This is a genomic window from Paenarthrobacter sp. NPDC092416 (assembly GCF_044755025.1).
Lineage (GTDB): Bacteria > Actinomycetota > Actinomycetes > Actinomycetales > Micrococcaceae > Arthrobacter.
On the sequence record NZ_JBIVQG010000002.1, the window covers coordinates 346030 to 461372 of the forward strand.

General features: G+C 63.4%; 106 protein-coding genes and 1 tRNA gene (2 of these 107 only partly in view). 69 read left to right on the plus strand and 38 right to left on the minus strand.

Going from position 1 to position 115343, the window contains the following annotated elements; all coding sequences use genetic code 11:
* The 13 genes from ACIQC5_RS05770 to ACIQC5_RS05830 all read left to right on the plus strand — a co-directional run.
* On the plus strand, positions 1 to 701 hold the 3' portion of the coding sequence (locus ACIQC5_RS05770) for a bifunctional methylenetetrahydrofolate dehydrogenase/methenyltetrahydrofolate cyclohydrolase (RefSeq protein WP_400279309.1). The gene continues 193 nt to the left of window position 1, outside the view; the window shows 701 of its 894 coding nt (coding positions 194–894); the start codon falls outside the window, past its left edge; it ends in the stop codon at positions 699 to 701.
* 98 nt (positions 702 to 799) lie between these two features.
* Positions 800 to 1966: a sensor histidine kinase gene (locus tag ACIQC5_RS05775; protein ID WP_400279311.1), complete on the plus strand. Its 1167-nt coding sequence runs from the start codon at positions 800 to 802 to the stop codon at positions 1964 to 1966.
* Positions 1963 to 2628, plus strand: coding sequence for a response regulator (locus ACIQC5_RS05780; RefSeq protein WP_400279313.1), 666 nt, complete (start codon positions 1963 to 1965; stop codon positions 2626 to 2628). The genes ACIQC5_RS05775 and ACIQC5_RS05780 overlap by 4 nt, the downstream gene beginning before the upstream one ends.
* Before the next feature lie 150 nt (positions 2629 to 2778).
* A complete protein-coding gene (locus ACIQC5_RS05785) occupies positions 2779 to 3099 on the plus strand; it encodes an SHOCT domain-containing protein (RefSeq protein ID WP_400279316.1) in 321 nt (106 codons plus the stop codon).
* A gap of 154 nt (positions 3100 to 3253) precedes the next feature.
* Positions 3254 to 4183: an ABC transporter ATP-binding protein gene (locus ACIQC5_RS05790; protein ID WP_400280140.1), complete on the plus strand. Its 930-nt coding sequence runs from the start codon at positions 3254 to 3256 to the stop codon at positions 4181 to 4183.
* A complete protein-coding gene (locus ACIQC5_RS05795) occupies positions 4176 to 5030 on the plus strand; it encodes an ABC transporter permease (RefSeq protein WP_400279319.1) in 855 nt (284 codons plus the stop codon). The genes ACIQC5_RS05790 and ACIQC5_RS05795 overlap by 8 nt, the downstream gene beginning before the upstream one ends.
* Complete coding sequence (locus ACIQC5_RS05800) at positions 5027 to 5860, plus strand: ABC transporter permease (RefSeq protein WP_400279321.1); 834 nt, start codon at positions 5027 to 5029, stop codon at positions 5858 to 5860. Before ACIQC5_RS05795 ends, ACIQC5_RS05800 begins: the two co-directional genes overlap by 4 nt.
* Before the next feature lie 153 nt (positions 5861 to 6013).
* On the plus strand, positions 6014 to 6580 hold the full coding sequence (locus ACIQC5_RS05805) for a hypothetical protein (protein WP_400279324.1): 567 nt from the start codon (positions 6014 to 6016) through the stop codon (positions 6578 to 6580).
* 10 nt (positions 6581 to 6590) lie between these two features.
* Entirely contained in the window at positions 6591 to 7424 is an 834-nt protein-coding gene (locus ACIQC5_RS05810) for an exodeoxyribonuclease III (RefSeq protein ID WP_400279326.1), read from the plus strand.
* Between the two features lie 19 nt (positions 7425 to 7443).
* On the plus strand, positions 7444 to 8541 hold the full coding sequence (gene trpS / locus ACIQC5_RS05815) for a tryptophan--tRNA ligase (protein ID WP_400279329.1): 1098 nt from the start codon (positions 7444 to 7446) through the stop codon (positions 8539 to 8541).
* A gap of 4 nt (positions 8542 to 8545) precedes the next feature.
* On the plus strand, positions 8546 to 9238 hold the full coding sequence (locus tag ACIQC5_RS05820; protein ID WP_400280142.1) for a 2'-5' RNA ligase family protein: 693 nt from the start codon (positions 8546 to 8548) through the stop codon (positions 9236 to 9238).
* Positions 9150 to 10235 carry a YihY/virulence factor BrkB family protein gene (locus ACIQC5_RS05825; protein ID WP_400279331.1) on the plus strand — a complete coding sequence of 362 codons (1086 nt, stop codon included), beginning with the start codon at positions 9150 to 9152 and terminating at the stop codon, positions 10233 to 10235. Before ACIQC5_RS05820 ends, ACIQC5_RS05825 begins: the two co-directional genes overlap by 89 nt.
* Before the next feature lie 33 nt (positions 10236 to 10268).
* Positions 10269 to 10421, plus strand: coding sequence for a hypothetical protein (locus ACIQC5_RS05830; protein WP_400279334.1), 153 nt, complete (start codon positions 10269 to 10271; stop codon positions 10419 to 10421).
* Between the two features lie 4 nt (positions 10422 to 10425).
* Here the strand turns inward: ACIQC5_RS05830 and ACIQC5_RS05835 are convergent, their stop codons facing one another.
* Positions 10426 to 12711, minus strand: a complete 2286-nt coding sequence (locus ACIQC5_RS05835; protein WP_400280144.1) for a hypothetical protein — start codon at positions 12709 to 12711, stop codon at positions 10426 to 10428.
* Positions 12712 to 12719: 8 nt separating this feature from the next.
* Positions 12720 to 13631 (minus strand): glycoside hydrolase family 43 protein, encoded by a 912-nt coding sequence (locus tag ACIQC5_RS05840; RefSeq protein ID WP_400279336.1) that lies wholly within the window; start codon positions 13629 to 13631, stop codon positions 12720 to 12722.
* 110 nt (positions 13632 to 13741) lie between these two features.
* Here ACIQC5_RS05840 and ACIQC5_RS05845 point away from each other — a divergent pair, with 110 nt between their 5' ends.
* Positions 13742 to 15043, plus strand: coding sequence for an ABC transporter substrate-binding protein (locus tag ACIQC5_RS05845; protein ID WP_400279338.1), 1302 nt, complete (start codon positions 13742 to 13744; stop codon positions 15041 to 15043).
* Positions 15044 to 15115: 72 nt separating this feature from the next.
* On the opposite strand, the gene ACIQC5_RS05850 is transcribed toward ACIQC5_RS05845, so the two are convergent.
* The 5 genes from ACIQC5_RS05850 to sdhC form a co-directional block, all read right to left on the minus strand.
* Positions 15116 to 15895 (minus strand): alpha/beta hydrolase, encoded by a 780-nt coding sequence (locus tag ACIQC5_RS05850; RefSeq protein ID WP_400279341.1) that lies wholly within the window; start codon positions 15893 to 15895, stop codon positions 15116 to 15118.
* Positions 15896 to 16007: 112 nt separating this feature from the next.
* On the minus strand, positions 16008 to 16790 hold the full coding sequence (locus tag ACIQC5_RS05855; protein WP_224091531.1) for a succinate dehydrogenase iron-sulfur subunit: 783 nt from the start codon (positions 16788 to 16790) through the stop codon (positions 16008 to 16010).
* Entirely contained in the window at positions 16790 to 18589 is a 1800-nt protein-coding gene (sdhA, locus tag ACIQC5_RS05860; RefSeq protein ID WP_400279345.1) for a succinate dehydrogenase flavoprotein subunit, read from the minus strand. The genes ACIQC5_RS05855 and sdhA overlap by 1 nt, the downstream gene beginning before the upstream one ends.
* Before the next feature lie 96 nt (positions 18590 to 18685).
* Entirely contained in the window at positions 18686 to 19147 is a 462-nt protein-coding gene (locus ACIQC5_RS05865; protein ID WP_400279347.1) for a succinate dehydrogenase hydrophobic membrane anchor subunit, read from the minus strand.
* Positions 19148 to 19150: 3 nt separating this feature from the next.
* Positions 19151 to 19531, minus strand: coding sequence for a succinate dehydrogenase, cytochrome b556 subunit (sdhC, locus tag ACIQC5_RS05870; RefSeq protein ID WP_400279350.1), 381 nt, complete (start codon positions 19529 to 19531; stop codon positions 19151 to 19153).
* Positions 19532 to 19784: 253 nt separating this feature from the next.
* Here sdhC and ACIQC5_RS05875 point away from each other — a divergent pair, with 253 nt between their 5' ends.
* From ACIQC5_RS05875 to ACIQC5_RS05990, 24 genes are all read left to right on the plus strand, one after another.
* Positions 19785 to 20918, plus strand: a complete 1134-nt coding sequence (locus ACIQC5_RS05875; RefSeq protein WP_400279353.1) for a mannose-1-phosphate guanylyltransferase — start codon at positions 19785 to 19787, stop codon at positions 20916 to 20918.
* A 123-nt stretch (positions 20919 to 21041) separates the two neighbouring features.
* Entirely contained in the window at positions 21042 to 22247 is a 1206-nt protein-coding gene (locus ACIQC5_RS05880) for an amidohydrolase (protein ID WP_400279355.1), read from the plus strand.
* A gap of 122 nt (positions 22248 to 22369) precedes the next feature.
* Complete coding sequence (locus ACIQC5_RS05885; RefSeq protein ID WP_400279358.1) at positions 22370 to 22804, plus strand: MarR family winged helix-turn-helix transcriptional regulator; 435 nt, start codon at positions 22370 to 22372, stop codon at positions 22802 to 22804.
* Between the two features lie 66 nt (positions 22805 to 22870).
* Positions 22871 to 23302 (plus strand): organic hydroperoxide resistance protein, encoded by a 432-nt coding sequence (locus tag ACIQC5_RS05890; RefSeq protein ID WP_400279360.1) that lies wholly within the window; start codon positions 22871 to 22873, stop codon positions 23300 to 23302.
* Positions 23299 to 24324 (plus strand): NADP-dependent oxidoreductase, encoded by a 1026-nt coding sequence (locus ACIQC5_RS05895; protein WP_400279363.1) that lies wholly within the window; start codon positions 23299 to 23301, stop codon positions 24322 to 24324. Before ACIQC5_RS05890 ends, ACIQC5_RS05895 begins: the two co-directional genes overlap by 4 nt.
* A 91-nt stretch (positions 24325 to 24415) precedes the next feature.
* On the plus strand, positions 24416 to 25657 hold the full coding sequence (locus ACIQC5_RS05900) for a BMP family protein (RefSeq protein WP_400279365.1): 1242 nt from the start codon (positions 24416 to 24418) through the stop codon (positions 25655 to 25657).
* Between the two features lie 132 nt (positions 25658 to 25789).
* Entirely contained in the window at positions 25790 to 27310 is a 1521-nt protein-coding gene (locus tag ACIQC5_RS05905; RefSeq protein WP_400279368.1) for an ABC transporter ATP-binding protein, read from the plus strand.
* Positions 27300 to 28652 (plus strand): ABC transporter permease, encoded by a 1353-nt coding sequence (locus tag ACIQC5_RS05910; RefSeq protein WP_400279370.1) that lies wholly within the window; start codon positions 27300 to 27302, stop codon positions 28650 to 28652. The genes ACIQC5_RS05905 and ACIQC5_RS05910 overlap by 11 nt, the downstream gene beginning before the upstream one ends.
* A complete protein-coding gene (locus ACIQC5_RS05915; protein ID WP_400279372.1) occupies positions 28649 to 29935 on the plus strand; it encodes an ABC transporter permease in 1287 nt (428 codons plus the stop codon). The genes ACIQC5_RS05910 and ACIQC5_RS05915 overlap by 4 nt, the downstream gene beginning before the upstream one ends.
* A gap of 3 nt (positions 29936 to 29938) precedes the next feature.
* Positions 29939 to 30343 carry a cytidine deaminase gene (locus tag ACIQC5_RS05920; protein ID WP_400279375.1) on the plus strand — a complete coding sequence of 135 codons (405 nt, stop codon included), beginning with the start codon at positions 29939 to 29941 and terminating at the stop codon, positions 30341 to 30343.
* Complete coding sequence (locus ACIQC5_RS05925; RefSeq protein ID WP_400279377.1) at positions 30340 to 31650, plus strand: thymidine phosphorylase; 1311 nt, start codon at positions 30340 to 30342, stop codon at positions 31648 to 31650. The genes ACIQC5_RS05920 and ACIQC5_RS05925 overlap by 4 nt, the downstream gene beginning before the upstream one ends.
* Positions 31651 to 31661: 11 nt before the next feature.
* Complete coding sequence (locus tag ACIQC5_RS05930; RefSeq protein WP_400279380.1) at positions 31662 to 32312, plus strand: DedA family protein; 651 nt, start codon at positions 31662 to 31664, stop codon at positions 32310 to 32312.
* Positions 32313 to 32505: 193 nt separating this feature from the next.
* Positions 32506 to 33189: a DedA family protein gene (locus tag ACIQC5_RS05935; RefSeq protein ID WP_400280146.1), complete on the plus strand. Its 684-nt coding sequence runs from the start codon at positions 32506 to 32508 to the stop codon at positions 33187 to 33189.
* Positions 33190 to 33217: 28 nt separating this feature from the next.
* Positions 33218 to 34360, plus strand: a complete 1143-nt coding sequence (locus ACIQC5_RS05940) for an adenosine deaminase (RefSeq protein WP_400279383.1) — start codon at positions 33218 to 33220, stop codon at positions 34358 to 34360.
* Positions 34338 to 35063 (plus strand): MazG nucleotide pyrophosphohydrolase domain-containing protein, encoded by a 726-nt coding sequence (locus ACIQC5_RS05945; RefSeq protein ID WP_400280148.1) that lies wholly within the window; start codon positions 34338 to 34340, stop codon positions 35061 to 35063. Before ACIQC5_RS05940 ends, ACIQC5_RS05945 begins: the two co-directional genes overlap by 23 nt.
* A 120-nt stretch (positions 35064 to 35183) precedes the next feature.
* The gene (gene eno, locus ACIQC5_RS05950; RefSeq protein WP_400279386.1) at positions 35184 to 36464 is read left to right on the plus strand and encodes a phosphopyruvate hydratase; all 1281 of its coding nucleotides are present in this window, start codon (positions 35184 to 35186) and stop codon (positions 36462 to 36464) included.
* 130 nt (positions 36465 to 36594) lie between these two features.
* On the plus strand, positions 36595 to 37368 hold the full coding sequence (locus ACIQC5_RS05955; RefSeq protein WP_400279388.1) for a septum formation initiator family protein: 774 nt from the start codon (positions 36595 to 36597) through the stop codon (positions 37366 to 37368).
* A gap of 70 nt (positions 37369 to 37438) precedes the next feature.
* Positions 37439 to 38125 (plus strand): DUF501 domain-containing protein, encoded by a 687-nt coding sequence (locus tag ACIQC5_RS05960; RefSeq protein ID WP_400279390.1) that lies wholly within the window; start codon positions 37439 to 37441, stop codon positions 38123 to 38125.
* A complete protein-coding gene (locus tag ACIQC5_RS05965; RefSeq protein WP_400279392.1) occupies positions 38122 to 39069 on the plus strand; it encodes an exopolyphosphatase in 948 nt (315 codons plus the stop codon). Before ACIQC5_RS05960 ends, ACIQC5_RS05965 begins: the two co-directional genes overlap by 4 nt.
* A 67-nt stretch (positions 39070 to 39136) precedes the next feature.
* Positions 39137 to 40510 (plus strand): S8 family serine peptidase, encoded by a 1374-nt coding sequence (locus tag ACIQC5_RS05970; protein WP_400279395.1) that lies wholly within the window; start codon positions 39137 to 39139, stop codon positions 40508 to 40510.
* A gap of 38 nt (positions 40511 to 40548) precedes the next feature.
* Positions 40549 to 42006, plus strand: a complete 1458-nt coding sequence (locus ACIQC5_RS05975; RefSeq protein ID WP_400279398.1) for an NAD(P)/FAD-dependent oxidoreductase — start codon at positions 40549 to 40551, stop codon at positions 42004 to 42006.
* A 63-nt stretch (positions 42007 to 42069) separates the two neighbouring features.
* Complete coding sequence (locus tag ACIQC5_RS05980) at positions 42070 to 42990, plus strand: N-acetyltransferase (RefSeq protein WP_400279400.1); 921 nt, start codon at positions 42070 to 42072, stop codon at positions 42988 to 42990.
* Between the two features lie 21 nt (positions 42991 to 43011).
* Positions 43012 to 43085: transfer RNA gene (locus tag ACIQC5_RS05985), tRNA-Leu, on the plus strand.
* Between the two features lie 216 nt (positions 43086 to 43301).
* Positions 43302 to 44657, plus strand: a complete 1356-nt coding sequence (locus ACIQC5_RS05990; protein WP_400279403.1) for an ABC transporter substrate-binding protein — start codon at positions 43302 to 43304, stop codon at positions 44655 to 44657.
* Between the two features lie 89 nt (positions 44658 to 44746).
* Here ACIQC5_RS05990 and ACIQC5_RS05995 read toward each other — a convergent pair whose 3' ends face one another.
* The 5 genes from ACIQC5_RS05995 to ACIQC5_RS06015 all read right to left on the minus strand — a co-directional run bounded on the left by ACIQC5_RS05995 (position 44747) and on the right by ACIQC5_RS06015 (position 49950).
* Positions 44747 to 45610, minus strand: coding sequence for an aminoglycoside phosphotransferase family protein (locus tag ACIQC5_RS05995; protein ID WP_400279406.1), 864 nt, complete (start codon positions 45608 to 45610; stop codon positions 44747 to 44749).
* A 304-nt stretch (positions 45611 to 45914) separates the two neighbouring features.
* Positions 45915 to 46688 carry an ABC transporter ATP-binding protein gene (locus ACIQC5_RS06000; RefSeq protein WP_400279408.1) on the minus strand — a complete coding sequence of 258 codons (774 nt, stop codon included), beginning with the start codon at positions 46686 to 46688 and terminating at the stop codon, positions 45915 to 45917.
* The gene (locus ACIQC5_RS06005) at positions 46685 to 47668 is read right to left on the minus strand and encodes an ABC transporter ATP-binding protein (protein ID WP_400279410.1); all 984 of its coding nucleotides are present in this window, start codon (positions 47666 to 47668) and stop codon (positions 46685 to 46687) included. Before ACIQC5_RS06005 ends, ACIQC5_RS06000 begins: the two co-directional genes overlap by 4 nt.
* On the minus strand, positions 47665 to 48633 hold the full coding sequence (locus ACIQC5_RS06010; RefSeq protein ID WP_400279413.1) for a branched-chain amino acid ABC transporter permease: 969 nt from the start codon (positions 48631 to 48633) through the stop codon (positions 47665 to 47667). Before ACIQC5_RS06010 ends, ACIQC5_RS06005 begins: the two co-directional genes overlap by 4 nt.
* Before the next feature lie 9 nt (positions 48634 to 48642).
* Positions 48643 to 49950 carry a branched-chain amino acid ABC transporter permease gene (locus tag ACIQC5_RS06015; protein WP_400279415.1) on the minus strand — a complete coding sequence of 436 codons (1308 nt, stop codon included), beginning with the start codon at positions 49948 to 49950 and terminating at the stop codon, positions 48643 to 48645.
* Between the two features lie 455 nt (positions 49951 to 50405).
* On the opposite strand from ACIQC5_RS06015, the gene ACIQC5_RS06020 reads away from it, so the two are divergent.
* Positions 50406 to 51317 (plus strand): Bax inhibitor-1/YccA family protein, encoded by a 912-nt coding sequence (locus tag ACIQC5_RS06020; protein WP_400279418.1) that lies wholly within the window; start codon positions 50406 to 50408, stop codon positions 51315 to 51317.
* 73 nt (positions 51318 to 51390) lie between these two features.
* Here the strand turns inward: ACIQC5_RS06020 and ACIQC5_RS06025 are convergent, their stop codons facing one another.
* The 3 genes from ACIQC5_RS06025 to galT are packed head-to-tail and all read right to left on the minus strand — an operon-like array spanning position 51391 to position 54983.
* Positions 51391 to 52626, minus strand: a complete 1236-nt coding sequence (locus tag ACIQC5_RS06025; RefSeq protein ID WP_400279421.1) for an acetyl-CoA C-acetyltransferase — start codon at positions 52624 to 52626, stop codon at positions 51391 to 51393.
* 48 nt (positions 52627 to 52674) lie between these two features.
* Complete coding sequence (gene galK, locus ACIQC5_RS06030; protein ID WP_400279423.1) at positions 52675 to 53835, minus strand: galactokinase; 1161 nt, start codon at positions 53833 to 53835, stop codon at positions 52675 to 52677.
* Positions 53832 to 54983, minus strand: coding sequence for a galactose-1-phosphate uridylyltransferase (gene galT / locus ACIQC5_RS06035; RefSeq protein ID WP_400279426.1), 1152 nt, complete (start codon positions 54981 to 54983; stop codon positions 53832 to 53834). Before galT ends, galK begins: the two co-directional genes overlap by 4 nt.
* Positions 54984 to 55083: 100 nt before the next feature.
* Between galT and ACIQC5_RS06040 the strand changes: the two genes are divergently transcribed.
* From ACIQC5_RS06040 to ACIQC5_RS06055, 4 genes are read left to right on the plus strand one after another with little or no spacing between them, the layout of a single operon-like run.
* Entirely contained in the window at positions 55084 to 56046 is a 963-nt protein-coding gene (locus ACIQC5_RS06040; RefSeq protein WP_400279428.1) for an aldose 1-epimerase family protein, read from the plus strand.
* Positions 56047 to 56096: 50 nt separating this feature from the next.
* Positions 56097 to 57377 carry an AI-2E family transporter gene (locus tag ACIQC5_RS06045; RefSeq protein WP_400279431.1) on the plus strand — a complete coding sequence of 427 codons (1281 nt, stop codon included), beginning with the start codon at positions 56097 to 56099 and terminating at the stop codon, positions 57375 to 57377.
* Between the two features lie 3 nt (positions 57378 to 57380).
* Positions 57381 to 58619: a threonine ammonia-lyase gene (gene ilvA / locus ACIQC5_RS06050; protein ID WP_400279433.1), complete on the plus strand. Its 1239-nt coding sequence runs from the start codon at positions 57381 to 57383 to the stop codon at positions 58617 to 58619.
* A 14-nt stretch (positions 58620 to 58633) separates the two neighbouring features.
* Positions 58634 to 59248, plus strand: coding sequence for a rhomboid family intramembrane serine protease (locus ACIQC5_RS06055; protein WP_400279435.1), 615 nt, complete (start codon positions 58634 to 58636; stop codon positions 59246 to 59248).
* A gap of 133 nt (positions 59249 to 59381) precedes the next feature.
* Here the strand turns inward: ACIQC5_RS06055 and greA are convergent, their stop codons facing one another.
* Positions 59382 to 59876 carry a transcription elongation factor GreA gene (gene greA / locus ACIQC5_RS06060; RefSeq protein ID WP_400279437.1) on the minus strand — a complete coding sequence of 165 codons (495 nt, stop codon included), beginning with the start codon at positions 59874 to 59876 and terminating at the stop codon, positions 59382 to 59384.
* A gap of 152 nt (positions 59877 to 60028) precedes the next feature.
* Positions 60029 to 60487, minus strand: a complete 459-nt coding sequence (locus ACIQC5_RS06065; protein WP_400279439.1) for a DUF4307 domain-containing protein — start codon at positions 60485 to 60487, stop codon at positions 60029 to 60031.
* Positions 60488 to 60566: 79 nt separating this feature from the next.
* Between ACIQC5_RS06065 and mca the strand changes: the two genes are divergently transcribed.
* The 3 genes from mca (at position 60567) to ACIQC5_RS06080 (ending at position 64013) form a co-directional block, all read left to right on the plus strand.
* On the plus strand, positions 60567 to 61472 hold the full coding sequence (mca, locus tag ACIQC5_RS06070) for a mycothiol conjugate amidase Mca (RefSeq protein WP_400279442.1): 906 nt from the start codon (positions 60567 to 60569) through the stop codon (positions 61470 to 61472).
* A 110-nt stretch (positions 61473 to 61582) separates the two neighbouring features.
* Positions 61583 to 61861: a hypothetical protein gene (locus ACIQC5_RS06075; protein ID WP_400279445.1), complete on the plus strand. Its 279-nt coding sequence runs from the start codon at positions 61583 to 61585 to the stop codon at positions 61859 to 61861.
* Entirely contained in the window at positions 61839 to 64013 is a 2175-nt protein-coding gene (locus ACIQC5_RS06080; protein ID WP_400279449.1) for a thioredoxin domain-containing protein, read from the plus strand. The genes ACIQC5_RS06075 and ACIQC5_RS06080 overlap by 23 nt, the downstream gene beginning before the upstream one ends.
* Before the next feature lie 13 nt (positions 64014 to 64026).
* Here ACIQC5_RS06080 and ACIQC5_RS06085 read toward each other — a convergent pair whose 3' ends face one another.
* Positions 64027 to 64668 (minus strand): hemolysin III family protein, encoded by a 642-nt coding sequence (locus tag ACIQC5_RS06085; RefSeq protein WP_400279452.1) that lies wholly within the window; start codon positions 64666 to 64668, stop codon positions 64027 to 64029.
* Between the two features lie 152 nt (positions 64669 to 64820).
* Here ACIQC5_RS06085 and ACIQC5_RS06090 point away from each other — a divergent pair, with 152 nt between their 5' ends.
* Together ACIQC5_RS06090 and ACIQC5_RS06095 are read left to right on the plus strand one after the other, a co-directional pair.
* The gene (locus ACIQC5_RS06090; protein WP_400279454.1) at positions 64821 to 65582 is read left to right on the plus strand and encodes an isoprenyl transferase; all 762 of its coding nucleotides are present in this window, start codon (positions 64821 to 64823) and stop codon (positions 65580 to 65582) included.
* Between the two features lie 273 nt (positions 65583 to 65855).
* Complete coding sequence (locus ACIQC5_RS06095; RefSeq protein WP_400279457.1) at positions 65856 to 67250, plus strand: PhoH family protein; 1395 nt, start codon at positions 65856 to 65858, stop codon at positions 67248 to 67250.
* A 147-nt stretch (positions 67251 to 67397) separates the two neighbouring features.
* Here the strand turns inward: ACIQC5_RS06095 and ACIQC5_RS06100 are convergent, their stop codons facing one another.
* Together ACIQC5_RS06100 and ACIQC5_RS06105 are read right to left on the minus strand one after the other, a co-directional pair.
* Complete coding sequence (locus ACIQC5_RS06100) at positions 67398 to 68042, minus strand: GNAT family N-acetyltransferase (protein ID WP_400279459.1); 645 nt, start codon at positions 68040 to 68042, stop codon at positions 67398 to 67400.
* Positions 68043 to 68162: 120 nt separating this feature from the next.
* The gene (locus ACIQC5_RS06105) at positions 68163 to 68957 is read right to left on the minus strand and encodes a hypothetical protein (RefSeq protein WP_400279462.1); all 795 of its coding nucleotides are present in this window, start codon (positions 68955 to 68957) and stop codon (positions 68163 to 68165) included.
* Positions 68958 to 69018: 61 nt separating this feature from the next.
* Here ACIQC5_RS06105 and ACIQC5_RS06110 point away from each other — a divergent pair, with 61 nt between their 5' ends.
* From ACIQC5_RS06110 to ACIQC5_RS06120, 3 genes are all read left to right on the plus strand, one after another.
* On the plus strand, positions 69019 to 69573 hold the full coding sequence (locus ACIQC5_RS06110; protein ID WP_400279464.1) for a prepilin peptidase: 555 nt from the start codon (positions 69019 to 69021) through the stop codon (positions 69571 to 69573).
* 172 nt (positions 69574 to 69745) lie between these two features.
* On the plus strand, positions 69746 to 70231 hold the full coding sequence (locus tag ACIQC5_RS06115) for an META domain-containing protein (RefSeq protein WP_400279466.1): 486 nt from the start codon (positions 69746 to 69748) through the stop codon (positions 70229 to 70231).
* A gap of 4 nt (positions 70232 to 70235) precedes the next feature.
* The gene (locus ACIQC5_RS06120; RefSeq protein ID WP_400279469.1) at positions 70236 to 70712 is read left to right on the plus strand and encodes an NUDIX hydrolase; all 477 of its coding nucleotides are present in this window, start codon (positions 70236 to 70238) and stop codon (positions 70710 to 70712) included.
* A gap of 2 nt (positions 70713 to 70714) precedes the next feature.
* Here ACIQC5_RS06120 and ACIQC5_RS06125 read toward each other — a convergent pair whose 3' ends face one another.
* The 5 genes from ACIQC5_RS06125 to ACIQC5_RS06145 form a co-directional block, all read right to left on the minus strand.
* Positions 70715 to 72376, minus strand: a complete 1662-nt coding sequence (locus ACIQC5_RS06125; RefSeq protein ID WP_400279472.1) for an MDR family MFS transporter — start codon at positions 72374 to 72376, stop codon at positions 70715 to 70717.
* Entirely contained in the window at positions 72373 to 73059 is a 687-nt protein-coding gene (locus ACIQC5_RS06130) for a TetR/AcrR family transcriptional regulator (protein WP_400279474.1), read from the minus strand. The genes ACIQC5_RS06125 and ACIQC5_RS06130 overlap by 4 nt, the downstream gene beginning before the upstream one ends.
* Before the next feature lie 201 nt (positions 73060 to 73260).
* On the minus strand, positions 73261 to 74688 hold the full coding sequence (locus ACIQC5_RS06135; protein WP_400279477.1) for a class II fumarate hydratase: 1428 nt from the start codon (positions 74686 to 74688) through the stop codon (positions 73261 to 73263).
* Between the two features lie 87 nt (positions 74689 to 74775).
* On the minus strand, positions 74776 to 75390 hold the full coding sequence (locus tag ACIQC5_RS06140) for a carbonic anhydrase (protein WP_400279479.1): 615 nt from the start codon (positions 75388 to 75390) through the stop codon (positions 74776 to 74778).
* A gap of 9 nt (positions 75391 to 75399) precedes the next feature.
* Positions 75400 to 76173 (minus strand): DUF4245 domain-containing protein, encoded by a 774-nt coding sequence (locus ACIQC5_RS06145; protein WP_400279482.1) that lies wholly within the window; start codon positions 76171 to 76173, stop codon positions 75400 to 75402.
* Between the two features lie 125 nt (positions 76174 to 76298).
* Here ACIQC5_RS06145 and glpX point away from each other — a divergent pair, with 125 nt between their 5' ends.
* A complete protein-coding gene (gene glpX / locus ACIQC5_RS06150) occupies positions 76299 to 77321 on the plus strand; it encodes a class II fructose-bisphosphatase (RefSeq protein WP_400279485.1) in 1023 nt (340 codons plus the stop codon).
* Positions 77322 to 77611: 290 nt separating this feature from the next.
* On the opposite strand, the gene ACIQC5_RS06155 is transcribed toward glpX, so the two are convergent.
* From ACIQC5_RS06155 to ACIQC5_RS06175, 5 genes are read right to left on the minus strand one after another with little or no spacing between them, the layout of a single operon-like run.
* The gene (locus tag ACIQC5_RS06155; protein ID WP_400279488.1) at positions 77612 to 78547 is read right to left on the minus strand and encodes a lipid II:glycine glycyltransferase FemX; all 936 of its coding nucleotides are present in this window, start codon (positions 78545 to 78547) and stop codon (positions 77612 to 77614) included.
* Positions 78548 to 78550: 3 nt separating this feature from the next.
* Positions 78551 to 79801 (minus strand): mannose-6-phosphate isomerase, class I, encoded by a 1251-nt coding sequence (gene manA, locus ACIQC5_RS06160; RefSeq protein ID WP_400279491.1) that lies wholly within the window; start codon positions 79799 to 79801, stop codon positions 78551 to 78553.
* 55 nt (positions 79802 to 79856) lie between these two features.
* Complete coding sequence (locus ACIQC5_RS06165) at positions 79857 to 81488, minus strand: LCP family protein (RefSeq protein WP_400279494.1); 1632 nt, start codon at positions 81486 to 81488, stop codon at positions 79857 to 79859.
* Positions 81489 to 81498: 10 nt separating this feature from the next.
* Entirely contained in the window at positions 81499 to 82062 is a 564-nt protein-coding gene (gene purE, locus ACIQC5_RS06170; RefSeq protein WP_400279496.1) for a 5-(carboxyamino)imidazole ribonucleotide mutase, read from the minus strand.
* Positions 82059 to 83246, minus strand: coding sequence for a 5-(carboxyamino)imidazole ribonucleotide synthase (locus tag ACIQC5_RS06175; protein ID WP_400279498.1), 1188 nt, complete (start codon positions 83244 to 83246; stop codon positions 82059 to 82061). The genes purE and ACIQC5_RS06175 overlap by 4 nt, the downstream gene beginning before the upstream one ends.
* 169 nt (positions 83247 to 83415) lie before the next feature.
* Here ACIQC5_RS06175 and ACIQC5_RS06180 point away from each other — a divergent pair, with 169 nt between their 5' ends.
* Complete coding sequence (locus ACIQC5_RS06180) at positions 83416 to 83988, plus strand: GtrA family protein (protein ID WP_400279501.1); 573 nt, start codon at positions 83416 to 83418, stop codon at positions 83986 to 83988.
* Here ACIQC5_RS06180 and ACIQC5_RS06185 read toward each other — a convergent pair.
* Positions 83975 to 84670, minus strand: coding sequence for a TIGR03089 family protein (locus tag ACIQC5_RS06185; RefSeq protein WP_400279504.1), 696 nt, complete (start codon positions 84668 to 84670; stop codon positions 83975 to 83977). The two genes, ACIQC5_RS06180 and ACIQC5_RS06185, sit on opposite strands and share 14 nt — an antisense overlap.
* A 365-nt stretch (positions 84671 to 85035) precedes the next feature.
* Here ACIQC5_RS06185 and ACIQC5_RS06190 point away from each other — a divergent pair, with 365 nt between their 5' ends.
* Genes ACIQC5_RS06190 through ACIQC5_RS06200 form a run of 3 tightly spaced genes read left to right on the plus strand, consistent with a single transcriptional unit; the run spans position 85036 to position 90633 of the window.
* The gene (locus ACIQC5_RS06190) at positions 85036 to 85581 is read left to right on the plus strand and encodes a WhiB family transcriptional regulator (RefSeq protein ID WP_400279507.1); all 546 of its coding nucleotides are present in this window, start codon (positions 85036 to 85038) and stop codon (positions 85579 to 85581) included.
* Positions 85582 to 85610: 29 nt separating this feature from the next.
* The gene (locus ACIQC5_RS06195; protein WP_400279509.1) at positions 85611 to 88952 is read left to right on the plus strand and encodes a glycosyltransferase; all 3342 of its coding nucleotides are present in this window, start codon (positions 85611 to 85613) and stop codon (positions 88950 to 88952) included.
* Positions 88945 to 90633: a DUF5719 family protein gene (locus ACIQC5_RS06200; RefSeq protein ID WP_400279512.1), complete on the plus strand. Its 1689-nt coding sequence runs from the start codon at positions 88945 to 88947 to the stop codon at positions 90631 to 90633. Before ACIQC5_RS06195 ends, ACIQC5_RS06200 begins: the two co-directional genes overlap by 8 nt.
* Positions 90634 to 90645: 12 nt before the next feature.
* On the opposite strand, the gene ACIQC5_RS06205 is transcribed toward ACIQC5_RS06200, so the two are convergent.
* Positions 90646 to 91158 (minus strand): metallopeptidase family protein, encoded by a 513-nt coding sequence (locus ACIQC5_RS06205; RefSeq protein ID WP_400279515.1) that lies wholly within the window; start codon positions 91156 to 91158, stop codon positions 90646 to 90648.
* Between the two features lie 142 nt (positions 91159 to 91300).
* On the opposite strand from ACIQC5_RS06205, the gene ACIQC5_RS06210 reads away from it, so the two are divergent.
* The 5 genes from ACIQC5_RS06210 to ACIQC5_RS06230 all read left to right on the plus strand — a co-directional run bounded on the left by ACIQC5_RS06210 (position 91301) and on the right by ACIQC5_RS06230 (position 95907).
* Positions 91301 to 91675 carry a DUF3499 domain-containing protein gene (locus tag ACIQC5_RS06210; RefSeq protein ID WP_400279517.1) on the plus strand — a complete coding sequence of 125 codons (375 nt, stop codon included), beginning with the start codon at positions 91301 to 91303 and terminating at the stop codon, positions 91673 to 91675.
* A 137-nt stretch (positions 91676 to 91812) separates the two neighbouring features.
* Positions 91813 to 92031: a Trm112 family protein gene (locus tag ACIQC5_RS06215; protein ID WP_400279520.1), complete on the plus strand. Its 219-nt coding sequence runs from the start codon at positions 91813 to 91815 to the stop codon at positions 92029 to 92031.
* 45 nt (positions 92032 to 92076) lie between these two features.
* Positions 92077 to 93555, plus strand: a complete 1479-nt coding sequence (ahcY, locus tag ACIQC5_RS06220) for an adenosylhomocysteinase (RefSeq protein ID WP_400279522.1) — start codon at positions 92077 to 92079, stop codon at positions 93553 to 93555.
* Positions 93556 to 93673: 118 nt separating this feature from the next.
* The gene (locus ACIQC5_RS06225) at positions 93674 to 94897 is read left to right on the plus strand and encodes an Ig-like domain-containing protein (RefSeq protein ID WP_400279525.1); all 1224 of its coding nucleotides are present in this window, start codon (positions 93674 to 93676) and stop codon (positions 94895 to 94897) included.
* Positions 94898 to 95085: 188 nt separating this feature from the next.
* The gene (locus ACIQC5_RS06230) at positions 95086 to 95907 is read left to right on the plus strand and encodes a pentapeptide repeat-containing protein (protein ID WP_400279528.1); all 822 of its coding nucleotides are present in this window, start codon (positions 95086 to 95088) and stop codon (positions 95905 to 95907) included.
* A gap of 43 nt (positions 95908 to 95950) precedes the next feature.
* Here ACIQC5_RS06230 and ACIQC5_RS06235 read toward each other — a convergent pair whose 3' ends face one another.
* The gene (locus tag ACIQC5_RS06235; protein ID WP_400279530.1) at positions 95951 to 96757 is read right to left on the minus strand and encodes an RDD family protein; all 807 of its coding nucleotides are present in this window, start codon (positions 96755 to 96757) and stop codon (positions 95951 to 95953) included.
* 90 nt (positions 96758 to 96847) lie between these two features.
* On the opposite strand from ACIQC5_RS06235, the gene ACIQC5_RS06240 reads away from it, so the two are divergent.
* On the plus strand, positions 96848 to 97843 hold the full coding sequence (locus ACIQC5_RS06240; protein ID WP_400279533.1) for a stage II sporulation protein M: 996 nt from the start codon (positions 96848 to 96850) through the stop codon (positions 97841 to 97843).
* Between the two features lie 139 nt (positions 97844 to 97982).
* A complete protein-coding gene (locus tag ACIQC5_RS06245; protein WP_400279536.1) occupies positions 97983 to 99128 on the plus strand; it encodes a TIGR01906 family membrane protein in 1146 nt (381 codons plus the stop codon).
* 595 nt (positions 99129 to 99723) lie between these two features.
* Here ACIQC5_RS06245 and ACIQC5_RS06250 read toward each other — a convergent pair.
* Both ACIQC5_RS06250 and ACIQC5_RS06255 read right to left on the minus strand, forming a co-directional pair.
* Complete coding sequence (locus tag ACIQC5_RS06250; protein ID WP_400279538.1) at positions 99724 to 101556, minus strand: AMP-dependent synthetase/ligase; 1833 nt, start codon at positions 101554 to 101556, stop codon at positions 99724 to 99726.
* 53 nt (positions 101557 to 101609) lie between these two features.
* Complete coding sequence (locus ACIQC5_RS06255) at positions 101610 to 103292, minus strand: dolichyl-phosphate-mannose--protein mannosyltransferase (protein ID WP_400280150.1); 1683 nt, start codon at positions 103290 to 103292, stop codon at positions 101610 to 101612.
* A gap of 193 nt (positions 103293 to 103485) precedes the next feature.
* Between ACIQC5_RS06255 and rsmI the strand changes: the two genes are divergently transcribed.
* Positions 103486 to 104445, plus strand: coding sequence for a 16S rRNA (cytidine(1402)-2'-O)-methyltransferase (rsmI, locus tag ACIQC5_RS06260; RefSeq protein WP_400279541.1), 960 nt, complete (start codon positions 103486 to 103488; stop codon positions 104443 to 104445).
* A 159-nt stretch (positions 104446 to 104604) separates the two neighbouring features.
* Entirely contained in the window at positions 104605 to 106086 is a 1482-nt protein-coding gene (locus ACIQC5_RS06265; RefSeq protein ID WP_400279544.1) for an NAD-dependent succinate-semialdehyde dehydrogenase, read from the plus strand.
* A 118-nt stretch (positions 106087 to 106204) separates the two neighbouring features.
* Here the strand turns inward: ACIQC5_RS06265 and ACIQC5_RS06270 are convergent, their stop codons facing one another.
* The 3 genes from ACIQC5_RS06270 to ACIQC5_RS06280 are packed head-to-tail and all read right to left on the minus strand — an operon-like array spanning position 106205 to position 111285.
* Positions 106205 to 108736, minus strand: coding sequence for a DUF3488 and DUF4129 domain-containing transglutaminase family protein (locus tag ACIQC5_RS06270; protein ID WP_400279547.1), 2532 nt, complete (start codon positions 108734 to 108736; stop codon positions 106205 to 106207).
* The gene (locus ACIQC5_RS06275) at positions 108733 to 110184 is read right to left on the minus strand and encodes a DUF58 domain-containing protein (RefSeq protein ID WP_400279549.1); all 1452 of its coding nucleotides are present in this window, start codon (positions 110182 to 110184) and stop codon (positions 108733 to 108735) included. Before ACIQC5_RS06275 ends, ACIQC5_RS06270 begins: the two co-directional genes overlap by 4 nt.
* Before the next feature lie 12 nt (positions 110185 to 110196).
* Entirely contained in the window at positions 110197 to 111285 is a 1089-nt protein-coding gene (locus ACIQC5_RS06280; RefSeq protein ID WP_400279552.1) for an AAA family ATPase, read from the minus strand.
* A gap of 171 nt (positions 111286 to 111456) precedes the next feature.
* Between ACIQC5_RS06280 and ACIQC5_RS06285 the strand changes: the two genes are divergently transcribed.
* The 4 genes from ACIQC5_RS06285 to ACIQC5_RS06300 all read left to right on the plus strand — a co-directional run.
* Positions 111457 to 112353: a TatD family hydrolase gene (locus tag ACIQC5_RS06285; RefSeq protein WP_400279555.1), complete on the plus strand. Its 897-nt coding sequence runs from the start codon at positions 111457 to 111459 to the stop codon at positions 112351 to 112353.
* Between the two features lie 291 nt (positions 112354 to 112644).
* The gene (locus ACIQC5_RS06290) at positions 112645 to 113784 is read left to right on the plus strand and encodes a transglycosylase family protein (protein WP_400280152.1); all 1140 of its coding nucleotides are present in this window, start codon (positions 112645 to 112647) and stop codon (positions 113782 to 113784) included.
* Between the two features lie 26 nt (positions 113785 to 113810).
* Positions 113811 to 114692 (plus strand): 16S rRNA (adenine(1518)-N(6)/adenine(1519)-N(6))-dimethyltransferase RsmA, encoded by an 882-nt coding sequence (gene rsmA, locus ACIQC5_RS06295; protein WP_400279558.1) that lies wholly within the window; start codon positions 113811 to 113813, stop codon positions 114690 to 114692.
* A protein-coding gene (locus tag ACIQC5_RS06300) for a 4-(cytidine 5'-diphospho)-2-C-methyl-D-erythritol kinase (protein ID WP_400279560.1) crosses the window boundary here: on the plus strand, positions 114689 to 115343 show its 5' portion. 338 nt of this gene lie beyond the right edge of the window; 655 of the gene's 993 nt are visible here — the first part of the coding sequence; its start codon is at positions 114689 to 114691; the stop codon falls past the right edge of the window. The genes rsmA and ACIQC5_RS06300 overlap by 4 nt, the downstream gene beginning before the upstream one ends.

The window sequence follows — 115343 nt, forward strand, 5'->3', positions numbered from 1 at the left end:
TCCAGTCCATTCGCCGCGACCTCCCGGAGGACATTTCCCAGGAAGACCTCCTGAAGGTTGTCCGCGAACTCAACGAGAACCCCGAGTGCACCGGCTACATCGTCCAGCTGCCTCTCCCCAAGCACATTGACCAGGACGTCATCCTGGAGGCCATGGATCCGGACAAGGACGCCGATGGCCTGCACCCGATGAACCTCGGCCGCCTGGTTGCCAACGTCAACGGTGAAATGAAGTCCCCGCTTCCCTGCACGCCCAAGGGCTGTGTGGAGTTGCTCCGCCGCCACGGCATCGAGCTCAAGGGCAAGCGCGTCCTGGTGGTTGGCCGCGGCGTCACCATCGGCCGTCCCATCGGCCTCCTGCTCACGCGCAAGGAGGTCAACGCCACAGTGATCCTGGCACACACGGGAACGGTGGACCTGCCCGCAGAACTCAGGCAGGCCGACGTCGTGATCGCTGCAGCAGGCGTGCCGCACATGATCAAGGCCGAAGACCTCAAACCGGGCGCGATCGTGCTCGACGTCGGCGTCAGCCGCGTGGACGACGGCAACGGCAAGGCTGTGGTCACCGGAGACGTGGACCCGGCAGCTGCCGACGTCGCGGCTTGGATCTCCCCGAACCCCGGTGGCGTTGGCCCGATGACCCGCGCCATGCTGCTCGCCAACGTGGTGGAATCCGCGGAGCGCCAGGCTGGCATCGCCTAGCTCATACACCAACAGCAGGGCACCTACTCCCCACGGAGTAGGTGCCCTGCTCCGTTAACCGGACGACGCAGGCCGCGGACCAAAGCTAGGCTCGGGGTATGCAGCCCCATTCCCTTGGGCCCCAGCGATATCCAGGTCCCCGCCGCTTTGCTGGCCCGCCCACGAGTTTCATCGTCATCACGGTGGCCTTGATCCAAGTGGTAGGGACCCTGTCTGCCGCGAGCCATCAGGACGCTCCACGGCCCTTGGACGCACTGGCGTTCCTCCTGCTGCTGGCGGGTCCAGCCGCTTTGGCGTTCCGGAAACGGAAGCCCGCACTCATGCTTCCCGTGGCGCTGGTGGCCACCGGCACCTACCTGTGGCTGGGCTACGCCTGGGGGCCCATCGCGTTGTCCCTGGCACTGTCCATCATCCTGACGGCATCCGCCGGGCTGCGGTGGCAGGCGTGGTGGGGTGCCGGAATTGCCGCGGGCTCGGTGGTGCTGGCATCAGCCCTGGCCGGGGACGACAACTGGCCGCTTCGCGCTTCCGCGGGCGTAGCCTGGGCGGCCATCCTCGTGGTGCTGGGCGAGGGATTCCGACGGCGGCGCGACCGGTTCGCGGAATACCGGCGGCGTCGTGAGGAAGCCCGGAAGGCCGAACGCGATGAGTACCGACTCACCCTTGCCCGCGATATCCATGACGTTGTAGCCCATTCGTTGTCGATGATCAACGTGCAGGCCTCCGTGGCTTTGCATGTTGGCGCCGACGATCCCGAGAAGCTCAGGCCAGCCCTGGAGGCCATCAAAGCAGCCAGCAAGGAATCCCTCACCGAGGTCCGGCAGCTCCTGGGTGTGCTGCGGGAGGACGTCCCGCTGGCGCCGGCCGAACGGCCATCTCTGACCCGCGTTCCGGAGCTCGTGAAGAACGCCGAACTGGGAGGACTCACGGTGACCCTGTTGGACAACGCAAACCATCAGGATGCGGGGCCGGCCCAGCAGGAAGCTGCGTATCGGATCATCCAGGAGGCATTGACCAACGTTGGCAGGCACTCAGGCGCCCGATCCGCCGTCGTGCGGTTGGACAGCGGCGACACCGCACTAACGGTGCGGATCGACGACGACGGCACCGGCATGGGCGGGGCGCTCCCCGGCAACGGCCTCACGGGGATGCGGGAGCGGGCCACCGCCTTGGGCGGGACACTCACCCTCCACGGACTTCAGCCGGGCCTTCGCGTCGAAGCGATCCTGCCCGCAACTCCACACACAGAAGGAACCCTCCCGTGATCCGCATCCTCCTCGCCGACGACCAAACCCTCATACGGGCAGGTTTCCGCGCCCTCCTGGACGCGGAACCGGACATGGAAGTGGTGGGCGAGGCGGGTACCGGCCGCGACGCCGTCCGGCTGGCCGCGCATGAGAAGCCGGACGTCATCCTCATGGATATCCGGATGCCGGACGACGACGGCCTTACCGCCACGCGCAGAATCCTCTCGGACCCCGCGCTGGCAGGAACGCGCATCATCATCCTGACCACGTTCGAACTCGACGAGTACATCGCCGAAGCAGTCCGGGCAGGTGCTGCGGGGTTCCTGGTCAAGGACACCGAACCGGCCGAACTCATCCGGGCGGTCAGGGTAGTGCACGACGGCGATGCCCTGCTCTCGCCCTCAGTGACCCGGCGCATCATGGCCCAATTGGCATCGCAAAGCCGGGCAGCAGCCAAGGTGCTCCCTCTGGAGCAGATCACGGACCGCGAACGCGAAGTCCTGGCGCTGGTGGGTGAGGGGCTGAACAACGCCGAGATCGCCGAGCGCCTTTTCATCACGCCGTTGACCGCCAAGACCCATGTTTCGCGCATCATGACCAAGCTGATGGTCCGTGACCGCTCGCAACTGGTGGTCCTGGCCTACGAATCCGGTCTGGTCCGGCCGGGCTGGAGCAACTGACCAGTTGCCGCGGACTCCTCACGGAGTAGGGGCGGACGCCAAGGTGACTCCCGACGGCGGACGCCTCGCCCGGCGCCGGCGAGCAGACTCGAACCAGAGCCGAAAGACGGTTCACGCCGAGCATCGGCGGAGAGAGTTTGGATCACTGACATGTTCACCGCATTGACTTCAATCGTCGGGGAGAGCACCTCGCCCGGGGGAGCGCTGGCACAACTGCCTGCCACCGTCGTCGCGCATGGTCCCTGGGGAGATGGCGCGTACTGGCCGTTCTTCCTGCTGTTCCCGCTGTTCTGGATCCTTGTGATCTTCCTGTTCATTTTCGTGGGCCGGCGTGCCTGGCGGCGAAACCACCACTGGGCAGCCGCACAGGGTGCCGAGGGCGTACTGCGCGAGCGGTATGCGCGCGGCGAGATTGACGAGACCGAGTTCCGGCAGCGGCTGGAGGTACTGCGCTCGCAGCCGAACAGTTGACGAGTTCCCGCGCACCCCACAACCGAGAGGGCTCTTGCAAAAATATCTGCAAGAGCCCTTTCACATATTGTTCGGCGCTACTAGTCTGCTGAGGGTGCACAATGAAGCAACCCGCTCCGCAAAACCATCAGAAGCCTCGCAAGCCAGCACCGAAATGAACCGACCCACCGTTATCAGTGCGCGGAACCTCACCAAGACCTATGGTGAGCTCACCGCCGTGGACGATATCTCCTTCGATGTGCCCGCGGGGGAGTCCTTTGGCCTTCTGGGTCCCAACGGCGCCGGCAAATCCACCACCATGAAAATGATCGGTGGTGTCTCCCAGAGAACGTCGGGCACGCTCAACATCATGGGCCTTGACCCCGAAACGCACGGTCCGGAGGTCCGGGCGCACTTGGGCGTGGTCCCGCAGCAGGACAACCTCGACGAAGAGCTGAAAGTCCGCGAGAACCTGATCGTCTACGGTCGCTACTTTGGCTTGCCGCTGAGCTACCTGCGGCCCAAAGCCGATGAGCTGCTGGAGTTCGCGCAACTCACGGACAAGGCCAACTCCAAGGTGGATGCCCTCTCCGGCGGCATGAAGCGTCGCCTGACCATTGCGCGCTCCCTCATTAACGAGCCCCGGATCCTGTTGCTCGACGAGCCCACCACCGGCCTCGATCCGCAGGCCCGCCACATCCTGTGGGACCGCTTGTTCCGGCTCAAGGAAAGTGGCGTGACCCTGATCCTCACTACGCACTACATGGACGAGGCCGAGCAACTCTGCGATCGCCTGATCGTGGTGGACAAGGGCAGGATCATGGCCGAGGGTTCACCGGCCAGCCTGATCCGCGAGCATTCCTCGCGCGAAGTATTGGAGCTCCGGTTCGGATCCGAGCGGAACGGGACCATCGGCGTCGAACTTCAAGGCATTGGTGAGCGGCTCGAAACACTGCCTGACCGCGTGCTGATCTACACGCACGACGGCGAGGCCGCGCTGGAGCAGGTTTCCGCGCGCGGGCTGCACCCGATCACGTCGCTGGTGCGCCGCTCGTCCCTGGAGGACGTGTTCCTCCGGCTCACGGGCAGGAGCCTCGTTGACTGACAAGCACATCACGACGGCGGAGCAGTCGCCGCGGGCCCACTCACCTGCAGTTTCGGCCGCCAGGGCCCGACGCTGGGGTTCGTTTTTTTACGCGGAACAGGTGCTGCGCGTCATGCGTGGCTACGGCTGGTCCGTGTTTCTGTACAGCGTGGGGCAGCCGGTGGCCTACCTCTTCGCCATGGGCGTCGGCTTGGCCAGCCTGGTGGACGCCAACAGTGAATCGCTGTTCGGCGGGGTCAGTTACCTGGAGTTCGTGGCGCCGGCATTGCTCGTGTCCGCGGCGGTCATGACCGCGTCCGGGGAGTTTTCCTACCCGGTCATGGACGGTTTCAAATGGCGCCGTGTGTTTTACGGCCCGCATGCCTCACCCCTGATTCCGCAGCAGATTGCGAGCGGCCACATCATGGCCTGCACGCTCAGGTTCCTTCTGCAATCAGTGGTCTATTTCGCGGTGGTTGCCATGTTCGGCGCTTCGCCCAGTCCGTGGGGATGGGTGTCCGCTGTGGTCGCCACGGTTGCTGCCCTGTCCTTCGGCCTGCCCCTCATGGCGTACGCCTCCAGCATCACCCAGGACAAGGGGCAATTCGCTCTGGTGCAACGCTTCATCGTCATGCCGCTGTTCTTGTTTTCCGGAACGTTTTTCCCGCTGGATACCTTGCCGCTGGCCGTTCGCTGGATCGGCTGGATTTCTCCGGTGTGGCACGGAACGGAACTCGGCCGGGTGTTCACTTTCGGAATGGACGAAAACCCCTTGCTGACCATCACGCACGTGGTGTTCCTGCTGGCGACGACCAGTGCCGGTTGGGTCCTCACCCGGCGCCAGTTCGTCAAAAGGATGGGCTCATGAGCATCCTGACCGGTGGCCACAGCGCCACAGATGAGGCCCGCGAGCGGAAGTTTGGCCCCCTTTATTCACGCAACGCCAAGGCAGTGGTGGCGCGTGGGCTCATGGCGGCGAAGTCGAGTACGTGGCTGGTGCTGGTTTCCGGGTTCTTTGAGCCTGTGCTGTTCCTGTTGGCCATGGGCGTGGGGATGGGATCCATCGTAGGGACCGTGCAGGGACCGGGCGGCCAAGAGATCAGCTACGCGGCGTACATCGCACCTGCGCTGCTGGCGGTCTCGGCCATGAACGGTGCCATCTACGACTCCACGTGGAACGTCTTCTTCAAAATGAACTTCGCCAAGCTGTACCAAGGCATGCTCTACACGTCCTTAGGTCCCTTGGATGTGGCCATGGGCGAGATCTTCCTGGCCTTGCTCCGCGGCCTCCTGTACGCCACAGGATTCACCGCGGTCATGGGTGTCATGGGCCTCATCACCACGCCGTGGGCCATTCTGGTCATCCCGGCCTCCGTCCTGATCGCGTTCGGCTTCGCGAGCTTCGGCATGGGGATCACCAGCTTCATGAAGACCTTCCAGCAGATGGACTGGATCAACTTCTTCCTGCTGCCCATGTTCCTGTTCAGCGCCACGTTCTACCCGCTGAGCGTCTACCCCCAAGCGATCCAGTGGCTCATCCAGGCCATGCCGTTGTGGCACGGCGTGGAACTCCTACGCCAGATCAGCGTGGGCATGTTCAGCCCGGCGACTGCCATCCACGTGGGCTACTACCTGGTGATGATCGCGTTGGGCATCATGCTCACTACGGGACGGCTGCGCCACCTGTTCCTGAAGTGAGGAAGTCCTTGTGCGCAGGCGCCAGGTGCAGAGGCCCATCACGGTCAGCGCAGACACCGGGTAAATGACTGCGCGTGACTGCCCGGAAACTCCTCTGTTCGCCGTCCGTGGAAGCGGCGCGGGGCACCTGCCGGGGTTTGCGACAATTGGTACATGCAATCTCTCGGTGACCCGCACCCGTCCACGTCCGCATCCGGCAAGGGCATCCTCAAAGGCTTCCGCATCGGTGGCCTGGGGATGACTGTCGTTATCATCGCCTTCCTGGTGGCCGTCATCTTCGCGGCAAACCAGAACGACGTTGTGGGTTGGGTCGTCGCCGTAGTGTCCTTCGGCTGGCTCGCACTGGCCGCGTTCGTCGTCTTCAGCATTCAGAGGGCAGCAAAGCGGGCCGGGGCCAAGCTGACCGAAGCGCAGAATGCGTTCAACGCAGCAGCCGGCCGCGCGCCGTCGTCGTCCGCTGCTGACAGTGGTGGCACGCGTGTGGTCGCCGAACGCAGCCAAGCCGACGAGATCCGGGACCTCAAGTTGGACCACTCATTCAAGATCGTCCAGGTGCAGGTCCGGGTGGTGGACGAGGAACGCGCCAAGGGCGCAGCGGCTGACCAGGACACCATCAACCGCGCACTGGAGACGATCGCCATCACCGCCACCAACGCCCGGGACATGATCAAGTCCTCCGGCGGCTCTGACGAGCCCGTGGCCGGCACCATCATCGACTAGAGTAGAGCGGGTGAGCACGGCATTGAAGAAGGACTTCCTTCGCATCGCATCGGTCAACGTCAATGGCCTTCGGGCTGCCTACAAGAAGGGCATGGCGGAATGGCTGGAGCCCCGCGAGGTAGACATCCTCTGCCTGCAGGAAGTCCGTGCACCTGATGACGTCGTCAACACGCTGATCGGCGAGGGCTGGTACATCCTGCACGCCGAAGCCGAGGCCAAGGGCCGCGCGGGCGTGGCCATCGCTTCCCGTGAAGAGCCCACCGCCACGCGTGTTGGCATCGGCGATGACTACTTTGCTACCACCGGCCGTTGGGTCGAAGCCGACTACACCGTTAAGAACAGCGCCGGCGAGGCAGCCACGCTTTCGGTGGTCAGCGCCTACGTGCACTCGGGTGAAGCCGGGACGCCGAAGCAGGACGACAAATTCCGCTTCCTGGACGTCATGAGCACCCGCCTGCCAGAGCTCGCCAAGCACAGCGATCATGCGCTGGTGGTTGGCGACCTCAACGTCGGCCACACAGAACTCGACATCAAGAACTGGAAGGGCAACGTCAAACGTGCCGGCTTCCTGCCAGAGGAGCGGGCATACTTCGACCGCTTCTTCGGTGAAGAAATCGGATGGAGGGATGTCCACAGGGGCCTGGCAGGAAATGTCGAAGGCCCCTACACCTGGTGGTCCCAGCGCGGTAAGGCCTTTGACACTGACACAGGCTGGCGCATCGACTACCACATGGCCACTCCCGGCCTCGCAGCAGCCGCTTTCTCGGCTGTCGTGGACCGGGCGCCGTCGTGGGACACCCGCTTCTCCGACCACGCACCGCTGGTAGTCGACTACCGGCTCTAAGCCCCGAAAGTACTTCTTGATGACTAGCTCCACCACGGCTGAAACAGCCACCGTGACCACCGAAAAGCCCGTGACGTCCACCAAGCTCGCCGTTGGCGCCAAGCACCGTGTCCTGTCCGGCATGCAGCCGTCCGCCGACTCCTTGCACCTTGGCAACTACCTCGGTGCGTTGGTCAATTGGGTGCGGATGCAGGACGAGTACGACGCCGTCTTCTTCATTCCGGATCTGCACGCCATCACAGTGCCGCAGGACCCCGCCGAACTTGCGCACCGGACGCGCGTCACCGCAGCCCAGTACATCGCCGGCGGCGTGGACGTGGAAAAGTGCACGCTCTTTGTACAGTCCCAGGTTCCCGAGCACGCGCAGCTTGCGTGGGTCTTGAACTGCATCACCGGCATGGGCGAGGCCGGCCGGATGACGCAGTTCAAGGACAAGGCGCAGAAGCAGGGCTCGGACCACGCCAGTGTTGGCCTGTTCACGTACCCCATCCTGCAGGCTGCCGACATCCTCCTGTACCAGCCGCACGGCGTGCCCGTGGGTGAGGACCAGCGCCAGCATGTGGAGCTCAGCCGCGATCTGGCCAACCGTTTCAACAGCCGGTTTGGTGAGACATTCCAGGTTCCCGAGGCCTTCATTCAGAAGGAGTCGGCAAAGATCTACGATCTCCAGAACCCGACGGCCAAGATGTCCAAGTCCGCGGAATCGCCTGCAGGGCTCATCAACCTGCTGGATGACCCCAAGACGGTGGCCAAGCGCATCAAGTCCGCTGTCACCGACACCGAGACTGAGATCCGCTACGACCGTGAGAACAAGCCCGGCATCTCCAACCTGCTGACCATCTACTCGGCCATCAGCGGAACACCGGTCGAGAAGATTGTTGCTGACTACGAGGGCAAGATGTACGGCCACCTCAAGGTGGACCTTGCCGAGCTCGTTTCCGGACACCTCGCTCCCATCCGCGAACGCGCCAACCAGCTCCTGGCCGACCCCGCTGAACTCGACCGCCTCTTGGCACACGGTGCGGAGAAAGCCCGCGAAATCGCTTCGGCCACCCTCGCTGACGTCTATTCCAAGGTGGGCTTCCTGCCTTACCGCGGTGACCAGGGAGTCCGCTAAGTCCATGTGCGCCGCTGGCCAGCTCAACGTCAAGACCGACACCCCAACGGGTGTCGGTCCCGACGATTCGCGCCAGCCGGCCGTCACCGGCGGCGACTGCGGTGCCGGTGACGCCATGTGCGTTGGGGTGATTCTCGGTTTCCCGCCGGATATTGCCCGCGAACTGCAGGAGTGGCGGGCATCCTTCGGCGATCCCATGGCCGAGGTCATCCCGGCGCACATCACGCTCATCACCACCACGCCAACCCAGGACTGGGCCGCCACCCGGGACCACGTACGCGGCGTGGCCCGTGCACAAGAGCCTTTCACCATCACCATTTCGGGGACGGGTTCGTTCCGGCCCGTTTCGCCAGTGGTGTTCGTCAATGTCGAGGAAGGCTTTGAAGAGTGCGTGCAGTTGCACGAGAAGCTCCAGACAGGCCCGCTGGAGCGCCTTCTTCCCTTCCCGTACCACCCGCATGTCACCGTGGCCCATGACGTCGCCAAGGAAAACCTGGACGAGGCCGAAACGGTGCTCAGAGATTACCGGGCCACCTTCCCAGTGGTTAGCATGGGACTTTACGAGCACGACACCAATGGAATTTGGCAGCTACGGGAAGAGCTCGACTTTGGCGGCGACATTGACGAAGCACAGCAGGCGGAATCAACACCCACCGGCGGACACGCCTCCGCTGCCAACCGAGCTCGCAAAGCTTAAACTCGTCCTCCTTCATAAACGGCAGGACTGGGGCCACGCCCGGCGTGCCGGTGAAGGTTTGGCAAAGAAGGCATCTGCCTTCCTCGCACTCGTTCTCGCCAAACTGGGCACCAACCGCGCCATGCGTTCATGGCAGCACTATTCGCGCCAGCATGGTCCTCTGCTGAGTGCCGGCATCGGCTTCACCATGTTCTTCTCCGTCACTGGTCTCCTTACAACAGGTTTCGCCATCGCAGGCATCGTCCTCGGTGGGAACCCGGCACTCGAGGACGCCGTGATTGGCAGTGTCGCGTCGGCCGCGCCCGGTCTTCTGCAGGTAGATGGCGGCGAGGGCTTGGTTGATCCACATTCGCTGCTGAATCCTTCGGGCCTCGGATGGACCGCCGTCATTGCGGCGGCCGTCACCATCTTCACATCGTTGGGCTGGATTGCCAGCGTCAGGGAAGGGCTCCGCGGCGTCACGGATGCTGCGCCGCTCCAGCGCAACGGCATCCTTCAGAAACTGTTCGACGCCGGCACCCTGCTCCTCCTCGGCGTGATCCTGGTGGTCAGCGCCGGCATTTCCTTGGTCTTCGGTACTGCGGCAGGCTGGCTCATTGACCTGTTGCGGTTGGATGAATCCGTCGCGCAGCCGATTGCCGCCGTCGTGAAAATCGTGGTCCCCCTCTTGCTGAACTGCGCGACGGCGGCTGTACTGTTCCGCGGTGCCGGTGGACTCAAGCTGGGTCGCCAAGCGTTCCTTGAAGGCATGGTCCTGGCAGGGATCGGTACCACGGTCCTGCAGTTCTTCAGCACGGAGCTCCTTGCGCGAGCCGGCCAGAACCCGGTGCTGGCCTCATTCGCGATCATCATCGGCCTGCTCATCTGGTTCAACCTGGTGAGCCAGGTGTATCTTGTGTCGGCATCCTGGTCCGCCATTCGCGAGGCCGATCTGAAGGCGGGGGAGACCCCGCGCAAGAAGCTCCTCGGTTCACGCCGCGCGACACCCCAGACCTGACCCGCCCGTTCGGTTCCTTTCCTCGGAGGCGCTATGAACAACAAGCTATGGATCTGTTGCCTGCTGGGAGCTGCGGCGGGAATCGTGGTGGGTCAGCTCGTCTTCAAGTCCCCTTTTCTGGGCATCCTGGTCGGTCTCGGGCTTGGCGCGCTGGTGGGTGCGGGGATGGGACCGCGTCGCGGCTAAGGCACTACGGAGCCTGCACCAGCCCTTCCCACGCCACGGTCCAGTCAGCTGGGAAGCCCGGGGCATGACGGTCCGGTCCGTTGTCCCACCCCGCAGCCATCAGTGCGACGGCGGACAGGAGCCCGCCGTTGCCCGGCAGGTAGAGCGGCAGCGAGTCCGTCTGGCGGTTGTGTCCGTTGGCCAGGACGGTGTTCTTGCCGGCTTCCAACAGCAAGGCGTCGACGGCGGCTTGGGGGTCTTCCAGCCTGGCTGCCGTCATGGCCATGACCGGGTAGTCCCAGCCCCACGTGCTGCCCCAATCCCAGTCAGCCAGGACATCGGCGAGCGTCGCGCGCATGATGTCCTGCTCGATCAGGTCTGTCTGGGGCAACACGCCAAGTGCGCACAGCATTGATGGGTGGTCCGTGCGGATGGTGAAGGGTTCGACGTCGATCGCGGCGTAAACCCCGTCGATCACCCTTGGGCGAACCAAGCCGTCCGCCACGGCGGACCATTCCTGAACCGGCTCAAGGCCCAGGCGTTCCCGCCATGCAGCCGCAGTCCTGAGCCCCCACTGCCAATAGCCCAGCTCGAACGTGGGATTCGTGACCTGACTCCTCATGGAACCGTAGCTTTCCTGCGCCGGAATCAGCGGCGGCCCTAGTTCGAAGCCGCGGGCTGTGGGATGGGCAAAGCTTGCCATGAAAGCGGCGGACTCGAAGACGATTTCCGCGAACTCTTCCAACACATCAAGGCTCGGATTGGCGCGGTACACCAGCTCGGCCAGATGGATCGGGTGGGGTTGCTGCCAAATGAGGAAAGTCCCGATCGGGCTGGGGCTTTCCCGACCGTCCGGACCCACTTGCTTGGGCCAGCGAACGCCCCCGAAACCTTGCGCCTTGGCGGTCTCCCTGGATGCTTCCAGCACAGTGGAATACCAGCGCAGCGATGGCAGCAGCAGTTCCGCGCGATTCCAGTGTGCAAAGTGGGCGGCATGCCACCAGTGCATTTCCACGTGGAAGCGACCGCGCCACGAGTTGCAGACCAGTCCTGTTTCTTGCGGAGGCAACGAGCCCGAGCAATTGATGGCCGTCAGATACTGGGACAGAACGATTCTGCGCTCCAACTCTTTGGCCCTGGGGTCGTCCGTTGCGTCGAGCTCGATCGCGCCGCCAGAGGACCAGAACGCCGGCCAGTAGGCTTCTGCTGCCGCGACGACGCGGCCGGCCGCTGAATGCCGGCCACCTACGGGTTCGTTTCCTGAAGGACGCCCGACGGCGGTGGAGGCTTCGACCTTGAGCCCGGGCGTGGTTGCCACCTGGCTTAGCCGGTTGTTGCCCCTCGGCACACAGCCGCCGTCCCCCGCGGAAATGAAGGCAAGGGAGAGGTCCAGAACCGTGGGCTGGTCAGCCTCTGTCTGCCTCCGGGGTTTGATGCTCAGCTGATGCTGACCGGTCTGTTCAACCGTGAGGTCCGTTCCGGTGATGATCACCTGGTAGCGGGAATCGTCGAGTTCACGGGCAGTGGCCCATGTTGTGGCCCCGTTGATGTATTCCGACGCTTCAGGCGTGCGGAGCCGGGTGGTGTGGGCGTCCGGGCTGTCCCAATCGGCCGCGTCGTGCCACGCTTCCGAGCCGTACGGAAAGCCGACGCCAATCAGCAACCCTTCGCCCAGCGCAGGGGACTCTACGCGAAGTCCGAGCTCGTCGCGGTCGGGGTGGCACGCCGTCGTTACCGTCACGGGCTGACCCGCGAGCGTGAAGCGGCTGGTGACCACACCAGTCCAGAGATCGAGAGTTTGCTCAGCATCGGAAACGTCTGCCGGCGTGAGTGCGCGCTCAGTGCCGTCCTCCATGAGTTTGAAGCCGATGCGGGCCAGGTCAAGGCGGTGTGGGTTTGCCCGGAGCCAGGTTTCAGCCTCGGAGGGATCGGTTTCGCGGTCGTTCACAATCTCGCCCACCATGTCCACGTAGGGGACCGGGCCTCGGGGGGATTCGTAGAGGACCGTGGAGCCTGCAAGTTCGTACGGCTGCGCCGGCGGGGTTGCATGCCAGCCCCACTGTGCCTGGGTGCCGAGGAGCGTTCCCGGCGGCAAGTCGTCGCGGGCTCCCACCGGGTAGGCGTCCGGCAGCGATTGGAGTCCAGTGAGGTCCACCGTGAAGGCAAACTCGCCGTTCCCAACGGAGACTGGGCTCCTCGGATCAAGGCTTTGCTGCCTGACGTTGTGGCGCCGGACGAGTTCCTTCCTGTTGATGGAATTCGTGGACAATGCCGCGGAGTCCGGACGATGAGTGGTGTTGGGGCTGTGCATTGCGTGGATCACGCTCCGGTGGATTCTGAGTCGAGTATTACGGTGCTGTCGAGTTCGAGCAGCCTGTGGAAGGTTGCGCGTTCGTGGGGGCTGTTGTTCGGTTGGTGGAGGGTGAGGAACAGCGAGCCATCCAGGTTGCGGGCGATCATTCCGTGGCCGCCGTCGGTCTTCCACAAGGGCTCGGCTTCCTGGATCCACGGGCCGAGTACTGTCCCGGACTCGCTGCGTGCCACGCCCATTGCATAGCCCTGGGCCCCGAAGCTGGACCACAACATGATGAGATTGCCGCTGCTGAGCCTGAAGAGGAAGGGTCCGTCGGTGACATGGACGGGGAATGCGAGGTCCCGCACTGAGGGAGCATCGAGTGGTAGTGACCATTCGGCCTCCGAGGCACTGAACAGGAACACCGGAACGCCCTCCGCTGTACGGAGGTTGGGACTGAGACGCTGGGCCAGCACGGCGCCGTCGTGGATTTGCTTCCACTCGTGGCAGAAGACCAGCCATGGTATTCCGTCGGCGTCCACATGCAGAGTGCCGTCAAGGCATTGCCAGTTGACCGGGGTCACCGGTCCCTCGCTCCACGGCGAGTAAGGACCTTCAGGATTCTCGGCAGAAAGTATCTGTGTTCCGCGGAAATGACCAGGAGCCGTGAAGGTGGCAAACATGAAGTAGCGTCCGTGGTACTCGTGAACCTCGGGAGCCCAGTACTGCTCCCGGCTCCAGAAATCGTCCGAGGGCCTGAAAGCGGGAAGGGGGCCTTCCCAGGTGAAAAGGTCCCTGCTCCTGTAGCAATCGAATCCCGTGGCGGGACCGGACCAGATGTTCTTGTCCGTGCTGCCGAAGAGCAGATATTCACCGGATTCCGGCAGGGTGAGGACAAAGGGATCCCTGATTTGGATCTGGTCCAACTGTGGCGACAACGGGGGCTCCTCTGGAATCCAAATAGTTCATATTCAAAACTATTGACGAATATACACCGCCTTGATACGTTTCAGGAACCGTTTTCTTGAGCCTGAAAGAAGCTTACCCAATGACGCGTAAATCACTCCGAACCATCCGAAAGTCAGTAGCGTTCATAGCAGCCATCAGCATGCTGGGGCTCACCGCAGCCTGTTCCAGCCCCTCGTCGAACCAGCCCGAGGATGGCCCCGTCGAAATCCGTTTCTCGTGGTGGGGCAATGCCAACCGTGCCGAGCTGACCAACAAAGCCATCAAGGAGTTCGAAGCCGCAAACCCCAACATCAAAGTCAAGCCTGAGTACGGAGACATCGGTGGCTACTTCGACAAGTTGGCCACGCAGGTGGCCGCAAACGATGCCCCCGACGTCATCACGATGGGCGGAGCCTACCCCGCCGAATACGCCAATCGTGGCGCGCTGCTGGATCTGTCAAAGGTCAATGGTTCCCTTGACCTGACCAAGATGGACCAAGGGGCGTTGGAGAACGGGCAGGTCCAAGGCAAGCAATACGGTGTGTCCACCGGCGCCAACGCACTGGCTATCGTGCTCAACCCCGCCGTCTTCCAGGCCGCCGGCGTCGAACTCCCGGACGACAGCAAGTGGTCCTGGGACGATTTCGCCAAGATAGCGGGCGACGTCACGGCCAAGAGCCCCAAGGGAACTTACGGGACAGCGACTGTCCTCACACATGATTCGCTGGACGCCTTCGCACGCCAGCGGGGCAAGTCCCTGTACACCCAGGATGGCCAGCTCGGCCTCGATAAGGACACGGTCCAGGCCTACTTCGACTACTCCCTTAAGCTCAGTGAGTCCGGGGCCGCGCCGAGCGCTTCGGAGACTGTGGAAAAGCTGAACGTCAGTACTGAACAGACCCTCATGGGTATGGGGAAAGCCGGCATGATGCTGACGTGGAGCAACTCCCTCAGCGCCCTCAGCAAGGCCTCCGGTGCCGACTTGAAGCTCCTCAAACTCCCCGGCGAGAACCCGACGCCCGGCATCTGGCTGCAGTCCTCGCAGTTCTACACCATCTCCGCACGCAGCAAGCACACTGACGCTGCGGCCAAGTTGGTGAGCTTCCTGGTCAACAATGAAGCAGCGGCCAAGATTATTCAGAGTGACCGTGGCGTCCCCAGCAACGCGGGCATGCGCACGGCCATCCAGGATCTGCTCACACCGCAGGGCAAGGTTGAAGCCGGCTACATCGACCAGATCGGCAAGATGGACTTCGCTCCCACGTTCATCGGGCCCACTGGGTCAACCGCTGTCTCGGAGATCACCGCGCGCATCAACACCGAGGTTCTCTTCAAGCGTCTCACCCCGGAGAAGGCGGCCGAGCAGTGGATCAGCGAAAGCAAGGCAGCCATCGGCAAATAGCCAATGACAACGCGGGGTCACTTAGGGCCCATCCGGAGGCGGATTATGGGCCCTAAGTGACCCCGCGTTGCTTTAGTCTGTGGGCGTCCGGTTCTCCAGGTAGGGATCCGCCCATGCGCTGATGATGCGGGCCACCCGGGCTGCCTGGCCTTTGCCCGTGAGGAGGTGCTCGCTGCCCTCCAAGGAGATGAAGCTCCTGGGGTGCCGGGCCGTCCGGAAGATTTCGCTGGCGTTGTCGATCCCCACGGTGTTGTCCGTAGGGGAGTGCATCACCATCAGGGGCTTGTGCAGTGTCCGGATGCAGTCGCGGAGGTCGGCACGCTCCACGTCTTCCACAAAGTGGCGGCGGATCTCCATGGGACGTCCGCCCAGATCCACCACGGCGCTGCCGTCACGCAGGATGGTGCCGATCTCGGCGTCGAACATGTGCTCAACATGCTTTGGTTCGAAAGGTGCGCCGACGGTCACCACCGCGTTCAGTCCAGGAATGTCGCGGGCCGCTGCGAGGACGGCGGCGCCGCCGAAGGAGTGACCCACCAGCAGGGAGATCTCCTTCCCCTGCTCGCGCATGAACGCCGCGGCGAGGATCGTGTCGGCCACCTTGACGCTGAACGAGCCCGAGGACCATTCTCCGGCGGAGCCACCCAGGCCGAGGTTGTCGAACCGAAGCATGCCCACACCCTGCTCTGCGAGCCCTTTGCAGATTCGAGAGGCAGCAGGGCTGTCCTTGCCCAGTGTGAGTCCGTGCGAGTACACGCCCCAGCCGCGCACGGGGCCCTCTGGAACGTCCACGATGCCGGCCAACAGGTCGCCGGTGCTTCCCTGGAAACTGATCTTCTCAGAACGTGGCATGCTGCTCTCCTTTTTCTTGCGGCTGTATTAAACGACGACGGCGCCGCTCACCATGAGTGGTGAGCGGCGCCGTCGTCGTGCTGTCCTTCAGTACCTCAGTGGTCCTGGTGAACTAGATCTTGCGGGCCAGAATGGCCTGCTTGACCTCGGCAATTGCCTGAGTCACCTGGATGCCACGCGGGCAGGCTTCGGAGCAGTTGAAGGTGGTGCGGCAGCGCCACACGCCTTCTTTGTCGTTGAGGATCTCAAGGCGCATGTCGCCTGCGTCATCACGGGAGTCGAAAATGAAGCGGTGCGCGTTGACGATCGCAGCCGGACCAAAGTACTGGCCATCGGTCCAGAAGACCGGGCAGGACGAGGTGCAGGCAGCGCAGAGGATGCACTTGGTGGTGTCATCGAAGCGCTCACGGTCCTCAACGGACTGCAGGCGTTCCTTGGTGGGTTCGTGGCCCTTGTTGATCAGGAACGGCATGACTTCACGGAAGGACTGGAAGAACGGCTCCATGTCCACGATCAGGTCCTTCTCCACGGGGAGGCCCTTGATCGGTTCAACGGTGATGGGCTTGGTGGTATCCAGGTCCTTCAGCAGCGTCTTGCAGGCAAGCCGGTTACGGCCGTTGATGCGCATGGCATCGGAGCCGCAGACGCCGTGGGCGCAGGAGCGACGGAATGAAACGGAGCCGTCGATTTCCCACTTGACCTTGTGCAGGGCATCCAGCACACGGTCGGTGCCGTACATGGTCAGCTTGTAGTCGTCCCAGCGTGCTTCTTCCGAAATTTCGGGATCGTACCGGCGGACGCGCAGCGTGATGTGGAAGGTGGGGATTTCACCGTCACCGGCTACGCTCGCGGGAAGCTCGATCTTGGAAGCGGGTTCTGCCATTTCGGTAGTCATCAGTACTTACGCTCCATCGGCTCGTAACGGGTAAAGACAACGGGCTTGGTCTCGAGACGGATGCCCGCAACGGATTCGGCCGACGAGTCGACGGTAACGGAGTTGTCCAGGTAAGCCATGGAGTGCTTCATGAACTTTTCGTCGTCGCGGTCCGGGAAGTCCTCGCGGTAGTGGCCACCACGTGACTCTTCACGGTGCAATGCACCGACGGTCATGACCTTTGCCATGTCCAGCAGGAAGCCAAGTTCAACGGCTTCCAGCAGGTCCAGGTTGAAGCGCTTGCCCTTGTCCTGGACCGTCACGTTCTTGTAGCGCTCCTCGAAGGAGGCGATGTCGCTGAGGACCTGCTCCAAGGATTCCTTGGTGCGGAACACCTGCATGTTGGCGTCCATGGTGTCCTGCAATTCCTTGCGGATCTGGGCGACACGCTCGGTGCCGTTGCCGTTGAGCAGGCCACTCAGGATGCCACGCGTCATGGCTTCCGGATCCTCGGGCAGCTCGACGAAGTCGGCGGTCTTGGAGTACTCGGCGGCGGCGATACCGGCGCGCTTACCGAAGACGTTGATGTCCAGGAGCGAGTTGGTACCGAGACGGTTGGAGCCGTGGACGGACACGCAAGCGACTTCACCGGCTGCGTAGAGGCCCGGCACGATCGTGTCGTTGTCCTGCAGGACTTCGGTGGTGATGTTCGTGGGGATGCCACCCATGGCGTAGTGCGCCGTGGGGAACACCGGAACCGGATCGGTGAACGGCTCCACACCCAGGTAGGTGCGGGCGAATTCGGTGATGTCCGGAAGCTTGGCCTCGATGTGCGCAGGCTCAAGGTGGGTCAGGTCCAGGAGGACGTAGTCCTTGTTCGGGCCACAACCGCGGCCTTCACGGACTTCGTTGGCCATGGCGCGGGCAACGATGTCACGGGGAGCAAGGTCCTTGATGGTGGGGGCGTAACGCTCCATGAAGCGTTCACCCTCGGAGTTACGCAGGATGGCACCTTCACCGCGGGCACCTTCGGTGAGGAGGATGCCCAGGCCTGCAAGACCGGTCGGATGGAACTGGAAGAACTCCATGTCTTCCAGGGGGATGCCGCGGCGGAACGCGATGCCCATGCCGTCGCCAGTGAGCGTGTGCGCGTTGGAGGTGGTCTTGAAGACCTTGCCGGCGCCACCGGATGCGAACACCACGGACTTGGCCTGGAAGACGTGCAGTTCGCCGGAAGCGAGGTCGTAGGAGACCACGCCTGCTACGCGCTTCTGCTTGTACGGGGTACCGTCTTCGCGGACTGCGTCTTCTTCGACGATCAGGAGGTCGAGGACGTAGTACTCGTTGTAGAACTCGACGTTGTGCTTGACGCAGTTTTGGTAAAGGGTCTGCAGAATCATGTGGCCGGTGCGGTCGGCTGCGTAGCAAGCACGGCGGACCGGAGCCTTGCCGTGATCGCGGGTGTGGCCACCGAAGCGACGCTGGTCAATGCGGCCCTCGGGCGTGCGGTTGAAGGGCAGACCCATCTTCTCCAGGTCCAGCACGGCGTCGATGGCTTCCTTCGCCATGACCTCTGCTGCGTCCTGGTCAACCAGGTAGTCGCCACCCTTGATGGTGTCAAAGGTGTGCCATTCCCAGTTGTCTTCTTCGACGTTGGCCAGTGCTGCACACATGCCACCCTGGGCTGCACCGGTGTGCGAGCGGGTGGGGTAGAGCTTGGTCAGTACCGCTGTGCGTGCGCGCTGGCCGGATTCGATCGCGGCGCGCATGCCGGCGCCACCGGCACCGACGATGACGACGTCGTACTTATGGACCTGCATACCAGATGCTCTTTCTCTCAAATTCAGATGGTCGGCGGAGAACTGCTCCGCTTAGTGAGGTGCTGGCGGCCGGGGCTGCCTGCACCGCGGGAGCCGTTACGGCGCCGGGCAGAAACCGCCAGGCAGCTGAACGCCGTCGACGACGGGGCACGGGTTGAAGGTGAAGATCACCAAGGTGCCGAGGATGATGATGACGGCCGTGGCGGCGTAGAGGACAACCTTGAGCCAGAAGCGCGTGGCGTCCTTTTCCGCGTAGTCGTTGATGATGGTGCGGACACCGTTGGTGCCGTGCAGCATGGCCAGCCACAGCATGGCGAGGTCCCAGAACTGCCAGAAGGGATCGGCCCATTTACCGGCCACAAAGCCGAAGTCGATGGCGTGGATGCCCTCGCCGACCAGCAGGTTCACGAAGAGGTGGCCGAAGATGAGGACCACCAGGACGATGCCGGACAGGCGCATGAACAGCCATGCGATCATCTCGAAGTTGCCCCGGCTGCTGCCGGTGCGGTTGTACTTGGGGGCAATCTTGCCCGAACGTGGGGACTGGATAGTCGTCATGGCTTAGTGGCCTCCCAGCGCAAGGGAAAGGTGGCGGATAGCGAAAGCTGCGAACGTGACCAGCCACAGTGCAAGTACGATCCACAGCATCTGGCGCTGGTACTTCGCGCCCTTCTTCCAGAAGTCGATGGCGATGACCCGCAGGCCGTTGAAGGCGTGGAAGACGATCGCAGCGACCAGGCCCGTTTCACCCAGGGCCATCAGGGGGTTCTTGTATGCGCCAATAACGGCGGTGTAGGCCTCAGGGGACACGCGCACCAATGAGGTGTCCAGCACATGGACCAACAAGAAGAAAAAGATCACTACACCGGTAATACGGTGTCCAACCCAGGACCACATGCCTTCACGGCCGCGGTACAAGGTGCCAGCTGGTTTTGTCGGCACTGAATAAACCTTCCTGCAACACAGCGGCGCTGGCATGGGATCCACGCGGGGGGAACGCCTGCTGCGAGAGCACTCGTAGCTCAGGCCTAAATCTAGGCTTCGCTTACAGCTTATTCAATTTAGGACGGGCTTCTCTGGTTGTTAAATCCATGTTGCTTGCCTGAATTTCAGTGATTTCCCGGGAATCGTGAGACGAAGGCCACACGGAAGGCAATCTGCCGGGGCTTCCAGCCGCGTCAGATAAAGTGTTGCGGTGAGTACAGACGACGCGACATTCCCGGAATCTCCCTTGAGCCGTTTCCATGCGGTCATTCCGGCGGGCGGTGTGGGGACCCGGCTTTGGCCACTCTCGCGTGCCGCTGCGCCCAAGTTCCTCCATGACCTGACCGGTTCCGGAAGCACCCTCCTGAGGGCCACCTATGACCGCCTTGAGCCGCTTGCCGGCGAGCGGGTCCTTGTGGTCACCGGTGAAGCGCACCGCGCAGCCGTGTGCCGGCAGTTGCCGGAGGTCGGCGACGATGAACTCGTGCTCGAAAGCGAGCCGAAGGATTCCGGGGCTGCGATCGGCCTCGCCGCCTCAATCCTGCATCGCCGCGATCCCAACACCATCATGGGTTCGTTCGCCGCTGACCAGGTCATCAGCCCCGATGACCTCTTCCAGGAGACGGTTCGCGAAGCCATTTACACCGCAGCCTCGGGCAAGATCGTGACCATCGGCATCAAGCCCACGCATCCTTCCACCGGTTTTGGCTACATCCGTTCCGGCGTGGCGCTGAACGTGGAGGGTGCACCGAACGCCTTGACCGTGGCTGAGTTCGTGGAGAAGCCGAGCGAGGAAGTCGCCCGGAAATATGTTGAAGCAGGAGACTACGTCTGGAACGCAGGCATGTTCGTGGCACCCGTTGCCCTCATGCTGAAGCACCTTGAAGCCAACCAGCCGGAACTCTTTGCCGGACTGCAGGAAATTGCGGATGCCTGGGACACGCCCCGGCGCGCGGAAGTAACGGCCCGCATCTGGCCGACGCTGCCCAAGATTGCCATCGACTACGCCGTAGCCGAGCCCGCAGCGGCAGCCGGCGACGTCGCCGTCGTACCTGGTACTTTCCGGTGGGACGACGTCGGCGACTTTGCTGCCATCGGTCGCCTTAACAACGCCGGCGACGTCGACGAAGTCACCGTGCTGGGTGAAGGCGCCCGCGTGTTCGCGGAGAACGCCAGCGGCGTGGTGGTCTCGGACACGAAGCGTGTGATCGCGCTGATCGGCATCAAGGATGTCGTCATTGTGGACACGCCGGACGCGCTGCTGGTGACCACCAAGGAGCACGCCCAGTTGGTCAAGGGAACGGTTGATGCCCTGAAGGCCAGCGGCGATACCGACGTGCTGTAGCCCGGGTAAAACCGGAGCCTGCTTATACCGTGAGCCACCTCTTTGGTTATCCTGCGTCTGAACGCGGCGTAACCAAGAGGTGGCTTTCGTTCTTCCTGCCGCCTGCATGACTAGAGTTGTGACGTGCGCAATTACACAACTGAAACCGAGCCGACCCCCGTTGTGAGTCCGTGGGTGGATGAACTGCTGCCCGGACTGATCGAGTTCAGGCGGGATCTGCATGCGCACCCGGAACTTTCCTTCAAGGAATTCCGTACCACCGACAAGCTCGTGGAACGGCTCGAAGCCGCCGGGCTCAAGCCGCGACGCCTCGAAGGCACCGGCCTGACTGTGGACGTCGGCGAGGGCCCGATCGCCACGGCGCTGCGCGGGGACATCGACGCGCTGCCGATCATCGAGGAAACCGGCCTTCCCTTTGCCTCAAAGAATCACGGCGTGACGCACGCTTGCGGACACGACATCCACACCACCACCATGCTCGGCATTGCCCTGGTGCTGCAGCGGATGCACAAGAACACTCCGCTGGGCGGCACGGTCCGCATCATTTTCCAGCCCGCTGAGGAAACCATGCCCGGCGGCGCGCTGTCCTGCATCGAGCAGGGCGTATTGCAAGGCGTACCCCGCATCCTCGCCTTGCATTGTGATCCGAGGATCAATGTGGGCCAAATCGGCACGCGCATCGGAGCCATCACCTCGGCATCGGACACCATCAAGATCGAGCTCACGGGACGCGGTGGCCACACGTCCAGGCCGCATTTGACCGAAGACCTGGTGTTCGCACTCGCGCAGATTGCCGTCAACGTTCCGGCAGTCCTGTCGCGGCGCGTGGATGTCCGCAGTGGCGTTTCCGTGGTGTGGGGCCAGATTTCTGCGGGCTCTGCACCAAACGCCATTCCGGGTAGCGGCTATATGGCAGGCACCATGCGCTGCCTGGACCGGGACGCCTGGCACAGCGCAGGGGAGTTGCTGGACGATGTCGTGAAGCAGGTCGCCGCTCCTTACGGTGTGGACGTCCACCTGGAGCACACCCGTGGCGTTCCTCCTGTGGTGAACTCGGAGCACGAGACCGCGTTGATTGAAGCTGCTGCCCGTGCCGAACTGGGCGAGCACGCCGTGGTCCTGACCCCGCAGTCCATGGGCGGCGAGGATTTTGCCTGGTTCCTGGCGGACCTCCCGGGTGCCATGATGCGCCTTGGCACGCACACTCCGGGCGGCGAGGAATACGACCTCCACCGCGGAGACTTCATTGTGGACGAGCGAGCCCTCGGCTTCGCCATTCGAGTCCTGACAGCTGCCGCGCTCAGGACGATCCGCGACCTCCAGGACTAAACCCAACCAAGTAGCAGCAAAGCGCGTTTTGAGCCCTCAAAACGCGCTTTGCTGCTACTTAGTTGGGTGCTTTTCCGCCAGTTAGGTTGTGCACAATTGAATTGTGCGCTATCGTTTTTCCCATGAGTGATGCTCCCCGACTTCGGCACCAAGTCTGCTTTGCCCTCTACTCGGCATCAAAGGCGGCGACGGCGGTCTACCGTCCGGTGCTGGATGAACTCGGGCTGACTTACCCGCAGTATCTGGTGATGTTGGTCTTGTGGGAGCAGGAGCCGCGGAGCGTTCGGGATCTTGGCGCCGAACTTGGCCTTGACTCCGGGACGTTGTCCCCCCTGCTGAAGCGCCTTGAGGCGCTGGGGCTCGTGGAGCGCCACCGATCAGCGGAGGACGAGCGCCGCGTTGACGTTGTCCTGACCGATGCAGGCAAGGAGCTCAGCTCCCGCGCCGGGGCGGTTCCGCGGCGCCTCGCCGAAGCTGCCGGCCTGTCGCCGGCGGAGATCGAGCAATTGCACGCCACGCTCGGCAAGCTCACGGCTGCGCTCCACAAGTCGCTCTGACAGCCAGGCATCCACAGACGCCTTTCAATCCCAAAGCCTCAAATTCCCGAAGAGAACGGAAACACCATGAAGACTCTCTACACTGCCGAGGCCTTGGCCTCCGGCGAAGGCCGTGACGGCAACGCCCGCACCAACGACGGCAAGCTCGACGTGGCACTGGCAAGCCCGGTGGAACTGGGTGGCAACGGCCAGGGCACCAACCCCGAACAACTCTTCGCCGCCGGTTATGCAGCCTGCTTCCACTCCGCGCTGCGACTGGTCGGCCGCAAGGAACGCGTTGACCTGAGTGACTCGGCTGTTGCTGCCAAGGTCCATTTTGGTGCGCTGACCGACCGCGAAGGCTACGGGCTGGCTGCTGAGCTGGAGATCGCTTTGCCCGCTTTGGACCGCGGTACCGCCGAGGAACTGATGGCCAAGGCCCACCAGATTTGCCCTTACTCCAACGCCACCCGCGGCAACATGGCCGTTGACCTCAAGCTCGTCGAGTTCGCAGCATGAGCCCGGCAACCATCGAGACTCCGGCCGCCACGCGCGAAATCCAGCTCGCCTCACGCCCGGTGGGTCGCCCGGCCCAGGAGAACTTCCGGTTGGCTGCCTCGGAGCTGCCCGAACTCCAGGACGGCCAGCTCCTGGTCCGCAACCAGTTCATGTCGGTTGACCCTTACATGCGCGGCCGGATGAACGACGTCAAGTCGTACTCGGCGCCGTTCCGGTTGGATGCAGCGCTCGACGGCGGTGCCGTAGGTGAGGTGATCGCGTCCCGTTCGGACGCGCACAAGGTGGGTGACGTCGTCGTGCATCAACTGGGGTGGCGCGAGCACGCAGTGGTGGATGCGGCAGCGACCACAGCGGTTCCGAGTGGCTTGGCGCCCACGTCCGCATTCCTCGGCGCCCTGGGCATGACCGGGTTGACCGCCTATGCCGGCCTGCTCAAGGTTGCCGAATTCAAGGAAGGCGACGTCGTCTTCGTGTCGGGCGCCGCGGGTGCAGTTGGCTCCATGGTGGGCCAGATCGCCAAGGCCATGGGGGCTGGGAAGGTCATCGGCAGTGCGGGATCGCCCGAGAAGGTGGCTCGGTTGCTGGAGCTCGGCTTCGATGCCGCCTTCAACTACAACGATGCTCCGGTGCTGGACCAGCTGCAGAAAGCCGCGGGGGAGCGCGGCATCGACGTGTACTTTGACAACGTTGGCGGCGAGCACCTTGAGGCTGCGCTGGCAACACTCAACGTGGGCGGCAGGGTAGCCATGTGTGGCGCGATCGCCCAGTACAACTCCACCGAACCCCCGGTTGCACCCCGGAACCTGGCCCTTGCTATTGGCAAGCAGCTGACGATCCGTGGATTCCTGGTGGGTGGGCAGCGCCAGCACGCCGCCGAGTTCGCGCAGAAGATGGCGGGTTGGCTGGCCGATGGGACTGTGAGCTACGACGAGACAATCGTGGACGGGCTGGAGAATGCACCCCAGGCGTTCATCGATCTGCTGGACGGCGCGAACACCGGCAAGATGCTCGTCCGCTTGTGACTTGCGCGGCCGGCTACTGCTTGGTAACAAAAGGTCAACAATCTGCCCGCAGGGGCTGATTTGTGCTACCAGCGTGTGGTCCACGCCACTAGTGTTGGTGATATCAAGGCGCTTCGGCGCAGTGCTGCGAAACTTCAGTGAAAACAGAATTTCTGCCTCGGGTATTCGAAACGGACACTCATTGACCATCCGTCGTAGCGCGACTCACTTTCTTCCTGGAGGAAAATTGAAGAACCCACTGCGTGCCACCCTTAAGCGCGGTTCAATGGCCGGTGTTGCAACGGCAGGAGCCGCTGCGCTCCTGCTCAGCGGTTGTGGAGCGGCCCCCGACGCCGCTTCCCCCACCGCTACCAAGAGCGACTTTGTCGGCTGCATCGTGTCCGACTCCGGCGGATTCGATGACCAGTCCTTCAACCAGTCCTCGTATGAAGGTTTGCAGAAGGCCGAAAAGGACCTTGGCATCACCATGAAGTCGGCTGAGTCCAAGGCAAACAGCGACTTCGAGACCAACCTGAACGGCATGATCTCAGCTGGCTGCAACCTGACCGTCACGGTCGGCTTCCTCTTGGGCGATGCCACCAAGGCTGCGGCAGAGAAGAACACGGACAAGCACTTCGCCATCATTGACTACTCGTACGCGGCCCCCATCGCGAACGTGAAGCCGGTGGTTTACGACACCGCACAGGCCGCCTACCTGGCTGGCTATGCCGCTGCCTCGGCCTCCAAGACCGGCAAGGTGGGCACCTTCGGTGGCATCAAGCTCCCCACGGTGACCATCTTCATGGACGGTTTCTATGACGGCGTCCAGGCTTACAACAAGGCCAAGGGCAAGTCCGTGCAGGTTGTCGGTTGGGACAAGACCACCCAGGACGGCTCGTTCACGGGTGACTTCGAGAAGCAGGACACCGGCAAGCAGATCACCAAGAACCTCCTGGACCAGGGTGCGGACATTGTGATGCCCGTTGCAGGTCCCGTTGGCAAGGGTGCAGGCGCTGCACTGAAGGAAGCCAAGGCTGCCGGCAAGGACGTCAAGCTCATCTGGGTTGACTCCGACGGCTACCTCACCGCTCCTGAGTACAAGGACCTCATGCTGACCTCCGTGGTCAAGCAGATGGGCCAGGCTGTCGAGGCGGTTGTGAAGGACGATACCGAAGGCAAGTTCAGCAACGAAGCCTACGTTGGCACCCTTGCCAACGAGGGCGTCGCTCTGGCGCCGTTCCACGACCTGGATTCTGCAGTGACTGCCGAAACCAAGTCCGAACTCGATGCCCTGAAGGCTGACATCGTCTCCGGCAAGCTTGTTGTCGAGTCGGCGGCAAGCCCCAAGAAGTAAACAATTCCTGGACGCGCCGCCAGTACCGAGCTCCGGTACTGGCGGCGCGTTTTTGCCCTGACTAGGCTGTGCTCAAAGCTACGGGCTTTGAGCAGTACAGCCGTCCCTCGGACTCAAAGAACGGTGGGAGTTGTGAAACTCGAATTGAAGGGGATCTCGAAAGCCTTCGGGACCTTCTACGCCAACCAAGACATCGACCTCGTGGTCGAATCCGGCCAGATCCACTGCCTTCTGGGCGAAAATGGAGCCGGAAAATCAACCCTCATGAACGTGCTGTACGGACTCTATGAGCCCACGGCCGGACAAATCCTCGTTGACGACCAACCCGTCAGCTTCCGCGGCCCCGGCGATGCCATGGCTGCCGGCATTGGCATGGTGCATCAGCACTTCATGCTGGTCCCCGTTTTTACGGTGGCTGAAAACGTTGCGCTGGGGGCGGAGCCGACCTCGTTCGGTGGCGTCCTCAGCATTGACGAGACCCGGAAGAAGATCCGGGAAATCTCGCAGAAGTACGGCTTCGACGTGGACCCGGACGCACTGGTGGAAGATCTGCCGGTGGGCGTCCAACAGCGCGTTGAAATCATCAAGGCGTTGGTTCGCGAAGCCAAGGTGCTCATCCTTGACGAACCAACGGCTGTGTTGACCCCGCAGGAAACCGATGAGCTCCTGGACATTATGCGCCAGCTCAAGGCCAGCGGCACATCCATCGTGTTCATCTCGCACAAGCTGCGCGAAGTTAAGGCCGTCTCGGACGTCATCACCGTGGTCCGTCGCGGCAAAGTGGTGGGGGATGCACCACCCACGGCCTCGGCCACGGAATTGGCATCCATGATGGTGGGCAGACCTGTCAGCCTGAGCCTCAACAAGGCCGCTGCACAGCCGAAGGAAACCACGTTCGTGGTGGAAAACCTGACGGTCCGTGCGCCCAACGGCACCAACGTGGTGGACGGGATCAGTTTCGACATTGCGCAGGGCGAGATCCTCGCCGTCGCGGGTGTCCAAGGAAACGGTCAAACGGAACTGACCGAAGCCATCCTCGGAATCCAGGAGCATGTCACCGGTTCCGTGACGCTGGACGGCAAGCAGCTCCTGGGACTGCCGGTCAAGGACGTGCTGCGCTCCGGCGTCGGATTCGTACCGGAAGACCGGACCGTGGACGGGCTGGTCGGCCCCTTCTCGGTGGCCGAGAACCTGGTGTTGGACCTCTACGATCAGGCACCGTTTGCCAGCGGTATCAGCATGAACCCCGGCAAAGTGGTGGAGAATGCCAAGGCCAAGATCGAGGAATTTGACATCCGGACCCCTTCGGCGGGAGCCGCGGCAGGAACGCTGTCGGGTGGCAACCAGCAAAAGGTGGTCATGGCCCGCGAATTGTCCCGGCCGTTGCGGCTGTTCATCGCCAGCCAGCCAACTCGTGGCGTTGACGTCGGCTCCATCGAGTTCCTGCACAAGCGCATCGTCGCCGAACGCGATGTGGGAACGCCGGTCATGATCATCTCCACGGAGCTTGATGAAGTGATCGAGCTCGCGGACCGGATCGCTGTGCTTTACAAGGGGAAGCTGGTGGGCATCGTTCCCGCCGGCACGCCCCGTGACACCCTCGGCTTGATGATGGCCGGCGTCGGCCCGGAAGGAGGCTCCGATGACCAGTAGTGACCAGACCGGCGACCAGCCCAACAAGGACCGAACACCCGAAGAGTCCACGTCGGAGGTACGGGCGGCGGACGTCGCCCTGGACACCGCGGGCGGGACGCTGGAACCATCCTTGGTCCCGGTCTCCAGCCAAAGCGGAGACACCGGCCACCAACAAGGCAGCGTCATGCGCCGAATCGTCATGGGCAACGGCTTCGTGTCCGTCCTGGCGGTCATTGTGGCGTTGTTCCTGGGCGGCCTGCTGATTGCCTTCACGGACGATCAGGTCGCCAAGACGTCCAGTTACCTCTTTGCCCGACCCACTGACTTCCTGTCAGCTGCCTGGGGCGCAATGACCAAGAGCTACGTCGCGTTGTTCCAAGGATCGGTGTTCAACCCACGCCAGGGCCTCCAGCCGCTACTGGAAACCATGACCGTGGCCACCCCGCTGATTTGTGCCGGCCTCGGTGTCGCCTTGGCTTTCCGGGCGGGCCTGTTCAACATCGGCGCCCAGGGCCAGATCATCATCAGCGCCACCCTCGCTGCCTACGTTGGCTTCGCCTGGCACCTGCCGTTCGGCCTGCACCTGCTGGTGGTCATCATCATGGGTGTCCTGGGTGGTGCCGCGTGGGGCGCAATCGTCGGCATCCTGAAAGCACGGACCGGCGCGCACGAGGTCATTGTGACCATCATGCTGAACTACATCGCCTTGTTCCTGCTGGACTTCCTCCTGAACACGGCTGCGTTCCGGCGCCCGGGGGATAACAGCCCCATTTCGCCCAGATTGGATGAGACAGCCACCTACCCGGTGCTGATTCCGGACTCGCGACTCCACTTGGGCTTCCTCGTTGCCGTGGCATTGACTTACGGCGTGTGGTGGTTGCTGAACCGCTCCACCATCGGCTTCGAGTTCCGTGCCGTGGGCGCCAACCCGGTTGCTGCCCGCACCGCCGGCGTCAAGGTACCCCGGGCCACCATCATGGTGATGGCCCTCGCTGGAGCCCTCGCCGCCTTCGGTGGGGTGGCCCAGGTGGCCGGTACTGAAAAGGTGCTCACAGGTGGTGTCGCGGCCCAGATTGGCTTCGACGCCATCACCGTGGCACTGCTGGGCAGGAGCACGCCATGGGGAACATTCTTTGCCGGCCTCCTGTTCGGTGCCTTCCGCGCCGGCGCAGTCCAAATGCAGATCCAAACGGGCACACCCATCGACATCGTGCTGGTGGTCCAGTCCTTGATTGTCCTGTTCATCGCGGCACCCCCGCTGATCAGGTCCATTTTCCGGCTTGAGCCCAAGAAGAAGACCAAGACACCAAAGGCGGCTCCCAAGGCTGCCGTCGCCAACGCCACCGGAGGTGCCAAGTGAGCGCGACTGCAGTTGCTCCCAAAGCGGGGGCGCCCGCCCTGGGAATCCGTCCTTCCCTGAAGGTCCCTGTTTCACTCGGCGTCCTGGCTTTGCTGGCGCTGGTCTTCTTCGGATTGCTTGGCCCGGACCAAACGGCTGAGATGAAAATCAGCGATCCCGGTGACGCCATTGCAGTTCCGGCCCTGATGATCCCGGGTCAGGTGGGCGGCATTGTGCTGGCCGTTCTGCTGCTGGCCATGGCTGCCTACTCGATCTACCTCTGGACCCGCGGCGAACGCTCACCCAAGTGGTTGCCCATCGCATTCGCCGTGGTCTTCGTGTTTGCACTTCTGGTGTGGATTGTGGCAGGTGCACGGCAGCCGTCCATTTCGCTGGCGGGCCTTGTTGCCGGCTCGGTGACTTTGGCTGTGCCCTTGGTGTTTGGCTCGCTCTCCGGTGTCCTCTGCGAGCGTGTTGGCGTGGTCAACATCGCCATCGAAGGCCAGTTGCTGGGTGGCGCGTTCACTGCAGCGTTGGTCGCCACCGTCACGGGCAGCCCCTACGTGGGCTTGATCGCCGCTGCGGCAGCGGGCGCCGCGGTGTCCATGGTTCTGGCAGTGTTCAGCATCAAATACCTCGTCAACCAGATCATTGTGGGCGTGGTGTTGAACGTGCTGGTCTCGGGTCTCACCGGGTTCCTGTTCGGCACCGTCATGGTTCCCAACAAGGCCCAGTTCAACACTCCGGGCCGCCTGGACATCCTGCCGATTCCATTCCTCTCGGACATCCCCATTATTGGACCCATCCTGTTCGAGCAGTCCATTGCGGGATATCTGATGTACGTGGCCGTCGCAGTGGTCTGGTTCGGGCTGTTCAAAACCCGCTGGGGCCTGCGCGTCCGGGCAGTTGGCGAGCACCCGCAGGCGGCCGATACCCTCGGCATTAACGTCAACGCCACCCGCTTCTGGAACGTGACCCTGGGTGGTGCCATCGCGGGTATCGGTGGCGCAGTGTTCACGCTGGTCACCATCGATTCGTTCACCAAGGAGATTTCCGGCGGCCGAGGATTCATCGCGTTGGCCGCCCTGATCTTTGGCCGATGGAACCCGATCGGCGCCTTCCTGGCTTCGCTCCTGTTCGGCTTCGCGTACAACCTCCAGTCGATCCTCGGAATCATAGGTACGCCCGTGCCGAGCCAGTTCATGGCCATGCTGCCTTACCTGGTGACCATTTTCGCCGTCGCCGGTTTGGTGGGCAGGTCGAGACCACCGGCCGCAAGCGGCATCCCGTACGTGAAGGGTTGACGCATGCCGGCAACCGAGGTGGATTGGCATGCTCTGGAAGACGCGGCGAAACAGGCCATGGAGCGGGCCTACGCGCCCTATTCCAAGTTCCCGGTGGGGGCTGCGGCCCTCACCGAGGACGGTCGGATCATCAGCGGCTGCAACGTGGAGAACGCCAGTTACGGGCTGACGCTCTGCGCCGAGTGCGCGCTGGTGGGCCAACTCCATATGACCGGGGGAGGCAGGCTCACTGCGTTTTATTGCGTTGATGGCACCGGGAGCATCCTGATGCCGTGCGGGCGATGCCGCCAGCTGCTGTACGAGTTCAGGGCGCCCGGGATGCAGCTCATGACCACGCAGGGAATCAAAACCATGGACCAGGTACTGCCTGACGCCTTCGGTCCCGAAAACCTGGAGGAAACACAGTGACCAGTACTGAAGCATTCGACGCCGTCCAGATCATCTCCATCAAGAGGGACAAGGGCACCCTCACCCCCGAGCAGATCGACTGGACCATCGATGCCTACACCCGCGGCGTCATTGCCGAGGAACAAATGGCCGCGCTGAATATGGCCATCCTCCTCAACGGGATGGACCGCGCGGAGATCTCCCGGTGGACGTCGGCGATGATCGCCTCGGGGGAGCGGATGGACTTTTCGTCGTTGACCACGCCCGACGGCGGCAGGAAGGCTACCAGCGACAAACACTCCACCGGCGGGGTTGGGGACAAGATCACCTTGCCCCTGGCCCCGCTGGTGGCAGTCTTCGGCGTGGCCGTCCCGCAGCTTTCGGGCCGCGGTCTCGGCCACACCGGCGGCACACTGGACAAGCTCGAAGCCATTCCAGGATGGCGGGCCTCCCTGAGCAACGACGAGATCATGGCCCAGCTGCAGGATGTTGGCGCAGTCATTTGTGCCGCGGGTGCTGGCCTGGCCCCGGCCGACAAAAAGCTGTACGCCCTGCGTGACGTCACCGGAACAGTGGAAGCCATCCCGCTGATTGCGTCCTCGATCATGAGCAAGAAGATCGCAGAAGGCACGGGCTCGTTGGTGCTGGACGTCAAGGTGGGTTCCGGTGCCTTTATGAAGGACCTCGCCAAGGCCCGTGAGCTGGCGGAGACCATGGTGGCCCTGGGCAAGGACGCAGGAGTGCACACCGTAGCGCTGCTGACGGACATGTCTACGCCGCTGGGGCTGACCGCTGGAAACGCGATCGAAGTCGAAGAATCCGTCGAGGTCCTGGCAGGCGGCGGCCCGGAAGACGTGGTCGAACTGACGGTCCGCCTGGCCGAGGAGATGCTGGCTGGAGCCGGCATCCACGACGCCGATCCTGCCGCCGCGCTCAAGGACGGGCGGGCCATGGACGTGTGGAACAGGATGATCGAAGCACAGGGTGGTGACCCCCGTGCTGCCTTGCCCGTGGCCAGGGAGTCCGAGGTTGTCTATGCTCCAGCCGACGGTGTCCTGGTGGGACTGGACGCACTCTCCGTAGGCGTGGCGGCCTGGCGTCTCGGGGCCGGGCGCGCGCGCAAGGAAGACCAGGTCCAGGCCGGAGCGGGCGTTCGATTGCACGCCAAGCCGGGTGCGCTGGTCCGTGCCGGTGAGCCCCTGATGACGCTGCTGACGGATACGCCGGAGAAATTTGAGCGTGCCAAGGAAGCTCTTCAGGATGCCGTGGTGATCGCGCCCGAGGGCTCACGTCCGGCCCATCAGCTGATCATCGACAGGATCGCCTAGGCTTTATTCCTGTGCAGGCAATCAACGATTTCATTCTGGCCGCCGCCGAGCAGCCCTGGGTGCTGTTCCTGGTGTTGGCCTGCTGTGTGATCGATGGTTTCTTCCCGCCCATACCCAGTGAATCCGTGGTGGTGGGGCTGAGCGCTGTTTCCGGCAGCGGAGGGTCTCCCAATGTGTGGCTACTGGTTGTGGTGGCAGCCATCGGAGCCTTCTCGGGCGACAACATCGCCTACTTGATTGGCCGCCGGATTGGCGTCCAGCGGTGGCGCTGGATGCGCACGCAGCGCATGCAGGGGGCCTTCCGCTGGGCCGGCAAAGAACTTCGACGCCGGTCGGCATCTCTCATCATGGTGGCGCGGTTCATTCCGATCGGCCGGGTGGCGGTCAACCTGACGGCCGGTGCCACGCACTTCCACCACCGGAAGTTCGTCGCCTTGACCGCCATGTCCGCCATTTTGTGGGCAGGCTATTCGGTGGTGCTCGGGTACTTCTTCGGCCTCTGGTTCGAACACAACCACCTGCTCGGAGCCGTCATTGCGATCCTCGTTGCCGTGCTCCTGGGCATCGTCATCGACCGCATCATCAGCAAAGTCCGTGGCTCCGTGCCGCTGGACGCAAAAAACTCCACTGAAGAAGGCGCCCCGCCTCCACCCACGGTATGACAAGAACGACGCCGGAAGATCAGCCCGGCGGTGGACGCCGGAACTGCAGGTGGCCGGATAGCGTTAATCGCGTGATCCCGAGGCTGGGGCGTAGCGAACGACGTCCCGGCCATGGGACACTAAGAGCGACTTCCGTCACAGTGTCAAGTCATATTCGCCTAGGAGCTACCGCCGCGTGGAGTTTTTGAACCAAATGCTCGAGCATGCAGCCGGGCAGCCTTGGATTTACCCGGTACTCCTCGTCTTCTTCTTCATCGACGGATTTGCCACCATCCTTCCCAGTGAAACAGCCATTGTTGGGCTCTCGGCGCTGTCCCTTCACAGCGGTCAGCCGAACCTTTGGATCCTGGGCGCCACGGCCTTGGTTGGTGCCATGGCCGGTGACAACATGGCGTACATGCTGGGCCGCAAGATCGGGCTGACACGCTGGAAGTGGATGCGCCGGCCCAAGGTTCAGAAGATGTTCGCCTGGGCACAATACGAGCTCGACAAGCGCGGCGCTGTGCTCATCTTCACGGCCCGTTACATTCCGTGGGGCCGCGTGGCCGTGAACTACGTGGCCGGCCAAACCGGATTCCGCCACCGGACCTTCTTCTGGTTGGACGCTTTCGCCTGTGTCACCTGGGTTGGCTACTCGATCGGCATCGGCCTCCTTGCCGGTCAATGGGTGCACAACAACCCGCTCCTGGGTGTCGGCATTGCCGTGGCCTTCGCAGTGGTGCTGGGCATCGTCGTTGACCACGCCCTCCGCTGGTGGCACAAGTACCTGGAGAAGAAGGACCATGCCAAGAAGGCAGCCGCAACTGCGGAGGCTTCCACGGTGGAAACCGCCGAAAAAGCGGTTGTCGGCCTCGACCGTTCAAAGCCTGCTGGCTAAGGTCCTGCCGTCCCCCTAGAGTTGGTACGTGACTGAGCCCATTGTTGACGCTGCCCCTGCCCTCGACTTCGATCTGAAGAGCCTCCCCAAGGTTTCCCTGCACGACCATTTGGACGGGGGATTGCGCCCGGCCACCATCATCGAGCTGGCGCAGGCCGCCGGCCATACCCTGCCGTCCACGGATCCCGTCGCCCTCGGCGAGTGGTTCCGCGAGTCCGCCGACTCCGGCTCGCTGGTCCGCTACCTCGAAACGTTTGATCACACCGTTGCCGTCATGCAGACCAAGGAAGGCCTCTTCCGGGTCGCCAAGGAATTTGTGGAAGACCTCGCCGATGACGGCGTCGTCTACGGCGAGGTGCGCTGGGCGCCGGAGCAGCACCTGCAGAAGGGCCTCACGTTGGATGAGGCTGTGGAGGCAGTGCAGGCAGGCCTGGAGGCAGGCGTGGACGCCGTTGAAGAGCGCGGCCAGCAGATCCAGGTTGGTCAGCTGATCACCGCCATGCGGCACGCAGACCGCGGCCAGGAGATCGCTGAACTTGCCGTCCGCCACCGCGCCAAGGGCGCGGTGGGCTTCGACATCGCCGGCGCGGAAGACGGCTTCCTGCCTTCGCGGTTCAAGGAGGCCTTCACGTACCTTGCCGAGAACAACTTCCCGGCAACAGTCCACGCGGGTGAAGCCGCTGGCCTGGACAGCATCCAATCTGCCTTGGTTGACGGACGTGCGCTGCGCCTCGGCCACGGCGTGCGGATTGCCGAGGACATCACGGTGGAGTTTGAGGACAACGCGGACGACGACGGCGAGGACACCGTGGGCATGGTGACGCTCGGCGGCGTGGCCGCCTGGGTCCGCGACCGCGGCATCGCCCTGGAAATCTGCCCGTCGTCGAACCTGCAGACCGGAGCGATCGCCAGCTTCGGCGAGGGCATCGAAAGCCACCCCCTGGACATGCTCTTCCAGTTGGGCTTCAACGTGACCATCAACACCGACAACCGGCTTATGAGCGGGGTCACCCTCACGGACGAATTCGAGCTCTTGGTAGAGACGTTCGACTACGACCTGGACGATTTGCTCGAACTCACGCTCAACGCAGCCGAGGCATCCTTCCTGCCGCTGGACGAGCGTGAAGCGTTGGTTGAGTACATCAATGATGCTTACGCCAACCTCGGCTGATCACTTCACGGCTGGTTCCGGGATTGCCCAACTGATTGAAACAGTCGCCGCCCTGCGCGAGCACTGTCCTTGGATGGGCGCCCTCACTCACGAATCGCTCGTGGAGTACCTGATCGAGGAAGCCTATGAAGTGGTGGACTCGATCGAGGCCGGCGCCGGAGATCCCTCCGGCGCTGTGCCTTCCACGTTTGACCGTGAGCTCCGTGGCGAGCTGGGCGATGTGCTGCTCCAGGTTGTGCTGCATGCCCGGCTCGCCGAGGAGCGCAGCAGCTTTGGCTTTGACGACGTGGCCCGCGGCATCAACGCCAAGATGGTCCGCCGCAATCCGCACGTCTTCAAGGCTGATGGGTCCCTGCAGGAAACGTTCCCGGCCACCGTCGAGGAAATCGTCCTGAAATGGGATGCGGTAAAACGCGCCGAGAAGCCGGAGCGGGCGGATCCGTTCGAGGGACTCCCGCCGCACCTGCCTGCCCTGGCAGGGGCGCAGAAGTCGCTTGATCGCGCAGCTCGCGCAGGCCTGGCCGTGGACGCCAAAACCCTGCGGACCGCCGTCGTGATTCCTGAAATCCCCACGTCCGAAGACGAACTCGGTGAGCTGCTGCTCGCTGTGGTCGCCGGGGCACGGACACATGGCCTCGACGCCGAGCGGGCCCTGCGAAAAGCCGTTCGAACGTTTCAGAACGCGCAAGGCCTGCCTTCATGACGTGAGTGTTCGGAATCCGTTCCGTAACCTGAGCCACTCTCGACTACGCTAGTAGCGACGAGGACGTCGAGAATTCCCCTCTAGATTCCTGTAAATCGCTTCACCATAAGGAGCACATCCATGGCGCTTATCGATGCCATCCACGCCCGCGAGATCCTTGATTCCCGCGGAAACCCGACCGTAGAAGTTGAGGTTCTGCTCTCCGACGGCCAGATCGGCCGTGCAGCAGTTCCTTCCGGTGCCTCCACCGGTGAGCACGAGGCCGTCGAACTCCGCGACGGCGACAAGGGCCGTTACCTCGGCAAGGGTGTCCAGAAGGCTGTTGACGCCGTCATCGACGAGATCTCCCCGGCCCTGATTGGCTTCGACGCCACGGACCAGCGCAGCATCGACCAGGCCATGATCGATCTCGACGGCACGCCCAACAAGGCCAAGCTCGGCGCCAACGCCATTCTCGGCGTTTCCCTGGCTGTTGCCAACGCTGCTGCAGCTTCCTCGGACCTGCCGCTGTACAAGTACCTGGGCGGCCCGAACGCCCACGTCCTGCCGGTTCCTCTGATGAACATCCTCAACGGTGGCTCGCACGCTGACTCCGATGTAGACATCCAGGAATTCATGATCGCCCCGATCGGCGCCGAGACTTTCTCCGAGGGCCTCCGCTGGGGTGTTGAGGTGTACCACAACCTCAAGGCCGTCCTCCAGGAAAAGGGCCTCTCCACGGGCCTCGGTGACGAGGGTGGCTTCGCGCCGAACCTGCCGTCCAACCGTGCTGCACTGGACCTGATCCAGGAAGCCATCAAGAACGCCGGCTACACCCCGGGCACGGACATCGCACTGGCCCTGGACGTGGCCTCCTCCGAGTTCTACAAGGACGGCGCTTACCAGTTCGAGGGCAAGGCACTGACCGCTTCCGAGATGAGCGCCTACTACGCCGAACTCGTTGCCGACTACCCGCTGGTCTCCATTGAAGACCCGCTGGACGAGAACGACTGGGAAGGCTGGAAGACCCTCACCGACACCATCGGTGACAAGGTCCAGCTTGTTGGCGACGACCTCTTCGTCACCAACCCCGTCCGACTGCAGCAGGGCATTGACGCCGCTACGGCCAACTCGCTGCTGGTAAAGGTCAACCAGATCGGTTCCCTGACCGAGACGCTGGACGCCGTTTCCCTGGCCCAGCGCTCCGGTTACACCACCATCACCTCGCACCGCTCCGGCGAAACCGAGGACACCACCATTGCTGACATCGCCGTTGCCACCAACGCGGGCCAGATCAAGACCGGTGCCCCGGCCCGCTCCGAGCGCGTCGCAAAGTACAACCAGCTGCTGCGCATCGAAGAAGAACTCGACGACGCCGCACGCTACGCCGGCCGCAGCGCGTTCCCGCGTTTCAAGGGCTAGCATCCGCGAAAACAGCTGACCGGTGGCTATGGTGGAAAGACCATAGCCACCGGTTCTGTTTAACGCTGGCACGGTCAGAAAAGCAAGCGCAGCAACCCGCCAGGCAAGCACCGGGCATTACAGGAGTGTCATGGCCACCCGTCGTCCAAAGGTTCCCAGGGCCGACGCCCTTGGCCGTCCGTCCAGCGATACCCGGACCACCGGTGCCGCCCCGCGTGCTGCCGCCAAGGGACCTGCCGGCGCTGGTTCCAACGGCTCAGGTTCCAACGGCTCAGGTTCCGACGGCGGAGACGTCATCAAAGCCGAGTTTGGTACGCGAAGCACAGCAAAGTCCTCGACGCCGGCTGGTGGTGCCAAAGCGCCGGCCGGCCGTACTGATAAGGCTGCTCCGAAGAGTCCGGGAGGCAGCAGGACGCCGGGCGGCAAGAAGCCATCGGGGGCTCCGGCGAAGGCCGCGGACAAGGGTTCCAGCAATCCGGGTCCCGCAGCCAAGGACGACCGCGATGCTGATCCTGTACCCGCCAAGGCCTTCTCCGGACGCATGCTGGCGCTGGCAGTGGTCATGATTGCCATCACCATCATGCTGGCTCCGACCGTCAAGATCTTCCTGGAGAAAAGGGCCGAGATCTCGGCCTTGGAGGCGGAGATCGCCAGCAGGACGGCCGAGCAGGCCGAGCTCAACAAGCAACTGTCCCGGTGGCAGGATCCGAACTACGTGAAGCAACAGGCCCGCGACCGCATTAACATGGTTATGCCGGGTGAAACGGGTTACTGGGTGTTTGGCGGGGAAGATTCCGCCGGGACCCCGGGTGGCCGCACCGGCTCCGGACCATCCGCAAACCCGGCAAACCTGCCATGGGTGGATGCTCTATGGGAGTCCATCAGACGATCGGCAACAGACTAAAGACGCGGTGCCCGCCGCCGTCGTGTCCGCATGGGGCACGGCAATCCGGGCAGGAAGGTTGGCAGCGCAAGTGGAAGAGAACACGGCAGCCGTGCCGCAGGAATCCCGCCAGCCATCAGCACACGACCTTGAGGTCCTGAGCCGCCAGCTCGGCCGGCCGGTCCGCGACGTCGTTGAAATCCCGGCGCGCTGCGTCTGCGGAAATCCGCTGGTAGCAGCCACGGCGCCGCGGCTCAGCAACGGAACCCCGTTTCCGACCACTTTCTACCTGACCCACCCGGTGATCACCTCCGCCGTCTCGCGCCTGGAGGCAGGCGGGCTCATGACTGAAATGAACGATCGCCTCACGGCGGACCAAGCACTTGCTTCGTCGTACGAGCAAGCCCATGAGGCTTACCTGCAGGCGCGTAACGAGATCGCCGACCGCTCCGGCACGGGCGCGGTTCCGGAGATCGACGGGATTTCCGCCGGTGGCATGCCCAACCGCGTCAAATGCCTCCATGTCCTGGTGGGCCACTCGCTGGCCGCCGGCCTTGGCGTGAACCCTTTGGGCGACGAAGCACTCGATGCCATCGCTGAGTGGTGGACCAAGGACCGCTGCTACTGCGACGGCGCGTGGGACACCACTGGCGAGGCGCCGTCCAAAGATCTCAGCCGCCACGGCCCGCAGGGCTTGCCGGACATCGTGGGACGGCCGGCACCTGTCCGGAAGTCCACGTCAGAACCGCAAGCCGAACAGCTGGAGGACAACGCATGAGCCGCGTGGCCGCGATTGACTGCGGAACAAATTCCATTCGCCTCCTGATCGCCGATGCCTCGGTTAACGGCGCACCGGGACCTTTGACAGACGTCGTCCGTGAAATGCGGGTGGTGCGTCTTGGCCAAGGTGTGGACGCGACGGGGGAGCTTGCCCCGGAGGCGCTGGAACGGACCTTCGCTGCCACGCGGGACTACGCGGGCCTGATCCGGGAGCATGGCGCGGAGCGGGTCCGTTTCGCGGCGACCTCAGCAACGCGTGATGCCCGCAACCGGCAGGTGTTCGTGGACGGCATCCGGGAGCTGCTCGGCGTCGAACCCGAGGTCATATCCGGCGACGAGGAAGCCGCACTGTCCTTCGCCGGTGCCAGCAGCGTTCTGCCAGTGACGGGCGATGACGCCATCCTGGTGGTGGACCTTGGCGGCGGCAGCACCGAATTCGTCCTGGGTGACGCCAGCGGTGTCCTTGCCGCGCGGTCGGTCGACATCGGTTGCGTGCGGCTCACCGAACGCCATCTCGTCAGCGACCCGCCCACCCGGGAGCAAATTGCCGCCGCAGAGGCCGACGTCGATGCCGCGCTTGATCTGGCCGCGCAGACGGTACCGCTGGACCGTGCCACCGCCGTGGTTGGGGTCGCTGGCTCGATCACCACCATCACAGCCCACGCACTGGGCCTCAGCGAGTATCAGCCGGAGCGCATCCATGGCGCGTACCTGGACCTGGAGACCATTGGCGATGCCGCCACCAGCCTCTTGGAAATGACCCGCGACGAACGTGCAGCGTTGCCCTACATGCACCCGGGCCGGGTAGACGTGATCGGCGCAGGAGCATTGGTGTGGCGGCGTATCCTGCAGCGGCTGGCCACTGTGAGCCAAGGCCGGATTGAAGGCGCTGTTTCGAGCGAACACGACATCCTTGACGGGATTGCGCTGAGTATCCGCTAGCGCGTTTCCGCCAGGCAGCCGCCTCCGCGTTGATTGCGCACACCGACGTACAGCTGATGGGACCCGAATGACCCTCCGAAACCACCGCATTCTTTCCGCGGCACTGGCCACGACGCTTGCTGGTGGCGCCCTTGCCGGTGCGCTGCTCACTGCACCGGCAGCCATGGCGGACGCATGGCGTGACAAGGAGTACTGGCTCAAGGAATCAGGCATTACCAATGCGTGGCAGGTTTCCAAGGGCGCGGGTGTGAAAGTTGCCATCATCGACAGTGGCGTGGATGGCAACCACCCCGACTTGAAGGGCGTCGTGGTAGGCGGCACGGATGTTTCCGGAGCCGGCGCGGCCAACGGGCAGAAAAGCATCGGCGCCAAGACTGAGCACGGCACGCTCGTTGCCACCATGCTCGCGGGCCGTGGGCACACGACGCCGACTGCGTCGCCCTCACCTTCGGCAACTCCAACGGTTCCTCCAGCCGGCGGTCCTGACGGCATCGTGGGCGTTGCTCCGGAAGCGCAGATCCTTGCCGTATCCACCTGGTTGGGTTCGCCCAATCCCGGTGGAAAAACGGACCAGGAACAAATTCCTCAGGCCGTTCGCTGGGCAGTGGACAACGGTGCCAAGGTCATCAACATTTCGCTGGGCAGTACCTCCCCGGATTGGCCGCAGAGCTGGGACGCCGCGTTTTTGTACGCCGAACAGAAAGATGTGGTGATTGTGGCCGCCGCCGGCAACCGCGTGGGCGGAAACGTCCAGGTGGGTGCGCCCGCCACGATTCCCGGCGTGCTGACCGTGGCCGGCCTGGACCGTGAGGGGCAGGCCAGCATCGATTCTTCATCGCAGGGCATCAGCATCGGCGTGGCGGCACCGGCAGAGGACTTGCTGGGCGGCATGCCCGGCGGTGGCTACGCACAATGGGCAGGTACGTCCGGTTCAGCACCCATCGTTTCAGGTGTGGCTGCGCTCATTCGCTCCAAGTGGCCGGAGATGAGCGCCAGCCAGGTGATCAACAGGATCGTCAGCACAGCCAAGGACGCAGGGGCTCCAGGCAAGGACCCCATCTACGGCTATGGCGTCCTCAACGCAGAGGCTGCACTGAAGGACGACGTTCCCACCGAGAGCAGCAACCCGTTGGGGTCTATCGCGGACTGGATCAGGGTGCACCGCCGCGGTGATTTCAGTGCGCCCACAGAGGCGCCGGTTGCGAGCCCGACGAGCGCCGTGCCGACGTTGGCCAATCCGACAGTGCCGGTTGCCAAGACTCCGGCGCAGGTCGATGACGCCCTGCCGGCCGCCGTCGTGCTTGGTTTCGGAGGCCTCTTCGCAGCGATCGTCGCTGGCGCAGCGATCCAGCTCAGGAGGGTCTATAAGAACCCTCCTGCGGCGCCCGAAGAGGCGGAAACCGGGGTGCTTGAAGCGGTGGATCCACCCACCAAGAAGTAGTTAGTGAAGATTTTCACAAAGTGCTGTACTCTGGATTCATGGCAACCACCCCAGAGCTCATTGACCGTCCCCGGGTTCTCGTCGTCGGCGGCGGCTACGTCGGCCTGTACGTAGCCCTCAAACTGCAGAAGAAGATCGCGAATGCAGGTGGCATCGTCACCGTCGTGGATCCACTGCCCTACATGACTTACCAGCCCTTCCTCCCGGAAGTGGCCGGTGGCAACATCGAGGCACGTCACGCCGTCGTCTCCCACCGTCAGCACCTCAAGCAGACTGAGCTCATCCAGGGCCGCGTCACCAGCATTGACCACGCAAACCGCACCGCGGTTGTGGCTCCGTCCGATGGCGGCGCACCGTTCGAGATCCCGTACTTCGACGTCGTGATCGCAGCAGGCGCCATCACCCGCACGTTCCCCATCAAGGGCCTCGCGGACAAGGGCATCGGCCTCAAGACCATCGAGGAAGCCGTTGCGCTGCGCAACAAGGTGCTTGAGCGCATCGAAGCTGCCTCCACCATGACGGACCCGGCAGAGCGCGCCAAGGCCCTCACTTTCGTTGTCGTCGGTGGCGGTTTCGCCGGCATCGAATGCCTCACCGAAATGGAAGACCTCGCCCGCGCAGCGGTCAAGAACAACCCGCGCATCCGCCAGGAAGAAGTCCGCTTCATCCTGGTTGAAGCCATGGGCCGCATCATGCCCGAGGTCACCGCATCCCAAGCCGAGTGGGTTGTGGAGCACCTCCGCAGCCGTGGCATCGAGGTCCTGCTCAACACCTCGCTGGACAGCGCTGAGGGCAACCTCAAGCTGATCAACCTGCCGGACAAGACCCCGGCGCAGGAAGTTGAAGCAGATACCCTCGTGTGGGCTGCCGGTGTGCAGGCCAACCCGATGATCCGCTCCACCGACTTCCCGTTGGAACCGCGCGGCCGCGTCCGCGTCCTCCCGGACCTGCGCATTGCAGGCGACGAAGGCATCATCGAGAACGCCTGGGCTGCAGGCGACATCGCTGCTGTTCCGGACCTCACGGGCAAGGGGCTGCCGGATGGCACCTGCGTCCCGAACGCACAGCACGCACTGCGTCAGGCAAAGAAGCTCGCCAAGAACCTGTGGGCTTCCCGCTGGGACAAGCCGCTGCACGACTACAAGCACAAGAACCTCGGTGCTGTGGCCGGCTTCGGTGAGTGGAAGGGTGTCGCGAACATCAACCTGCTCGGCCGCATCGGCCTCAAGGGTGGCCTCGCCTGGCTCGCACACCGTGGTTACCACGGCATGGCGATGCCCACGTTTGAGCGCAAGTTCCGCGTGGTCTTCGGCTGGATCCTGGCCTTCTTCGCTGGCCGCGACACCACGCAGCTGATCGACCTCGACAACCCGCGCGGCGCCTTCGTGGCCGCCGCGACGCCGGCTCCCAAGCCGGCCGCTGCCCCGGCACCCGCCGAGGAAAAGCCGGTTGTTGCCGCTGAAGCCAAGACTCCGGTATCGGCTGACGCCAAGTAGTTCCCGCTCGACGGCGGCCGCTCCCTGAGGGGAGTGGCCGCCGTCGTCGTTTAAGCTGTTTCCATGCTTGGCGAAACTGATCTGGAAACGCTGCTGGAATCCTTGCATCCCGTGGTCAGGGACGGAGACTACGTCTATGCCCTCTGGCCGCACGGCAAAGCGTTGGAAGGTGACGTTGAGGCCGCGGTCCGCGAGGCCGAGGGGCTGACTGTTGTCCTGCGGCGGGAGGAAGCTGACAGGCTCGGCCTCGCCTATGATTTCGTCGCCGCCTGGATTACGCTCCAGATCCATTCGGCACTTGAAGCCGTGGGGCTGACGGCTGCCGTGAGCGCCGCGCTGACGCACGCCGGGATCAGCTGCAACGTCCTGGCAGGATTCCACCACGACCACCTGCTGGTGCCTGTGGCGGAGGTGGGCCGGGCGATGGACGTGCTGCAGCTTCTGTCGCGGGGGATCGTACTGCGGACCGAGCGACCCGAGGACCGCGACGAGATCCTGGAACTGACTGCGCGGGCCTTCTCCGTGTCACCTGTGACCGGGCAGCCCGTAGAAGGAACGCCGATGGAAGTCGGGCTGCTCAAGTCACTTTTCGAATGCGACGAGTACATACCGGAGCTGAGCATCGTGGCGGAGATCGGCGGCGACATCGTTGGCCACGCCATCAGCACCCGCGGTTGGATCGGGGATCTGGAACTGGTGGCTCTCGGTCCCATCGGCGTGGTGCCCACACTCCAGCGTCGGGGGATAGGCTCCGCGCTGATGCGTGAGTCAGCGGCCCGTGCCACGGCGGCCGGCGAGCCCGGCATCGCATTGCTGGGCAGCCCCCTTTACTACCCCCGCTTCGGCTACGTGCCTGCCACGTCCTTGGGCGTTCAGCCGCCCCAGGCGGCATGGGGCGAACACTTCCAGCTACTCCCATTGCCGGCATGGCCCGACGGCGTTCGCGGAACCTTCCGCTATGCGGCGCCATTCGATCGCGTCTAGCTGAGATACCATGGTCCGGGCGCCCCAGTAGCCCAATTGGCAGAGGCAGCGGACTTAAAATCCGCGTGTTGTGGGTTCGAGTCCCACCTGGGGCACAAATATGAGGTCGCATGGAGTTCAATTCGCGGCCTGAATTCTTCGGAGTCTTTTCCCAGCTCATTCCACGATTCCCTACAGGCAACGAGTGTTATAGGGATGTGACCTGAATCACTTATGTTCCTCGCCCAATTGCACTAGTTTGAGTCTTAATCAGGAACACCTGAGTAATCGCATCAAAGGCAGTTCGCACCTTTCGATCGAGGAGACAACGAATGTTTGATCTTTCCCAAGCGGCGCCCCGAGCCGCCAAGCTAACAGCGCTTGGCATTGGGGTCGCTCTTCTGGCCACAGCTTGTGGTGGGTCTTCCACGCCGAGCCAAACCGGGTCCAGTTCCGCAGCTTCTGCAGGTATCGCCTGCCCGGCTCCGAGTGCAGGGGCGGGAGCCGGCAACAGCCAGGCTGCCACCAATACGGGACCAGTACCTCCTTCGACCACCACAACCGCCACACCGCTTAAGATTGGTTCGCTCCTGCCGACAACGGGGTCGCTGGCGTTCCTCGGCCCACCGGAAATCGCCGGTGTGAACCTTGGCATCAAGGAAGTTAACGACGCCGGCGGCGTCCTTGGCGCTCCTGTAACGGTCACCCACCGCGACTCCGGTGACACCAAGACGGACATTGCCACGCAGTCCACCACTGCGTTGCTTGGCCAGGGTGTCAGCGCCATCATCGGTGCAGCCTCCTCCGGCGTGTCCAAGACGGTTATCAACCAGATCACGGGCGCCGGCGTTGTCCACTTCTCGCCTGCGAACACGTCGCCCGACTTCACCACGTGGGATGACAAGGGCCTGTACTGGCGCACCGCCCCGTCCGACGTCCTGCAGGGCAAGGTCCTCGGCAACTACATGGCTACCTGTGGCGCCCAGACCGTTGGCATGATCGTTCTGAACGATGCCTACGGAACAGGCCTCCAGAAGAACGTCAAGGCAGCCTTCGAGGCAGCCGGTGGCAAGGTGGTCGCTGAAGAACTCTTCAACGAAGGCGACTCGCAGTTCAGCAGCCAGGTGGATAAGGTCATTGCTGCCAAGCCGGACGCCATTGCACTGATCACCTTCGACCAGGCAAAGAGTATCGTGCCGCTGATCACGGGCAAGGGCATCAAGCCCACGCAGCTGTTCATGGTTGATGGCAACACCTCGGACTACAGCAAGGACTTCCAGGCAGGCACCTTGAAGGGCGCCCAGGGAACCATCCCCGGTACGTTCGCGAAGGATGCCTTCAAGCAGCAACTGCTGGCGATTGACCCCGCGCTGAAGGACTACAGCTACGCAGGTGAGTCTTACGACGCCGTGAACCTGATTGCGCTTGCAGCTGAGGCTGCCAAGAGCACCAAGGGCACAGACATCGCAGCCAAGCTGAAGGACGTCTCCGAGGTCGGCGAGAAGTGCAACAACTTCGCCTCCTGTGTCACGTTGCTCCGTAACGGCAAGGACATCGACTACGACGGCCAGTCCGGTCCGGTGACGTTCTCCGACGCCGGTGACCCCACCGAGGCCTACATCGGTATCTACGAATACCAGGATGACAACACCTACAAGCCGGTTCGGGAAGAGTTCGGCAAGCTCTAAGCCAAACATCCCACAACCTGCAGTTCAGAACGGGTCCCCTTCCGCAACGAAGGGGACCCGTTCTGCTGTGCGGGGGCGGGCCAGGGCGATCAGCGCCGGACATCCATCGGTTCGAAGCCTCCCAGCGCGCGGTCCACCATGCCGAGCCCTTGCTGTTCAAACCCAGGGTCGCCCACTTGGTGGGCCCACACCACCGTTCCGATTGCCTGGTTCAGGTTTTCCAGCCTCCACAGAGCCCGCTCGCTGTCTGATGAGACCCCTCTGCCGAAACCGTCGTAGAAGGCCGCTGAGAGCCCGGGGCTGGCCAGCAACTGTTGATGGCTGAGTCGGACCAGGTCGTGCACCCAAGGCCGTGCCTCAGCCCGCCCGAAGTCGATGACTTTGACTGTCCCGTGTTCGTGCAGCCAGTTCCTTGGCTGGTAGTCGCCATGGGTGGTCACAAGCTGTGCTGGACCCGGATCCAGGGCCGCGAGATCAGCGGCGAGGCGGCGGAGTTTATCCTCCGGCACAAGTCCGTGGGCTCGGTTGATCCACGAATGTGTCTTTTTCGCCAGCGAAACGGCGTAGTCGCGCGACGTTCCAACTGGCCGATGGAGGGTGGCAAGCGGGGCTCCTGCCTGCCGATACGTCTCAGGAGCCGTTTCGGCGGCTGTTCCGGCAACCAATACTCCGGGCAAGTAGCTCGTCACAAGAAGTCCTGCGTCAGGGGCTGCATGCTTCAGGACCGGGACCTTGCCTTCGAGGCCGGGCAGTCCATTGGAGTAGGCGGATATTTCCCTTCGTATGTGGTGGCTGGTCACGCTTGCCTTGATGATGCACTCCCCGCTCCCCGGTGTGGACACATGCAGCACAGTGGTGTCCTGCAGCGGCCAAGAGTAATCGTGGAGCACGGTGTAGTTCCCAAGCCACAAGCTCAACAGGCTGAGCTGCTTGTTGGTGATGGCGGCAGTCATTGGTCCAGCATGCCACCAGGAGCGTGGGGATGTGTTGTGGGGCCTGGTGTGCGTGGGTTGGGGTGGGTTTGGGGCGCAGAGTGGGCCCCGCAACGTGGGCCTCGCAGTGGGTGGTGTGTTGTGGGGCCTGGTGTGCGTGGGTTGGGGTGGGTTTGGGGCGCAGAGCGGGCCCCGCAGTGTGGGGTGGGGGTGGGTTTGGGGCGCAGAGTGGGCCCCGCAAAGGGGAGTCCTGAAACGGAACCCGCAAGGACACAGCCAGGGCCCCGGGAAAACCCGGGGCCCTGGCTGTTGACGTGGTGCGGGTCTACTCGACTTCGTCGGCCAAAGTACCCAAGTACAGCTGGATCACCTTGGGGTCCTTCATGAGTTCCCGACCCGTACCTGTGTATGCGTCCTTTCCTTGGTCCAGGACGTAGCCGCGGTCGCAGATCTGCAGGCAGCGGCGGGCGTTCTGTTCCACCATGATCACGGACACACCTGCACGGTTGATCTCGTGGACGCGAAGGAAGGTTTCATCCTGCTTGACGGGGGAGAGGCCTGCAGAAGGCTCGTCCAACAGCAGTACCGCCGGATCCATCATGAGTGCCCTGCCCATGGCGACCATTTGGCGCTCGCCTCCGGACAGGGACCCGGCACGCTGGGCGCGGCGCTTGCCCAACTCCGGGAACAGGCTGGTGACGAAGTCAAAGCGTTCGGCAAATACCTTTGGCCGCTGGAACATGCCCATCTGGAGGTTTTCTTCGATGGTGAGTGTCGAGAACACGTTGTTTGTCTGCGGCACAAAGCCAACACCTTGGGTGACCAACTTATTGGCCTTCAAACCGGTGAGGTCCTGGCCACGCACCACAACAGTGCCGGAGTGGACTTTCACCAAGCCGAACATGGCTTTGAGAAGGGTCGACTTGCCGGCACCGTTGGGGCCGATGATCCCGATTAGTTCGCCTTTGCGGGCTTCGATGCTGCATCCGTTAAGGATGTTGACTCCGGGGAGGTAGCCAGCGACGAGGTTGGTGACCTTGACCACCGAATCGTCCGCGGGCGTTCCTGCTGGGGCGGGCATGGCGCTGGTGGCGCTCATTTCTCGTCCTCCTGCTTCGTTTCGATGATGTCGGACAGGATGCCGGCGTCTTCGGTGCCAACCACCGATTCCTCGTCAGCTTCGAGTTCGGCCTCGAGTTCCCTGATGCCTTCGGCGTCGCCGAGATCGACGTCGTGGTGGGCGCCCAAGTAAGCGTCGATCACGGCCGGGTTCTTCATGACCTCTCCTGGAGGTCCTTCGGCCACGACCTTTCCTTCTGCCATGACCACCACCCAGTCGGCGATGTGCCGCACCATGTTCATATCGTGCTCCACGAAGAGCACGGTCATGCCTTCGGCCTTGAGGTTCTTGATGTGGTCCAGCAATGACTGGGTCAGCGCCGGGTTCACGCCTGCCATGGGCTCGTCGAGCATGACGAGTTTTGGCCGGACCATGAGGGAGCGGGCCATTTCCAGGAGCTTTCGCTGACCGCCGGAGAGGGACGCCGCGTAGTCGTCCTTCTTCGTATCCAGCTTGAACTTCTCCAGAAGAATGTCGGCCTGCGCGGTGATCTCCTTCTCGCGGCTGCCCCAGATGCCCTTGAAGAGGGCGTTGGAGAGACGTTCGCCTGGCTGGTTGGCAGCGCCCAGCCGCATGTTCTCCATGACCGTGAGCTTTCCCATGACCTTGGTCAACTGGAAAGTACGAACCATGCCCATGCGTGCCACTTTGTAGGAGGAAACGCCGGCCAGGCTGTTGCCTTCGAACTGCCACTTGCCGCTGTTCGGCGTATCGAACCCGGTCAGCAGGTTGAACAGCGTGGTCTTGCCGGCGCCGTTGGGGCCGATCAGGGCCGTGATCTTGTGGCGCGGGATTTCGAGGTATTCAACATCGACGGCGTTGATGCCACCGAAGGAACGCGTGACGTTCTCGGCCACCACGATCGGATCACGCTTCTTGCATCCGGGGATGTTTTCCCCGACCGCGATGGGCCGGGAATCGGTCATGTAGTCAATATTTTGTTCGTTGGTCTCACTCATGCGAAAGCAAGCTCCTTCTTATTGCCGAAGACGCCTTGCGGGCGGAAGATCATCAGGAGCATCAGCGCAACGCCCACCAGGATGTAGCGCAGCTGGCCTGCCTGGACGGTGGTCAGCCAGGTGACCGCTCCGGACTCGATGAGCCCGTAGAGCAGGCTCTGGGTCAGGGAGAGCACAACCCAGAAGATCATTGCTCCAATCACGGGCCCCAGGACCGTTGCCATGCCGCCCAGGAGGAGGCAGGTCCATAGGAAGAACGTGAGTTCTGTGCCGTAGTTGGAAGGTTGGACTGCGCCGCGGGGGAGCGTGAAGATCATGCCTGCCAAGGCGCCAAGGACGCCACCGATGATGAGGGCCTGCATCTTGTAGGAGTAAACGTTCTTGCCCAAGGAACGAACAGCGTTTTCGTCTTCGCGGATGCCCTTGAGGACACGGCCCCAGGGGCTGCGCATCAGCAGCCAGACGAGCAGGCAGCAAATGATAACCAGGCCCCAGCCGACCACGCGTATGAAGAAGTCGCGGTTGTTCATGCCCATGTAGGACCCTTCGGGGAAGGGATTCATGGAGTAGAAGCTGCCCTCAAAAGCGGCCAAGCCGTTAGCGGAGCCTGTGACACCGGTGAGCTGGTTGGTGGTGACCACATAGCGCACGATTTCCGCGGCGGCGATGGTCACGATTGCCAGGTAATCGGCCCGCAACCGCAGCGTGGGGATACCCAGGATGAACGCGAAGATCACCGAGCACAGCACTGCGATGAGCAGGCTGATGAAGAACGGTGTCTTGAAGGTCAGGGTGGAGATGGCGAAGCCATAGGCACCCACGGCCATGAATCCTGCTTGGCCGAAGTTGAGCAGGCCTGAGTAGCCGAAGTGAACGGCGAGGCCCAAAGCAGCAAGTGCGTAGGCCGCCGTCGTCGGACTGAACAATTCGCCGAGGGCGCTGGAGAAAATAAACCCGAAATCCATGGCCCGCTCCTAACCCACACGCTCACGCCGGCCGAGGATACCCTGCGGTCGGAACAGAAGAACAACAATCATGATGAACAAGGCGCCGACGTACTTGAGGTCGGCGGGGAGACCGAACACGGTGGTCAGCTCCACAAAGATGCCTACGACGATCGAACCGATCAAGGCACCGAACACGGTTCCCAAACCGCCGAGGGTCACGCCTGCGAAGATGAGCAGCAGGATCTGCGAGCCCATGTCGAAGGTGACGCCTGGCCGGTAGTAGGCCCAGAGGATGCCGCCGAGTGAGGCGAGGACGCCGCCGACGATCCACACGATGCGGATCACGGAGTCGACGTCGATGCCTGAGGCAGCTGCCAATGCCGGGTTGTCTGCCACTGCACGCGTTGCTTTGCCCAAGCGGGTCTTCAGCAGCACGATGCCGATCAAGGCGATCACCACGGCACTGATGATCAGCGACCACAGGTTGTTCGGGGAGATCGACACGGGGCCAAGCTGGATTTCTGCGCTTTGGGCTCCAGGCAGTTGCTGCGTGGCACCGCCGAAGTAGAACTGGATGACGTAGCGAATGGCGAGTGCCAAACCGATGCTGACGATCATCATGGGGACCAGGCTCGTGCCTCGCCGGCGCAGCGGGCGCCAGAGTCCTGCGTCCTGGACGTAGCCGAACAGGCCGCCACCCACCAGCGCCAGCAGGATTGCCAGCCAGAAGGGCAGGCCAAAGCCGTTGAACATAAAGACCAGGACCGCGCCGAGCGTGACCATCTCACCGTGGGCGAAGTTGGTGAGGCCGGTGGTACCGAAGATCAAGGACAGGCCCACGGATGCAAGCGCGAGCAGAAGGCCAAAGCTCAGGCCCGCAACCAAACGGTTGAGGAGGTTCTGGCCGAAGTCCTGTTGCTGGATCACGATGCCTTTACCGAAGGCAAAGATCACGGACAGGTTCGAGGTTTGGCTGAACGTGACATCACGGGGGTTCTGCTGGCCTTCGGCCAGTGTGATGCCCTCCGGCAAGGTGGAGGTGTCCAGCTCAACGGTGTAAGTGCCCTGGACGGGGACGCCAATGGTCCATGCGCCATTGGCTCCGGATGTGGCATCGCCCTCGAATCCGTTGCCCTTGGCTGTGATCTTCACGCCCGGGATGGGGGCCCGGGCATCGTCACGGAGGAAACCGCTGATGTTGTTCTGGAAATTCGTCGGTGAGGGCGAAGGCGAGGGGGTGGTTGCCTCCGCCGCGGGGGCGGCGATCAGCAGAGTTGCGATGAGGGCTGCGAAAAACGCCCCCACGATTCTCTGCAGTCCTTTGGACCGTCTCATGGACGGGTCGCGCAGTGTGCTTCTCAAAATGGAAACCTCCACAGTGGGGGTGGTCCCGGCTGCGCCTTTGCAGCCGGTGCGAACGGTCATGGGGCTCGTGAACAGTTCTTGCCTAGCTGCCTCTTTTGTGATCTAAGTCACCCATGTGTGGCCTATGTTACCGCTCGGTGCACGCAAAGAATGCACCCCGAAGGGCTCCTAAGATCGCGATCGGATAACAACTGTGAAGCCAGAGGCAACTATTGATGTAGCGCCGCTTAAGTAAACCTTTGTTGTTTCAAGGTGCTTCTAAACGGTCGGGGACGCGCGGGAAGCACCCACCCGAGTGACACAGTTCCTATTTCGGGTCACGGTTGCGTTGCGTATGGGTGAACAAGGGAACTTTCCCTGCCCACGGCACGTGGTAATTGGTACCGTAAATTATCACTTAGCCCTTTTTCAGGAGGACAACCGCAATGGCACTTGGCGGAAACCCGATCTTCAACGGAAAGAATTTCCGTGGAGCCAAACAGGCACCGCCTGTACCGCAGTATCCGTACGGCCAGCAGTTCAACCAGGTCCCGGGCCGCGCGCCCGGCCAGGTCATGGACGGCCAGGCAGCATGGGCTGCCCAGCAGCAGAACATGACCAACGAGCAACTGCAGCAGATGTACAACCAGCCTGCTGCAGGTCCGGCTGATACCGGGCGCATGACCTATGACGACGTCATCATGAAGACCGTCGCATGTTTGGTGGTACTCGTCCTGGGCGCTGCCGTGACGCTCTTTGTGGCCCCGGCCCTGTCCACCATGCTCATGATCGTGGGTGCGCTTGGCGGCTTCGTGCTGGCGCTCGTCAACACGTTCAAGAAGCAGCCGTCACCGGCGCTCATCCTTGCTTATGCAGGTCTTGAAGGCCTCTTCCTGGGTGGCCTGACCCGCTTCCTGGATGCCATGTACCCGGGCGTTGGGCTGCAGGCCGTCATCGGTACATTGGCTGTGTTCGGCGTGACGCTGCTGCTCTTCAAGAACGGCAAGGTCCGTGCGACGCCCAAGCTGGTGCGCTTCTTCATGATCGCCACCATCGGCTACGCCGTGTTCGCCGTGATCAACCTCGTCATGATGTGGACCGGCGCCGTGGACGAGCCCTTCGGCCTTCGCACCAGCATCACGATCGCAGGCATTCCGCTGGGTGTGTTCATCGGCATTCTGGCCATCGGCTTGGCAGCGTTCTCGCTGATCATGGACTTCACCAGCATCGAAGAAGGTGTTCGCGCCGGTGCCCCGGAGCGCTACTCCTGGACTGCGGCCTTCGGCTTGACGGTCACGCTGGTATGGCTCTACGTCGAAATCATCCGCTTGCTGGCAATTCTGCGCGGCGACGACTAATTTCAGCGGTACAGCATTGAATTGCCCCCGAAGATTCGTCTTCGGGGGCAATTTTCATGTGGAGAGGGCCTTATTAGCTAAGCCGCTCGAAGACCACGGCCATTCCCTGTCCACCGCCAACGCATAGCGTGGCCAATCCAAGCGTCCCGTCACGCTCCTTCAAGCCGTTGAGGAGCGTGCTGGTCATCCGTGCGCCGGTCATGCCGAACGGGTGGCCCAGGGCAATCGCGCCGCCATGGACGTTCAGTTTTTGCGGGTCGATGCCGAGTTCACGAGCGCTGGCCACCACTTGCACAGCGAAGGCCTCGTTGAGTTCCACAAGGTCGATGTCGTCGATGGTGAGGCCCGCAATTGCCAACGCGCGACGCGTGGATTCGACGGGTCCCATGCCCATCAGTTCAGGCGAGAGAGCGCTAATGCCGGTGGAGATCACGCGTGCCAGGGGTTGGAGGCCCAGCTCGCGCGCCCGGGTGTCGCTCATGACAACCACGGCGGCCGCTCCGTCGTTTAGCGGGCACGCATTGCCGGCTGTCACGGTGCCCTCTGGACGGAACACTGGCTGCAAAGAGGAGACAGCCTCCATGGTGACTCCTGGCCGGGGCGAATCGTCACGCTCAACCACCACCCCGTCTTTGCGGGAGTATGGAGTGATATCGCGCGAGTAGAAACCTGACGCGATCGCGGCCTCGGCGCGGTTCTGGCTGAGAACGCCCCACGCGTCCTGCTCGGCACGGCTGATGCCATAACTGGTGGCAACGTTTTCGGCTGTCTGGCCCATGGCGATGTAGACATCTGGCAGCCGTCCGCCGAGCCGGGGATCGGTCCAGGGAATGTTCGACGCCGCGCGGGCTACGGTACGCTGGGCTGCTGATTCAAAAAGGGGATTGTGGTTGGCAGCGTCGGTCTCGCCGGCCCCGGCCCAGTTCTGGTACCGCGACACACTTTCGACGCCTGCCGAAACGATCGCCTGGGCTTCGCCGGACTTGATGGCATGGAACGCCATGCGCAGGGTCTGCAGGCTTGACGCGCAGAACCGGTTGATCGTGGCCGCGGGCACTCGGTCCAGTCCAGCAAGGACGGCGACCACACGGGCCATATTGGAGCCGGCTTCACCGCTCGGTTCAGCGCAACCCAGCAAGAGGTCATCGAGTCCGCGTCTGTCGTCGGCTGGATCAAAACCGGGAATTTTCGCGAGTGCGGCCTGCACCATGGCGGTCGCAAGATCGTCGGGACGTTCGTCCTTGAGGGAGCCTTTGAAGGCTCGGCCAATGGGACTTCGGGCAGTGGAAACAATAACAGCCTCAGTCATGGCCCCAGCTTACGCCCGGCGTCTGGAAGGACGCCGGGCGGCTGGGAGTCAGGCCAGGCGCAGGGCGCCGGCCGCGGGAGTTACCGTGAAAATGTCCGGAGCGGTGTAGCCGGCGTCAGCGAAAGCGCGCACCACGGCGGCCCGAACGTCCTGCTCCCGGCCCACCGGAGTCAAAGCGATGGCGGAGCCGCCAAAGCCGCCGCCGGTCATGCGGGCGCCAATGGCGCCGTTCGCCCGGGACGTGTCCACGGCAAGGTCGAGCTCCGGGCAGGAGATCTCAAAGTCGTCCCGCATGGAGACGTGGCTGGCATCCAGCAACGAACCGATGCTGGAGGGGCCCCGGGTGCCAAGGGTTTCCACGGTCTGGAGCACTCGGTCGTTTTCGGTGACGACGTGGCGAACGCGCCGGAGCGTCGTCTCGTCCAGCAGTCCGGAAGCTTCTCCCAAAGCCTCCACGCCGACGTCGCGTAGTGCTTTGACCCCAAGAATTTCGGCACCCAACTCGCACGACGCGCGGCGGGAGGCGTAACCGCCGTCGGCGTGCGAATGCGACACCTTGGTGTCGATGACCAGCAGGACAAGGCCCGAGGCCTCGGCATCGAAGGGAACGAGGTCCACATGCTGGTCGCGGCAGTCCAGGAAGACGGCATGACCCTTGGCACCGCGGAGGGACGCGGACTGGTCCATGATGCCGGTGGGGGCGCCAACGAACACGTTTTCAGCGCGCTGGGTGGCGAGCACCAGGTCCTCCGCCGCGAAACCGGCGCCCGTCAGCTCGTTGAGGGCGGTGATGACGGCACACTCGATCGCATGGGACGAGGAAAGCCCAGCGCCAAGGGGAACGTCAGAGTCGAGCAGCAAGTCAAAGCCCGGAACCTCCACGCCACGCTCCTGCAGCGCCCAGGCAACACCCAGAGGGTAGCGGGACCAGCCCTCGCCCGTGCCCGGCTCCAAACCGGCCAGGTCAGCCTCTACCAGTCCGTGTCCGCCGAACGTGGACAGCAGACGTACGCGGGAATCGTCGCGGAGCCGGAGCGCAACCTTGGCAGTCTTGTCGATGGCGAACGGCAGCACGAAGCCCTCGTTGTAGTCCGTGTGTTCGCCGATCAGGTTGACGCGGCCGGGAGCCTGCCACACGCCGTCGGGCGCTGCTCCAAACGTTTCCTGGAAGCGCGAGGTGAGGACGCTGGCGTCGGTGGTGGTGGTCATGCTCGGGTGCCTTCCAGGGTCTTGGCGGACGGGGTGCCGGGGGCTACGTTGCGCAGGCGCTCGGCAACGGCCTCGGGCGTGGTGTCGTTGATGAATGCTCCCATGGCAGCTTCTGAGCCGGCCAGGTACTTGAGCTTATCCGCGGCCCGGCGAGGTGACGTCAACTGCAGGTGCAATTGGCCCGCCGGGCGCAGGGTCGCCTCCAGTGGGGCTTGGTGCCAAGCGGAGATGTACGGCATGGGCGTCGGGTAGAGCGCGTCCAGCCTCTTCAGGAGGTCAAGGTAAACATGGGAGAGTTCGTCGCGTTCTTCGCCTGAGAGTGCCGCAAGGTCCGGGACGCTACGGTGCGGAACGAGGTGGATTTCCAAGGGCCAGCGAGCGGCGAAGGGAACGTACGCGCTGAAGTGCTTGGCCTCAAGGACCATCCGGCTGCCGTCTTCGCGCTCTGCCTTAAGCAATGACGCAGCGAGCGTTTCCTTGCCGTTGACGTCGTCATAGTACTTGCGGGCCACAGCGCCAAGGGTGGCAGCACGCGGAGTGACATACGGGTAGGCATAAATCTGGCCATGCGGGTGGTGCAGGGTGACTCCGATGTCGGCGCCGCGGTTCTCGAACGGGAACACCTGCTGGATGCCAGGCAGCGCACTGAGTGCCTCAGTGCGCTGCGCCCATGCCTCGATGACCGTGCGGGCACGGGTTTCGCCGAGTTCCGCGAAGGACCCGGTGTGCTGGGGCGTAAAAGCGACCACTTCACAGCGACCGAAGGCCGGTCCGCTGATGCCGTGTCCAGCGCTGCCCGCCACCGGGGGCCGGGGAATGTCGCCCAAAGCCGGTCCCAGCGAGGGGAAGCGGTTCTCAAAGACGACCACGTCATAGTCTGCCGCGGGGATTTCCGAGGGGTTGTCAGCCGTGGTGGGGCAGATGGGGCACTGGTGTGCCGGGGGGAGGTGCGTGCGGCTCTGCCGGTGTGCGGCTACTGCCACCCATTCGCCGGACAATGCGTCGTACCTGACCTCGCCGGGCTCGCCGCGAACAGGGAGCTCGCGGTGGTCCACCAGTGAATCCGGTGTGCGCTCGGGAGTTCCGGGGTCGTCGAAGTAGATCAGCTCGCGGCTGTCTGCAAGGCGGGTGCTCGTGATGCGACTCATGGATCCATCATTCCACAAGTAACCAAAAACACATAGTTTCTAACAAAAATGAACATTGACTGTCTCTTTGTCGTGATCGGAAATGCAGTACGGTATTGCCATGTCTGCCTCTTCCACGTCAGCCGGGTCTCCTGCCGAAAATGGCAATGAATCCGCACCCCGCCGCTTCGCTACCGGCCGCCAATTCGAACTGCGACGCGGGGATGCGCTCGCCGTCGTGACCGAGCTCGCCGCCGGGCTGCGCCTTTACAGCAAGGGCGGCGTGCAATTGACCGAAAGCTACGGCGACGCCGATATTCCGCCGGGCGCCACAGGCATCACTCTCGCTCCATGGGCCAACCGCGTGGAGGACGGCGTCTGGTACCTGGACGGCAAGAAGCAGCAACTCGATGTCACCGAGGTATCGCGCAACAACGCCAGCCATGGACTCCTGCGCAACGCTGGGTACGCGCTGGTGGACGAATCGGAGTTCTCCGTCACTCTGGAAGCCACGGTCTTCCCTCAACACGGCTACCCGTTCCTGGTCCGGCACCGGGTCAAGTACGAGCTCGACGCCAACCTGGACCTGCGCGTCTGGCAAACCTTGGTCAACGACTCCCAAAGCCAGGCACCCTTCGTCCTGGGCTCACACCCTTACCTCCGCCTCGGTGATATTGCCCCTGAGGACCTGGTCCTCACTGTCAAAGCAGCCAAGCGCCTGGTGGCAGATGAGCGACTGATTCCGCGCAGCACCGCCGTCGTGGATGGCGATTTCGACCTCTCTTCAGGTCGTTCGGTTGGCAGCCTTGACGTGGATGTCGCGCTGACAGATCTGACGTTCGACGGCGGTATGGCGCGCCACACGCTGTCGGCGCCTGACGGGCGCAGTGTCAGCCTGGAACAAGACGTGAGCTGCCAGTACGTCCACGTGTTCGTCACCGATACCTTCCCCGGGCGGTCCAAAGCCGTGGCCATCGAGCCCATGACCGGACCCGCGAACGCGTTCAACAGCGGCGACGGGCTGCGTTGGCTGGCTCCCGGCGATGCTTTCACCATGGCATGGGGGATCACCGCCTCGCTCTAGCTCTGGAGAGTCGGTTTCCCTTACGGAGCGGCCTGCGGAATTATGGGCTTATGACGCCAACACCGGACGCCAGATCCCGTTCTGACCAAAAAATTGCCCAAGACATTCCCTACGGGGTGCGCATTGCGGCCGCGTGGTCGTGGCGAGTGGGCCTGATCCTGCTCATGATCGGCGCGCTGGTGTGGCTGCTGGGCAAGGTCAGCTTCCTCATCATTCCTGTCATGGTGGCGGCGCTTCTGGCTGGACTTTTGCACCCGGTGGTTGCGTGGCTGCGCAAGAGGAAGATCCCCATTGGGCTCGCCGTTGCCATCACAGTCCTTGGCTTCATCGGTGTCATCGCAGGTGCGCTCGCCCTGGTCGGCCGGCAGCTTGTTTCCGGGTTCGGCGAACTGTGGCAAGAGGCGCTGGCGGGAATCCAGCAGATTCAGACCTGGTTATCCGACGGTCCACTGCACCTGACCGCAGACCAAATCGATCAGTACATTTCAGATGGCGTGGCCGCGCTGCAGACCAACAGCAGCAGCATCCTCAGCGGCGCATTGTCCTTCGGCAGCACCGCGGGCCATTTTGCTGCAGGTCTCGTCCTGGCGTTGTTCATCCTCATCTTTTTCCTGCTGGAAGGCAGCCGGATCTGGGCCTTCCTGGTTCGTCTCCTGCCAAAGGCAGGCCGCAGGGCAGCAGATGGGGCAGGTCGCCGCGGCTGGACGTCCATGGTCAATTACGTGCGCATCCAGATGTTCGTGGCTTTTGTTGATGCCGTAGGCATCGGCGTGGGCGCCGCCATCATCCAGGTCCCACTCGCCCTTCCGCTGGCAGTGCTGGTGTTCATCGGCTCGTTCATTCCCGTGGTGGGTGCCCTGGTCACGGGCGCGATCGCCGTCCTGCTGGCCCTCGTAGCCAATGGGCCGGTCAATGCCCTGATCATGCTGGCCATCGTCTTGCTCGTCCAGCAGTTGGAAAGCCACATCCTGCAGCCGCTCGTGATGGGCAAAGCCGTGGCACTTCACCCGGTGGCAGTGATCCTTTCCGTAGCTGCAGGCTCATACCTCGCAGGGATCCCCGGCGCCTTGTTCGCCGTGCCGCTGCTCGCCGTAGTAAATACGGCGGTTCGCTACATTGCCGGCCGGACGTGGGAACATGATGAAGGATTGGGAGCAGCGGAGCTGCAGCCTGGAGCCGCATCGTCGGAAACGGGCGGCGACTCCAACTTCAGGGAAGTTCACCTTCCCGGAGCCGAATCCCGAGGCGGTAAAGGCGCCGCAAGCAAGACCAAGGCCTCAGGGAGCACCTCCGTGGAGGGCCCTGCAGTCGACACCAACAAAGGAGAATAGTCAGTGAATACCCTCGAAACCCTGCCCGTCACGCTGGACGATGTCCTCAAGGCGCAGGAGCTGCTCGAGGGCATTATTACCAAGACTCCTGTGGAGTCGTCCAGGGCACTCGGCAGCCTCGTGGGCGGCAATGTTTTCTTCAAGTGTGAGAACCTCCAGCGCGCCGGATCATTCAAGGTCCGTGGCGCCTACGTCCGCATGGCGCGACTTACCGACGCCGAAAAGAAGCGCGGCGTCGTAGCAGCCTCGGCTGGTAACCATGCACAGGGCGTGGCCGTAGCGGCCAAGAGCCTGGGCATCAACGCCCGAATCTACATGCCGCTTGGCGTTGCCCTTCCCAAGCTCGCGGCAACCCGCAGCCATGGCGCTGAAGTTGTTCTGCACGGGCACAACGTGGACGAAGCTTTGGCTGAGGCGCAGCGCTATGCCAATGAGACTGGTGCCGTCTTCGTCCACCCCTTCGACAACGTGGATGTCGTGGCCGGCCAAGGCACCATCGGCCTTGAGATCCTGGAACAGATCCCCAACGTCGACACCATTGTCATGGGAGTTGGCGGCGGCGGCCTGCTGGCCGGCGTCGCAGTCGCCATCAAGGCAAAAGCCAAGGAGCTTGGCCGCGAGATCCGCGTCATCGGAGTGCAGGCTGAAAACGCAGCCGCCTACCCGCCGTCGTTGGCTGCCGATGCCTTGGTGCCGCTCAAGAAAGTGTCCACCATGGCGGACGGCATCGCAGTGGGTCGACCCGGGCAGTTGCCCTTCAGCATCATTCGCGAACTCGTGGACGACGTCGTGACCGTCAGCGAAGATTCGCTGGCCCGTGCACTGATCTTCCTGCTCGAACGCGCCAAAATGGTAGTGGAACCGGCCGGAGCCGTGGGCGTGGCTGCGCTCATGGACGGCAGGATCGAGAACCCGGGGAACACCGCCGTCATCCTCTCCGGCGGAAACATCGACCCCATGCTGATGCTCAAAGTCATTCAGCGCGGTCTCTCTGCCGCAGGCCGCTTCATGACGGTCCGCATGATGCTCGATGACCGTCCGGGCTCCCTGGCAACGATCGCCCGCATCATTGCGGAGAACGACGCCAACGTCACCGGCCTTGACCACACGCGCTTGGGTGGCTCCATCAGCATGGGCGATGTCTCCATCACCATCAACCTGGAAACAAAGGGCCATGAACACGGCGAACAAGTCCTCGGTGCCTTGCGGGCCGAGGGCTTCCAGCCGATCGTGGTGCACTGACGGGAGGGGCGCGCATGGTGCTCGAAACGCCTGACGGCTCGAAGGCCGAAACCGAGGATTCCTTGGCGGTTCGCGCCAAGGGCGGCTTGTTGTTCATGGGCGGCTTCGTGATCCTGCTGTACGTGATCGAGTTCGTGAACACGATCATGATGCACGGCTTGAACGCCACCTTTGGGTTGAGGTCGCGCAACCTCGGCGGCGTCCTGGACATCCTGACGTTTCCGCTGCTCCACGCCAACCTGAATCATCTGCTGTCCAACACTTTGCCGCTGATCATCTTCGGCTTCCTGGTGTTCCTCGCCGGAATCAGGGTCTTCATCACAGCGCTGGCCTTCAGCTGGCTCGGCTCCGGCATCACCGTGTGGCTCATCGGTGGGGGAGGCGTCACTGTGGGCGCCTCCGGTTTGGTCTTTGGCTTCTTCGCGTTCCTGTTGGTCCGGGGCTTCTTCAATAAGAGTTGGTGGCAGATCCTGCTCTCCGTGGTGCTCTTCATGGCATACGGCAGCATCCTCTTCGGCGTGCTGCCTACCGTGATGGGCTTTATTTCCTGGCAAGCCCATCTTGGCGGGGCCATCGGCGGTATCATTGCCGCAATACTGCTGCGTCCCAAGTCCAAACTCGCCGCCTGACCCAACTGAGTAGCAGCAGAGCGCGTTTTGAACGCTCAAAACGCGCTTAACTGCGACCTAGTTGGGTTGCTGGGCACGAAAAACGCCGGCCCACCCCGTGAAGGGGCGGGCCGGCGTCGTGTTCTGAAACTGCTTAGGCGAGGTAAGGCTTGGCGGAAACGATCTCCACCGGGATGTCCTTGCCGTTGGGGGCGGTGTAGCTGAGCTTGTCGCCCTCCTTGTGGCCGATGATGGCAGCACCCAGCGGAGACTTCTCGCTGAAGACATCGAGATCGGAGTCGCCTGCGATTTCGCGGGAGCCGAGCAGGAAGGTCTCTTCGTCGCCGGCGATCCGGGCAACGACCAGCATGCCGGGCTCAACGATTCCGTCGTCGGCAGGAGCCTCGCCAACCTGGGCATCGCGGAGCAGTGCAGTGAGCTGACGGATGCGGGCTTCGATCTTGCCCTGCTCTTCCTTGGCTGCGTGGTAACCGCCGTTTTCCTTGAGGTCGCCTTCTTGGCGTGCGGCTTCGATCTTCTGGACGATTTCCGCCCGGCCAGCGCCGGAAAGGTGGTCCAGCTCAGCCTTCAAGCGGTCGAAAGCTTCCTGGGTAAGCCAAGCTGCAGGCGCGCTATTGGTGGTAGACACGGATTTCTCCTTATGGATCTGACAAGCAAAAGACCCCGCCGAGGTGGCCACTCGTGGAACTCAGTAACCAACTTAGCGGGGTGAAGGTTTCATCCATTGTAGTAAATCCTGTGGATAAACCCAAGCTGGCTGAGAGGTGGCTCACACGATTGTTATTTACCGCTGTCCACGATCCAGCAGCTGTCCACCACACCGGAAACAGCTGGCGACTCTGTTCGCAGGACCGTGCGCTGTGCGGTGGTACTGCCGCCGTCGGCGCCCGCCTTGGGATCGTTGGGACCGATCTCCACCACCTTCCACCCGACCACGGCAAACTTGGAATCCATGGCTTTGATGGCGCATTTTGCGGTGGCTCCGGGGAATTTGGTGACTTGGTAGTCCACCTCGGCCTGGGTGCCATCCACGGTGCTGTAGCCGATGTCTTTGAACGTGACAGGCGCCTGGGCGGAGGACGTGGCCACCCATGCCATGAACCCGATGCCCACCACGAGCGCGGCAATGACGATGTTGCGCTTTGTTTTGCGGGTCAGGGCGCGCTTTTGACCACCGTAGCGATTGGCTAGGCTGTTGTTTGCCGGGTGTGCGGTGGCCGAAAGGTCCTCTGAAGTCACCCATCCAGTTTAGTGCTGATCCCGGCGCCTCCGTTCACCATCCACCACGCAGCACCGCCCATGAAAAAGGAGCCGTCCCGTGACAGCGTCCAGCAGTTCCGCCCAGCAGCTCCGGCTGCTCGCCGTCCACGCGCATCCGGACGACGAGTCCAGCAAAGGCGCGGCGACCATGGCAATGTATGCCGCAGCGGGCGTCGAGGTCATGGTTGCCACGTGCACGGACGGATCCCGGGGTGACATCCAGAACCCGGCCATGGAGGACGCGCCGCACCCCAAGCGGGACATGGCGGGCGCCCGCCGCCTGGAGATGGCCAATGCGGCCAAGGTCTTGGGGATCCAGCAGCGCTGGCTCGGGTTTGTGGATTCAGGGCTGCCCGACGGCGATCCCCTCCCGCCGCTGCCCGCTGGCAGTTTTGCGCTGCAGCCCTTGGAGCGCGCTTCCGCGCCGTTGGTTCGGCTGGTACGCAGCTTCAAGCCGCACGTGATCATCAGCTACGACGAAAATGGCGGCTACCCCCACCCGGATCACATCATGGCCCACAAGGTTGCCGTGGAGGCCTTCCAGGCCGCCGGTGACGCCGGACGCTACCCCGGCACGGGCGAAGCCTGGACGCCCAGCAAGCTCTACTATGACCGGGCTTTCAGTCCGGAACGGTTCCGTGCGCTGCACTTCGCCCTGGAGGAAGCCGGGCTGCAATCGCCGTATGCCGAGCGCCTTGCTGCTTGGCTGGAGGCCGATGCCGAAGGCCATACTCCGCCGGAACCCGCCCACAAGACCACTACACAGGTGGACTGTGGCGATTACTTCGAAGCCCGCGATGACGCCCTCCGGGCACACCGAACCCAGATCGATCCCGTCGGTTTCTTCTTCGCGGTGTCCCCGGAATTGCAGCGAACGGCATGGCCGTGGGAGGACTACACGCTTGTCCAGTCCAGGGTCTCCTCGGAGCTGCCCGAAAAGGACCTGTTCGCGGGGATAAGATAGGTAACGCCGGTAGTTTCTATCGCTCGTAGAAGTCGCGGGGTTGCCCTGCGGTCTTCATGTGAGCCGCGCTAAACAGTCGGCACGCATCAGCTCCCATAGAAGGTTTGAACGTGCACCACTTGATTCTCGCCCTGACCGTCAGCCCGTCGCCGGACCCCACGGGAACCCTGCGTCCTGGCCTGTCCGAGGACCAGGTGACGCCCGGAACGTGGGGCTTTGTTCTGACGGCCTTCATCGTAATCCTCACCACGTTCCTGATCGTGGACATGGTGCGACGGATCCGCCGCGTCCGGTACCGCGCCCAGGTTGAGGAAGCCCGCTTGGCTGCCGAAGCCGAGGGTGCCGATACCGCGGATGGCAACGGCGATGCCGCTTCCGGGACCCGCTGAGTCCACCGAAAACAGCTGGCCCGGGGCAGCCAACGCCTTGGGCGGGGAGCCGTCGGCCTACTTGCGCCAGCACGCGGCCAACCCGGTCCATTGGCGCCCGTTCGGAGACGAAGCATTCGCCTTTGCCGCCGAGCGGGACGTTCCCGTTTTTCTCTCCATCGGCTACGCGGCCTGCCACTGGTGCCACGTCATGGCCCATGAGTCGTTCGAGGATCAAGAAACCGCGGACTACCTGAACGCCCACTTTGTGCCCGTGAAAGTGGACCGTGAAGAACGCCCGGACGTCGACTCCGTTTACATGACCGCCACCCAGGCCATCAGCGGGGAGGGTGGATGGCCGATGTCCGTCTTCCTCACGCCGGATGGCCTTGCCTTCCATGCCGGCACCTATTTTCCGCCGACTCCGATGCCTGGCCGGCCCTCATTCCGCAATGTCCTTGAAGCGGTCCACGATGCCTGGCTGGAACGCCGCGACGCCGTGGAGGAGAGCGCCAGGGGACTTGCGGCCACCATGGCCAATGCGCAGATCTCGGCAGCAGTCCGGCTTGAAGGCCCGCCGGAAGCCAACGAACCAGGACTGCTCTCTGATGCTGTGGGGCTCCTTGCCCGCTCGGAAGACCTCGACGCCGGCGGGTTCGGCAGCGCCCCCAAGTTCCCGCCGTCGGCCGTTCTGGAGTTCCTCATCCGGCACGCTGCCGTTCCGTCCGATACGGCGGACGCCGCCAGCGACATGGCCGGCCGGTCCCTGGCTGCCATGGCCCGCTCCGCTTTGCGCGACCAGCTCGACGGCGGATTCGCCCGGTACTCAGTGACGGCGGACTGGTCTGTGCCGCACTTCGAGAAAATGCTCTACGACAATGCCCAACTGCTGCGTCTCTACACGCATTGGGTGCGGCTCGGTGGCAACGACGTGCTCTCCTCGGATGAAGCTGCCGGGGTCGCTTCGCAATGCGCTGACTGGATGCTGGAGGCCCTGGGGCTCGCTGGAGGGGGACTGGCATCGTCGCTCGACGCCGACACCGTGGTGGACGGTGTCCATCATGAAGGCGCGGCGTACCTGTGGACTCCTGAGACGCTCCGGGAGGTCCTCAGTGACGGCGACGCCGAGGCCGTGGCCAGGATCATGAACATCGGGGCGGAAGGTACGGTCTCCGAGTTGGGTTCGCCACTGCACCCTGGTCATCTGTTGTCAGGGCCCGAAGGAAGGCTGTGGGACCGGGTAAGGCCTCAGCTCCTTGCGGCACGAGGCCTCCGGAACCAGCCCGCACGCGACGACAAGGTGGTGGCGGGGTGGAACGGATTGGGCGTTTCCGCGTTGGCGGAGGCCGGAGCCGTCCTTGACCGGCCAGAGCTGATCGCCGCGGCGGAAGGCGTTGCGGACTACGTCGAGCGCGCCCATTGGGACGCTCAGGCCCAACTGCTGGTCCGTGTCTCGCACGACGGCCGTCCCCGCGGGATCGGCGGACTCCTGGAGGACTACGCGTTCTGTGCCGACGGATTCCTTGCGCTGTACGCCGTCACGGGCACCAAACGCTGGTACTTCCTCGCCGAAAACCTGATTGATGCGGCCTGTTCGCGCTTTGTGGAGAACGGGCATCTGGCCGACTCCACAGGGGAGTCCCCGCAGGTGTTCAACGCCCAGGGCCAGCATGCATCCCTGGATCCATTCGATAATGCGACGCCCAGCGGCGCGGCAGGCTTCGCCGGGGCGCTGTTGTCCTATGCCGCGTACTCCGGGTCCCATCCGCACCTTGCCATGGCCGGAAATATCCTCGGTTTGTTGCCGCCGATCGCCACCCGCGCACCTCGTGTGGCCGGCTGGCTCCTTGCCACCGCACAGGCGGCCCTGGCAGGGCCGGTGGAGGCCGCCGTCGCCGGACCCGACACGCCGCTCCGGCGGGAACTGCACGCCGCACTGTTGAAGTCGGCCAGCCCCGGGTTGGTGGTGGCCTTGCAGGTGGCGGACGACGGCGGGTCCCCGGCGGACGCGTCCGCTCCGGGCCGGCGCGAGGTGCCGCTGCTGTTGCACAGGACTGCGGGCGTGGACGGCTCTCCGCAGGTGTATTTGTGCCGCGGGATGGTCTGTGACAGGCCGCTGAGTACGGTGGGCGAGGTGCAGTCCCGGCTGGCCCACCTGGTTGCCGGTGGCTAGCCGCTGATGGTGGCTAGCTAAGGACCGCCATCATGATCGCCACAAAGTGTGCAGCGAACGCGAGAACCGTGAACGCGTGGAAGAGCTCATGGAATCCGAAGTGTTGAGTGCTGAAGTTGGGCTTTTTGATGCCGTAGAACACCGCGCCGGCAATGTAGAGGGCGCCGCCTACACAAATGAGGACCGCGGCGGGAAGGTTGGCAGCGAAGAACTGCGGCAGGTAGAACAACGCTCCGCATCCCAGCGCAACATAGATGGGGACGTAGAGCCAGCGCGGTGCATGCGTCCACAACACTCGGAAAAGCACGCCGGCTATGGCTCCGGACCAGATGACCCAGAGCAAGGTTACGGCCTGCGAGCGTTCCAGGAGGGACCACGCCAACGGTGTGTAGCTGCCGGCGATAACGAGCATGATGTTGGTGTGGTCAAGCCGTTTCAGGACCATCCGGACTTTGGGGGACCAGTTTCCGCGGTGGTAGACGGCGCTGACCCCGAACAGCAGGACGCCCGTGACGGCGTAGATGGCGGACGCGATCTTCCTGTCGGTGGTAGGCGCCAGAGCAACGAGGACGATGCCCGCGGCGATGGCGAACGGAGTTGCCACGGCATGGATCCATCCACGCCACGCGGGCTTGATTGTGAGCAGCTCAGCCATTGTTAAAGGGTAACTTACGTTCCGGTAAGTTACCCGGCGGTAACGAGTGCCGGACCGGATTTTGACCGTGCACTGCACCGACTTGGCATCTTGGACAGGTAGCCTAGGATGTGCGTCGTCGTCGTAAAGCAAGGAAGTCAGGTGAGAGTCCGGTGGAGATGCCCGGTTTCCTCTATGGCTTCTATGAACGCAAACTCCTCCGCTCCCTGGAACAAGGGAAGATCCCCCGGCACATCGGTGTCATGGTGGATGGCAACCGCAGATGGGCCCGTCAGTTCAACGCCCCCACCAGCCAAGGGCACCAGGCCGGCGCCGATAAGATCCTCGAATTCCTGGGGTGGTGCCAGGACCTCGGCGTCAAGGTGGTCACGCTGTACATGCTGTCCACGGATAACATGAACCGCTCCGGCGAAGAGCTGGATCTGCTCATGGGCATCATCGCCAACACGATGGACCGGCTGGACGAGGACGCTGACATCTCCGTCCACGCCATGGGCGCTCCCGAGCTCCTGCCGGACTATCTGGCCGAACGGCTGAACAAGTTGACCGCCCGCACACCGGTCCGCGAAAAGATCCATGTGAACGTTGCGGTGGGCTATGGCGGACGCCGTGAAATCGTCGACGCCGTCCGCGAACTCATGCACGACGCCGTGGCCAAGGGGCGGACCATGACCGAGGTCGCGAACGACCTGTCAGTGGACGACATCTCCCGGTTCCTGTACACCCGAGGCCAGCCAGACCCGGATCTTGTGATCCGCACGTCAGGCGAACAGCGGCTCTCCGGTTTCCTGATGTGGCAAAGCGCCTACAGCGAGTTCTACTTCTGCGAAGCGCTATGGCCCGCGTTCCGAAAAGTGGACTTCCTCCGTGCGCTGCGGGACTACGCAGGACGCCAACGCCGCTTTGGCTCCTAAGCGCCGAAACCCAAGAGGCTGTTGCCTGACGGGCTTGTGAAATTCGGTTCATCGGAAATTCACACGCCGGACACACGACTTGCCGACGGAAGACCGTGGAAATGTAACCGGGCGGGCATACGTTAATGCCATTAGCAGGCAAAACCGCCCGCTGATCGGGGAGGCCAGTAGATGGAGCGAATCATCGCACCAGTTACATGGGAGGCCACGCCCGGCCTTCCGGCCGAGCCGCTTCACCATTAGGCCGGGCGTCCGCCCGGGGCTGGAGTTGATGTGGCAATTTCTGAGCAACTGCCCGCAATCGTTTCTGACGGGGAAAGTGCAGCTACCTCTCGCACCAAGCGGGTACCTGAAGGGGCGCGGACGGCAACGTCCGCCACAGGCCGCAGCTACGTGATCGATACCTCCGTTCTGCTCTCCGATCCGCACGCACTACTGCGGTTCGCCGAACACGAGGTCATCGTTCCGATAGTGGTGATCACAGAGCTTGAGGGCAAACGCCACGATCCGGAGCTGGGCTACTTTGCCCGCAAAGCTTTGCGGCTTCTGGACGATCTGCGCATAGAACACGGCGGGCTGGACCACGCCATTCCCATCGGAAAAGACGGCGGACTGCTCCGGGTCGAAATGAACCATATTTCCACCGAAGTGCTGCCGGCCGGATTCCGGGGAGGCGACAACGACAGCCGCATCCTGGCCGTTGCCAAGAACCTGGCCAACGAAGGCCACAACGTCACCGTGGTGTCCAAAGACCTCCCGATGCGCGTCAAAGCCTCAGCCATGGGACTGCATGCCGACGAATACCGGAACGAGCTCGTCAAAGACTCCGGATGGACCGGCATGGCCGAAGTGGAGGCCAGCGAAGACGAAATCACCACGCTCTACGGACACGAACCCGTCTTCATTCCTGCCGCTGCGGAACTCCCGGTCAACACCGGTTTGGTCCTGCTCTCCAACCGCGGCTCGGCGTTGGGACGCGTGGGTGCCGACAAGCAAGTCCGGCTTGTTAAAGGCGACCGCGACGTCTTCGGGCTCCACGGCCGCTCAGCAGAGCAACGGCTCGCCATCGACCTGCTCATGGATCCTGCCGTCGGCATCGTCTCCATCGGCGGGCGCGCAGGCACCGGCAAGTCCGCCTTGGCCCTCTGCGCAGGACTTGAAGCCGTCCTGGAACGCCGCGAACACCGCAAAGTAGTGGTCTTCCGGCCGCTCTACGCTGTGGGTGGACAGGAACTCGGCTACCTCCCGGGCTCCGAATCCGAAAAGATGAACCCCTGGGCGCAAGCCGTGTTCGACACTCTGGGTGCGCTGGTCAGCCAGGAAGTCGTGGAAGAAGTGATGGACCGCGGCATGCTCGAGGTCCTGCCCCTCACCCACATCCGTGGCCGTTCGCTGCACGACGCCTTCGTGATCGTCGATGAAGCGCAGTCCTTGGAAAAGAACGTCCTCCTGACGGTGATGAGCCGCATCGGACAAAACTCCAAGATTGTGCTGACCCACGACGTCGCCCAGCGCGACAACCTCCGCGTCGGCCGACACGACGGCGTAGCCGCCGTCGTCGAAACCCTCAAGGGACATCCGCTCTTCGGGCACATCACGCTCACGCGGTCTGAGCGGTCGCCGATTGCGGCCTTGGTGACGGAGTTGCTCGAAGGGGCTGAAATCTAAGTTCGCTGCTGCACGGTGTTCACCGCCGCGCGGCAACGGCCTCCCGCCGTCGCTTAGACACACCGCAAAAGGACCCCGAAGGTCGCTGGGCGACCTTCGGGGTCCGATGCGTCGCGATGCGCTCCTTCCCGGGAGGCCGCAGCCACGCTACTGCTTCAGGTACGACTTCAGCTCTTCGTGGCCTTGGACTTTGAGGGTCCAAGTGGGGCGTTTGAAGGTGCTGGGGGTGAGTCGGACCCTTTGGACTTCTTCGACCTTGTCGCCCCAGCCGTCGCGGAACAGGCCGTTGAGTTCGTAGCCCAGGCTGAGGGAGACGCCCAAGGATTGTTTGTTCCAGGAGGCTGCTTCGGATTCGGCTACTTCCGCTTGCAGGTGGTCAAACGCGTAGCTCACGACGGCGGCACGCATCTCCTTGCCGAAGCCTTGCCCTTGCGCGGACTGCTTGAGCCAGGAGCCGGTGCTCACTGTTTTCAGGGTCGCGAACTGCTTGGCGCCGATGTCCTGGACGCCCAAAAGCTCGTCGTTGTGCCAGACGCCGAGGAGGAGTGTCCAAGAGTCAGCCGTAAATCCGGCCCTGCAGCGCCAGTACCACTGGGCCATGTTGGGAGCGAGCTCGTCGTCCGGAAGCTCTGTCCACGGGGTGCTGAATGGGCTCTTGCCTGGCTCGTGGACGCCGGAACGGGCGGCTGCGACGGCAGCCGGGATATCGGCGTCGAGGACTGGACGGATGGTCAGTCGAGGAGTGGTGAGCGTGAGTCCGAAGGGCGGCCAGATTTCCGCGAGCGAGGTCATCGGTGCAGCCTAACTGTAGTCGTGCGTGCCGCGCGAATCAGGGCGGGTTACACCATGAGCGCTGCGAAAACTGCACTGGGACGCGCCCGGCAATGGGCATTCCGCTTCGCGCGACCCTTGTTACGCGGCGGGGCCGATGTCCCAGGAAATGTGCCGTCTGACGTCTGTGAGGTTCATCGATTCGGCCAGGAAGAGGTCGTCCAGCATGTATTCGTCCACCGCAAGAATTTTCAGCCAGTGACCCTTGCCGGAACTGTCGCCGTCCAAAGATTGGCTTGCTACGCAGACGCCTGTGCCGGCGTCGATCCTGATGAGCGTTCGTCCGGGATGGGCCAGCGGTTGCTCGGGATCCGAGGGGACGTACGTGCGGCTTCGCGTCACGACTGTTTCCAGCGCCAGCCGGCCCTCGTGGTCTACCTCCCGCGGCTCCTCCAGCGAAACGCGGTTTGAGTCCGGGAACTCGAGTGGAACGGGCGCGTTGCCTGCCAGCTCCACGGGATCCAGGGCAGCCGCGAGCCGACCGTTACCGAAAGAGGGCTCGCCATAGGCAGCCTCGGGGCGTCGCCGGACCAGGCCGGCGTCGTCGTAGACGGGGGTGACAAGGTGTGCGGGCAGCAGCCAGGACCGGCGTGTGGCGCTGACGTACAGGTCATCCTTCGAATCGTTGATACCCGTGGTGCTGTGCAGGAGTTGGCCGTCCGGAGTCTCCAGGCGAAGGGCACCCGGCCTGCGAAGCCATGCCCGGACCATGGTGGCGCCTGTGCCGGGACGTTCGAGATATTCGAACCGGAGACTCGTCCATTTCCACGGCGAGGAGCGGCACAGATTCCGGAATGTGGAGGACAAGTCGTGTTGCTGACTGCCTTGCCCGTTGGCTTGTCCAAAACCAAATTCTGCTGCACTGTAGCGCCCCATATCCACAGTTTACCTACGCGTTCAACCGGGCCACGCGGACAATTCGGGATAGCATCCGAGGGTGATCAGACGACTCGCCGACCTCTGGGATGCCAGCCCGCTGGGCTTCTGGCTCGTGGTTGTTGCGTGCGCCTATTTCCTGCTGATGGCGGTCCGCTTGACCATCATCGACGTCCGGAGCCACCTGCTGCCGAACCGGATTGTTTTTCCTTCATACGGAGTGGCCGGCGTGCTTCTTGTGGCAGCTGCCGTAGCAGGGTCCTGGGGGACCAGCGTTGATGCAGAGAAAATACCTGACGCTGCCCTGTTCGGAGTCCCGGGTCTTGGAGTGGTTGCCGGTGGTGCGGTGCTGTGGCTGTTTTACTTCGTGCTCCGGTTCATTCATCCGCCGGGCATGGGCTTTGGCGACGTGAAGCTCGCGGGAGTGCTTGGCCTCTATCTGGGGTACTTGGGCTGGGCACATGTTTTCGCGGGCACTTTCGCAGCTTTCCTGCTCGGCGGACTCTGGAGCCTGGTCATCCTGGTGTCCAGGCGCGGCACACTCAGTTCGGCTATCCCGTTCGGGCCTTTCATGCTGGCCGGAGCCGCCGTGAGCATGGTGCTTTTGCCTGCATGATGCTTCCAGCCCTGCCCGGGGCCAACTGCGGCCGAACTGCAACCCTTCCCGTATTCTCCGTGTTCACCGGGCTGCGGCATGCTTAGCCCAGCGAATGTTTTGACACGTTTGAACGCGCCTGGAGGTAGCTGCAGTGCAGGGGAGCAAGGTTAGGTCCGTACCGGGAATGTCCATGGCCTTCGCCGTGGTGCTGTCGGCCTGCGCCTTGCTCCTGTCCGGCTGCGGGCAATCGGGCGGTGATCTTGGAGCGACTCCCGGGGTTAGCCTCCAGCCGGGCACAACCCAGCAGGCGGAGCCGTCCTGCGAAAGCGGTCCGTTGGGCTGTTCCGAGTTCACGTCTGTCCGAGGATCCGACGCCGAGGGAGACGTAGCGTGGCTCGGAACGGAGCCGCTGAAGGTCAGCTCGACTCATATCAACGGTGAATGGACCATGTTGGTGAAGACACCCTGCAACGTGCTCAACGTGGCAGTCTCGGTTCAGGAGAACGTCCTGACAACGCGTTCGATGGCCGTCTCCGCCATGGGGTGCTCTGAGCCAAAGGGAAGCTACGAGGCCTGGACCATCAAACTCTTTGAAAAGCCTGTCCAGTGGAAGCGCGACGGCGGCATGCTGACCTTGAGCAATGCACACGCCACGATCGAATTGAAGGAAAGCTGAGGCCATGGGTGCACCGGAATTCGTGCTCAAACTGCGCGAGAAGATCGGGAATGACCCGCTGTGGTTGCCGGCGGTGAGGGGAGTGGTTTTCGACGACGACGGCCGGGTTCTGCTCGGTCAACGTGCCGACAATGGCCACTGGACGCTGATCACCGGAATCCTTGAGCCAGGGGAGCACCCCGCGCCCGGATTGGTCCGGGAAATCTTCGAAGAAACTGCCGTTGTCGCGGAAACAGAACGGATCATCGGCGTCGGCGTTGTTGGGCCGGTGACCTTCCCCAACGGTGACGTCTGCGACTTCCTGGACATTACTTTTCGCTGCCGTTATGTCTCCGGTGACGCTCAGGTGAACGATGACGAATCGATAGCCGTTGGCTGGTTTGGCTTGGATGAACTGCCTGCCATGAGCGAAGGCAACCTCGAAGCCATCAGGCTTGCCACGGAGCCCGAAGGCCCCGTGGCATTCCAGGTGGAAGACTGACCCTATTTGATGCCGGCGTCGGCCGGTGTCCGCTCCGGCTCGCGTCCCTCGGCGGACGCGACGGCGGCCTCAAGCCGTTCGGCTTCGAGGCGTTCAGCCTCAGCGCCGCCTACGGCCTCTCCACGAGCCACCATGCCTGCCGTGTCCGAAAGCGGGATCTGCTTCAGGGTGATGGCCAGCAGCAGTGCGATCGCGATGAAAGGTACCAGATACCAGAACACAGGCGCGAGGGAATTGGCGTAAGCGTTGACGATCGCGTCCCGCAACTGCTCAGGCAACTGGCTGAGCGCCTGCGGATTCAGGGTGCTGGTGGACTGTGAGGCCTGCTCCGCGGAGGCGCCCGCGCCGGTGAAGGCGTTGGTCAGGGACTCAGCGAGGCGGTTGGTGAAGATGGCGCCGAAGACGGCCACGCCCAACGAAGCACCCACTTCGCGGAAATAGTTGTTGGTGCTGGTCGCAGTGCCGATCTGGTCGGCGGGCACGGAGTTCTGGACCACCAGGACTATGACCTGCATGATCAGGCCAAGCCCGGCGCCGAAGATGAAGAGTTGGACGCAGATGACCCAGATAGGTGTTTCGGCCGTCAGGGTGGTGAGCCACAGCATTGCCGCGATGGTCAGGGAGGCGCCCAGGATGGGGTACATCTTGTACTTGCCGGTCTTCGAAATCCGGATGCCGGAGAAGATGGACATGCCCATGAGACCAACCATCATGGGCAGCATCAGCAGGCCGGATTCCGCCGCGGACGTCCCGGAGGACATCTGCAGGAACGTCGGAACGAAGGCGATCGCGGCGAACATGCCAAGGCCCAGCGTGAACCCGATTGCCGTGGCGTTGATGAAGATGGGGTTCCGGAAGAGGCTCAGCGGAATGATGGGATCCTCGGCGCGCCTTTCCGCCATGACGAACGCCAAGGCCGCCAGGACCATGCCTGCGCCAAACGCCCAGGTGAGGGGTGAATCCCAGCCTTCCTCCTTCTTACCGCCAAAGTCCGTGAAGAAAATGAGGCAGGTGGTGGCTGCCGAAAGGAACAGGACACCCAGGATGTCGATCTTCTTTTCGGCCTTCTTGTTGGGCAGAGTCAGCGTGAACCATGCCGTGATGAAAGCGGCGATGCCGATGGGGATGTTGATGTAGAAGGCCCATTCCCAAGTCAGGTGGTCCACGAAGAACCCACCCAGCAGGGGACCGGCTACGGCGGACAGGCCGAAGATGGCTCCCAACGGACCCATGTACTTTCCGCGTTCCTTGGCCGGGACGATGTCTGCGATGATCGCCTGCGAGAGGATCATCAGACCGCCGCCGCCCAGGCCCTGGATGGCGCGGAAGATCACGAAGCCCCAGAAATCACTGGCAAAAGCACAACCCACGGAAGCGAGCGTAAACAGGGCGATGGCAACGAGGAACAGATTGCGGCGGCCCAGGATGTCGCCAAACTTGCCGTAGATCGGCATGACGATGGTGGTGGCCAGCAAGTAGGCCGTCGTGATCCATGCCTGGTGTTCAACGCCACCGAGCTTGCCCACAATGGTGGGCATGGCGGTGGAAACGATTGTCTGGTCGAGGCTGGACAACAGCATGCCTGCAATCAGGGCAGAGAAGATGATCCAGATTCTCCTCTGGGTCAGCAGCAGTGGTTCGGCAGCCTTTGAGAGGGTACTCATGCGGGGTCCTTCGAGGTTTCAAGGGGGTTGGGGCCCAGTTGGTGGCTCGTGGCCAGCGGCTGGGCGAAGAGTTTGCGTGCGGCGTTGAGGTTCTGCTCCAGAATCCCGCGGTACGGGCGGGTGTTGTCCTCGGAGAAGAACTGCTGTGCCGTCTTCTTGGAAACAGCCCCGAACAAGACCGTTGCCGTGGTGACTTCGGGGTGTTCCGGATCCAGCCCCTCGCGGGCGGCCACGAGCCCTGCGAATTGGCGCTCGCGGGCCTCCCCTTCAAGGGTGAGCCGTGCCAGGAGTTGAGGCTCTGCCTTGATGGCAGCAATGAACTGCTGGACTTCGGTGCGGCTGATGGAAGAACGCTCCATCAGTGTCACCGTGAGCACATGCAGCGCTGCCAGAAGCGTTTCCGAGATGCTGTCAGGCGTGCGGGCAGGGTTCCGGTTGAAAGCCTCCACCGCCTCTTCGGGCAGTTCGTCCGAAAACGAGCCGATCACGGCGTCTTCCTTGGAGTGGAAGTAGTTGAAGAAGGTCCGGCGTGAAATCCCCGCCGCTTCGCAGACTTCCTCAACCGTGAAACCGTTGAGGCCATGCTCCGCGGTCATGGAACGCGCGACGGCGGTAATGGCCGTCCGTGTGGCGGCGCGCTTTCGTTCGCGAAGGCCACCGTCAATATTTGCACTATTGCTCACAAAGTAAAGTTTTGCACTCTTCGCAGAAAAGTGCAAAAAGATCCGAAAGTCTTGTGCAGCCAATGCCCTTTGGGAGGGGTGAGAAGGGCATCTGCTGTACAACGACTCCGGGTACGACGACGGCCGGCACCCTTCGTGAGAAAGATGCCGGCCGTCGTCGTGCGTTGAGCGGTAAGTCGTGTTTTGACTGCTACGTCAAGGTCAGGCCTTGTGGGCCGGGGACGTCATGGTGGTGACGTCCAGGGCCTTGTCGAGTTCAGCCTCGGTGACCTTGCCGTCGCCTTCGCCGACGAAGCCAAGCTTCTCGGTGGCCTGGCGGATGGTCAAGCCCTCTTTGACGGCGACCTTGGCGATCTTGGCGGCGTTCTCGTAGCCGATGAACTTGTTCAGCGGGGTCACGATGGACGGGGAAGCCTCGGCAAGGAAGCGGGCGCGCTCCACATTGGCGGTGATGCCGTCGATCATCTTGTCGGCCATGACGCGGCTGGTGTTGGCCAGCAGGCGGATGGACTCAAGAAGGTTGGCGGCCATGACGGGGATGCCGACGTTGAGCTCGAAGGCGCCGTTGGTGCCGGACCAGGCGATCGCGGTGTCGTTGCCGATGACCTGGGCGCACACCATGATGGACGCTTCGCAGATGACGGGGTTGACCTTGCCCGGCATGATCGAGGAACCCGGCTGCAGGTCCGGGATGGCGATTTCGCCGAGGCCGGTGTTGGGGCCCGAACCCATCCAGCGGAGGTCGTTGTTGATCTTCATGAAGGAAATCGCAATGTTGCGCAGCTGGCTGGAGCCTTCGATCAGGCCATCGCGGTTTGCCTGGGCCTCGAAGTGGTCGCGGGCTTCGGTCAAAGGCAGCCCCGTGTCAGCGGCGAGGAGCTCGATGACGCGCTCCGGGAAACCGGCCGGGGTGTTGATGCCTGTTCCGACGGCGGTGCCGCCGAGGGGAACTTCGGCAACGCGGGGGAGTGCAGCGTTGATGCGCTCGACGCCGTAGCGGACCTGTGCAGCGTAGCCACCGAACTCCTGGCCGAGCATGACCGGCGTGGCATCCATGAGGTGCGTGCGGCCGGACTTGACGACGTCCTTGAACTCGACAGCCTTGCGGTCAAGGGAAGCAGCCAGGTACTCGAGTGCCGGGATCAGGTCGTTGATCAGGGCCGAGGTGGCGGCAACGTGCACGGAGGTCGGGAAGACGTCGTTGGAGGACTGCGACGCGTTCACGTGGTCGTTCGGGTGGACGACTTTGTCGCTCCCGGCAGCTGCGAGGGCACGCGAAGCGAGCTCCGCGATGACCTCGTTGGTGTTCATGTTGGAGGAAGTGCCCGAGCCGGTCTGGAAGACGTCGATCGGGAAGTCGCCGTCGTACTTACCGGTGGCAACCTCGTCGGCAGCGGCGGCGATAGCCTCGGCGAGCTCACCATCGAGCACCCCCAGTTCGGCGTTCGCCAGTGCAGCGGCCTTCTTGACGCGTGCAAGGGCTTCGATGTGAGTGCGCTCAAGCGTCTTGCCGGAGATCGGGAAGTTCTCCACAGCACGCTGCGTCTGGGCGCGGTAGAGGGCGTTCACGGGGACGCGAACCTCGCCCATCGTGTCATGTTCAATACGGAACTCAGTGGTGGAAGTCATGGGGCTAGCTTAGGTCGACTGAGGGCCGCATCGAAAACCCGGAAGGGAGTGCTACGTGCTCCGGCCAGAGGGCCGGAGCACCGCGCGTTAAAGCTTTCCGATCCCGGAAACGAGCGCCGCACGGCCCTCGTCAAGCTTGTAGGACAGGCCGACAACGGCCACACGGCCGTCGTCGATGGCGGCGGAAATCACACGCGAACTGTCGGCCAACCGTGTGGCAGTCTGCTTCACGTGCTCCACCACCATGTCATTGACGTCCTCCTGCTCATTGCGCAAGGAGGTCAGAACGGACGGCGTGATTCGTTCCACGAGGTCGCGGATGAAGCCGCCCGGCATCTCGCCGGTTTCGACCGCGGCTTTGGTGGCTTTGACGGCACCGCAGCTGTCGTGGCCCAGGATGACGATCAGCGGCACGCGCAGCTCGCTGATGCTGTATTCCAGCGAGCCGAGGACGGCGTCGTCAATGACCTGCCCTGCGGTGCGAACCACGAAGGCATCGCCCAGGCCGAGGTCGAAGATGATCTCAGCGGCAAGACGGGAATCGGAGCAACCAAAAATGACGGCAAACGGGTTCTGGTTCTCGATGAGCGAAGATCGGCGGGATGCGTCCTGGTTGGGGTGCAGGGATTCGCCGGCAACAAAACGTTCGTTGCCCTCGCGAAGGCGGCGCCAGGCAAGGGCGGGAGTCAGATAAGTAGGCACCTGATTACTTTACGGCGCGGTGGTGGCCGCCTGCGAAAGTGTTGCGCCAGGTTGTGTGGTTGCTGCAGGTGCTTGGTCCGCGGACTTCACGACGGCGGCGGCGAGCGTTGCGAACTCCTCCAAGCTGGCCGTGCCGGTCAGGATGATCGTGGTGCCGCGGTACTCAAGGATCATGCTGCGCTTATCCTTGCCCGAATCCCGGAGTTCCCAGTCCCGCCCGCCCGCGTTGCGCGTCCCCGTAACAGGGAGGTTCCCCGCTTGCTGAAGGATCCACGTGGGATTGGCCTGGTTGGTCTGGGTAAGGCCAATGAAGGCCTCCTTGGGAGTCAGGTAACCAACCTCCCACGTGGGCACGCCACTGCCGGAGCCGGATTCCCACCGTGCGTAGTTTGCTGTGAATGTGTCACCGGTATCGGGCGTGACAGGTGTGAATCCCGCCACATCGCTCGCGTTGCGTGCAACGGCAGAGACATCGACGGCGGGACGGAACCCCTCGCCCTTCGGTGCAGGATTCATCAGGACCACCGGCAGGAAAGCGAGGACGCAGAGCACCAAGGCAATGATCATGCCGATGACCGAGGCATTCGCCCGCTTGGCGGCTTTCGCCGGGATGACGGGCTTGTACGGGGCATCGGCCGCGCTGTCCGGGGTGGCCCCAACAGCATCCGGTTGGTTGTTGGCCACGGGCTTGTCCTGCGTTTCACTCACCCTTCCATAGTCCCTTATGGCGGCAGTGAACACACAACCGGCAATCTCACCGACGGTATTGCGGACGGTGGTCATTCAACGACTCCAAGTGGATGCGGCGACTATGATCGTTGGTAGAGGAACCCCAGGTTGCCTCGTGCAACCGTGTCCGGTCCCGTGAATCGTCACTCGAAGAAGAGGTTCAAGTGTCTCCTGCACCAATGACCCAGCAGTATTCCACGATTTCGCCGTCGCTCGCCGTTGGCCTCGACGAGCCCGACCGCAACCTTGCGCTGGAACTCGTTCGCGTCACCGAGGCCGCGGCCATTGCCGGTGGCCACTGGGTAGGTTTCGGCGACAAGAACAAGGCCGACGGCGCTGCCGTTGACGCCATGCGCTCCTTCCTGCACACCGTCCACTTCAATGGCGTCGTGGTCATCGGTGAAGGCGAAAAGGACGAGGCTCCCATGTTGTTCAATGGCGAGCAGGTCGGTGACGGCACCGGCCCCGAGTGCGACGTCGCCGTGGACCCCATCGACGGAACCCGCCTCACCGCCTTGGGCATCAACAACGCCCTGGCTGTCCTTGCAGTTGCTGAACGTGGCTCCATGTTCGACCCCTCCGCGGTGTTCTACATGGAGAAGCTCGTGACCGGCCCCGAAGCAGCCGACATGGTTGACCTCCGCCTCCCGGTCAAGCAGAACCTGCACCTGATCGCCAAGGCCAAGGGCGTCAAGGTCAACCAGCTCAACGTCATGATCCTGGACCGCGACCGGCACCGTCCGCTCGTGGAGGAAATCCGCGAAGCAGGCGCGCGCACCAAGTTCATTATGGACGGCGACGTCGCGGGCGCCATTGCGGCCGCGCGCTCCGGCACCGGCGTGGACGCGCTCATGGGCATCGGCGGCACCCCGGAAGGCATCGTCGCAGCCTGTGCCATCAAGTCGCTGGGTGGCGTCATCCAGGGCCGCCTCTGGCCCACCTCGGACGAAGAGAAGCAGAAGGCGATCGACGCCGGACACGACCTCGACCGCGTCCTCTCCACCAACGACCTCGTCACCTCGGACAACTGCTACTTCGCAGCCACGGGCATCACCGACGGCGACCTGCTCCACGGCGTTCGCTACCAGAAGGACCGCGTACTGACGCAGTCCATCGTGATGCGCTCGAAGTCCGGAACCGTGCGCTTCGTTGATGCTGAACACCACGCCTCCAAGTGGGAGACGTACGCGCGCAAGCCGTAACCCGTCCCTGCTTGTCGCGTCTTGTGACGCAAAAAGCGCCCTATCGCTCTGCGGCTATCTCCTCGTACCTCGTCGATTTGATGCCGCTGACGCGATAGGGCGCTTTTTGCTGTCTGGGTGCGTTTGCGCCGCGGCCCGTCTCCGCTTGCGGGCGTTGTGAGGGGTAGCGCGTGGCGTCCTGACCTGGTTTGAGGCCACAGGTGGTCCGACACGCCGTGATCCCCGGCGTGTTTGGGGGAGCGGAGGCCCAAAGAGGGTCAACACGCCACATTGCCCAAAGGTTGGCGCGGTTAGCGGAGCTTGTTTCGGAGGCTACGTGCCAGTTGGTAGGCCGTGTAGCGGAGTTTGTTCACGGGGAGGTCCCAGGTGCCGGGGTAAGCTACTTCGCGGCCTCCGAAGGACTTCTTGAAGGACGTGAACCCTGCCCACTTGTGGTCTGGTTGGTCCTCCGGGGCGACGCCCCACAGGTCAACGTGTTTGAGGCCCTTCTCCTTGGCATCAGCCATGAGAGTTACCAGCAGCGGAATTCCTGCGCTGAGCTTGCGGTGGGTATCGTCCAGGGCGGCGTGCGCGTACGTGCGGGTGTCCGCGGAGTCGTAGGCGAAGGCGGCGGCGATCGGTTGGCCCTCAAGCTCGGCGATGAACAGCGTTCCCGCGCCCGCCGGGAGGAGCGATTCCGCCACCTGCGTGAGGTAGGAGTCGCTCTGGGGCTTGAAGCCGTTTCTGGCAGCCGTCAGGTGGAGGAAGTGCAAGAGTACGGAGATATCCGCGGGATCCTGCGATGCACGGAACGTCACACCTTTCTTGTGGATGTTCCGGTAGAGGTTTCGGTTGGTGGGCTTCATGCCGGCCAGGACGTCCTTGAAATCGCCGTCAAGGTCAACAATCCAGCTCAGCTCGGGCTGCTGGTTGACCGGCGCCGGCTGCAGGCCCCGGGCGCGGAGGAGGGGTCCGGCGTCGGACGCGCTGAATCCTGCCTCCACCGGTTCCATTCGGACGAAGACCGCACGCTCTTTCCGGGCCAAAGCCACCAGGGCCGCTGTGGCGGCGTCGAAAGCTTCCAACGACTTGGCAATGGGGCCGTAAGGGGCATAGAGAACTTTGCCTGCGGGGTTCTTCTCCTCAACGGCGAGGAAGCTCCACCCCGGACCCGACTGCTCGTGGACGCGGCGGCCAAGGGAGCGCTGGACAGCGGCCCATGCGGGCGTCTGCAGGAAAAACTCCATGGATCAGTTCCCCAGTCCGGTGGTGACCGCAAACGCGATGCTCGTCTCGGTGGTTCCCTGCGCCGGGTGGACCATGACGGGGTTCTCAGCCTCGGGAATGAACGCTGTGCCGCCTTGGCCGAGCGGAAGATCGCTCTTGGGCGAGTCAAGTACCACCGAACCAGCAACCACAACGACGACGGCGGGACCGGACTGCGCGAGCGGAACCGGCTCGGCGCCGGGGCTAAGTTCGATTCGCTGCAGCTGGAACTCACGGAACGGCGGGCGGTACAGTTCCTGGCCGAACTCCGTCCCGCTCGCTTCGACGCGGGGAACACCCAAGGACTCAAAGCGGACGGTCTTCAGCAGTTCGGGGATGTCAACATGCTTGGGCGTGAGTCCGCCGCGCAGGACGTTGTCCGAGGACGCCATGACCTCGATGCCCAACCCGTGGATGTAGGCATGGACATTGCCTGCGGGCAGATATACCGCTTCGCCTGGCTGCAGGGAAAGGTGGTTGAGCAGGAGCGAAATGAGGACGCCGGGATCGCCGGGGAAGGATTCGTTGATGCCGAGCATCGCGGTGAGGGCGTCCTCGTGCGGTTCGGTCGGGGCGCCGGCGCTCAGGACCGCGATGACCTCGTTGATGGCGTCCGATACGTCCGTGCCGCCGGCGATCAGCCTGCTGAAGGCAGCCTTCAGCGCCGCGGGCTCGTCGTCTCCGGAGAGATCGGCGATCACGCCGCCCACCACAGCCGGAACGTCCACGGCCGCCGAATCCAGGATGGATGCCAGATGCTCAAAGATGTCTTTAGCCGCAGATGCCGAACGGAATCCGCAGAGTGCCCGGAACGGCGTCAGTGCAAAGATCATCTCAGGCTTGTGGTTGTCATCGCGATAATTGCGCTCGGCCGAATCGGCGGGGATACCCGCCTCGTTTTCGCGCGCGAATCCTTCCCGGGCCTGCTCCAAGCTGGGGTGGACCTGCAAAGAAAGCGGCTGTTCAGCGGCCAGGACCTTGGTGAGGAAGGGAAGCCTGGGCCCGAATTCGCTGACGCTCGCTGCGCCCAGGAAGTGAACAGGGTCCGAGGAGATCAGCGCGTCCAAGGCCTGGCTCGTACCATCGGGGCGGACAGCCGTGGAGGGGGAGTCAGGGTGGGCTCCGATCCACAGTTCTGCCTCCGGCCCACCTGAGGCCGGCCGCCCCAGCAACCCGGCAATCGCCGTCGTCGAACCCCATGCGTAGGGTCGCAAAACATTCTCAATCTGGTACACGAAAGAAAGTCCTTATCGTTGCGCTGAACGTGAGGTGAAGTGGAATGGGCCGGGCCTACAGCGGGGCGCACTGTCCGTTGGTAGCGACGAGGTCGCGGATGCCCTGTTCGTCGCCCTGGGCCTTGAGCCCATTGAGCAGCTCCTCGGTGATGGGGGTGCCGTCCGGGGTGGTGGTAACCGGGGTGAAGTCCGTAGACGTGGGCGAGGGCTGCTGGCCGGTTGAAGCGAGGCCGTTGGCAACCGGACCAGCAGCCACAACGGTGCCAGCGGCGGGCGCGTTGTTGGGCAGCAGGACGTCGTCGGCCTTGGGCTGGTTCGACGGCTTGAGCAGTTCCTGGACCCGGGAATGGATGAGGTCGAAGTCCGGGACAGTGGAGAAGGAGGCCTCGAAGTCAGGCGGGCCGATCGTGAGCCGCTGGACCGGCTGGTTCTTGGACTTCAGCGCCAGATCAACAAAGCTGCCGAGCTGGGCGGAGGAAATGTTGGATTCCACCACCTTGGTGCCGGCGTTGGCAATGTCCTCGAACTTGGTCAGCAGAGTGGCAGGATCCAGTTGCTTGAGCATGGCCTGCTGGACGCATTGCTGGCGCGCGATGCGGGCGTAATCGTCCACGAATTCGCGGGAACGGCCGTACCAAAGGGCATGGAAGCCATCCAGGTGCTGGTCGCCGGCCGGGATCCAGCCATCGGGCATTCCGTGGATCCCGTTGGCCTCGTCAGTGACAGGACCGCTGATGGGCACCCAGCCGCCGGCCCTGATGCGGATCCCGCCCATGGCGTCGATAAGTTTGGCGAAGCCGTCCATGTCCACCAGGACGTATGCCTGGACAGTGATGCCCAAGGTGCCGGACACCGCTTCCAAGGTGGCCTGTGCGCCGGGGTCTGCGACACCCGGGTAGAGGTCCTTGTAGTTGTTCGTGACCTCGGTGTTGACCGCATTGATGAGGCACTCGTCGCCGCAGTTGTAGCCCTCCGGGTAAATCTCCCGCATGGGCGAACCCTCGCTGAACTGCGCATTCTGCAGGTTTCGAGGCACGGAGATGATGGCGCTTTCGCCCGTGGTGGCGTCGACGCTGACCACTGACAAACTGTCCGGTCGTCTACCGGTCCGGTCGTCTCCGGCGTCGCCGCCCATCATCAGGAAGTTGTAGCGGCCGTCCACGGGATCGATGGCCGGCCCGGCGTTGAAAATGCTGCCGATGGCGTTGCGGCTGACGTTCAGGACGTACGCGACGTACCCGAGCGATCCGCTCGCAAGGAGTGTGGCCACAACCAACACCACGGAGATGATGGGCCGCATGCCCGGGGCGAGCAGCGCCGGCCGGATGATCCGGAGGGTATTCAGGAACAAGTAAGCCCAGCCCAGGGCCAGGGCGACCAGGATCACGATGACCACGAGGGAACCCACTGGGTGGGTCACGATGCTCAGGAGAAGCGTGCGATTCACCAGAGCCGTGAAGAGCGTCAGCAGGGCGAGAGCCCACACGGTCAGGGTGACGCGTAAAGCCCGGCGCCCCAGCTTGCGGTCTCCCGCAACAATCTGCGCACTGCCCGGGATGAAAAGGGTGAGGAGGACCAGCACAAAGGCGCGCTTGGTCCGCACCGGGGCGCTGGCCCCGGACGGATAGCGGACGGGATCAGTCAGGGCGGAGCCGTTCTGATGCGGGTTCGAGTGCATGGTGGTCATCCGCTGCCTCCTAGCGGCTGCTCCGGGCTGAAGCATTGGCTGGGGAGAAGACCTCTTCTACCTTGTGGCGGAGGTTCGCGCCCTTCTTGGTTGCGACGTCGTTCAGTTCCTGGGCGAAGTCGAGCAGGTCAGCGCGCAGTTGCGTAGCGAGCTCGTCCGTGCCGGAGGCAAGCATCCGCACGGCAAGAAGGCCTGCGTTGCGGGCCCCGGCGATGGAGACCGTGGCCACCGGAACTCCGGCGGGCATCTGCACGATGGACAGTAGGGAGTCCATGCCATCGAGGGTCTTCAGCGGGACCGGCACGCCAATGACGGGCAGGGGAGTGACCGAGGCAAGCATGCCGGGCAAGTGTGCTGCGCCGCCCGCACCGGCGATGATGACGCGCAAGCCACGCTCGTGGGCCGTTTGGCCATAACGGATCATTTCCGTGGGCATCCGGTGGGCGGAGACAACGTCCGCCTCGAACGGAATGCCAAACTCAGCCAGGGCGTCCGCGGCGGCTTCCATGACCGGCCAGTCGGAGTCCGAGCCCATGACGAGCCCTACAAGCGGGGCTGGGGTTTCTGCGGTCATTCGGTCTCCTCGGTGGTGTTCTGCGCCGGCATGCGGCCGTCACGGATGATGTCTGCCACGGCCGTGGCGCGCTGGCGGACGGAGTCGACGTCGGAAACCGAGCTGCCGACGAGGTTGACGTGCCCGATCTTCCGGCCCGGGCGAACGGACTTGCCGTAGCAGTGGACCTTGGCTGCCGGCTCATACGCCAGCGCCATGGGGAACGCGTCAAAAAGGTTCTGGTTGTCTCCACCCAGGAAGTTCTTCATGACCACGACGGGAGCCAACGCATCGGTGGCGCCCAGCGGAAGGTCCAGCACCGCGCGAAGGTGTTGTTCGAACTGGCTGGTAATGGAACCGTCCTGCGTCCAGTGCCCGGTGTTGTGCGGGCGCATGGCGAGCTCATTGATGAGGAAGCCGGCACCGACGCCCGGGGTCTCAAAAAGCTCTGCCGCCATGACGCCCGTGACGCCGAGTTCATTGGCAATCCGCAAGGCGGCCTCTTCTGCAGCGGCTGCAACTTCCAAGGGGATGTTCTGGGCCGGGGCAATGACTTCGTCGCACACACCGTCCACCTGGATGGTGTGGACCACAGGCCAGGCGCGTGATTCGCCGCCGGGCGTGCGGGCAACCAGGGCGGAGAGCTCGCGGCTGAACTCCACCTTGGCTTCGGCCAGGAGCGGGCTCATGGATTCGAACCAGTCGGCCGTTTCCGCGGCATCCTCAGCGGAGTCGACCATGCGTACTCCCTTGCCGTCATAGCCTCCGCGCGGGGTCTTCAGCACTACCGGCCACCCGATGTCGTCACCAAAAGCCACGAGGTCCTGGACGGTGTGTACGGCTGCCCACTTGGGGTTGGGTAGTCCGAGGCGGTCGATGGCCGCACGCATGACGAGCTTGTCCTGGGCGTTCACCAAAGCATCAGGGCCGGGCTGGACGTTGACCCCGGCATCGAGAAGTGCACGCAGGTGCTCGGTGGGAACGTGTTCATGGTCGAAGGTCAGAACGTCAACGCCCTTGGAGAACTCAAGGAGAGCGTCAAGGTCCTTGTAGTCGCCCACAGGAGCCGTGGCCACGGCAGGGACAGCCGAAACGTCCTCACCCTCAGCCAAAACGCGGAGTTCAAAGCCCAAGGCGGTAGCGGGCGGAGCCATCATGCGCGCGAGCTGGCCGCCGCCAACAACGCCAATTACTGGAAAAGTCACAAGGTTCAGCCTACCGAACCGGGGCCCGGATCACTGATTCTGCCGCCTGCCATCTGTGAAGCGCACTGTAGTATCGGCGTTCTCACAGGCCCCTCCGGGGTGGCTCTAGGAAATCGGCGCTAAAATGGACGTGGCCCATCGGCCCAATTTTCAACGGCCATGGAGGGTCATGATCACCACACTTGCAGATCGCATTCGCGGACTTGCCTCGCTCTTTTGGCGCGAAGTAGCCAAATTCGGCGCCGTAGGCGGTGTTGCTTTCGTCATCGACTCGGCGGTGTACATCTGGCTGTTCTCCGGTCCGATGCACGGCAGTGAAGTTTGGGCGAAGGCAATTGCGACCATCGTGGCAAGCGTGTTCTCTTGGGTGGCCAACCGATTCTGGACCTTCCGTCACCGGAAGCAGGCCAACGTGGTCCGCGAGGCCGTGTTGTTCGCCGTCATGAACTTCGTCGGGCTTCTTATTGCCTCCGGCTGCGTATGGTTCGCCAAGTACGTGCTTGACCTCAATGACAAACCGTCGCTCTTCATTGCCGGCAGCGTCGTGGGGCTCATCCTGGGCACCATCTTCCGCTTCTTTGCCTACCGGTTCTGGGTCTTCAACGAAGAGCTGGACGCCGAGCCCGCGTACTCGCATGACCACGAGATCATCGAGTTGCACCACAAGGCCAAGGCAGGGGCCGCGGAGACCGTTCCGGGCCAGTCGACCGACCCGGAGTTCCCGTCCCTTAAGAACCGCTGACGCGCTCGTTATCCAGCAGGTGCTGGGTGACGTCCAAGTCGGGGTGCACCAGCACTACCGAGCCATCTTCTTTCCACGCCCCCAGTGCGGCTGCAAGGCCTGCCTCCAAGCCGTTGGCGGCCCGGACCAGCAGGCGAACGCCGCTTTCTTGTCCCGTGGCAAAACCTTCCAGAAGATCGCCGTGCTCGTGGCCCGCGCTGCCGCGCAACGCAGGCAGCCCGGCCTCGGGTTCGTTGTGGGCCATGAAGACGTCACCGTGTGAGCGGACTTCCGCGGCATAATCCACGACGCCGGACGGCAGCTCACCGGGCCAGCGCATGGCAAGTGCGGCAAGCGGCACGGCGACGATCGCCTGGAATCCGGCGGCAGCAGCGTCGTCGGGAGTGTCAGTGACCAAGAGATCGGCGGCGCCGTCGTCGAGCACCACCTCCATGCCCAACTGCCACGCAGCCAGCGCCCATACAAAGGACTTCCAATGGGCAGGCAGGTCCAGCCGAAGGCTCATTCCCGGCTCTGCGTCCAGTTCGTCTTGGAGCAGGTTGCTGGTCTTGGCCACCCAGTTGTCCAGGACGCGCCCCGAGAGCTCAACACGCTCTGAATCCGGGCCGTACCACGTCAGGCGCGGAGAGGTTGAATGGCCGGACCGCAGAGCGGTCATCAGGTTCGCTGCCGGGATGCTCATGGATCAATCTTGCCACGGTGATCGAACCCGGGACCGGGTGATTGTGAATTGCACCACACCGCATCAGGGGCGCGTGCCGGTTTGAATCCGGCGGTGCGGAAAATTCCCCGGTATTTCAAGGAATGTTCAGATCAACTGATGCTAGGCTTCCGTTTCCCCGGCGGGTTCCGGGGGTCACCCCGAAAATGTTGGGCGTGGCGCATCCCACGTTTCTACAGAATCTTGATTATTATCCCGGCGCGGCTTGACTGACGGGTAGTTACACGCGTGTAATTAGTAATCAAACGCCGCTGCGTAGATCTCCGGAACATCGCCGGGAATCGGAAAAACATCCAAGCAGCAGCTGCAAAATCAGGAGGGACGCCATGGGGCAAGCGTTGCGTATCCAGGAAGATGCAGTCGTCGCAGAACATGCGTCGGTGAAATACCGTTCGCGGGAAGTACCGGGGGATTGGTACGTAGATCCTGCGGATCCGGAAGCGGCAGATCGGTACAACCAGAATGCGCAGGAATCATTGGAAGATCAGGCAACTGCTCTTCTTGCTGCTCATGAGGCGTTGATCGGAGATCTGCCTGCTGGGCCGGACGAAGACCTGGACGACCCTCCCATGGAGTTGCGTCGTCCGAGTGAAACCCCCGGTCAGCCGGTGTGGATTGGCCTTCCGAGCCAAGGCGACTTCGACGACGAAGGCGAACTTGGCTGGCAGACTGACGCGCTGTGCGCGCAGACGGACCCGGAAGCTTTCTTCCCCGAAAAGGGTGGATCAACGAGGGACGCCAAGAAGGTGTGCGGAGCGTGCAACGTGCGTTCGCAGTGCCTTGAGTACGCCCTCGCAAATGATGAGCGTTTTGGCATTTGGGGCGGCCTCTCCGAGCGTGAACGCCGCCGGCTCAGGAAGCGAGCGGTCTGATTCTCAAGGAAGTACACGTTACCGCCGTCGTGGTTGCCCACGACGGCGGGAGCTATCTCCCCAGGACTTTGGCGGCACTGTCGGACCAGACGCGTTCGGCAGATGCCGCCATTGGCATTGATACGGGCTCATCGGACAACTCCGCGGAGTTGCTGCGCGAAGCCCTTGGCCCGGCCAACGTCATTGACTACGTTCATGCAAAGGCCGGTTTCGGGGCGGCGGTCCAGGCAGGCTTGAACGAGCTGGCTTCCATTGACGCGGATGCGGCTAACGACGCGGCTGTGACGGAATGGATCTGGCTGCTTCACGACGACGCCGCGCCAGCGCCGGACGCCCTGGCCGAACTCCTCCACGCGGTGGAACGAGCGCCGTCCGTGACTGTCGCCGGTTGCAAGCAATTGGGCTGGGACGCCAAGCGGCATTTGGTGGACGTAGGTCTTTCCACCAGTCGATGGGCGGAGCGCCTGACGCTGATCGACGCTGACGAAGTCGATCAAGGCCAACACGATGGCCGCACCGATACTTTTGCCGTCAATTCCGCAGGCATGCTCATCCGCCGCGAGGTGTGGGACCTCCTGCAGGGCTTCGATCCGGCGCTTCCGGGAACGGGCGACGACGTCGATTTCTGCTGGCGCAACTGGTTGGCAGGCAACCGCGTGGTGGTGGTCCCGAACGCACGCATGTTCCACGTGGAAAACCGTCCCAACGGATTGGGCACTGCGTCGGCAGCACGCAAAGCCCAGATCCATATGCGCCTCAAGCACACGCCGTGGTGGAATGTTCCTTTCCAGGCCGCCGGCGCGCTGCTTGGAGCGATCATCCGGATGGTAATGAGCATCCTGGTCAAGGAACCCGGCTACGGCTTTACCCAGTTGGCCGCAACGTTCGCTGCCCTGGCGCGCCCCTTGGCCGTGGTGAGGGCCCGCCGTGTTGCCGCAAAGACCCGGCGGGTGCATCGCTCGGTGGTCCGTGGGCTGCAGAAGCCATCCAGGGAAGTCCGGGCCAACCGGCGCTCCTTACTGGAAGCGATCCGGCCCGGCGAGGATTCGCCGGCTGTTTCCGATCTCCTGGCACCGGAGCCCAGCGGTGACGCTGCAGACGACTTCGCTGCCTTGGCCACCAATGAACGCGGTTGGGTGGGAACCGGCGCGGTAGCTGCTGCGCTCTTGGCCTTGGGTGCTTCGCTTGTAGGCCTGCTCGGTTTGCTGCGCTCTGGTGCGGTCACAGGTGGGGGGCTTCTCCCCGTCTCAGCGTCCCCCGGCGATATTTGGGCCAATGCCTCCGCTTGGTGGATTGGACTGGGCGCCGGGCTTCCCGGCCATGGTGATCCTTTTGGATACGTTCTGTGGCTGCTCTCGCTGTTCGGTGGTGGTGACGCCAATGCCGCCATGGCCTGGCTGCTGATCCTGGCCATGCCGCTTTCCGGCGTTTGCGCCTGGTTCGCTGCCGGTGCCTTGACCACGAGCAGGCGGTTCCGGATGGTTGCCGCCCTGGCCTGGTCCGCGGCACCCGCACTTCTGATTGCCGTTAATGAGGGACGTGCCGGCGCCTTGGTGGCGCACGTCATGATGCCGCTGTTGCTCTTGGCGCTGTTGCGTGCCTCTGGCTCGGCCATCGGCCAGGGCCGCTACGCCGCACGGGTGCCCTTTAGCCGCCGTGCAACTCCGGTGCTCGGCAAGCCCGGCATCAACGGAACGCCGTCGTGGACCGCTGCAGCTGCTGCAGGCCTGGCACTGGCCATTGTCACGGCTTCGGCGCCGTCGCTGCTCGGGCCGATCGCGGTGGCCATCATTCTTGCCGCCGTGATCCTGGGGCACCGCGGCAGGACGTTGTGGTGGTCGCTCCTTCCCGCGGCAGCTCTCTTCATTCCCTACGGGATTTCAGTGATTGACCGGCCCCGCTCGCTGCTCGCCGACCCCGGTCTGCCGCTCACCTTCGAAGCGGCGCCGCTGTGGCAACAACTTTTGGGGCAGCCTCTCGCCTTCGACATCGACGGCGGACTGGCCGGCTTGCCGGTCTTCGGACCGGGCCCTGTGCCTTGGGCGCTGCTGTTGGCCTTGCTCGTGAGCGTTCCCATCCTGCTCCTGGCCATCGCATCTCTCTTTGTGCCCGGAAAGCGCACGGCCGTTGCCCGGGTTTTCTGGGTGACTGCATTGGCTGTCCTGGCCGGCAGCTGGTTGCTGGGCCACGTGGCCACGGGCGTCAACAACAACGTTATTGTCGGCCCGTTCACCGGGCCCGCGGTTTCGGCGGCCGGCATGCTGCTCCTTGGTGCAGCCATGGTGGGGGCAGAAAAGATCTTCGCCGCACCCCGGCGGACAAACGACCCAAGCCACCGGAGCCTGCCCCTGAGGCGCATCGCGTCCGCTGTGGCACTGGTTGTCCTGATGGCTGGGCCGATTGCCGGACTGGGCGCCTGGACGGTTCAGAACGTCCTCCAATCGTCGTCGGTTTCTCCCTCCGCGTCATCGCCTGCTGAGGACTTGCCGCCAACGCCGCTTGGCTCGTTGCGGCAGGTACGGCCGGTGGACAACGGCACCTTGCCAGCAACCGCCGTCGACCGTGGCCAGGGTCCTGAACGGACGCGAACGCTGGTGATCACCAGCGGTGAAGAGGGGGTGTTCACGTCGTCCCTGATGCGCGATGCCGGGACCACGCTGGACAACCTGTCCACCATCGCCTCCGCCCGGTCCATCATCGGTGCTCCTGGCCGCGAAGAGATTGCAACGGACGACGCCGCCACGGCTTCCATCCGCCGGGCCGTCGCCACGATTGTGGCGAGCACGGGAGTAGATCCGCGGGCTGACCTTGAGCAGTTGGGTGCCGGTTTCGTGGTGCTCAAGGCCGCCGATGACGCGGCCCAACTGACTGCCAGCAGGATTGACGCCGTTCCAGGCCTCGTAGCCGTTGGCCAGACGGACGCCGGTTGGCTGTGGCGTGTCACGCCGCGGAAGGACGCTGCCGCCACCGCCGCCGATGCTGCGCACCGCGTTCGGATTGTGGATGCGAAGGGTGCAGTGGTGGGTTCCCTCCCGTCCGGCGAAGTTTCAGTGGATGCCACTGTTCCCGCCGGGGATGAGGGCCGCAAGGTTGTTCTGGCTGAACGCTCCGATCCCGGGTGGACGGCATGGATTGATGGGCGCCAATTAAAGAGCACGACGTCGGGCTGGTCCCAGGCGTTCGACCTTCCGTCCAGCGGAGGCGCCTTGGAAATCCGCTATACCAACCCTTGGGCATTGTGGCTGGGCATCTTGCAGGCCGTCGTGATCGGATTGACGATCCTGCTTGCCGTTCCCATGCCCGCCCGCCGTTCGCGAACCGGTATGTCGAGGGACGAAATCTCCCTCCGTAAGGAGTACAGCAGTGTCTGAGGACCCCAAGGACAAGGTCGAGGTAGGCCCGGAGCCCAAGAAGTCCCGCGAGTCGCGGAAATCCGAGTCGGCTCGATCCCGCGATTCCAAGGGCTCCAATGGTTCCCGTGGTTCCAATAAGGGCCTCATCACTGGAGTCCTGTCCGCGGTGGTCATCCTGGCCGCCGGCGGCGGCGCCGTGGCAGCAACGTCCATGGTGCCGGAGCCTTCAGGCGGCACGTCCATGGACGTTCCCCAGGCCGACGTTCCTGCGGGCCGTTCGCTTGGCGTCTGCCCGGAGCCTGCGCGGTTGGTCACGGGCACTGTGGTGGGGACCGACGCGGATTTCAGCCCCGTATCAACCACGGCCACGAGTACGCTGAATGCGGTTGTGCTGAGCAACCCCGCCGGGACCATCCCTGGCAGCAAGGTAACGGGTTTGGCCGGGAACGCGATTGCCGAGATCGCCAAGGCTCCCACCAGCACACCGACGCCCTCACCGGGTCCGCCCGTGCTGGCCGCGGCCGTGGCGTCCATCAATTCCGTCTCGTCCACCACTGTGGTGGGAGCTGAGCCGATCGGTAGCGAACAGGCCTCACTGTCTGCCAATCTGGCCTATTCGGCAACGGACGGTGACCTGCGCGGATTGGCTGCGGCTCCCTGCCAGCGACCCGGAAATGACGCTTGGCTGATGGGGGCAAACACAGCTTTGGGGCGCACCGCAGTCCTTAACCTGAGCAATGCTTCCGAGACTCCGGCGACGGTTAACCTGGACCTCTTTGGGTACAAGGGCCAGATCCAGGCTCCCGGGGCGCGCGGACTCCTGATTGCCCCGGGCACCACCCGCTCCGTAAACCTGGCCGGTTTGGCTCCGGGGGAATCCCAGCTTGCGGTCCACCTGCGCAGCACAGGCGGTCCTGTTGCGGGCACCATCCAGCAGAGCGTGTTGCGTGGCCTGACGGCCGGTGGCGTCGACTTCCTTACGCCCGGCGCCGGTCCTTCCAACCAACAGGTCATGACCGGGATCGATATCCAGGATTCAGCAGCCATCAAGGCCCTCGGCAGCAAGTCGGGCTTCACTGATGCGGTGCCTGCCCTGCAGATCGCCGTGCCGGGCTCCACGGACGCAGTGGTTGAGGTCAAACTCTTTGGCGCCAACGGTGAACGTGCGGTACCCGGCGGGGGAGTCGTCACCGTCAAGGGTGGTTCTGTGGCCACGCTCGACCTCGACGGTGTTCCTGCGGGTACCTACACCGTCCAAGCCACGTCCGACGTAGCCTTCGTGGCGTCCGCGAGGGTTGCCCGTGGGGCGAAGGCCGAAGAGGCAACCGACTTTGCTTGGTCGCCATCGTCGGCCCGGTTGGGCAGCCAGCATCTGGTTGCAGTGCCGCGGGAGGGCCAACGCTCCTTCAGCTTCGGTGTTCCGGAAGGCCGGGCCACTGTCAGTTACGCTCCTGTGACCACCGACGGCAAGGTAGGCAAGGCCGTGGATGTCGACATGTCCGGCGGCACCACGTCACTCATCGAACTGCCCGCAAAGGTGGGCGACTCCGTCGTGGCCGGGTACGTAGTGTCCGCGTCCGGGGATCCCGTCCATGGCGCACTGTTGCTCGGTAAAGAGGGGCGCGCGGATGTGTCGGTTGTGGCCATCCAGGATGCCGCAGCGGGGCTGGAAAAGGTCCCTGTGACGGTGGGGTACTAGCCGGCCCGAGGGCTACTGGTAGCGGCGGCGGTAAACGGGATCCAGTGTTTCGGGTGGCACGCCGAGCATTTCGGCCGTGTACTCCACCACAACGTCATGGACCAGGTCCTGGAGCTCTTCCCGGGTACCGCATGCCTGCTCCACAACTCTGCGGTACACCGTGATCATGGGAGCCTCGCCCTTGCCGCCCGGAGTGTAGGAACCCATGGGCGCGCTGGTTCCGGAGGCCACGAGTTGCTCCAGGTTCGGCGGGATTTCGTCAACTGCAAAGAGCACGCCATCGAGTTGCTTGCCCCACATGTCCTGAAGGCGCTCCGCGGAGTCCAGGACAAGGTCGTCAAAGCGCTCGGAACGGGTCCGGAAGGCGGGAAGCGTCGGTAGCATCAATTCGCCGCGCAGCCCCCGTCCGTGACGGTTACGCCGACGCCGCCGGAAACCGCGGGCCCCGGCTTGTTCCTCGTTCTGACTGCCTTCGGCATCAGACCACCGGACATTGAAGCCGGGAACATGTGGCTGTGACTGCATATATCGACTTTAGTCCCGAGTAACCGCCAACGCGACATAATGCCCGCGACACCGCGGCTTTGAGGGTTCATCAGGGTCTCCCAGCGGGTCACGGGCGCCCAATGCGCAAAGTAGGGGCCAGGAACCGCTAATCTGGGATGTTGTGGGTGCTATTCGTCAGTGTTCAAGATCAGCCTGCCGCCAATCAGCGGTGGCCACTTTGACGTACGTTTATGCCGAGTCAACGGCCGTTCTGGGTCCCCTGGCCATGTACGCCGAACCCCATGCCTATGACCTCTGCGCCCAGCATGCCCAAACTCTGACTGTCCCGCGTGGTTGGGAAGTTTTGCGCCTCGCCATGCCGGCGACTCCGCCGGAACCTGGACCGGATGACCTGCTCGCACTGGCCAACGCCGTGCGCGAGGCTGCTGCGGCCCCGGAGCCAACAACCAGGACCAGCCGGCCGCACGTCGAAGCACCCGCGGTCGTCGAAGGGACGCGGCGCGGCCACCTGCGCATTCTTCGCGAACCCTCCTAGACCGGCCGCTCTCCAGAGCTCACCGGCGGACGCAAATCGTCGCCGCTCCGTGGCTGATCGTCCTGCGCGGTAGGCTGGAATCTGCATATAAGTCCGCCAGCGGCGCCACGCCCGGCGCCACCCAGGGAGCATCATTCATGCCAAAGGTCAGTCCTGAACTGTTGTCCATCCTGCGCTGCCCCGTTACGGGTTCACCGCTGGTCCAGGAAGGCGACGAGCTTGTTTCCACCACGGCCGCCGCTGATGGTGAAAAGGTCCGCTACGCGATCGAGGACGGCATTCCCCTGCTCTTGCCGCCGGAACTGCTCGCCGCTGCCAACGCGGCCAGCTCCGACCAGCACGACGCCAAAGCCTGACCCCCACTTCAGACAGCAAAACGCACGGTACCCCTAAGGACTTTCATGACTTTCGATTACAAAGTGGCTGACATTTCCCTTGCCGAGGCAGGCCGCCACCAGATCCGACTTGCCGAGCACGAAATGCCGGGCCTCATGTCGCTGCGCGCGGAATTCGGCGCTTCGCAGCCGCTCAAGGGTGCGCGCATCGCCGGTTCGCTGCACATGACGGTCCAGACCGCCGTCCTGATCGAAACCCTCACCGCCCTGGGCGCGGAAGTTCGCTGGGCTTCCTGCAACATCTTCTCCACCCAGGATGAAGCCGCAGCCGCCGTGGTGGTTGGCAAGGGTACGCCCGAGGATCCCCAGGGTGTTCCCGTCTTTGCCTGGAAGGGAGAAACCCTCGAGGAATACTGGTGGACCGCCGAGCAGATCCTCACCTGGCCGGGTGCCAAGGAAAACCCCGAGCTGGGTCCGAACATGATTCTCGACGACGGCGGCGACGCCACGCTGCTGCTGCACAAGGGCGTTGAGTTCGAAGCTGCCGGCGCTGTCCCGGCCGCAACCGAGAATGACGCAGAGGAATACGTCCTCATCCTGGACCTGCTGCGCAGGACGCAGGCCGAAGATGCCGGCAAGTGGACGCGCCTGGCGGCCCGCATCGAAGGCGTCACCGAGGAAACCACCACTGGCGTTCACCGCCTGTACCAGCTCGCGGAGCAGGGCAAGCTGCTGTTCCCGGCCATCAACGTCAACGACTCCGTCACCAAGAGCAAGTTCGACAACAAGTACGGCATCCGTCACTCCCTGCCGGACGGCATCAACAGGGCCACGGACGTCCTCATGGGCGGCAAGGTCGCCGTCGTCTGCGGTTATGGCGACGTCGGCAAGGGCGCCGCGGAAGCGCTGCGCGGCCAGGGCTCCCGTGTTGTGGTCACCGAGATTGACCCGATCTGTGCACTGCAGGCGGCGATGGACGGCTACCAGGTAGCCAAGCTGGAGTCGGTCCTCGCTCAGGGTGACATCTTCATCACCACCACAGGCAACAAGGACGTCATCATGGCCGAGCACATGCTGGGCATGAAGAACAAGGCGATCGTGGGCAACATCGGCCACTTCGATAACGAGATCGACATCGCCGGCCTGGCGAAGGTTCCCGGAGTCAAGAAGGTCGAGATCAAGCCGCAGGTCCACGAATGGGTCTTCGACGGCGGCACCGACACGGAGCGCTCCATCATCGTCTTGTCCGAAGGTCGCCTGCTCAACCTCGGCAACGCCACCGGCCACCCGTCATTCGTCATGAGCAACTCCTTCGCCAACCAGACGATCGCGCAGATCGAGCTCTGGACGAAGAAGGACCAGCCGGCCGGTGAGCGCGAGTACGGGAAGCAGGTTTACGTGCTCCCGAAGATCCTTGACGAGAAGGTGGCGCGCCTCCACCTGGATGCGCTGGGCGTCGAACTGACTGAACTCAGCAAGGACCAGGCCGATTATCTGGACCTGGATGTCGCCGGTCCTTACAAGCCGGAGCACTACCGCTACTAGGCCTGGCTGCCACACCCATCAACACACCGACAGGCCGGACACGCGAGCAGCGTGGCCGGCCTGTCGGCTAGAATTGGGTGTTCAGTATTGCTTGCCGGGGGACAGGAAGACAGGAACCATGCCGGAAGTCGGGAAACGGAAAACGGGCAAGATCCTTGCGATCGTGGGGATCTGCGCGGTGATCGCCGCTGGCGGGATCGGCGTGGCTACGGTTCCGGGATGGGCCGGTTTCGCAGGCCGGAACGACGCCGGATCGTCGCCTTCCGCCACGCCCACCCCTGAGGCAAAACCAGTCGAGCTCGGTGTCACGCCACTTGACGGGGCCATCGAATGGAACCCCGTGGTGGGGCCGCAGGTCAAAGCCGTCAACGGCAAGATCAAGGACGTCGTCTTGGCGCCCGTCGATGGCGGCACTCCTGTCCCGGGTAAGACCAGCGCGGATGGCAGCACCTGGACCACGTTGGAAGTGCTGAAGTTCAAAACCCAGTACAGCTACTCGTTCACGGTGGTGGACACCGCCGGTAAGGAAACCAAGAGGACCCAGACGTTCACCACGGTTTCTGCAGCTTACGAGGCCGACGCTTCCATTTACCCCCGCAACGGAACCACCGTGGGCTCGGGGCAACCCATCGAGATCAACTTCAGTGAACCGGTAGTGGACAAACTGGCCATGGAGAAGCGGGTCGCCATTACTGTTTCCTCCGGCCAGCCTGTGGCTTGGCACTGGTACTCGGACAAGAAAGTCCGTATCCGTCCTGAAGCGTTCTGGGCCTCGGGCACCACGGTCACCGTTGACATGAAGCTTCTTGGCGTGGACTTCGGCAACAAGATGATCGGCAACGGCGACGTCGTCTCGACGTTCACCACCGGTCCACAGAAACTGGCCGTGGTGGACGACATCACCAAGACCATGAATGTGTACTCGGACGGTCAGTTGGTGCACACTGCGCCGGTTTCCCTTGGCGGTGAAGATTGGTTGTCGCCCACGGGCTACGCCGTCATCATGGAGCAGGAGCGCCATTCCAAGTTCAACGCCGGCACCATCGGGCTCAAGCCCGGTGACAAGGGCTACTACCCGCCGCTCGTGGTGGAATACGCAAACCGGCTTACGTGGTCCGGTGTCTATGTCCACCAGGCCCTGGAAGCGGCGTGGAGCTCCATCGGAGTAGCGAATGTCTCCCACGGCTGTGTTGGACTCTTGCCTGAGGACGCAGCGTGGTTCTTCAACAACATGAAGACCGGCGACGTGGTTCAGATCCTGAACACCGGAGCCCCGGCCGTTGAGCCGTTGGAAGGTTTCGGGGACTGGAACATCCCGTGGGCGAGCTACGCCCAGCGGTAGTCCAGCCGTTAGGATCGTTGCAGTGATTATTTCTTGCGGTCTTTGATTCACTTTTCCAGAGCTGACCACGCGTTGGCTCTCCATTTTGTGCTGCCCACCGCGGTGATTGCGGGTGTCCCCTAGGGGAACCCGCCAGCGGGTTCCCCGGCTCCTTTAACCGGACCCCTCTTTCATCACCTGGAGCACTCATGGCCATTTCACCAACCCTTCGCCCTGACTGCGGCAGCTGTTTTGCGCTGTGCTGCACTGCGCTCGGCTTTTCCCGCTCGGCCGATTTCGCCATCGACAAGCCGGCCGCCACTCCCTGCCCCAACATGGCAGACGATTTCTCGTGCTCAATCCACCAGCGGCTGCGGCCACGAGGATTCAGCGGTTGCACCGTCTATGACTGCTTTGGCGCAGGCCAAGTGGTGTCGCAGCACCACTTTGGCGGCATTGGTTGGGTGCAGGATCCTTCATCCCAGGCTTTGATGTTTGTTGTCTTCAAGATGGTGAGGCAGCTCCACGAGATGCTCTGGTACTTGGCGGAGGCGCAGCGCAGGACCTTGGATCCTGATGCCGCGTCGGCTGCACTCATGGTGTCCATGCGTATCGAAGCTGCGGTGCAGGGCGACGCACGTGCGGTGCTGGCCACCGACGTCGAAAGTTTGCACGGCGAGGTCCGTGCCCTCCTGATGGACGTCAGCGCCGAGGTCCGAGCGTCGTACGCCGCTGAGGGGCGAGGAAAGCACGACGGCGGTCTCCGCCCGGGTGCCGACCTCATGGGCGCCAACCTGGCGAACCGTCAGTTGTGTGGAGCCGACCTTCGCGGCGCTTACCTCATCGGGGCAAGCCTCGAAAGCAGCGACCTCACAGCCGTAGATCTCCTGGGCGCCGACCTAAGGGACGCACGCCTCCACGGCACAGACCTCACCAACTCCCTCTACCTGACGCAACCCCAAATCAACGCGGCTCAAGGCTCCACGGACACGCGCTTGCCGGAAGGGCTCACAACGCCGGATCACTGGTGACCTGACCTGATAAGCGGGATGGCTGGCTCCCAGCGGTGGGGCGTTAGCGCTCCGTGGTGAACGGCAGCCTGCGAAGCCGTTCGCCAACAACAACGTTCCGCTGCTCAGCCTGGCGCAGGCGGTTGAATTCGCGGTTGCGCCGCTCGCCCAGGACGGCCCCGATGTAGTCTTCCGGGATGGTTCCGGCAGGAGGGGGCGGCGCCACGTACCTGGTGAGTTCGCCGGCCAGCGACGCCGCCATGTTGATGCGCGATGCCGGGGCCATCCGGTGTGCCTGCTGGATAAAGGTCCCGGCCCGGCGTGCCGTGGCGTCCGGCACCCTGCCGATGTCGGCCAGGGCGACCCAGGCCTGCAGGTAGGGAGGAGCCATGGGCAGGATTCCGGGCTCGGAGGGTACTCGCTGACGCAGGGAATACGTGCCGGCGACGATGTCGCCGAGACGCTTGGACTTGTCGCTGAACAGCGCGACGCCTATGGCCAGACCGCCGAACGTCAGGTAGATCTCAAGGAACCCGAGAAGGCCCCGGATGACGGCGTGCCGGAAGCGGATCGATCCGCCGTCGTCGCGCACGATGCGGAGCCCGGTGGCGAGTTTGCCCAGCGACCGGCCACGGGTCAGGGTCTCCACCGCGATGGGAACGATAACCAGGGAGAAGACTACTGCGGTAAGGAAGATCGCGCCCAGAGCAGCTTCGTCGAGGTCCCTTGACGCTGCGGAAATCAGGATGATGAGGAGGACAAGCAGGACGATGTGGGCGATAACGTCGAGGATGAGCCCCAGTGCTCGCGCCGCGAACGACGCCGGGCGCAGTTCAAGGACCACTGCCTCGCCGGTGATGATTGAACTCAAGCCTGCCCCCGTTGCCTCACAAATGCCTCGGGCCCGCAGAGCGCCCGCTGGAACGAGTCTAGCCTCGCGTTGAGGCGCTAGGGTGGTGCCGTGGACATCGATGCCTTCTCGGCCGTGAATGGGGACAAATGGTCAAGGCTGCATGCGCTCGCGCATAAGCGGAGGCTCACAGGAGCTGAGGCCGACGAACTGTTGCGCCTTTACCAGGTGGTGTCCGCCCATCTCTCGTTGATCCGCTCGGTCGCTCCTGAAACTGCTTTGTCGTCGCAGTTGTCAGCCACACTGGCCCAAGCCAGGACCCGGTTTACGGGGGCGCGTTCCAACTTCATGGAGGACGTGGCACGGTTCTTTGTTGTATCCCTGCCTGCTGCGTTCTACCGGCTTCGATGGCTAACCGTATGGTGTGGCGTGTTTTTTGTCATCGTGGGTGGCGCCTATGCACTCTGGATCGGCACGTCTCCGGAGGCGTTGCGCGCGGTGGTTGGCAACAATGAGAACATCCGGCAGTACGTGGACGAAGACTTCATCGATTACTACTCGGAGAACCCTGCCGCCTCGTTTGCAGGTGCCGTGTGGACCAACAACGCATGGATTTCGGCTCAGGCTGTTGCCTTCGGCATCACGGGATTCTGGGTGCCCATGATCCTGTTCATGAATGCCCAAAGCGTTGGCGTTGCCGCGGGCCTCTTTGCTGCTACCGGCAAGTTGGACATCTTCTTCAGCTACATCCTCCCGCACGGCCTCATGGAACTCACTGCTGTGTTCATTGCCTGCGCGGCGGGGCTGCAGATCTTCTGGGCGATGGTTCGCCCTGGCCCCAGGACCCGGTTGCAGGGCGTGGCCGACGAGGGACGCTCCTTGATCACGGTGGCGCTGGGCCTGGTCATAGTGCTGTTCATTTCCGGCCTTGTGGAAGGATTTGTCACCCCCAGCCCGCTGCCTGTCTGGGCCAAGATCACCATCGGCGCCTTGGTTTTGGCGGCCTATTGGGTCTACACGTTGGTGCTCGGCGGCAAAGCAGTCCGGGCCGGTGCTACAGGGGATTTGGATCCTTACGACGCCGGATACCGCGGCATCGCCGCCTAGCACCTTACAGTTACGTTTCAATCTGGCCGTGGCCGGGGTGGCTCCTCGTCTGCGCGCAAAGCCTGACGGTAGGCTCGAAGTCAGACAAAAGTCCGGCGCCAAGCAATAGCCGGCGTATGCCTACGGAAGTGAAACCGCTGTGAGCGACAAGAGCCAAAAACCTAACGAACCGGACACGGACGTCCAAGATGACACCGATGAGCCGGCCTTCGACTGGATGAAGCCACAAGCCTCCAGCGAAACGGCCACCAAGGCGACGCCCGCCGGTGCGCCTCCTGCGGGCACAGACTCCACCTCGCCTGCCCAGCCTGAAAGCCGGGCCGACCGGAAGGCAGCCGAGGCCGCCGACGTCGAGCCTGAGCCGCCTTTGTTCGCTGACACGGTGGCCAGTACTTCCGCTGATAAGCAGCCCGCACACTATTCCGAACCATTGCCGACGTCGGCCCTCCAAGTCCGTCCACCGGACGAAGAAGTGGCCCGACGCAACGCCCAGCGCGAGCAGGCTGCCAAGGTCAAGCCGGTAGGTCCGCGGATCTTCCAGGTCCTGTTGGCTGTCTTTTACCCGGTGATCTTGCTGGTATTGGCCGTCCGGGCGGTCACCAGCCCGCTCTTCCTCTGGGCGGAGTACAACCGCCCCGGGTTCCCTGGTGACGGCTACGGCTTCAGCACAGACGACCGCATGACCTACGGCTCCTACGCAGTGGACTACCTAAGCAACTGGGCAGGCCCCCGCTACCTTGGGGGCTTGGTCAATCAAGACGGCGCCAAGCTGTTCAAGGACACCGAAGTTGCGCACATGGCAGACGTGAAACTCGTCATCCTGTCATCCTTCGGTGCCGGTGTCCTGATGATCCTGTTGAGCATCATCGGGATCCTCTACTTGCGCAAGCGCAGCAGTGGCGGCGTTCGCCGTGGCCTTTTTGCCGGCTCGATTGTTACCTTGGTGATCATCGTTGGCCTCGCCGTCCTGGCTGCACTCAGTTGGCAGACATTCTTTACCGAGTTCCACCGCATCTTCTTCGCCAGCGGCACGTGGACGTTCGCGTTGGACGACACTTTGATCCGCCTGTTCCCGGGGCAGTTCTGGGTGGACGCCGGCATCGTCATTGGTGCGCTGGTGTTCATCACGGCCACGGTGACATTCATACTGGCGTGGCCCACTCGGAGCCGCCGTGGCCTGGAGCCCAAGCAACCGCAGGAGACTGCCGGTGGCTCCGAGGACACGCCGGAGGTTGTTTCCGAGGATGACAAGGCCGCTAAGGAAGCAAGCGACTCTAAGCGGTAGTGGCGACACGTGCCGGTGGAGTGAAGGTACTCCTTGGCCTGAAGTCCCTAAGGCAGAAGCCCTCCGAATAAACCGGGGACTTCACCGGAACAGTGAGGACGGCCTGTTTGACTCGGTAAGCACGCGAATTAGCATTTCGGGTTCGCCAGTGCTGGCGACGACGACCCTCCCGTTCTTCATTTCGATGTTGATTTCGGGCCCTCCGACCAAATAGCCGACCATTCCGGGACCCATAATGCGATATCCATATCCGCTGGCCCTGGCAGTGTTGTCGGTGGTGACCGCGGCAATGTCTGTTGGACTATCGACAGAATGATGAAGAGTGTGCCAAAGGCTATGAATGACAGCCCCAGAATTCGTGGAACGAGGCCGGCCCTGGCGCGGGAATAGTAAAGCGCCCGTGCCGGCCCTGCTGAACTTGCTGCCATGAGATCCCCCTGAACGTGTGGTTCTTGAGGGGAACGCTAAGAGAACAAAGGTGATCCCTAGACGGACTTTTTCGAATTAGGTGGTGACTTGGGCCAAATTAGGTGGCGGAAAGGGTGCTCCCTGGTCGATCGAGGCCTCGTCCAGGTGGTGGGAGACCCAGAGCTGCTTACTTCTCGTAGAGCTTTTCCACTGTGATCGAGAAGTCGTTGACCACGGCGGACCGCTTCAGCTTGAGCGATGGCGTGAGGTGACCGGATTCAACAGTGAGCTCCGCATCGAGGAAGGCGAACTTTCGGATGGACTCCGCTGCGGAGACCAGCTTGTTGGCTTCGTCCACGCTCGATTGAACGGCTTCGCGAACGCGTTCGTCCATGACGGCCTCGTCGTGGGAAAGTGCCTTGATCTTGTTCTCAGCACACCATTCGGCGAGGCCTTCAGGATCCAGGGCCACCAGTGCCGCCACGAACGGACGACCGTCTCCAACCACCACGGCCTGTCCCACTAACGCGTGTTCCCGCAGTTTCTCCTCCAGTGGGCCCGGTGCAACGTTCTTGCCGCCTGCGGTGACCAGGAGATCCTTCTTCCTCCCTGTGATGGTCAGGAAGCCGTCCTTGTCCAGGGTGCCCAGGTCCCCGGTGCGGAAGAAACCGTCAACGAAGGCCTCGTCGTTTGCGGCGTCGTTGCGGTGGTATCCGGCGAACACGCCGATTCCCTTGACCAGGACTTCGCCGTCTTCGGCGATCCGGACTGTGGTGCCGGGGAGGGGGATGCCAACGGTTCCGATTTTGGACATGCTCGGCGTATTCACGGTGCAGGGAGCTGTGGTTTCTGTCAGGCCGTAGCCTTCCAGGACGGGGACGCCGGCGCCGTGGAAGAAGTGGTTTTCGCGAAGGCTGAGCGGGCTGGCGCCAGAGACTGTATAGCCCACGGCGCCGCCGAAAACCTCCCGGACTTTCGGGTAGAGGAGCTTGTTGAACGCGGAGTGTTTGAGTCCCAGCAACCAACCCGGACCATGCCCGTCGCCGCGAGCGGCGAGGTCCACCGCCGTCGAATATTCCACGGCGGTGGCAGCTGCCGCGGCGAAGAGGCCGCCCTTACCGGCCATGGCGGCCTTGTGGGCGGCCCCGGCATAGACCTTCTCGAAGATGCGGGGGACGGCGAGCAGGAACGTGGGTTTGAAGGCACCAAGATCGGCCATGAGACCGTTGGCACCGGCGCTGTGCCCAAGCGTGACGCCGGCGGTGAGGCAGACCACCTGTACCGCCCGCGCCAGGACATGGGCAAGCGGCAGGAACATCAGTGTGCGCGCGCCTTGCTGCATGAGGAGTTCGGGGAGGAACGGGATGACGTTGCGCGCCACGAGAACAAAATTTCCATGGGTGATTTCGCAGCCCTTGGGCTTTCCGGTGGTCCCGGACGTGTAAACGACCGAGGCGATGTCGGCCAGGGTGGCAGCGCTGCGCTGACGCTCAAGTTCCGCGTCCGAAATACCGATTCCGACGGCGGCGAGGCTGGTCAGGTTGGGGGCGTTGCCTTCGTGGTCCATCCGGATGATGGTCACGGGATCCTCGCGAAGCGCGGTGGATGTGTCCGCGACCCGGTGCACGAGTTCGGCTTTGATTGTGTCCTCCACGAATATCCGGCGCGCGCCCGAGTCCACCAGGATCCACTCGATCTGGCTGGCGGAGGAGGTTTCGTAGATAGGCACGGTGACGCCGCCAGCCATCCAAATGGCGAAATCGACGAGCGTCCATTCGAAGCTGGAATGCGAGAGGACCGCAACAGGGTCGCCCGGGTTCAGGCCACCGGCTATGAGTCCTTTGGCGAGGGCCGTGACGTCGGCCAGGAACCGCACTGCAGTGACATTGAGCCAGCCGTTGGTGGTCTTGTGCGCGTAGAGGATTCCGTACGGATCCTTGGCGCATCGCTCCAAAAGAAGGTCGGTGACATTGGTGTGCTCATCGGCCTCCACAAGAAGCTCCGTGCTCGCTTCCCTCACGGCTCGCCTTTCTTCCTCTTACAGTTTGCTGCCGGCATCCCGGCTGGTCCGGGTCAGATCCACGACGGCATCCACATTCTCATGCGCCACTCCTGGTAACTGATGACTTCTGCGCTCAGCACGGGGTAGAAGAACGACGTAGCTAGCACTGCTGCCACCAGGATCAGGACCACGACGTAGAGCCCGGACCTTCGCCGCCACGGCGGGTCGCTGCTGCGGCCCAGCACCAGCCCCAGAACGTAGGCCAAAGCCAGGATCAGGAACGGCTCAAAGGACACTGCGTAGAAGATGAACATGGTCCGTTCGGGGTACATGAACCACGGCAGGTATCCGGCTGCGACACCGGCCAGAATGGCTCCCGCACGCCAATCGCGGCGACCCGCCCACCAGAAGAGCAGGATGACCAAGGCAATAGTTGCGCCCCACCAGATCACCGGATTACCGAGGGGCAAAATTGCCGAGGAACAGCTCTCAACGACGCACCCTGCGGTGCCCTCTTTGGGGGCTTGGTAGTAGAACGATGTGGGGCGCCCCATCACCAGCCAGGTCCACGGACTCGACTCGTAGGGATGGTCCGCGCTCAGCCCCTGATGGAACTTGAAGGCTTCAAAGTGGTAGTGCGCCAAGGACCGCACGGAGTTGGGCAGCCAGTCCCAACCGGGAGCAGGGTTTGTGGCTGCCCACTGCCGGTAGTAGGCGTCCTTGGAGAGGAACCACCCGGTCCACGTGGCGACGTACGTGGCCGCGGCGATCGGGATCATGGTCAGGAAGGCCGGGATGCCGTCCTTGATCACCGCGGCACTTGGCCAGCTGCGGATTCCTGCGATGCGGCGTGCGCTCATGTCCCAGAACACGGTGAGCAGTCCAAATGCCGCCACGAAGAACAACGCGGACCATTTGGTTCCCACCGCCAGACCAAGGCAGACCCCGGCGGCAAGGCGCCACCAGCGCATTCCAAGCCAAGGGCCGGTCACCAACTGTGTTGGCAACGGCCGCTTGCCTGGCGAAGCAGCCGCCTGTGCGGCGAGCCTGGACGCCAGACGACGGCGGCCGTCGTCGCGGTCCATCAGCAGGGCCCCAAAGGCAGCGAGGATCCAGAACGCCAGGAAGATATCCAGCAGGGAGGTCCGGGACATCACAATGTGGTGGCCATCGATGGCCAGCAGAAGCCCGGCTACGGCACCCAGCGTGTGTGATCGGAAGAGCTTCATGGCGATGAGCGAAAGAAGGAAAATGGTGACCGTGCCGGTCAGCGCTGCGCCAAAACGCCATCCGAAGGGGTTATCGCCCCCGAAGAGCCACATCCCGAACGTGATCATCCACTTGCCGACCGGCGGGTGGACCACGTACTCCGGGGTGGTCAGGAGGACGTCCGGGATTCCCGCGTTGAACGAGTCGTTGGCCTTGGCCGGCCAACTCCGCTCGTAGCCGCTCACCAGGTAGGAGTAGGCGTCTTTGACGTAGTACGTCTCATCGAACACCAGGCTGTGCGGGGCTTCAAGGCGGAAGAAACGCAGAATGCCGCCAAGGATCGCCGTCAGGGTGGGGATCAGCCAGAACCACAAACGCAACGACGGTGGGTAATCCCGCCAGCTTTGGACCTCACCGATGAGCCGCGACCTGAGCGCCGCAACAGTGTAGGCTTCGGCAGGCCGGGCGACCCATCGGTGGCCCTCCAGCCCGCGGCCCGTCAGCCGACCGTCGGCAGCGACCTGAGTAGACGGGGCCGTGGACATTAAGCCCGGTTCCCCGCCGGCTGGTTGGGTCCCGTTACCGTCGCCAACTGTCGCCTGGCCGGCTTCCGCAGCGGGTACTGAGGTCACAGGGATTCCAGACGTTTCAGTGGGAACGGGGGACTGGTTCACCCGCCCATGCTACCTTTCCATCCTTGCTGCGGCGTTGAAGTGCACACGGCATTAGGCTTGGCAGGTGGACGAACAACGCAGCACCCCGGAAGAGTCACCCATTACCGACACGGCAGACGATGCCTACATGGAGGCAGCCGACGACGACGCCGATGGTACGGCAGACGGCGCGGACACCGGAACAGTTCCCGGCGTTGGCAGGATTGTGCTCGCCGCGACCCCCATTGGCAACGTGGGCGACGCGTCCGCCCGCCTGATTGAACTGTTGGGGACCGCGGACATTGTTGCGGCTGAGGATACCCGTCGCCTTCACCGCCTGGTCCAGGCTCTGGGAGTCGAGGTGACCGGGCGGGTCATCAGTTATCACGAGCACAACGAGGTAGCCAAGACCGGCGAGCTGCTGGACCACGTCAAGGCGGGCAAGACCATCCTGATGGTCAGCGACGCCGGAATGCCGGCCGTCTCGGACCCCGGCTTCCGCTTGGTCGAGGGAGCAGTGGCGGCTGGCTTGATTGTTACGGCAGTGCCCGGGCCTTCCGCCGTGCTGACGGCATTGGCACTGTCCGGGCTGCCGACGGACCGCTTCACTTTCGAGGGCTTCCTGCCGCGCAAATCGGGGGAGCGCAGTTCCCGCCTCGCCGAGCTGGCTGATGAACGCCGCACCATGGTGTTCTTCGAAGCTCCACACCGGCTTGAAGTGATGCTCCGCGCCCTGCATGAGCGCTTTGGCGCCGAACGTCGCGTAGCTGTTTGCCGGGAGCTGACCAAGACTTACGAAGAGGTCATCCGCGGCACGCTGCGCGAACTGCTCGAATGGGCCGAAAACAACGAGGTTCGCGGTGAAATTGCGGTAGTAGTGGGTGGAGCGCCCGAGCAAGCTCCCGGCAAACCGGAAGACCACGTGGCAGCCGTAAACGAACTGATCGCCCAAGGCATCCGTTTGAAAGAGGCCGTCGCGGCCGTCGCGGACGATGTCCGCGTGAGCAAGCGGGAGCTGTACGCCGCGGTGCTCGCCGCCCGGTAGGGCTCTGTGCAGGTGCACAGTTTGGAGTGGTTCAGGCAGTGCGCGCAGGCGTAGACACTGCTTCTTCGTGGGCAGTACCGTGGCAGTAATTCAAGCCAAACTCTGGCAAGGAACCACGTGGTGCAACCCTCCAAAGCACCCAAAGACGAAGGAGTCGCCATGACTGTCACGGCTGAACGCGAAAGCGAACTGCTGGCTTCCGTCCCCACCGGCCTGCTGATCAACGGTCAGTGGCGCCCGGCGGCGTCCGGAAACACTTTCGATGTTGAGGACCCGGCCACAGGCAAGGTCCTGCTCAGCATCTCCGATGCCGGCGCTGAAGACGGCGCTGCCGCCCTCGACGCCGCTGCTGCCGCCCAGGCTGATTGGGCACGCACGGCACCGCGCGAACGTGGCGAGATCCTGCGCCGCGCCTTCGAGCTCGTCACCGCACGCGCCGAAGACTTCGCCCTGCTCATGACCCTCGAAATGGGCAAGCCCTTGGCTGAAGCCCGCGGCGAGGTTGCTTACGGCGCCGAGTTCCTGCGCTGGTTCTCCGAGGAAGCCGTCCGCGTCAGCGGCCGCTACTCTGCAGCACCGGACGGCAAGAACCGCCTCCTCGTGCAGAAGAAGCCCGTTGGCCCGTGCCTGCTCATCACCCCGTGGAACTTCCCGCTGGCCATGGCAACCCGCAAGGTAGCCCCCGCCGTCGCTGCCGGTTGCACCATGGTCCTGAAGCCTGCCAACCTGACCCCGCTGACCAGCCTGCTGTTCGCCCAGGTCATGCAGGAAGCCGGACTCCCCGCAGGTGTCCTGAATGTCATCCAGACCTCCACGGCAGGTGCAGTCACCGGCCCGCTGATCAAGGATGACCGCCTCCGCAAGATCTCCTTCACCGGCTCCACCCCGGTTGGCCAGGCGCTCATCCGGGAAGCCGCTGACAAGGTCCTGCGCACGTCCATGGAGCTCGGCGGCAACGCACCGTTCGTGGTCTTCGAGGATGCCGACCTGGACAAGGCCGTTGAAGGGGCCATCGCTGCGAAAATGCGCAACATGGGCGAGGCCTGCACCGCAGCCAACCGCTTCATTGTGCACGAATCCATCGCCGACTCCTTCGCAGAGAAGTTCGCTGCCAAGATCGGCGCCCTCACCACGGCCCGCGGCACCGAGCCCGAGTCCAAGGTGGGCCCGCTCATCGACGGCAAGGCCCGCGATGGCGTACATGCCTTGGTCGCCGACGCTGTTGCCGGAGGTGCGACTGCCGTCACCGGTGGTGCCGCCGTCGACGGTCCCGGCTACTTCTACCAGCCCACCGTGCTGAAGAACGTCGCTGCAGATGCCCGCATCCTGCAGGAAGAAATCTTCGGACCGGTCGCGCCGATCGTCACCTTCGCCACCGAGGACGACGCCATCCGCCTGGCCAACAACACCGAGTACGGTCTGGTTGCGTACGTCTTCACGAAGGACCTCAACCGCGGCCTGCGCGTCAGCGAACGCATTGAGACCGGCATGCTGGGCCTCAACGCCGGCGTGATCTCCAACGCAGCCGCACCGTTCGGCGGCGTCAAGCAGTCGGGCCTTGGCCGCGAGGGCGGCTCAGAAGGCATCGAAGAGTACCTCTACACCCAGTACGTAGGTATCGCGGACCCGTACGCCGACTAGGCTGCGCAGGATCCAGTCCATCGCTCTCGCAACAAGAACGGTTGACAACGCAAGGGCCCGACCCCGGAATCACAAGTTCCGGCGTCGGGCCCTTTGCTGTGTTCTGTGTACGGCAGCGCTATCGACGTTGGGGGAGCAGCCCCTGGAGCGCGCGCCACGATCCGGCGAACGCCCGGCCCACCCGCCGGGCCAGCCACGCCAGTGCCCGGAAGGGCGCACCGAGCGCGCGGAACCAGCGGTGCATGAGCGACGGCGGCAACCACGTGGCGCGGAAACGCACCAACCAGCGGGTATTGCCACGCAACGCTTCGCGAACGACGGCGATGCGTGCCGCCGCTGCAGGCGCGGCTCCTGCCGGGCGTCCGTAGCGTTGCCGTTCGAAATCGGAGGTCAGCGATTCGACGGCGGCGTGCGCGGCGTCGTCGAGTCCTCCAGACTCACCCAAAACGGCGCTGGAGCGCAGCCGGGCGGAAAAGTGTCGAGGGGTCTCGCTGGGGGTGGACGGCACGCCGTAGTCCGTTGCCAGGTCCTGGAGCTCCGCCCACGCCAAGGCAGGAGCCGGATCCTGATAGCCGGGTGGCAGGGCTTCCGGGTCCTCCGGCGCCTGACGGCGACGCAATCGCCGCATCCGCAAGACTGTCCTGCTCATGCGCGGAGAACCCAAGAAGGCTGCCAGGAGAAGGACAGCCGCGGCTACAGCTCCGACCAGCGGAAGGGGACTGCCGCCCGCTGCGCCGGCAGCCGGCGTCTCCACGCCGGGCAAGGGAACGGTGCCGGGCGGTGGGGTGGCCGGGTCTGTCAGCACTTCCTTTTCGTCCAGGTTGGTGCTCAAACTGCCCGCAACGGAGGCGTCCGTTGCGTAGTCCGGAACCACACCGCGGGAAGGTGTGGGCTCGAACGGAACCCAGCCCAGGCCTTCGAAGTACAGCTCAGGCCAAGCGTGGGCGTCGCGGGCGTCCACTTCATACTCCGGGAACGAGCCCTGGCCCACCAACGCAACGGATTCGCCCGTCAGTCGGCCCGGCGCATATCCCACAGCGATACGGCTGGGGATTCCTTCCAGCCGGGCCATCACCGCCATGGCCGAGGAGAAGTGCACGCAATAGCCGCTTTTCACGGCGAGGAAGTCGGCCAGAACGGAAAGGCCGTTGCCGTCGTAGCCGTTCTGGACGGGCGCCTGCAGCGAGTAGGTGAAATCGCCCGAACGCAGGTACTTCTGGATCGCCAAGGCTTTGCCGTAATTGTTGGTGGCTGAGGCCGTGACGGTATCCGCTGTCTGGCGGACGATGTCCGGGACATTGCCGGGGATGCGGGTGAAATCGTCCGAAATGGACTGGGCAGAAGCCGTGGCCTGGGACAGGGATGAGGAGCTCACCTTTGCCGCAGTGGAGAAGACCACATACCGCTGTGCACGGGTGTTCGTCTCTGTGCTCATGATGCTGAGGGTGGCCGGATCCCAGGTCCACCGGCCATTGAGGCCGTTCACCGAAACGGGAGCATAAGGCACAGGCAGGTACGGGCTGGTGAACAGTCCGGCATTGATGGATGTCACGGCGTTGACTACTTCGCCTTGGACTGTATAGCCCGACTCGATCTTGTCGGCCCCTTCGCGGCGCGAACCCGCGCGATCGTCCGGAGCCCAGGTTTCGCCGTCGAAATTGTCAATAGTGACGGACCGCAGGTACGTCGCCGAGCCGGAACTGGTGGCATAGGTGATGCGTCCTGAGCCCGTGGGACTCCGGAGGCTGTTGCCGAGGGTGATCATGGGGTTGAGTCCATTGGAGGTACCCCACGGACTCAACCGGGAGCCCTGCGGGAATGTGCCGGTTTCGAAACCCGGGATCGCGAGCGGGACCACCAACGCCAGGCCGAGCGTCAAGGCGCCTGTCACCACGGAACGCTTGAACTGTCCGGAGCCCTGGGCTGCGCTTGATTGCAACCTGGAATCGGGCGCGAACCATTGGCTGCACCCGAGGATCAGGAGGAAACCCACCGCCGCGCCGAGGAATCCCGCAACACCGACGCTTTGGGGTTTGACGGTGGCCGGGACCACCATGACCGCCAGGAGGCCAATGCCGCTCGCCGCGGGCATCGACAGCGGCACCGCCAAGGCGTCCATGAGCACCACCAGAAGTCCCAGGCAGGCACACGCGACGAACACGATTCCTACGTTGGGGGCAACAGGCGCGCTCTCGGACACCACAGTTTCGGCAGCCCTCTTGATGAGCCGCCCCACGGCAGACAGAGTGCCCGGTGTGGGGATGAAACCCAAAAGGCTGTCCTGCCTGCAGAACGTAAAGCTCAGGATTCCTGCCAAGGCGCCCAAGGCTCCCAGTGTGGCAAGCAACGGCTGGGCGCGGAGGGCCCTCAGAACGGCCAAGGCCAAAGCGACTGTAACAACGGTGGTGATCAGCGGCAGGAACCACGCCCAGCCACGGAACACCCCATTGAGGGACAACGCGGCTCCGAGGACTGCCACCACGACGGCGCCGGACATGGCCCACGGGTAAATACCCGGACCAGGGCCCCGCTGCTGGGGGGAGCCACCGGTCTGCTGTCCGGAGAGTCCGCTCGGCTGGGGTCCTGGACCCGCAGCGCCGCCCCCAGGGGAGCCCGCAGGTGATGGGCCGCGGTGCGAGGTGGCGGTCATCGGGGCACCGCCGCACCACGCCGGACATCCATGGCGGCTCCTGCTGCCGCCACAATTCCACCTTCATCGAACCCGGACCACGCAGCAGTCAGTTCCGTCCTCGCGGTCACGGCCGCAGCTCGCCAGCCTCCCTGCCGCAGGGTTTCCAGGACCTCCTCATTGTTGCGGAAGGCTTCGGTCACCAGTAGCGCGAAGGCATTCGCGCCGTACCCGGCTGCCGGAGCCAGGGCCTTTGCTTCAGCCACCGTCATGGTGCCCAACAAAGCAAGGACGGGCCCGCGCAGCCGGTGGGCAGCCAGCTTATCCATGAGCCGGTCATCAAAGGCCGCGTCCGCGCTCTCCGCCCCCGGCGAATCCGCCTGTGATCCTTCCCGGGCGGTCGACGGGTGGGACATGTGGGTGTGATCCGCTCTGTGGTGCCTGGGGCCGCTCAGCTCGATCGCTGCCAGTCCCTCGGCGATTGCGTGGAGCCCGCCTGCGCCGGAGAATTCCTCCGCACCAGGATCCGGTGCCGACCGTGACCGTGCGAACGCCGGAAGGCCATAGGCGTCCAGAACGCGGAGCGAGTAATTCCGTTCGGCCAGATGGGCGCTGATGGACATGGCTGCAACCACCACCCACTCGAACGTGGGGCTGGTGACCAGATCCGAATCGTCGTCGTGGGATCCGAACACCGACGCTGTTCCACTGGCGAACGATGTGAAGCGTTGATCCAGGATGATGGTGGCCTCAGGCGTGGTGACCGATTCCTCCTGGCGAACCATGAGCTGTCCATGCCGGGCCGTGGCTGGCCAGTGCACACGACGCATGGGGTCACCATGCCGATACTCCCGCGTCATAATGTCGTCATCGCTCGGGTTGGCGCGGATGCGGGTGGCGGTGACGCCGTCGTTGCCACGCGCGCCCGCAAGGCCCGTTACGGGAAGTTCGACGGCGGCCGGCGTCACGGTGAGGAGGTCGCCGTCGTCGATGGAATGGCGCCGCAGCGACAAACCGAAGGGGTCGCTGAACTCGGCGGTGACCGGACCAATCCGGAACTGTCCGCGCTTCCCGGAACGCAGATGGTATTCGTAGCGGCTCGTTCCACCGGACGCCGAGCGTGCGGGGAACCGGAAGGCTGGAGGATCGCCGAAGCGTGGCGGCAACTGCTCTTCCATGATTACGTGGCCCGTGGCCGGAGAAGTGCGGGCAACGGCCAAACGAACAGTGGTGGTGTTCGATGTTTCAACCGTAGAGGGATTGAACTCCCTGTACACCTGGAACTTCGGCTTCAGCACACGCACGCCCGCCAGGGCAACCAACGGCAAGGCCAGCAGCAAGATCGCCAATGTCAGGAGGTCGCGCCGGCCCATGATCTGCGCGAACGCAAGTGAGAACACGCCCGCCGCCAGCAGTCCCCAGCCACGGTTGGTAAACAAATGCTTGGGAAGCCGATCCACGAGTGCCATTCGCCCTGCCTCCTAGGCGCTGTGCCTGTCCCTGCGCCAGGCAGCAGGTGGCTCCTGGGCAACCGGCAACGCGGCAAGGATGCCCCTCAGGACACTCTGCGGTGTATCGCCGGAACTCGCGGCCTTGCGGTCCAGGATGATCCTGTGCGCCAGGACGGATTCGGCCACATCAACGACGTCGTCCGGGAGCACGAAGTCGCGTCCGTCCAGCGCCGCAGTAGCCTTCGCTGCGCGCAACAACTGCAGCAGGGACCGCGGGCTGGCACCCAGCCGCAACCGTGCGCTGTCGCGGGTGGCACGCCCGATAGCCACCGTGTACTCCTTGATGGCCTGGGACACGAACACTCGCTGGACGGTAGCTATCATCGCCGCCACGTCACTGGCCGACACAACGGGTGTCACCTTGATCAGGGGAGATGCGGCCTGGTGTGTCTCCAGCATCTCAATCTCTGCGTCCCGGTCCGGATACCCCATGGAGATCCTCGCCATGAATCGGTCCCTCTGCGCTTCCGGCAAAGGGTAGGTGCCTTCCATCTCAATGGGGTTCTGCGTAGCGACCACCATGAACGGCAGCCCCAGCTGGTAGGAACGCCCGTCCACCGTGACCTGATGCTCCTCCATGCATTCCAGGAGCGCGGACTGCGTCTTGGCCGACGCACGGTTGATTTCGTCGCCGATTACGATGTTCGCAAACACGGCTCCTGGCCGGAACTCGAATTGGCGCGAGGACTGGTTGTAAATGGACACACCTGTGACGTCCGAGGGCAGAAGGTCCGGGGTGAACTGAATGCGGGAGACCGTGCAGTCCACCGTCCGCGCGAGCGTCTTCGCCAGCAGGGTCTTTCCAACGCCGGGAACATCCTCCAACAACAGGTGACCTTGGGCCAACATGACGGTGAGGGCCAGCTTTGCGGCATCTGCCTTGCCGTCGATCACCTTGTTGATGGAGTCCAGGATGCGCTCGGCTGCATCGTGGAAGCCAACAGGCTCCATAAGTTGCGGCTTGTGGCCGTTGAGTCCGGTGGCGCCGCGGGGCAGCGCGCTGTATGCCTCGCCCGGTACGGGTGAAGTTTCAACGGTGACTTGTCGCTTGGACTCCATGGACTGCCCTTCAGCCGTTTGGCAGCGTCAAACAGCGTGTAGCGCCTGACCGCCTGTTCGTTCCAGACTACCTAGACTTTGGCCGTACCTGACATAGTGCACCCCGAATTTATGAGCCATATGGAATTTATCGGGGCGCCGCGGGGACCGTGGTCCGATTAAGGTTGAAGAATGTGCAATTCCCTCGCCCCGGCCCCCTACCGAGCAACCTCTTTTGCTCCTGAAGACACCGACCGCCGCAAGGAGTACCCGCCGGCACCCGAACCCCTTCCGGTTCCAGTCATGGACAACCACACACACTTGGACTTCCGGCACGGACTGATCGAGGTAGCGGTCTCTGACGCCATGGACGCGGCTGAGGCCGTTGGAGTCCAGGGAGCCGTCCAAGTGGGTTGCGACCTCGAGTCCTCCAGATTCACTGTCCAGGCTGTTGATGCCGACCCTCGGCTGCTGGGCGCAGTGGCAATCCACCCCAACGACGCCCCCATCTACGCCGGACGGGGTGAGTTGGATTCCGCGCTCGCGGAGATCGAGGAGCTCGCCAAGCACCCGCGAATCCGTGCAATCGGGGAAACCGGACTGGACTTCTTCCGAACCCACGGTGAAGGCCTGGCGCACCAGCGCTACTCGTTCCGCAGGCACATCGACATAGCGAAGCGGCTGGGGCTCACCCTGCAGATTCATGACCGCGATGCCCACGACGACGTTGTCCAGGTGCTGGCAGAAGAGGGCGCCCCGGACCGCGTGGTGTTCCACTGCTTCTCCGGTGATGAAGACCTTGCCAGGATCTGCAACGAAAATGGCTGGTACATGTCCTTCGCCGGCACCATGACCTTCAAGAACGCAGCGAACCTGCGGGCCGCTCTTGCCATTGCGGAACCAAGCCGTGTGTTGGTGGAAACGGACTCGCCGTTCCTCACGCCGCACCCTTACCGTGGACGGCCCAACGCGAGCTACATGGTTCCGTACACGGTCCGCTCCATGGCTGAAGTGACAGGGAATGACCTTTCCGAGCTTTGTTCGCGCCTGGCCGAAAACACGCTGGATGCCTACGGAACATGGGCCTGAGCTGGGGCTTTCGTGCTGGCGGCCCGTCCGGGCCATGAATACCCGGTATGCAGAAGTCTTGGTCGCTTTATAACGGATCGGTTACTGTGTACAACAAGTAGCCGGGGTCGGGGAAGGCCTTCGGACAACATGTTCGGTTCGCATCGAACGATTTAGTTGAATGATTTTGGCGGCGCAGATGCCGGCAGCAGAGTGTTGGGACCAGGCCTTGCCTGGCCCCTGTGTTTTGCGGCTGGCATCACTTTTTGCGCTTTTCCCCGTGCCCGGATGGTCCGAGAGTTATGGGCAATCGTGGTCAAGTTCTTCACAACGGATGGCAAGTTCAGCTTTCTCAAAGTTGGTGCCCAGCTGCTGGTTATTACAGCGCTGGTAGTCGGTGTTGTGGCCTTCGTCGGCAACAACAAAACGATCACCCTGAACGTTGACGGCAAGGTGAGCTCCATCCAGACCTTCGGCGGCACGGTTGACCAGGTGGTCAAGGCGGCCAAGGTCGAGTTGAAGGACGCAGACCGGGTTTCCCCGGCACTGGACTCCCGGGTCGAGAACGGCTCGGTCATCAACGTGAACCTGGCCAAGGCTGTGTCCATTGAACTGGACGGCGCCCGCAAGACGATCAACACGAATGCTCCCGATGTCGCCGGCCTGGTCAGCGAACTCGGAGTGGCAAGCTCCTCGGAAATCTCCCAGCCAAAAGAAGCCTCCCTGGCCGTATCCGGATCCTTCGTCTCCATCTCCACCCCGAAGACCATCAGCTTGGTGGCTGATGGCAAGGACACCACAACCACCACGACGGCCTCTGACGTCGCCACAGTGCTCAAGGACGCCGGGGTCACCCTCGGATCCAGCGATCGTGTTTCCCAGCCGAGCAACGCACCCGTGATCCAGGACATGGTGATCAAGGTTTCCCGCGTTGATACCAGCAAGACTGCCGACGCCACTGAAGACGTGCCCTTCGAAAGCGTCAGCACCGAAAGCGCCGAACTTTACAAGGGCGAGGAAAAAGTGACGCAGAAGGGCGTCGTCGGTTCTGTGGTCAAGACCTTCAAGCTGGTGCTCGTGGACGGCCGTGAAGCCTCCCGCACCCTGCTGTCCAGCAACGTGACCACGAAGCCTGTGACGGAAAAGGTCACCGTGGGAACCAAGGCCCGCCCTGTGGCCGCGAAGGCGACTTCCAGTGGCCCCACAGGCGCTCCGAATGAAGCCATGTGGGACAGGATTGCCCAGTGCGAGTCCGGCGGAAACTGGTCCATTAACACCGGTAACGGGTACTACGGCGGCCTGCAGTTCTCGAGCCCCACGTGGTTGGCAAACGGTGGCGGAGCTTACGCTCCCAACGCCAGCCTTGCCACGAAGGCACAGCAGATCGACATCGCCAATCGCCTGTACGCCAAGAACGGCCTCAGCGACTGGGGCTGCGCGCACGCAGCCTGACACCGGACAGGCGATACGATACCTAGGTGACTGAACCGAATTCCGAACCCGCCGCCGTCGCGCCCTTGCTTGGCGCTACTGACATCCGACGGCTAGCCGAGGAAATCGGTGTACGCCCCACGAAGACCCTGGGCCAGAACTTTGTGATCGACGGCAACACCATCCGCAGGATTGTGGCTGCAGCCGGCATCGACTCCGAGGAAACCGTCCTGGAGGTCGGCCCCGGGCTTGGCTCCTTGACGCTCGGCCTGCTGGACGCTGCCAAGTCCGTGGTCGCCGTCGAAATCGATCCCGTGCTGGCAGCCAAGCTGCCGGAAACCGTGCGCCAATGGCGGCCCGAGGCTGCCGACGATTTCCACCTGGTCCTTTCCGACGCCATGAAGGTGACGGAGCTGCCGCTCCAGCCGACCTCCTTGGTGGCGAACCTTCCTTACAACGTGGCCGTGCCCGTGGTCCTGCACTTGTTGCAGCACTTCCCCAGCCTTCGCCACGGCCTGGTGATGGTCCAGGACGAGGTGGCTGACCGTCTGGCGGCCACACCCGGCTCCAAGATCTACGGCGTACCGTCGGTCAAGGCCGCCTGGTATGGGCACATGCGCAAGGCCGGAGTTATCGGCATGAACGTGTTCTGGCCCGCCCCCAAGATCCATTCGGGACTCGTAGCGTTCACGCGCCACGATCCGCCCGTAACGCACGCCACCCGCGAGCAGGTCTTCGCCGTGATTGACGCTGCGTTCGCACAGCGCCGAAAGACCCTCCGCGCGGCACTCGCCGGATGGGCCGGCAGCGCTGCAGAAGCTGAGCGGTGCCTCGTGGCCGCCGGTGTCGACCCCACAGCCCGCGGCGAGGTCCTGGACATTTCGGCGTACGTCCGGATAGCCGAGGCACGCCACCCAGTGGACGCATGAACCCGGGAATCCGGAAAACCGGCAGCCTGCCCTTCGGGGGTGGGCGTTTCAACGCACGAACAGTTCGCGTCAAAGCACCCGGCAAGGTCAACGTCTCCCTGAGCGTCGGCCCCCTTCGCCCGGACGGTTACCACTCGGTGGCGAGCGTCTACCTGGCCGTGTCCTTGTATGAGGAAGTGGCCGCTACCAGCACCGAGGCTGACGGGATCACCATCAGCATCAGCCCCAACAGCACATTGGACCTGGACGGCGTCGAGATCCCGTTGGACGAACGGAACCTCGCCTACAAAGCCGCGGCCATCATGGCGGAGCTGTCCGAAAAGCCCACAGGTGTCCACCTCGAGATCACCAAGCGCGTTCCCGTGGCCGGTGGTATGGGCGGCGGCTCTGCGGACGCCGCAGCAACGCTGCTGGCCTGCGACGCGCTCTGGAACAGCGGCCTCTCCCGCGAGGAACTCGCGCATCTGGCGGCCGAGCTGGGCGCAGACGTTCCGTTCTCGCTCCTGGGCGGTACCGCCGTCGGGCTCGGCGTCGGGGACAAACTGTCACCCGCGCTGGCCAAAGCCCAAATGGACTGGGTCCTGGTGTGCGCCGACTACGGGTTGTCCACGCCTGAAGTCTTCCACGCATTGGACCGGCTCCGTGATGCTG

Excerpts from the sequence above, each read along its gene's own strand:
- ACIQC5_RS05885 (WP_400279358.1), top strand. The coding sequence starts at position 22,370 with ATGAGTGATGCTCCCCGACTTCGGCACCAAGTCTGCTTTGCCCTCTAC.
- ACIQC5_RS06010 (WP_400279413.1), bottom strand. The coding sequence starts at position 48,633 with ATGGATTTCGGGTTTATTTTCTCCAGCGCCCTCGGCGAATTGTTCAGT.
- ACIQC5_RS06005 (WP_400279410.1), bottom strand. The coding sequence starts at position 47,668 with ATGAGTGAGACCAACGAACAAAATATTGACTACATGACCGATTCCCGG.
- ACIQC5_RS05970 (WP_400279395.1), top strand. The coding sequence starts at position 39,137 with ATGACCCTCCGAAACCACCGCATTCTTTCCGCGGCACTGGCCACGACG.
- ACIQC5_RS06055 (WP_400279435.1), top strand. The coding sequence starts at position 58,634 with ATGGTGCTCGAAACGCCTGACGGCTCGAAGGCCGAAACCGAGGATTCC.
- ACIQC5_RS06115 (WP_400279466.1), top strand. The coding sequence starts at position 69,746 with ATGGCCTTCGCCGTGGTGCTGTCGGCCTGCGCCTTGCTCCTGTCCGGC.
- ACIQC5_RS05805 (WP_400279324.1), top strand. The coding sequence starts at position 6,014 with ATGCAATCTCTCGGTGACCCGCACCCGTCCACGTCCGCATCCGGCAAG.
- ACIQC5_RS06165 (WP_400279494.1), bottom strand. The coding sequence starts at position 81,488 with ATGACCACCATGCACTCGAACCCGCATCAGAACGGCTCCGCCCTGACT.
- galK (WP_400279423.1), bottom strand. The coding sequence starts at position 53,835 with ATGACCACCACCACCGACGCCAGCGTCCTCACCTCGCGCTTCCAGGAA.
- ACIQC5_RS05830 (WP_400279334.1), top strand. The coding sequence starts at position 10,269 with ATGAACAACAAGCTATGGATCTGTTGCCTGCTGGGAGCTGCGGCGGGA.
- ACIQC5_RS06015 (WP_400279415.1), bottom strand. The coding sequence starts at position 49,950 with ATGAGACGGTCCAAAGGACTGCAGAGAATCGTGGGGGCGTTTTTCGCA.
- ACIQC5_RS05965 (WP_400279392.1), top strand. The coding sequence starts at position 38,122 with ATGAGCCGCGTGGCCGCGATTGACTGCGGAACAAATTCCATTCGCCTC.
- purE (WP_400279496.1), bottom strand. The coding sequence starts at position 82,062 with ATGACCGCAGAAACCCCAGCCCCGCTTGTAGGGCTCGTCATGGGCTCG.
- ACIQC5_RS06230 (WP_400279528.1), top strand. The coding sequence starts at position 95,086 with ATGGCCATTTCACCAACCCTTCGCCCTGACTGCGGCAGCTGTTTTGCG.
- ACIQC5_RS05995 (WP_400279406.1), bottom strand. The coding sequence starts at position 45,610 with ATGACTGCCGCCATCACCAACAAGCAGCTCAGCCTGTTGAGCTTGTGG.
- ACIQC5_RS05785 (WP_400279316.1), top strand. The coding sequence starts at position 2,779 with ATGTTCACCGCATTGACTTCAATCGTCGGGGAGAGCACCTCGCCCGGG.
- ACIQC5_RS06000 (WP_400279408.1), bottom strand. The coding sequence starts at position 46,688 with ATGAGCGCCACCAGCGCCATGCCCGCCCCAGCAGGAACGCCCGCGGAC.
- ACIQC5_RS06020 (WP_400279418.1), top strand. The coding sequence starts at position 50,406 with ATGGCACTTGGCGGAAACCCGATCTTCAACGGAAAGAATTTCCGTGGA.
- ACIQC5_RS06180 (WP_400279501.1), top strand. The coding sequence starts at position 83,416 with ATGATCACCACACTTGCAGATCGCATTCGCGGACTTGCCTCGCTCTTT.
- ACIQC5_RS06255 (WP_400280150.1), bottom strand. The coding sequence starts at position 103,292 with ATGTCCACGGCCCCGTCTACTCAGGTCGCTGCCGACGGTCGGCTGACG.
- ACIQC5_RS05845 (WP_400279338.1), top strand. The coding sequence starts at position 13,742 with ATGACGCGTAAATCACTCCGAACCATCCGAAAGTCAGTAGCGTTCATA.
- ACIQC5_RS06135 (WP_400279477.1), bottom strand. The coding sequence starts at position 74,688 with ATGACTTCCACCACTGAGTTCCGTATTGAACATGACACGATGGGCGAG.
- ACIQC5_RS06205 (WP_400279515.1), bottom strand. The coding sequence starts at position 91,158 with ATGCAGTCACAGCCACATGTTCCCGGCTTCAATGTCCGGTGGTCTGAT.
- ACIQC5_RS06185 (WP_400279504.1), bottom strand. The coding sequence starts at position 84,670 with ATGAGCATCCCGGCAGCGAACCTGATGACCGCTCTGCGGTCCGGCCAT.
- ACIQC5_RS05975 (WP_400279398.1), top strand. The coding sequence starts at position 40,549 with ATGGCAACCACCCCAGAGCTCATTGACCGTCCCCGGGTTCTCGTCGTC.
- ACIQC5_RS05850 (WP_400279341.1), bottom strand. The coding sequence starts at position 15,895 with ATGCCACGTTCTGAGAAGATCAGTTTCCAGGGAAGCACCGGCGACCTG.
- ACIQC5_RS05790 (WP_400280140.1), top strand. The coding sequence starts at position 3,254 with ATGAACCGACCCACCGTTATCAGTGCGCGGAACCTCACCAAGACCTAT.
- ACIQC5_RS06275 (WP_400279549.1), bottom strand. The coding sequence starts at position 110,184 with ATGGCACTCGTGGATCGGCTTCCCAAGCATTTGTTTACCAACCGTGGC.
- ACIQC5_RS05935 (WP_400280146.1), top strand. The coding sequence starts at position 32,506 with ATGCTCGAGCATGCAGCCGGGCAGCCTTGGATTTACCCGGTACTCCTC.
- sdhA (WP_400279345.1), bottom strand. The coding sequence starts at position 18,589 with ATGCAGGTCCATAAGTACGACGTCGTCATCGTCGGTGCCGGTGGCGCC.
- ACIQC5_RS05800 (WP_400279321.1), top strand. The coding sequence starts at position 5,027 with ATGAGCATCCTGACCGGTGGCCACAGCGCCACAGATGAGGCCCGCGAG.
- ACIQC5_RS05920 (WP_400279375.1), top strand. The coding sequence starts at position 29,939 with ATGCCGGCAACCGAGGTGGATTGGCATGCTCTGGAAGACGCGGCGAAA.
- ACIQC5_RS05775 (WP_400279311.1), top strand. The coding sequence starts at position 800 with ATGCAGCCCCATTCCCTTGGGCCCCAGCGATATCCAGGTCCCCGCCGC.
- ACIQC5_RS05990 (WP_400279403.1), top strand. The coding sequence starts at position 43,302 with ATGTTTGATCTTTCCCAAGCGGCGCCCCGAGCCGCCAAGCTAACAGCG.
- ACIQC5_RS06270 (WP_400279547.1), bottom strand. The coding sequence starts at position 108,736 with ATGACCGCCACCTCGCACCGCGGCCCATCACCTGCGGGCTCCCCTGGG.
- trpS (WP_400279329.1), top strand. The coding sequence starts at position 7,444 with ATGACTAGCTCCACCACGGCTGAAACAGCCACCGTGACCACCGAAAAG.
- ACIQC5_RS06285 (WP_400279555.1), top strand. The coding sequence starts at position 111,457 with ATGTGCAATTCCCTCGCCCCGGCCCCCTACCGAGCAACCTCTTTTGCT.
- ACIQC5_RS06085 (WP_400279452.1), bottom strand. The coding sequence starts at position 64,668 with ATGGCTGAGCTGCTCACAATCAAGCCCGCGTGGCGTGGATGGATCCAT.
- galT (WP_400279426.1), bottom strand. The coding sequence starts at position 54,983 with ATGAGTCGCATCACGAGCACCCGCCTTGCAGACAGCCGCGAGCTGATC.
- ACIQC5_RS06120 (WP_400279469.1), top strand. The coding sequence starts at position 70,236 with ATGGGTGCACCGGAATTCGTGCTCAAACTGCGCGAGAAGATCGGGAAT.
- ACIQC5_RS06265 (WP_400279544.1), top strand. The coding sequence starts at position 104,605 with ATGACTGTCACGGCTGAACGCGAAAGCGAACTGCTGGCTTCCGTCCCC.
- ACIQC5_RS06215 (WP_400279520.1), top strand. The coding sequence starts at position 91,813 with ATGCCAAAGGTCAGTCCTGAACTGTTGTCCATCCTGCGCTGCCCCGTT.
- ACIQC5_RS06025 (WP_400279421.1), bottom strand. The coding sequence starts at position 52,626 with ATGACTGAGGCTGTTATTGTTTCCACTGCCCGAAGTCCCATTGGCCGA.
- ACIQC5_RS05890 (WP_400279360.1), top strand. The coding sequence starts at position 22,871 with ATGAAGACTCTCTACACTGCCGAGGCCTTGGCCTCCGGCGAAGGCCGT.
- ACIQC5_RS06225 (WP_400279525.1), top strand. The coding sequence starts at position 93,674 with ATGCCGGAAGTCGGGAAACGGAAAACGGGCAAGATCCTTGCGATCGTG.
- eno (WP_400279386.1), top strand. The coding sequence starts at position 35,184 with ATGGCGCTTATCGATGCCATCCACGCCCGCGAGATCCTTGATTCCCGC.
- ACIQC5_RS05895 (WP_400279363.1), top strand. The coding sequence starts at position 23,299 with ATGAGCCCGGCAACCATCGAGACTCCGGCCGCCACGCGCGAAATCCAG.
- ACIQC5_RS06080 (WP_400279449.1), top strand. The coding sequence starts at position 61,839 with ATGCCGCTTCCGGGACCCGCTGAGTCCACCGAAAACAGCTGGCCCGGG.
- ACIQC5_RS06280 (WP_400279552.1), bottom strand. The coding sequence starts at position 111,285 with ATGGAGTCCAAGCGACAAGTCACCGTTGAAACTTCACCCGTACCGGGC.
- ACIQC5_RS05855 (WP_224091531.1), bottom strand. The coding sequence starts at position 16,790 with ATGACTACCGAAATGGCAGAACCCGCTTCCAAGATCGAGCTTCCCGCG.
- ACIQC5_RS05910 (WP_400279370.1), top strand. The coding sequence starts at position 27,300 with ATGACCAGTAGTGACCAGACCGGCGACCAGCCCAACAAGGACCGAACA.
- ACIQC5_RS06100 (WP_400279459.1), bottom strand. The coding sequence starts at position 68,042 with ATGACCTCGCTCGCGGAAATCTGGCCGCCCTTCGGACTCACGCTCACC.
- ahcY (WP_400279522.1), top strand. The coding sequence starts at position 92,077 with ATGACTTTCGATTACAAAGTGGCTGACATTTCCCTTGCCGAGGCAGGC.
- ACIQC5_RS06155 (WP_400279488.1), bottom strand. The coding sequence starts at position 78,547 with ATGGAGTTTTTCCTGCAGACGCCCGCATGGGCCGCTGTCCAGCGCTCC.
- ACIQC5_RS05820 (WP_400280142.1), top strand. The coding sequence starts at position 8,546 with ATGTGCGCCGCTGGCCAGCTCAACGTCAAGACCGACACCCCAACGGGT.
- ACIQC5_RS05945 (WP_400280148.1), top strand. The coding sequence starts at position 34,338 with ATGCTTACGCCAACCTCGGCTGATCACTTCACGGCTGGTTCCGGGATT.
- ACIQC5_RS06045 (WP_400279431.1), top strand. The coding sequence starts at position 56,097 with ATGACGCCAACACCGGACGCCAGATCCCGTTCTGACCAAAAAATTGCC.
- ACIQC5_RS05980 (WP_400279400.1), top strand. The coding sequence starts at position 42,070 with ATGCTTGGCGAAACTGATCTGGAAACGCTGCTGGAATCCTTGCATCCC.
- ACIQC5_RS06105 (WP_400279462.1), bottom strand. The coding sequence starts at position 68,957 with ATGGGGCGCTACAGTGCAGCAGAATTTGGTTTTGGACAAGCCAACGGG.
- ACIQC5_RS05955 (WP_400279388.1), top strand. The coding sequence starts at position 36,595 with ATGGCCACCCGTCGTCCAAAGGTTCCCAGGGCCGACGCCCTTGGCCGT.
- glpX (WP_400279485.1), top strand. The coding sequence starts at position 76,299 with ATGACCCAGCAGTATTCCACGATTTCGCCGTCGCTCGCCGTTGGCCTC.
- ACIQC5_RS05865 (WP_400279347.1), bottom strand. The coding sequence starts at position 19,147 with ATGACGACTATCCAGTCCCCACGTTCGGGCAAGATTGCCCCCAAGTAC.
- ACIQC5_RS06190 (WP_400279507.1), top strand. The coding sequence starts at position 85,036 with ATGGGGCAAGCGTTGCGTATCCAGGAAGATGCAGTCGTCGCAGAACAT.
- ACIQC5_RS06040 (WP_400279428.1), top strand. The coding sequence starts at position 55,084 with ATGTCTGCCTCTTCCACGTCAGCCGGGTCTCCTGCCGAAAATGGCAAT.
- ACIQC5_RS06125 (WP_400279472.1), bottom strand. The coding sequence starts at position 72,376 with ATGAGTACCCTCTCAAAGGCTGCCGAACCACTGCTGCTGACCCAGAGG.
- ACIQC5_RS06145 (WP_400279482.1), bottom strand. The coding sequence starts at position 76,173 with ATGACCACCGTCCGCAATACCGTCGGTGAGATTGCCGGTTGTGTGTTC.
- ACIQC5_RS05835 (WP_400280144.1), bottom strand. The coding sequence starts at position 12,711 with ATGCACAGCCCCAACACCACTCATCGTCCGGACTCCGCGGCATTGTCC.